Origin of the sequence: Candidatus Ichthyocystis hellenicum (assembly GCF_001460935.1) — a bacterium.
GTDB lineage: Bacteria > Pseudomonadota > Gammaproteobacteria > Burkholderiales > 2013Ark19i > Ichthyocystis > Ichthyocystis hellenicum.
Genome location: NZ_LN906597.1, coordinates 215,036 through 330,378 on the forward strand (window position 1 = coordinate 215,036; position 115,343 = coordinate 330,378).

Below are 115,343 nucleotides of genomic sequence, written 5' to 3' on the forward strand. Positions count from 1 at the left end.
TATTCCTAATGTAAAAAAATAAAGCACTATGACCAACAACCTGCCCAATCCTTTTTGATACAATGTCCAAAAAGGTGTTTGGTCTGCCGTTTTTGGAGTAAAATTAAACAATCTAGTATCCGTCACTAGGAATACTTGAATAGTTTGGTTATCATTATCGTCTTATGTACTTAGTTGCAATCAAATGACTGGGGTGTAGCCAAGTGGTTAAGGCATCGGATTTTGATTCCGACATGCGAGGGTTCAAATCCTTCCACCCCAGCCATCAGTTTATTTGGTCAATGCAGTGGCTGTTTGATCAGAGTTTCTCAAGGTGATCTGTGTCTAAAAAGGGAAGTTTGAAGATTTTTACTGGCACTGCTAACCCATGGCTAGCCCAATCAGTAGTTGATTGTTTGGGGGTAGAGCTTGGTCGTGCCACAGTGGGGCGTTTCTCTGATGGTGAAGTTGTCGTAGAAGTCTGTGAAAACGTGCGCGGACACGACGTCTTTATATTACAATCAACATCTTACCCAACAAATGATACCCTTATGGAGGTTGTCATTCTCGCTGATGCTTTGCTCCGTGCATCTGCTGGACGCATAACAGCAGCTATTCCTTACCTAGGATATTCACGCCAGGACCGCAGGCCTCGATCTGCGCGCGTTCCTATTTCGTCCAAAGTTGTTGCAAATATGTTAACTTGTGCCGGCATAAACAGAGTACTAACCGTTGATTTGCACGCGGACCAAATTCAAGGTTTTTTCGATATTCCTGTTGACAACATTTATGCAACACCGGTTATATTGGACGATATGCGCAGCAGGACAGTTGACGACACTATAGTTGTAGCTCCGGATGTGGGATCAGTTTTGCGTGCACGTGCTTTTGCCAAATTGTTGTCATGTGATCTAGCAATCATCGATAAAAGACGAACCGAATATAACAAAGCAGATGTAATGAACGTTATTGGGGACGTGCATGGAAGATCGTGCATCATCATTGATGATATGGTTGATACGGCACAAACACTATGTCGGGGAACATCAGAATTGAAAAACCGTGGCGCTAAAAGGATACTTGCCTACTGTAGCCATGCAGTTCTCTCTGGGAACGCAATCGACACTATTACCAATTCATGCCTTGACGAATTAGTTGTAACAGATACGATTCCACTTCGTGAAGACGCGAAGAGATGTACCAAAATCAAGCAGATTTCTATAGCTAAGTTGCTAGCTCAGGCAATAGCTAGAATCCATGCAGAGGAATCCGTTAGCACCCTATTTAGCAGCTAGCATATAGAACAAAGGAGAGAACTATGTTATTTGAACTTTCTGTCGAAGAAAGAACCGTGTTCGGGCGAACTGCCTCGAAAAAACTCAGGCGCAATGGTATGGTCCCCGGGATAATTTACGGTGTTGGCGGAAACAATGTACCCGTACTTATAAACCATGTAGAACTAGCTAAGAACATGCGTCACCAGTCTTTCTACGCCTCTTTAATTACTCTCGTAATGAATGGAAAAAAACAGACAGCCCTGCTCAAAGATTATCAGCTGCATCCATTCAAATCTGAGATTTACCATATAGATTTTCAACGGGTAAATGAAGATAAAGCATTAGTTATATCCGTGCCTATTGAATTTATTAACGCGGAAACCTGTGGCGGAGTAAAAATTGATGGAGGAATAGTAAATTACGTCATGACCTCACTGGAGATTCAGTGTCTACCTAAATATCTACCTAACAAGTTGGTTGTGGACCTACAGGAGCTACGTGCATCCAGGTCTATATTAGTATCCGACGTTTCCCTACCAGAAAACGTACTAGCAACCTGCTTAACGAAAGGTGAAGACTTGCCGATAGCTACCATTGTTGCAAGCGGTGCTGATGAGACGAATACTGCAACTACTGCAGCAGCAGCAGAACCATCTGCCTCATCAAAAAGCTCAGCTAAAAAGTAGCACGAATCGTGGCTGATCCAACCTACCCCAAAAACTTCCGAATGGTGGTTGGCTTGGGCAACCCAGGGCGTAATTACGCGCAGACTCGGCATAATATCGGTTTCGTTTGGCTTGATGAGTGGTCGCGTCAGCTCTCTATGTCCTTCTCGAGTCAGCCTCGTTTCGATTCTGACATCATGGCTTGCGAGGGATTGGTATTCATGAAGCCACAAACTTTTATGAATCTATCCGGCACGGCGGTCTGTAAGTTAGCAAAATTCAAACGCATAGCTCCCGAGCAAATACTTGTTATACATGATGAGCTAGATTTGCCGTTTTCTACACTGAGAATAAAATTTGGTGGAGGAAGCGCTGGACACAACGGCATAAAAAATATCATAAATGAGATAGGGGCCAAATTTTGGCGCCTAAGAGTAGGAATAGGTCGTCCAATAATCAAAAACCAGACTGTAACGGATTTCGTTCTCGGGCGCTTTTCGCACCAGGAAAGCACCGAAATTTGCCAAACAGCACAACACTTCTTCGATAATTACTGGAATATCATACAAAACGGCCAACTGGAACAAGCAATCTCATCCCTGCACAAAAATTGCAAATCACCTGCTACAGATTAAGAATAGGGTTGGCAAAAACTTTGTGATTATTGCCGTAATCCTTTTCTGCATCAACCACCTGATGTTCCGATGCTTCGCAATTTTCTGATGATGACAACTCATAGTCATAGGAATGATCTACATCTGATTTACTCGATTTAGCCGTTACCTCTTTCTCCGTATTGATATCAGGATGCACAACAAGCATATGTTTCACCACTGGCAAATCATTATCTGTCGACAATTTATCGGACTGAGCTGGAGGAGGAACATTACCACATCCAGGGCAGTCATCTTTCACGTGTCCATCCCCATGAGCACGCAAGAAAGACAAGACATGGTCGTAGGATTTATCATCATGATTTTTTTCAGACAACATAAGATCATTATGTTGCTTATCCTCAATATTTTCCAAATTGTAAGAACGATCACTAGAAACTTCTGGCGACTTAGACCAAGTTCTTCTGTGGTCATTACTCGCCCTCTCATCAAACCAATCCTTGTGAGAATAATCACCAGCTGAGTGATATCGCTTGAAATGAGTGAGAACCTTGTGCTCTGGCTTTTTAGAAGATCGCTTCCGTGAAGAAAACACGTGACCTCGTTGAGGAACCATAGCCTCTTTTTTGTCTTGATCCAATTCCTTCTTAGGAGTATCAAGTGATTCTACTGAAAAACTTTTTCGCGACGACATAACTTGTTTTTTCAATTTATCGGGCAACATAACATCTTCAGCCGGAACAACCTCATCTCTAGATTGGGCACCTGGTTGATTCATAACACGAGATGGATCCAAAACAGTTGGTTGAATCAAAAAGATTCGTTCACGCCTTTGAACATTACGGTGAGAATGAGTAAATAAGTGGCCAATAATTGGTAAATTTCTCAAGAAAGGAACCCCTTCACTACCGGTTTCATTGAAATCGTAATAAAAACCACCTATCAACAAACTTTCATGCTCATGAACAATAGCCTCTGTACTAACAGTACTATTCCTGATAACAGGATAAGAACCTATTTTTTTGTCTAAGATAGATCCGTTTTGAATATCTATTGTCAACTTAATACCAGTTTGCGAACCATCTTGGATTAAGTGCGGTGTAACTCGTAAAGCTGTACCAACTGTCTCCGGAGTTACAGAAGCCACTCTCTCCCCTGTCGTTTGAATATAGAAAGTATCGCTATAATCAAGAACAGCACCTGTATTTTCTGTGGTCAAAATCGATGGCCGTGATTGCACCGTAGCATCACCTTTGCCCTCCAACATCCTAACTTTAGCTAAGAAATAACGCGCTGACTGCATAACTAAAGTTGTTGGATTGACACTCGCTCCTTTAGGTGCAAAAGCAAGGCCGATATCACTTTCACTAATACCTCCTGGCAATAAACCACGTGATACAGCAGCATTATCGTACCCTGCCGACCAGTTAACCCCCAGCTCCCTATCGTGTGTTGTATTCAAGTCAATAATTGTTACTTGAATTTGAATCAATGATATAGGTATATCAAGCTCTTTAATGAGCTTTTGATACATAGGAATACGTTCTGGCAAATCGCTAATAACCAGGGAGTTAGTACGAGGATCAGCCTGAATGGAGGGACCACTGTATGACTTAGGATGAACCATATCTGTTTTACTAGCACCTGGTCTCCTCCCCTTGCTTGCGCCAGAAGAAGGAGATTTATCAGAACTAACCCCATGGTTAGCATTTGATATAGCATCCCTAAGCTGTTGAGCATCTCGCCGCACCTCTGGACTCTGTGCCACTGATAACTTCTCATCCCTAGCATTAGTAAGCAATTGTTGAAGAATTGTTGCCAAACCAGGAGATGTAATTTGATGATCACGATAATAAATTGTTCTATCAACAACAGAAGCATTTTTTACTTTAAAAACAGCTATCTGCATCCCTCCGGCAACAATAGGAAGCGCCTTAATCGTACGTTCTACCAAATCCAGGTAGGGCGGCGGACCAGACACCATTACAATATTTTGATCTGACAATATTCCCCAACCGAAACGTGGATCAAGCACTCCTAAACTCATAAGCGCTTGATAAATTTGTGGAGCTGTCCCGCTAGGAACTCGAACAGAACGACTAGAAGATTCTTCAGCCAAATTGATGTACAGAATTCCAGAATCAACAAACCAAGTTAAACCATACATGCTGGAAAGACGATTCAAAAATGCCGTGGGACTACTCGTAGATAATCTCCCAGACAAAACACCATGCAGTTTGGGAGTAATGCGAACAGACAGACCAAAGCCCGCAGCAAAATCTTCACAAACCTGTTTCAACGAAGAATTATTGGCGTAGTAACTATAAGAATCCATTGGCCAAGTAACACGGCCAGCAAAAGAATGAAAACTCCCAAAAATTCCTATGACTGCAATAACAAAAAGGCGCTTCGAAAAAACAGACATGATTCCCGCCTTACACTAAACAACATGGAATTGGAAATACTAGAAAATTGGAAATACCAGACATCTAGTTTAACTAAGAGTACTACTTATTATTAATAAACCCTTATAACCTAATTGCTCTACTGATCATCTTTAAAAATTTGTCTAAAGAAATCAACTGCATTCAAAAAACCTTCTAAGCCAAACTCCAGATTATCAACTGCTGTAATATCAAAAACATCACACTGAGCATAAATGGCTTGTTGATCTGGATCACAAAACAAAGACGTTTGAGTAGTAAATAAATTAGCCTGCATCACTTTCAACACTTTTTGTATAAATAGTTCTCTCTTAGACTGTTGAGCAGGGAAAAAAGTTATAAATGAACGCAATAAAATACGATCAAATGCCAGGGGAGTAATATGCACACGATATCGTTTATCAAATATGCAGACAACACCACCATCTTCTTCCGAATGAGTAGACTCAATATCCCTCTGACTCAAAAAGGTCTTAATAAATTCATTCGATAGAGTCACTATCAATTACCTCCTTATACCTCTTCCTAATATCATCCGCCCAACGTATTACCTCTGCTACTGGCTCAACCAAATCGCTACTAATGTACTCATCAACCGGAACACGCTCCATTAGGGAGCGTGCCAAAGGTACATTTTGAATAACAGGAACTCCAGATTCACGAGCAGCATCTGCCATAGCATATGCTAATTCATCCACACCCTTTGCAATTACCATGGGCAAAGGTGTTTCTTCTTCTTTATAGTATAGTGCAACTGCCAAGTGTGTAGGGTTAGTAACCACAACGTTTGCCTGTTTTGATCTCTTAACTGATCTATTTGACATCATCTCACGGTGCAATTGCTTCCGCTTAGATTTAATACGAGGATCTCCCTCCATTTCTTTAAATTCTCTTTTTATTTCATCCATAGACATCATTAACTGCTTTTGCAAATTCATTTTTTGGAAAATCATATCAAAAATAGCAATTACAAAATAAACCAGTGCAATAATAATGGTAAATTTTTTAACAAGCTCACTGAAAATCATAACCGCATGTTCCAAATCTGCATTCGGAATAAGCAACATCTGCGGAAGATTGGCCTTAATTAATGAATAAACAACATAACTAGAAATAGAAATTTTAACAATGGATTTAATAACTTCAACAAAACTCTTTCTAGAAAAAATATTCTTTAAATTCTCACCAGGATTAAATTTCTCAAAACGTATCTTCATCGCCTTAGGAGAAATTTTGAAACCCACTTGTAATATATCTGAAAGTAACGCAAAAAAAATAACCAGCAGCACAATTGGAATAACCATGACAATCGCCCGATAAACTATCGCTGGGGCTAGGGTAGATAATGATAATTGCAATGGTTGATCAACATAATCTACAGCACGAATTACCCATACCGTCATTTCTTGAAATATTTCTGATCCTTTGGCCAAAAAATAAGAAAAAATAGCAATAAACAAAATTGTCGCACTAAAATCCTTACTGTATGCAACTTGACCTTCATCTCGGGCATCTCGTTGCCGCTTAGGGGTCGGTTTCTCGGTCTTCTCACCGCCTTGCTCTGCCATATTTTCACATTCCTAAATAAAAGCCAAAGATACTTTATGTAAAATGTATCCCATTCTCGACACTTCACCCAAAATGTGAGGTTCTAAAAACATCATGTACGGAATAGCTACAAAAAATCCGGCAGCAGTCTTTAATGGCATTGCCAAAATAAACACTTGTATCTGAGGAACAAACCTGCTGATAAGGGCCAATCCCAACTCAACTAAAAACATAGCCAACAAAATTGGCGATCCGTACAATAACCCCTGATACATTAATCGATTAAGCTCCGATCCAAATACATTAGCACCCCACAAATTTAGGTGATGCATCGGTTCCATTACGGACCAAATTGTATAACTCTGGTAAACCATTCCCAAAACAACATTTATTCCACCAACATAAAAGAAGGTTGCAATAAAAAACTGATGCATAAATTGTCCAAAAGGTGCGGACTCATTACCAGTCAGTGGATCCATAAGACCACCAATACCAGCACCCCTTTGGTTATCAACAAAAAACCCCATAGCTTCAAAAATCCAGAATGGAATAGCAGACATGAATGACAATCCAAGACCAATTAAAGCTTCCTTTAACATCATGGAAAAAACCATTCCCCCATCCAAATGAGATGGGATCATTGGAATTAAATATGGAATCAAAACAAGACCAAAAGCCATGCTGACAATTGTACGAACAGTAAAAGGTAAGTTGGTACCACTAAAAGCAGGAAAAAAGGAAAAAAAAACGTACAAGCGACCTTGGGTAATAGCCCAAACCAACAAAAAATGCCATAGATCCGGCAAGAGCAGTGATTTCTCTATAGGCATTATTATCAATCACTTATTTAATCAAAACAGGTAAATTATTAAACATTTCAACAGCAAATCGATACACGATTGTTCCCATCCAACCAGAGGTATAAAACAAACATGCGCCAACAGCAACGAGTTTGATAGCAAAACTAAGAGTCTGCTCTTGAATTTGGGTTAAGGCCTGAAAAATACTAACCAAAACACCAACCACAGACGCCACAACAATCGGAGGCATAGAGATCAACAACATGATATACAAAGCCTGCATAACATAGTGCGATAAACTGCTACCATTTTCCATAAAAGTCCTTCTTTTTATTGGGCATAGCTGACAACTAAGGAATGTACAACACGTGTCCAACCATCCGCCATTACAAAAAGCAATAACTTAATCGGTAAAGAAATCATTACAGGCGAAACCATCATCATACCCATTGCAAGCAGAAGATTTGATATGACCAAATCAATCACAAGAAACGGCAAATAAAGCAAGAACCCTATCTTAAAAGCCTCAACCAACTCAGTAACCATAAAAGCAGGAATGAGAATAATAAAATCAGTTTTTTTAGTATCCCCCATCGCATCCTTCGTCCATAGACGTTTAGCTGTTGAGAAAAAAAATAACACTTGATGAGGAGATGAATTGACCTTCAAAAAGTGACGAACAGGTTCAACCGACGTCCTAAAAGCATGCAAAAACTGGGGATAACTACGTGTTATTGAAGTGCCAGGAACAATAACTTCATCGTATATTTTCGTAGCAACCGGTGCCATTACATAAGCACTCAAAATTAACGAAAGCGAATACACAACAACATTTGGCGGTATCTGTTGAACACCAATAGCATTACGCACTAAATTAACAACAACCGATATTTTAAGAAAAGAAGTGGACGAAACCACTAAAAATGGAATTAGCGATAATGCGGAAAAAATAAGACCCAGTACGAGGGGATCATTTCCCATAACACACTCTCACTCAATTCTTCAGTGACGTTACTGACACACCCAAATGACCATCTATATCTACCAATTCACCCTCAGCAATAACCTTGCTATTGGCACGAATAGAAACAGCACTATTTAATGGCCTACCCAAATCAAAAACATACCCGGGACAAATAGATCCCAAATCTTTAAATTTCACGCGCCTACCACCAACATCAAAAGTAAGCCGCACAGGAAGATCGCTCTGATTAGGAGTCGTAGTAGGAAGAGAAGAATCTATTCTAGCAGTAGGAGACAAATCTGCTGTAGAAATAGCTGGTGTTTGCCGTGTAGATAGCCGCTCACTTATATCATCATCTCGGTCAAGATCATCATCATCGTCGTCGTCAAAATCATCGTCATCAAAATCGATCTCATCATCATCATCATCACTTAACAATGTTGTATCATCGTCATCCCAAAAATCATCAAAGTTGTCATCAAATTTTTGACCCATAACCATTCCCAGCTTTGTTTGAACAATTAGTTGATTATCCTTCCACAGGGCTCTAAACCCCATGTACTCTCCCACACGAACAAATAAAATATTATCCTGCAAATAATTATCATCAAATAAAATAACATCATTTCTTTCCACTTGCCTCCAGTCCTGAGAAGACAAAGTGGTTGCCCCCAACAAAAACCTCAATGACACTGGAACATCATCTATAGAGACACCGTTTTCTACCAACGGAAACATAGAGAGAACTTTCTTCAGAAAAACAGCCCCCTCATTGTCCACATGCAACAACACTCCCCGCGATTGACCACTGCTGATATGATTAAGCTCTGCTTCTAACCATTTTCCACCAGGTGGTACTTTAGGAACCTCTCCTTTGGGAACATTGGTAACAGAATTCAACCTTACAGAGCCAAATCCCATGCGAGAAAGGGTCTCTATAATTTTATCGGCAACAGCATCAACTACTGCCAATAAAACCTGTCCATCTAGAGACGGGATGTTAATAGATTTATCACCTAGCCAATCTTCTAAGCAGGAACAAAAAACAAATTCAGGAATAGCCAAGGAAAAAAATCCCTTGCTCCAAAAAAAATCCACCACCCAACAGTCATACCCGTCAGGATTATACGTAACATTAGGACGCGGGGTAGAAAAGGAAAAAGTCCAATCACCCTGTAACGAAAAAGGTACAGGAAAAATCCGCCCAGAAATGACGTTAGTTAACGCCCTGTCACGCTTTGTCAATCGATGTAATTTAAGTGGCAATCCAGCCATTATCAATTCCTAACCCTACTTCTGCAGCAACGAATTACACCTTTCGTGCCTGTCCAAAGTTGTCCGTGTAAACAATCTTGATCGTAACGCCTAAGAAAAACACGAACCCAATCCACAGAGCATGAAAAAAGACGATTAATCAAATTGTCAATTTGACTATCAATAATCTGCTCAATAATCGGTGTTGTTTGAATATCAACAACGAACCACTTACCATCATAAAATATTTTTATCAATGTCCCCTTAAAAACCCCTTGACTCAAAGTGATCTCGAATCTTCTACGATTACTACCACTATGCCGGGCATGGACACGAATTAAATCAACAATCCTCGACCATTCTACAGACTGATCTGAAGTTAAGCCGTATATTGCTCGATGTGGTATAGGCATTTTAATTAAAGGAGAATCATGCAAAGTTCCTACGTCAGGATGATCCACAAAATCTGATGAAGTATCAGCCATCGTTGGTAACGAATCATCATCATCGGAAGACTTGTAACGTAGCGCGGCACGAAAGCTACTACAAACCTTCTCACTGGGATTAACAGCAGGAGCAGTAAAGGTGGGCTCAGATGAGTCATCCGTAACAGCCTCAGAAGCTCCCTGAAGTAATACAGCCTTAAATCTGGTAGTCACAAAGCACCTTCTTCTGCTCGTTCTTCAAGACTCTCTTGTCGCACACTGAGTGATAAAGCAATTTCATCCATTTCTTCATCAATTTTACGATTTTGCTCAACTTCCCATTCATCTTTAAGAATATCTGATAACTCCACAAATTTCTGCTTTACCCTCATAGCAGTTTGATGTTCTTTTTGTTTTTGTTTCAACACATCTTTGCATTTCGACAAATTATCAGTAGCTTCATCAAAAAGGTCTTCGTATTGTATTTCTTTCTTCTGCATGTCCCCAACAGCAGACCTTACATCTTCGATATCAGAACGTTTAACTAACTTATTATATAACTCAGAAAATAGCCTCTTCTCTTCTTCAATAACAAAATCTTGATAATCTCGCCATTTTTTCTTTGCTTGCGCAACTTTATCTTCTGCATTTCTAACTTCGGCGCGAGCATTTGAAAGATCAATCTCCGCTTTTTTCTCACGAAACTCTTTTATTTTCAGCAAACGATCTATGACAGACATAATATTACTTCGCTGATAATTGAATCAACTCAGAAACAGTCTGTTCATATGGATATAATTCGTGCACACCTTGTTGCAAAAAAGCAGCGATGGCATCCTTCTTACGAACAGACTCATCAGTTAGTGGATCACTTCCAGACTTGTACTCACCAATTTTTATCAACAACTCAACATCATTATACTTATCCATTAATTCACGAACACGCCCGGCTGCGGCAACATGCTCCCTTGGAACAATAGCTGTCATAACACGACTTTTAGACGCCAAAATATCAATAGCAGGATAATGATTAGCAGCGGCAAGCTTGCGTGATAAAATAATGTGGCCATCTAAAATTGAACGCGTTTCATCAGCAACAGGCTCAGTCATATCATCCCCTTCCACCAAAACGGTATACAGAGCGGTAATACTGCCAACCTCATTCATCCCTACACGCTCCATCAAGCGAGGTAGAATTGAAAATACAGAAGGAGGAAATCCTCGTCGAGTAGGAGGTTCCCCAGCAGCTAATCCTATTTCACGCTGTGCACGAGCGAAACGAGTAACAGAATCCATCAAAAACAATACCTTCTGCCCTTGGTCACGAAAATACTCAGCAATTGCAGTAGCCACGAAAGCTGCCTTTGACCTCTCCATAGAAGATTTGTCTGAAGTTGCACAAACAACAACAGAACGAGATAGCCCTTCTTCACCTAACTCTCTTTCAATAAACTCACGCACCTCACGACCACGCTCCCCGATAAGAGCAATGACAATAACATCAACATCAGCACCTTTAACCAACATACCAAGCAAAGTTGACTTACCTCCACCAGCAGCAGCAAAAATGCCCATACGCTGCCCCTCACCACAGGTCAACATACCATCAATAGCACGAACTCCAAGGGATAACGGTTTATCAATAAGACGCCTAGTCATAGGATCAGGAGAATCTGCAAATACTGGATAAAATGTTTCTGTAGTCAAGGGACCTTTTTCATCCAAATCTAAAGGACGTCCCAATCCATCAATAACTCGTCCCAACAAAGAATTACCAACAGGAACCATGTACATGCGACCAGTAGGAATAACCTCAGTTGCGGAAGACAAACCATGCATTTCACCTATTGGCGTCATCAGCGCTGCATCACGAATGAACCCAATAACTTCTGCTCGCATTTCGAAATCTTCATTGGGATTACGAAGAATACAAACTTCACCAATCTTAACTGTAGGAACAACTGCCTTGATAATGGTTCCGATAACCTGAACGACACGACCCTTGATATTAAGAGGCTGTAAATCCTCTAATACAAGTTCCATCAGGTCTGCAATATAATCAAATGGTCGCATAACAAACTTTCCTGCGCTTATAGACCGTGCTGTTTACCCAAAACGCGCTCAAAAGCCTCGCGAATGACCTTAAGCTGATGTGTAATATTGACCTCAACTAGACCTATGTCAGTCTCCAACATACACCCATCTCTCTCCAAACGGCTATCAGATGTTACATCTATATAGTTAATACCAGGAAACTCTGCCAACAGATCATTAACCTGTTCTCTCATATTATCCAAAGCACTGGGATGAACACGAATAACCACTTGTTTCTGATTGCGAACAGTGGATAAAGCATTCTTAACCACAGCAACAGTTCTCTCTTCATCTCGATAATCGTAAACTATCTTTTTAACTGAAGCTAAAACCAAATCCACTACTCGCTTTTCAACTGTTTCAAAATAATCAACTGCTCTTGCAACCTGCTCAATCATGTGCTCAGCTTGTTCTTCCTTAGCTGCTTCCAATCCATCACGGTACCCACGCTTCTTTTCTTCCTCAAATGCTAATTTACTATCAAGCAAAATTTGCTCAGATCTTTCCTGAGCCAATTTAAGCACCTCATCTGCAGACTTCCAAACAGCAACTTGCTCAGATTTGATCACCTTACGAGATGTATCAACACGAAATATCTGTTCGTCTTTCCTAGAATCTTCAGGTCGAGAAACCTTACAAGGCACAAGAAACTTCATACGTTACTTACCTCTTCAAAAAGAGAAACACATAATCTAAAAGCCTCTTCTGATGAAGGTCGGCTATCGATACAGGTAAGATCAACCGTTTTAGGTAATCGCATTAACCAAATACTCAACATATTGGGAGGTAACACTGTCCTTGCATGGTAAAGAAAAGCCCACCCCAACCTACTTACCAAAGTTTCATTAAACTCAGAGAAATCTGCCTCTTTCCAACGGCTGCCTCCGTCATAAAAACCAGCATATCGCCTACAAACAAAACCTATAACATCATTCCCAAATATTTTACGAAGGTGATTAATCTCAGACTTAGAAATAGTTACTCTGATGCGCCTACCAACCTCCAAAGCAGCTACCATACGAATAACATAGTCTAGGTGATAATTACTCATGGTAACAAACGACCATAGATCAGTCTTAATATCAAGGCTATCGGGATCCTTTGCGGCAAAAACTTTCGAAAGCCGAAAATGATTACGCTGCGCTAAACCGTCACCATCTAACAACCTGTGAAAAATTTTGTATGGAATCTTGCTGTCAACATGACTACGGTGAATATAAAGACTTGGACAATAAAACCACAAAAATACTTTCGACAAATATGCTGTTGAATACCTTTTGCGCTGAGCAGTCTTATTTTCCACAACCTTATGCTGAACAGTCTGATTTTCCATAACCCCTAATACCTTAAATCCTATGTTTTAGATTTTTCACTTTTTCCAGATCTAAAACCAGGAATATTTATTGGCAATGAAACCTTCTTCGTCCAAACTAAGTAATATCCCACCGTCAAAAGTAACATTATTGTGACAAACACACCCAAGACAACAAAGGTTATATAGCTACCAGCTGAAGAGCTTGATCTATCTTCCTCCCCAGCATTCACATCCATGCTTTGTCTCATTACACTTGATTTAGCACTATCATCAGCAGGAACCAACACAACACTCACCCTATCCTCTGTAAGTCCAGGAATACTTCGTGCCACCAACTTTTTAATCTGAGGAATAAGAATATCTATATTATATTCCTTCTGATATTTTATAAAAACAGCAGACGACGAGGCAATAGACACATCAGTAAACGGATCATGATCGGGAAGAACTAAGTGAACCCGAGAAAAAACAACACCATCGATATGAGATATCGTTTTCGCCAACTCCTCAGACAAAGCAAACAAAAATCGAGCCTTTTCCTCTAGAGGAGAAGAAATCATCCCATCCTTCTTAAACACATCCCCGAGCCCACGATAATCCGTTCGAGGCAACCCCCTAGATTTTAAAATATCAATAGCCTCAGAAACACGAGATGAATTAATGAATACTGTTGCCAACCCATCTTTATTCAAGGTTTTAGTGGCCTCTATTCCAGAACTTAGCAATGCAGATAAAACTTCATTCGCATCATTTTCTGGGATGTTAGAAACGATTTCTACATTTTCCCCACATCCAGCCAAAAAAACGCACAAGAGTGCGATAAAAAAGAGACGAAATTTCAGCCACAGCGCACGGTAGTAATAATCACCCTTACGGTTAAATGTGCACAAGCAAAAATCTGACATGACATTTCCTAGAGTTATTGCAAACGTATCATTGAATCAATAGTTGTTGCAGCCTTATTGGCAATTTTAGTAATAATATCGATGATAACTGTAGCACGCATTAGTTCTAACTGGATGGATAACATTGTTGAACCGTGTGATAATTTGTCTGCGGATGAAAATTTGGAAATATGTCTATACAAACTTTGTAATTGATCACTTCCAGATTCCAAACTCTCTTCAATATCATCAGATATTTTGTCAACCATAGATTTTTTGCGATTGGCATGAGATTCCCCTACACCCATAGACTCAGCAGCGGCAGCAGCAACATTAATGTTATTAGCAACCATGTCCACATTCACGGGAGAAGATAAGCTTTTTAGTGCAGCTTGAAAACGCTGAACATCATTTCCATTAACAACCGGAACATTCCTACTCTGATCAGTGTTTAAAGCTGACTGCGCATTCATAGACAACATATCAACTGGCATATTAACTGTCCTTATAACGGTAAACTATCCTGACATACAAGCGAAGCAACATTTTTAACTGGATAAGCAGCTGCCTCTCTACTAAGACGTTGCAACCGTTGTGTGCTTTCAACTACCAAACCCAACTGTCTCAAAGTCATAGCAGTAAACAACTCCACTTCTTCATTGTACGCACCTGCTTCCACAGCATCCTTTTGCAAAACACTTAAAGCATCTTCACGTCTATTTTGCTGCAAAAAAGAAAGTGCCCAGCCAATATAAACACCGGGCTCCCGGGGATTAACAAACCGCAATGCCGAAAAAATAACCTCAGCATAACGAGGATCTCCCCAATCAAGGGCAGCATAAGCAATCTCTGCCAAAATATGTATTTCTTCTTTGTCAAGCAAGTTATTATTCATTTTTATCAAAATTATTTTTTGAATTGAATTAATTATATGTCATAAAAAACTCGTTGATAGTTAATTACCCGAAGAGCAAAATGCGTATAACAAAAAAAGGGACACAGAAGAGTCCCTTTTTCATAAATTGACAAAAGCAAAAACCCTTATTTTTTTCTGTCTTTTTTTATTCCAGCAGAAGATGATTTATTCTTTGCTGACAAAAGCTTTTCTCGTTCAACATCCAAAAGCTTAAGAATTGCAATAGCCTGTGGAAGCACATCTTTCGGCACAAAAGATGGATCAACCTTGGCTCCCTCAACAACATATTTGATCATAGAGTAAGCTCGATCTACATGACCCATCATCAAGTAACATTGGGCTGCACGCAGCAAGAACGTAGCAGGATCACCTCCTGATGTTCCTGCATAGCTATACAAAACTACTGCTTTTTCATAATCACCCATGTCGTAACGACATCTAGCCATCGCATCCAAATACTTAGGATTATGCGGTCGTGCCATAAAAACTAGAGCATAAGTATCAGCTGCCTTCTGAAATTGCTTGTTTTCCCAAAAATTAAGAGCGATGGAATACAAAACCTCAACAGCATCATCCGTCAGCTCAACCGAAGCAGACAACTCATCCAATTGCCTCTTCTCTTCTTCAAACCACTGCACGACAACATCATCCATAATGACCACCCCATAATATTAGTAATGAAATTACAGAAGCAACCAATATTACTTAAACGCCGAACTCTGAGCTTGAGCCATAGCACGAACTGCTTCATTTATTACACCTAAGACAGTATCACGAAGACTAACCATACCCCTTTGCCATTCATCTTCTATCCCAAATGCTTGACCTTGCTGCGAAGCTACTGCTTGCTTCATGGACTGCTCTGCCTGAGCTTGAGTTAGAACCATAGTAGAAGCTGAAGAACTCATACCTCCAGCAGACCCTGACACACGACCAACTCCTTCGCCAATACTAGTAACTTTAGCTGCTCTCGACTCAAGGACTTCGATTTGATTAGCCATATCATCCTTTCGTGCCCTAAGCATATCCGCAGCAGACGGAGGAGTAGATGTACCATCCCCAGGTAAATCAGCACGGACAAGATCAGTAAAATCAGTCTCTTCTAAATCTTTCATTTGTTTGCTTAAATCTGCTGACTTTCCTTTAACTTTAGCAGCATAAATATTAGCTCCCATACCAATACCAGCACCGACAAGTCCAATCACACCACCGACAACACCAGCTACCAAAGCACTCCTAGCACCACTTGCTAAGTCCTTTGCAGCACCCAAACTTTCTTCTAAGCTTTTCATTAATTCCTTCATCTTGAACTCTCTCTCTTCAGCGGCCCGCTGACCAGAGCTTTTAGCCAACACCATCAGAACCTGGGCTAAAACAGCAAGGAAACTCGTGCCTCCTTGAGAGGAAAGGAAATCGGTTACACCACCATAGCCTCCAAAGATGTCGCTTGAGTCATCAGCTTCAGTCGGTTTTCCAAGCAATCCTTGACAAAACCCATCCCCAAATTTACCCTTCCAACCCTCACCGAACATTTCATCCATCATAGTAAGTGCTGTATCCTCATTTTTAGGCTTTCTGACATTTGCAGATGAAAGTATCTCTCCATTAGCACCTTCCACAGACCCAGACTCTTCCGAAGTGACAACAATTCCGTCCAAATGATGCTTAGCACGGGTACCACCCTCAGTTGGGTTATACATTTTTCATCTCCTCATAATAAAAATAATATCAATAAATTAGTAAAAGTAACTTACGCCATATGCTGAAAAGCTACATCCTTGGCTCTACACATAGATTTAACAGTCTCATTAGCACACTTGGTAATTTCCGTTAAGGCCTTCGCATATTCCTTTAAATCTTTGGTATCATTATCCTGCAAACCCCGCAGTTGCTGTATAAATGCTCGAATCCTAGAGACAACTGATTCTGCTGTCATAGCATTACATTGCATTTTTGATGAATAAATTCCGTAACTAGACTGGGCTAATTGCGAAGCACAAACAGCGCTACTGACGGCACTATCAATGGCACCAGCAACCCGTGACAGTTGTTCAAATCCCCCTAGCTTATCAACAATGGACTTCAGACTGTTTAGTCCCCCAGCCCTGAAACAAACCACCATCATTACAACCATAGCAATGGCAGCCATGACTGCAGCAAAAATGTACGCAGAATCGTCACTCATTCCACAAGAGCGACCAACACCACTAAAGAACTGAGCCAATATAGCGGGATCACCCAAAAACGACAAAGAGATGGTACCAAAAAGCCCTGCAACAGTATCTCCTATATCTTTGGCCTTCTTTTCATCCATACCACTACTCTCTAAAGCAGACGCAATTAATTGCCCTAGCATCAAAAATAAACTGCTCAAAGTACAACTAGTCCCAGTGGCCACACTGGCAACTGCCAAAAACGAATTAACCATAGCTAACACAGCTGCAATGGCAGCTACAATAGTTAAGGGCGAAGGAGCAACTACACAAGCCAAAATAGACAGTGCAGCCAAAACAAACATAACAACCGCAGTTATAACTTTCATGAAAATACCAAAAGGACTATGAACCTTAGCTGCCGCCTCAGTAGCTGCTACAATGTTCTCTATGTTCTTATCATGCAATGACTTCATATCATTTGCTTGTCCTTGAATACGAACATTCATACCTTGAATGAGCGTTGTCATATTGTGATTAGTTTCCCCATTAACCATCAACATCAAAGATTGAACATCAACATTCTTTAGCCATGCTAAATCATCTGGATATGGAATCCCTTGTGGACCCGAAGTAAGCCCCCCTTTACCTAATATGTCACCTATGCTTCCCAACAAATCCTTAACACCTGGACGTTCTCTATCTCCGTAAAGAACTTCATCTTTCCCTTTATTATGGCCATCAGGATCACTCCTCATATCATCAGACGAAGATTCAACCTTAGATTTATCTCCAGCTTTTCTACTAGTGAGATCACTACTACTTCCAACAGTATCAGTGCCCTGATCTACTTTGAATTCGTCAGCACCTTGTTGATCACCACCAGAATTAATAACCGCACCAAGCTCTTCTACAGAAGCTATATCCATGATCTTCTCCAAAACCTATTTCTCTTCTTCAGAGTCGTTATCCCTATTTAACAACTTCAGTTGCACTTCAGCAACTGACCTCAACTTTCCTAGCTCACCATCACATGGACATTTATCAACCACGTAATGCAAATATTCCTTAGCTTGATCCAGTGATTGATTTGCAGAAATTAAGCACTGTGCCATATGAAAATAAATCTCAATATTATCTGCCTCTAGATTCAATAGCAAAGCAGACAAATAAACGTTAGCAGCATTAATATAGTGTCCCATTTTGTGAAGACAAGCTGCTAAACCAAAAACATACTTCTGCTCAGTATGATTCAACCGCACCAACTCGTGAAATAATGGATGAGCTTTACTATACTTACCACCGTTATAAAGTCGTATAGCTAAAAAGTACATAACATCCAACGACTCTTTAGATCTACCTTCAAAAGAAGAAACAGTGCCTCCGTTGAAGATGTGATTAAGAAAGGCAATACCATCATCCTGCGGAACATCACCACCACACTCGTCGTTACTCGATGAGGTATTACTAATTTTTTCCTCTTCATCATTATTGTGCACGAAAATCTCCTATTCCAGAAATCTCTACGTGTGCAGAAAAAACTACACCATCACACTCATGGCTCTATCAGCACTACTTTACAAATATGGGATCCTGCAACTTAATAGACAATAGAACAATACCCTCAGGATATCTTCAAATTTAAGGAAAAATAAGTAAAAATTGGATTTCATACTAGCAATAATTCTCAATTTATCCAATAAGAACTATCAGCTAAATGAATCCCATTACGTAAGAAAAAAATATTTTTGCTCAGATAATTTCCTACTGTTGCTCAATGTAAGAGGAAATTATAGTGATATAGGTAATTCTGAAACTTAATAGACCGGAACCCTCATGATATTTTCCGACTTAAGGAAAAATCGAATTTTATACTAGCAATAATTATCAATTTATCCAATAAGAACAATTAGCTAAATGAATTCCATTACGTAGGAAAAAAAGAATTTACGCAGATAATTTTCTATAGTTACTTAATGTAAGAGAAAATCCTAATGACGTTAGCGTGCAAAAAAACATATGAAATAATTACTACAGAGATACATAAATATAATGCTAGAATAATATTAATATATATTATATGTTAATATTATTCTCTTGCTTTTTATTACAGGTTTACACTTAGGTGCTAACATCCTTCTTACCATCTTAATTCATGTGAACTACTTGATATTAAGTACAAATAAAAGTCTCAAAGCACCTCGTTTTTATTGACAACTTCTTCATTAACCAAACCATATAACTAACAAAAAAACAGTTTCCCTATATTAAAGGAGTTGCAGTTTATAAAGAATAGAATGAATAAAAATTTTATTTTTTGTAATCGTTATCCCCTAAGAAAAAACAACTATGGCATTAACACGATGTAAGGCAAGATACAAAAACACAAAAGATGTGTATAGACATTAAAAATCCTTAATTATTACTTTACCCAATAAAAAAGCCCCGTAATAGGGGCTTTTTTATTGAAGATCTATTTTTATTAACGACATTAATCACTATCCTCTACTCTTTCCCTATCTCCGTCATCCGGTTCGTCATCTCTTTCAGATAAAATGTTTAACAAAGCTCTAGCCTGACTAACAACTTCCTCGTCAGCAAAAAAAGGATCAATTTCTTCACCTCTGATAACATAGTCAAATATGGCCTTGGCACTTTCAATATCCCCTATCATAATATAGCACTGGCCTGCACGTAACAAAGACATTGCTGAGTCAGCACCACATATTCCGGCATAACTGTACAAAGATAAAGCCCTTCTGTAGTCCCCCATATCGTAGAAACATCTAGCTGCAGCAGATAAGTACTTTGGTGAACGGGGTCTCACAGTTAAGAGAAATGAATACATACCATCAGCTTTTTCGAATTGCTTATTCCGCCAAAAACTTAAGGCAATAGAGTAAATCATCTCAGCAGAATCGTCAGAGAAAGCACCCTTTCCTATTTCTTCTAACTGATCCATCTGGGATTCTTCTAAGACAGCTTTTGTATCCATTTCTCACCTCTTGTTGTAAATTGTTCTACATATTGTTAAAGGCCGATGCTTGAGCTGCGGTATTAGCACGATTTACTTCTTGCAAAACCTGCAATATTTGCTCTCTAACTCCACCCATCCTATTTTGCCACTCTAAGGCAACTTCAGCTTCAGATTGATCCCGGCGAGCAAATGCCTCTTGCTCAGATTGAGCTGCTGTAGCATGAGACACTTGAGCACTAGCTGCTGCTGCACCAGCTGCTCCTGTGGCCCCACCTATTTTCCCCAGAGCATCCGCAGTTATGGTAGCCTTTTGGGCTTGCATATCCTTTTGGCGCGCCTGATTCAGTAAAGTATCTTTCAATGCATCAATGGAACCACCACCTGCTTCAGCTACATCTGTAGGCTTATCTGCCAGCTTAGGATTACTGGCAGTTGCAAGACCTGTCATCTCCGGATTTGTTAATTTAGAAGCCTGAGATTTTAGGTCTGCTGCTGCTGCGTTGGACTTCATAGCTTTAACAGAAGCCCCTACACCACCAATACCCATACCAAGACTAACCCCTGAAGAAGCCATAGAGGTAATAAAAGCTGCAGTAGCCCCTCCTCTCATCTCACCAGCCGCATCCAAACTATTTTGTAGGCCCTGGCCTGCTTCCGTCATACGCTGCTCCCTCCTACTTGCAGATTGCTCAGCAGATGACTTTATCAGGACATTCAAAACTTTGGCCATCAAAACTTGAAAATTCTCGCCATTGGCAAGACCAGCATTTAACGATGCAGATGCTCTAAGTTCATCGCCAACTTCAGGTGCTTCTGGACTTCCCATTTGCTCCTGAATAGCCATAGACAAAGATTCCCTTAAAGCAAGATCTTCATTTTTTACCTCTGCTCCACTAGCTGTACTAGCCCCTCTGTTAGCTAAAATCTGAGATAACTTTGTCATCAACTCGTCAGTACCTTGCCCCTGAGCACCCTGGGCAGGAGTATTTACACTTGTATTAATATTCATTTTGCATCTCCCAGTTTTATAGTTGTTCTAATGTTTAAATTTTTCCGTATTCATCACACCATACTACGAAACGCTGATCCAGAAGATCTTAGAATACTCTGTACAGACTCATTAGCCATCTCTTGCATCTCTTTTAAATGAGAAACAAGATCTTCCAACATATCTTCTTCTAGTGTTTGTATATTTCTCAAAGCTTCTAAAAACCCTTTTATTTCGGAAACCTCAGCTTGAATAAGTGTAGCATCGTGCTGACGCTTAGCTTGATACATACCATATCCAGCCTGAGTGGCCTGCACCCCAGCCTGAACTGCTTTTGCTATATCATCACTAATACTGGCCAACTTAGAAACATCATCAACCGATCCAAAAATACCTGCCACAGAAGAAACAACTGTACCTGTGGATGCCGCAACTCCACCAACATTCATGGTAGCTCCAGCCAAAGCAATCATCGCAATAAAACTCATGACTACCCCAAAAATCCTGGCCCAAGATTCTGACATACCTGCACTTTGACCTGCTCCTTCAAAGAAAAGAGCTATTACTCCTGGATCACCCAGGAAAAGACCTGTTGCGATACCAGTAGCACCAGCCAACATTTTAGCCACACTCTCAGCTTTTTCTATGGACATCCCTGCCTCAATTAACGACTCCTCAATCCCTTCTGCCATTCTCCGAAGCACACCAGTAAAGGTTACATCCTCCCCTGTAACTTCGCTAACGATAGATAATCCAGAATTAACCAAACCCATGACAGCTGCAATAGCAGCTATTATCATTTGTGGACTAGCAGTTAAAACAGCAGCTGCAATGGCTACTACAGCAACGACTATCAAAAAAATAAATAATAAAATTTTAAATATAAGATCAATTACACTGCTACTACCAGCCTCTATGTACTCTTGTACTTTTTGTACATTTTTTTCATGCAGTTTTTTGTAATCATCCTGCGCACCCCTAAGTCTAGTTACAGATGCAGCCACCATTTCACGAACTTGCGAAGAACTTCGATCTTTTATCAGCACAACAGCATCTTCTGGCGACATATTTTGCAGATACTCATACCCGCTTGGCATTTTTAACTGCCCTGGACCAGTATCATCAGAACTTAGATCACCCATCAGCTGCCCAAGAGTACGTACATTATATTCTGTACCTTTGCTAGAATCTTGGGTCGTAGAAATCTTTTCCAAAAGCTTAGTGAGATTCAAATCATCACTAGCCTTATCAAGTTTAGCTTGCTCTTCTTCAACTTGCTCAGAAACAACATCAGCATGCGCCAAAGAAGAAACATCACCAGCTTCTTTGGGATTAACATTAGACTGCATAATCACCTCAGCTTTCTTTATTCTTTTCTTCCTGACCTCCAGACTTTTCTTTCGAAGAGCGGTTCCTCCTAAGTAAATCTAGCTTTGCTTCAGCAACAGATTTAAAATTCTTCAAATCATCCATTCCAGAACAACTTTTGATAACATGCTCCAAATACTGCTCTGCTTGGTCGAGAGACTTGTCTGCAACTATCAGACACTCGGCTATACGAAACGACGACTCTATATTAGAAACACCAGGATCAAGTAAAATTGACGACAAATAAATGTTAGCAGCATTTATGTACTTCTTCTTCTTTTGCAAACACGCGGCTAATCCAAACATGTACTCAGGATTAAGGTGATTCAATCTAACTAACTCGTGAAAAACCTTATGTGCCTCGTCATAGCGACCTGAATTATATAACTTAACGGCGGCATAGTGAAACATCTCTACCAATTTTGGAGAACGACCCTCCCACTCTGCCAATGTCCCACCATTAAACAGATGAGACATAAATAAATCCCCATCTGAAAACTCACTCTCAGCATTCTCACCATCTTGCTTAGCTTTATCCATAATCCCTCTATATTTATTTATTTTAGTATCAGATTATGCCCAAAAAACCGATAAAAGCACCAAAAAGCAAAAACAAGACATCACAACATACTTCTCAACAGCCAAAAAACCATCAAACAAGATTACGAACAATGGCCTTGAGAGAATTGAAAAACGTTTGCATGGAATTCGTGGTCATATCAGAATACACCTGAGATTGGTTGACACCCATTTGCAGTCTCGTGGCATCCTGCTGACTTAGAGAATTCAATTGATCGATGGACGCACGAACCTTCTCTATCGCACCAAGCAAATCTCCGTATGTTTTAATAGAGTTAGGGTCTTGCTGCAGGGCATTAAGATCATCTATAACTTCTTGGGGAAGAGGAAGAACAGACTTATCCGGCTTAGTATCGGCTGGAAATTTAGCTTTATAGCTCTGCAAATCACCCAATGTCTTGTTCAACAAGGCAAGCTGCTTGTTCTTCTTATCCATTTCCAAAAGCTGCAGACGAACCGTATCGTTCTGATTTTGCATGCTCATAGTACCCACAAGCAAAACCAACACCTGCATAGCAACATCACCAGGATCTTGAGCAAACAACGCCTGAATTTGCGGCGTCTGAAAAGCAAAATTATACGACACATACCATGGATCACTTGCAGGCATCACCATCCTCCATCAGTCAAACCACCACAAACCACTTTCTAAGGACCACTACTAAATCCAGTCCTTCTTCTTCTTCTTTCTTACCTTCTTGCCCTCAATACCACCGCCACTCAAAACAACATCTAGAGGAACATTACCCATCCCCCCTTCATTCTTTGACTTATCGTTTCCTTCCTCCCTTGTAGGAACAAAAGAAGACCCACTCTTTTCTTCAGCCATACGACAAATCTCCCGCTGAATAGTATCGTACATCTTTTTAAGAGTATCACGCTCCTTATCGGTAAGATGACGCTTAGCAACATCCAAAAAGTCGTAGCTAACACCCTCAGCCTTGAGAGCAAGCTCCAAACTCTTCTCATTTTGCTCAACAAGAACACGCGCCTCATCAACCAGTTTCTCTCTCTTCTTTATTTCCTGCGCTATTTCCAATGTATCCGTTGACATAGCATCCTTCCCTGAAATGCCCCTAGTCCATCCCAATCTCTAAGAACAAACCAGGATCCTACCTCAAAAATTTAAACAAAAAATCAATTCAATGATGTTCATAATATTTTTTAAAACCCTACTCAGGAAAACACCAATAAAACAAGGATATAATCCCATATGGCTCGTGAATGCATGTGCCATAATTGTACACCAACTAGCAATCTAAAGGTGTTCGCCAATCCCAAATCTTATAAAGTGTAATACCAATTAAGGGAGTCATTAGAAATTACCATGATAGGGAACTTGTTAACCGACAAAATCATCGCATCATCCTAAAATTACAGGGTCATCCGTGACGGTAATAGTGGTGCGATGATAGTGGTGGCTTACAGATTATACAAAGGAGAAATGCCAATGGGTCCTTCTCACATAGGTCGTGTAGCAAGAACTGTATCAACTCAAGCCGTAAAGTTTCCCGTGGGTGGTGGAGGACAACAAGGATCGGAACTCGCGGAAGAAGATCGCGATCTCAGCGGCATCAGAAACGAAAAAACTAGGCGCAGCAACCCCGTTTCTCAACAAGCACATGCCTCACGTACATTTGCTTCACCAAAATTCGTGGGAAACCTATCTGACATTGATATGGCAACTGCCTCTGCTAATGTTGAGGAATTATCCCTAGCAGCATCCACACTTAGTAAGCGGGTAAAATCCCTAAAGGATCGCAAGTTTGAAGTAGAAAGCGAGAGCCCAGAACAACTATCAGAAACAGAAGCAGAAAAATATGCTGAAGTTACCCTATCTGACCTTTCTGGAATTATGAGCTTGTCTAAAAAGCTGTCCAAAAGACCCAAAAATGCTCGTCAGTTAACAGAACAACAGTACCCAGAAGACGAAGTTTCACAAGATATGGTTCTGCAATTCGCTCTTAACCTTGCTGAAGGTGAACTAAAAGAAGCTGAATCAGACCCTAATTCCTCTGAGGAAAAGATTCGCGATTTAAAAAAAATACGCTCTAGCTTAATGGAGCAGCTTAGAGAACACCGCGTAGAGAATGGCCAGGCAATACGAGCAAAATTCAACATAGCATCTGCTGCAAGAAGCTTTGCTGAATCCATCAAAAGCTCAGATTTATCAGAAAAAGACCGAAAACAACTTAAATCGGGAATAAAAACGTTCCAAGCAGTTTACTCTAACATTGCTGACTCATACTCCCCAGATACGGAAAGCGGGGTACAAGCCCTACACGAAGAAGCCCTACAAAATGCTTCTCTGCGCTCGCTTTACTTGATGATAAAACAACGATTTGGACTAGAAAACATTCAGAAAGGTTTCTCGGAAGTCGTATCAGCTATATCAGCAGATATGAATAGTTCACAACCCTCCATTGGTTCAGCTAACTTAACCATTATGTTGAAAGATTTCAAATTTTTGGCCGCAACCAAAAATGTGTATGATTCTTGTAAAGACTATACTGACTTAATGAAAAAACAATACAAGTTTGAGGTATCTCAATCAACTATGACCGACGAGTGTGTATTGCTCAGTACTGAATCTTGGGTAACAACAAACCATTATCATCAAATTCTAGTAAAACATAAAGTTTATGACCATGGCTCAAATGACAAGGAAAACATCGACAGAACACGTTTAGCAATATGTTTCATGAATGCTATGCTTAGTGGTGTACGAGAAGTACCTGAAGCAATGATGCCTGATGGCGAAGAAAGTCGTCTAAAAATAATATCTGAAGGAGTATCTGTTCTTGATGGGTTAGCAGAAACAGAAGAGCTTCTAGACGACGACATGACCACGGTTGAATCAGTTGATTTTTTGCGCCCTGAAGAAAATTAAGTACACTAGCAAATAAGCAAAGAGGAAAATCATGTCTCCGGAATTTGTCATAGCGGAATATCAAAAGTACATTGGCATGGACTTGCCAGATGAGGTACAAGGATCAGCTTTTCAGCTAGAGGATCCTTCACGTGGTTGGTTGTTTGGACTCGACAGCGATCGAATCCACGTCATTCCCTTTTACGCAATACCGGCTATATATTTTGATGCAGAAAAAAAAGAGAGAGCTCTTGTTTCCGTTGATATAAGACGACAACGAAATACACCGGGACTTGCCGTTAGTGTTTCTGACATCAATAATCAGGAATGGGTCGTTGCCATTATGAGGATATCACCCCAAAAAGCATCACTTGATGTCATTGATGACAGTATTGCTAAACTACAACGCTTCCTAACTGCTATTATAAGCTAGCCAAATAACCACTTATCGTTGCGTATTTTAAGAAAAAAATCATCACCTTCTTTTATGATAAATACATATAGAAGGAGGTACGATGGATAAATCACTAGGCTTAACAACACCAAATCTACTCTCATTCAACCATGGTCTCTTATCAATTGATCATCATGAAGAGAACATACCCGCTGATGAATCTGTCAATATACCAGAAGAATTACGCGTTTTACCTTCTGATAAGCTACTGGACCCGTACTCTGGAACAGCACTAGATTTCAAAGGACACCTAGCTGATCAAACACTGAAGGCCTTAGCACCAAAGATTGATAACGATAAGTTATTTTTGTCTGATGTTTTTCTCATGCACATGCAATCAGCTGATGAAAATTTTAGAAAATTGGCAAAAAGAACTAAAAATAAGAACTTCAACAAAGCAGTTCATGTTCTTATAGAAGAAATGGCTTTACGAGAATTACTTTCTAATTCTAGAAGTGCACTTATTTCCGTATAACATAGGTTAAAAATGAGCAACAATGAACGCACAGAACGATACGAAAAATACACAGAAAAAACCTATTCGACTCTCACGAGATGAGCGCGATGTTATCCTTTTGCTAAGCTATCAGTATCTTCATTATGGTAAGTTTAGTCAGGCAAAAGACTTACTAGTAGGGGTACATACATCTAGGCCTCGCGATCTATCAGTGCTACCCTTATTGGCCTATGCACAACTTCGTTGCAAAAAGCCGAAAAATGCATTAAAGATAATGTACGAACTGAGAAGAAGAGACTGGAACAGCCCGGAGTATTACTTACTAATGGCACAAGTCTTACAAGAAATTGGAGACACAGAGGAGTCACGTCGCCATTACAAGCAGTACGTTCGCATGAAATTAAGTCAAAAGAGACATTTGCCCGAAACTGTTGGCTAGGATGCCCCTTAACACTAGCAATAAATCAGGCTATTACTGATTTCGCTCATTCTAGCTTAACATAAACCTGTACTGATACCGATCGATTGGAAAGTCCTTATGCAATCAATGCTCATAAGACTCATCTCAACCGCAACTAAGAGAAATGATCTGGTCGTAGCGGCAGCTATCGTCATGGTCGTCTTCATGATGATTATTCCGCTACCAACTTCCTTAGTGGATATCCTCATTGCAGTTAATATGAGCGTAGCGTCTATTCTTCTCATGGTATCTCTGTACTTACCGAATCCTCTAGCATTTTCTTCATTTCCATCTGTACTGCTAATTACTACCCTATTTCGTCTAGGTATTTCCATAGCTACAACTCGCTTGATTCTTTTGAATGGCGATGCCGGACATATTATTTATACATTCGGATTTTTCGTAGTAGGAGGTAACTTAGTTGTTGGTCTGGTAGTATTCCTAATTCTTACCGTTGTCCAGTTTATTGTTATTACTAAAGGTGCTGAAAGGGTATCTGAAGTAGCAGCTAGATTCTCTTTAGATGCTATGCCGGGAAAACAAATGTCCATCGATGGTGATATGCGAGCTGGGGCAATAAACATGGAAGAAGCCAAAAGAAGGCGCTTCTTAGTAGAGAAGGAAAGTCAGCTGTATGGTGCCATGGATGGTGCCATGAAATTTGTTAAAGGTGACGCAATAGCTGGCTTAATCATAGTATCAGTAAACTTAATCGGCGGTATAATAATCGGAATGTTGCAGAAAGATATGACTGCCGGTGATGCTATGCGTGCCTATTCCGTGCTATCGATCGGTGACGGTCTGATCAGCCAAATACCGGCTCTTTTCATATCCATTTGTGCCGGCCTGATAGTTACGCGAGTATCATCTGTAGAAGGTGGACCAAGTAACGTTGGTAAGGATATCGGTGAGCAAATTTTTGCACAACCACGAGCTCTTATCATCGGATCAGCTATCATGCTTGGTCTGGGATTTGTACCAGGAATGCCAACAACGGTGTTCTTCTTAATAGCGGCAGTAATAGGTCTCATCGGGTACATTTTGTTGACTCGTCATGACGAAATCGTCAAAGCCCAAAAATCTATGGACCAAAAAGAGGCAGAAAAAGCTGCCGGATCTGCTGCTGCAGATAGCAAAGCAGAAGAAGATCGAGAATTCGCTCCTACTGTTCCTCTTATTCTAGAAGTTTCTAAGGGTTTAGACCAAACATTTAGCACAAGTGTATTAAATGACGAACTAGTCAAGATCAGACGCGCCTTGTACTTGGATTTGGGCGTTCCGTTTCCAGGAATACAATTACGTTACACGGACAGATTACCTGAAGAAACATACGTTATTCAGCTCAATGAGGTTCCTATTTCTCAAGGAAATTTAAAACCTCGCCATGTATTGGTTCGTGAAAATAAGAAAACCCTGCAAACCCTAAACATTGATTTTATTGAAGGAGAAAGCTTTTTGGGTGGAATCGCAACCATATGGGTAAGAGAAGAGCTTGAACCAACGCTAACTCAAGCAAACATCACCTGTATGCGTATAACCCAAATCCTTACTTACCACTTGGCAACCATATTAAAAAAATACGCTACCGACTTCCTCGGCATCCAAGAAAGCAAGGCATTACTAACATCGATGGAATCAAAATTCCCTGATTTGATTAAAGAAATAATGCGTGTCATGCCAATTCAAAAAATAGCCGAGATCCTACAGAGGTTGGTGTCTGAAGATATTTCGATAAGAAACATCCGCACAGTCGTAGAGGCACTGATCGAGTGGGGGCAAAAAGAAAAGGACTCCGTTCTACTAACTGAATACGTGAGAACAGCACTGAAACGGCAGATCAGCCACAAATTCGCGCAGGAAAAGAACTCCCTTCCAGCCTACCTGTTCTCACCAACAGTGGAAGACATGGTAAGAAACGCCATCCGCCAAACATCAGCTGGAAGCTACTTGGCACTAGATCCACAATCCAGCAAGCGCCTGGTAGCAAACATCAAAAAAACCATCGGTGACGTACAAAGTGTTGCAAAAAAACCAGTACTACTTACCTCTATGGATATCCGCAGATACATAAGAAAGCTGATCGAGCAAGAAATGTACGAGATACCCGTCCTGTCTTACCAAGAATTGACACAGGACGTAACCGTACAGCCATTAGGAAGAGTAGAAATGTAATACACACTCTATTATTCCCCATCATCACTGCAAATCTTCTTGGCTTCTTCCAAATTATTTGCGATGGGGAAAAGAGACAAGAAACCACTTACATCGAAAATTTCATGAACCATGTTAGATAAAGCAGCCAAAACGAGAACCCCCTTCATAGAGCGAACCTTCTTACCTAAGAGGAGAATGACTCTAAGTCCGGCCGAGCTAATATACATAAGATCAGACATATCCAAGATAACCTTAGTATGGTTGCCATCTGCGACCAAAGTCACAACTCTCTCGAAATCAGAAGCAGAAGCACCATCAAGACGATCACTGAGATGGACGACATACGCACCATCCTCAATACCCTCAGTCCAACCCACGGTAACCTCCCCTCCTATAAGCAAAAGGAAGTAATATACATGATGCAGGTTAATAAATACAGACGTCGACCTGCAAAGTAATAATATGGAACAAATTATGGAAAAAATGTCTCATGAAATCAGGATACTAGCAGGGCTCCATGCTGGTGCAAAAGTAGCCGTATCTGGTTCAATCACTGTTGGATCAGACTCTAACTGTGACATCGTACTAAACGACCCAGGAATACTACCGCAAGCAGCCTTTATCAGCATTGATAAATCATCTTGGTCAATCAAACTGGCTGATAAAAACTATCCTTTATCAATGTCTTTCGGTGATATTTTTTGGATCGGTATCGTACCAATTAGTGTAGCACTGAGCACACAAATATGGCCCAAGGACATACCCTCCCCAGAACAGACCAAGCAATATTCCAAATCTGATGAGAACGATGAGGATGATGATGATTACGACGATGAAAACCTAGAGGACACGATACAGGAAGGGCAAGCAGAAGAACAAGATCCAGGAAGCGCTATCAGTGTTAACTCAAAGACGGCAAACACAATCACAAAAAAACGCTTAGAGACCGTAATTGGCGGCATTGTGGTGGCACTAGTAGTACTGATATCTACTGGCTCCTACCTCATGATTAATCACCGGGAAAAACTTACTGATCGTCAAAAAAATATAAGTCACATGAATGAGTTGGAATTCAGTGTACGTGCTCTCATTGCTCCGGAATTTGCAAAATTTAACCTCTCTATTGAAAAAACAGATTTCAAAAAAGTAATTGTTTCTGGATACGTACCTGAAAGAGCAGACATACACCATATTGAAAGAAAACTATCCTCTCTAGCAAGAAATGTTGTTCTTCGTATTTTTGTAATATCTGAAATTGAGGAAAGTGTTCAAGAAATTCTTAAAGAAAAATTTGCCAACATCCGGCTAAAAGATGTCTCTCTAAAGGGAGTAGTAACGCTAATTGGGTTTGGATCTGACAACGATCTAGCACAAGTTGACTCTTCACTTGAAACTACCGTTATGGGAATAAAATCAGTAGACCATAGAGGGGTAAAATCAGGAGCCAACATAGCGGAGGAGTTCGAAAAAGAGGCTCGCAAGCTCGGGTTTGACACTCTGTCTTTTCGTTATCTTGAAAACAATATCTACGTTAGCGGATCACTTAATTCTTCGTCTATGCATGTATGGGATCAACTACTAAGTGAGCTCAGCGCTAAATATAAAACTCTGTTGTCTGTATCTGCAAAAATAGTAGAGATTCCAGATAAACAAACGCAACATCCCCAAAACACAACACCAGGTAAATATGCCAATGCCATTTATAAAACTACAAAAGACTATGGTGCATACGGCATATATGGGGTTATCAATGGTGCCAATAAGTACATTATTACTGAAGGCGGTGGACGTGTTATGGTGGGCGGCCGCGTAGGCAATTTTCGCTTAGCTGAAATTAATGATAACGAGATCGTGCTCGACGGCCCTCAAAAATTAATTTTGAGAAGATGACATATGATGAAAGAAACTACAAAAATGACCGATTTTGGTCGAGAAATAAGTGCTGGCAATAGCAAAAAAGTGGAAAATTATATGTCAGTACTGCATAAATCTCGACAACGGTTGGAAAAAGTTATTCGTCAGGGAACAAAAAAGACAGATTTTGAGTCTTATACCTGCTGCTTTAATGCAGTATGTTCAGCTATCTCTTTCTTGGACAAAGTATCAAAGCTATAGAGACAACAAATCGCCTGGATGTTAGATAAAGTAAAGTCCATATCGTTCGATTGGGAGTAATAAAAATAAAGGAGTCGCTATGCAAAACCACTTTGGAACATCGGCACTAGGATTCGAAGATGCCGCTTCACTGATGTCGTACGCAATTGAAGCAACTGATACCAGACTTAGGGAAATGATCAAGAAAATTGGGTCTAAGCCCGACCCTTCTGCCACAGATATGTTATCGCTACAAATGTATATCCACACCTGGACAGTAATACTAGAAACCACAAGTGCAATAATCAAAGACATTAGTGATTTATTCAAAGCTATCATTCAAAGAATGTAATTAAAAAATATTTATCTCCAACCCGGTGAGTTGTACAATGTAATATATTACACTTGTTGTGGGGAATGGATATATAACGGTATGGTGCATCATCACCACGGAGACGGAAGTGGTATTATCACGAAGAATAAGAACAGAAAGGTGCATAAATGAATACTATGGTCGATGCTAAAAGCTTAGTGGTTGAGCTAGGGTCCTTGCTGAAACTTCCTGGTCTTAAGCTCAATGAACAGGGAGTAGCAAGCCTTATTGCAGACAAAAAATTCTCCGTCAATCTTGAGCATTCGTCCGTGGATGGGGTAATACACATTTATTCTAAAGTTATGGACCTAGATGGTCCTGTATCTGATGTTATTTGCCGCAAACTAATGGCCTTAAACGCTTACGGAAACGAAACGTCTGGGGCTAGCTTTGCCTGGGATGAGCTTCACCACGAAATCATCCTGTGGAGAAGAGTTGACTTACAAGTAGCTAATGCGCACTACCTCATGGGTGTTTTGGAGCTTTTCTTGGACCAAGTCGAACGCTGGCGCAGCCGGCTTGAAAGAGGCCTAGAGAGCCTAGAAGAGCCGAGAGCTCACGAGGGACAAGGCAGCCACTCATCAGGACCTCATCCGGCGGCAGCTCAAATCAATGCCATTCGTGGCTAATTACGTCCCAGGTACCGAATGACCAAGCAGGTAGTATCATCACCTTCTGCAAGCATTCCAGAGAACCACTTGATGTCATTCAGTACCAATTCTGCATAGTACTGGGCAGACTCCCCCCCAGTATGTCCAGAGAGTACATTCCTCAGCCGATCACCTCCATATAAACCTCCAGCATCAGAGGAAGACTCTGACAGGCCGTCTGTGTAAACAAAAATCACGTCTCCAGGGTTCATCTGTACACTTTTACATGTATACCTAAACCCCTCCAATACAGCCAGAGCAATATTCTTTTCTATAGGCAAAAAATTTGCAGAACCATCACTATCCACCATAATAGGCGGAGGATGACCACAGCTGACATAAGACAGATGCCCGGTACTGGAATCAAGCACACCAAGAAATAAGGTTACGAACATAGCTTGAGGATTATCTGCACACAATAGCTCGTTGAGTTGATCAACAACCTCATTAAGCGCTTTATTCTGCGTTGCTAATCCACGAAGAAGAGTACGTGTAATAACCATAAAGAGAGCGGCAGGAATACCTTTACCAGACACATCGGCAACAACAAAACATAATGAAGAAGGTGATAATTCAAAGTAATCGTAAAAATCCCCACCAACATCACTAAACGGAATCATTTTGGCAAATAGGTCTATTTCTGTAAATGATGGTGGATTCTTGGGTAATTTAGCCTCCTGAATACTTCTAGCAATATCAAGTTCCTGCTGCAAAACTCGAAGTTGGGCTTCATTAATAAGAGCAACTTGTAACTGCTTTAATAACACACGAAGACGACTCTGCTGATCTACAACCATGTGTGTCAGTTTTTTAAAAAGTGAGGTAAAACTAGCAAAATCTGAAAAGAACCCCCCCCCCAAAACGCTTTTATGGCGAGTAGTTTGCTGAGTACGCCTCAACTCTTGAATAATCTGTTCTTCCGACTCTTGATCAAGAGTTTGAGCCAAAATCTCCAGTTGTCTCCTAACTAATCGCGCCCTTTTTTCAGTAACTCGATCACGCTCCTGAATAAACATGTCGTACCGTAACCTATTTTCTCGCAGTTCATAAATTAACTGAAAGAATTGACTAGATTCATTTTCGTGGGTAAGCAAATCCCCAGCTATAGGTGGAATAATCTCCCCCCTCGATAAAGAGGCTAATAGGTCATATACGTTAGATAACCAAGATAATCCTTCATGAACACTCAGTAACAACCACACCCAAATTATTCCCAAAAAAACACCAAATAGTACGAAGAAAACAGCCAATTCCTGTTTGATTTCCATATAAAAATCCGTCTGATCTATACGTGATACCAAAGTGGCTAAATGAGACGAATTGCCGTTGAGCAATGGTTGTGTTAAAAAGAGGTAGTGTTTGCCATTAGTGTATGAATCAAAAAATGCAGGGTAAATATCATTGATGTTGGGAACTTCAGAATCAAAAAGATCTCCCTCTAACAGGTGGTTTCTTGTATCAACAATTAATGACTTCCATCCTAAAATTCCATAAATAACCTTCAAATCTCCGGATAAAAATTTGAAAACTATCTCCACCTCTCCAGACTTATTAGAACTAGAACAAAACCATGCCAAATGGTTTTGTTTATCAGGAATTAATCCACAAGTCTTGTTTTTATTAAAGAGCAGCAACTCCTTTTTACTGAGACGAAAATACCCGTACAATTGAGCAACATTAGTTTTCCAGTAGTAAATTTTCTGACCACCAAGAAGCGTATCGGTAAAAGCCTGAGGAACGTCTGATAGAACAACCTTATCCTTGGACATAGACATAGAATTCAACAAATATTCAAGTCTAGTTAATGCTCGCTGCTTCAAATTATTCCAAGCATGTCCTTGGAAATACAGAATTTGCAAATTATTCTCTCTTATACGACGCTTAATTTGCAAAGAAAACAATATGGATCCAGAAATATAAATCAAGATCACGGCAATAGTAATACGGAAAATAAAATTATTTTTAATGATCATATAATCTTTCACCGTAATAATAAACAGCTATTCCGCCAAATATAGAAATAATGGAAAAAGTCAAATTTAAGCTTCCCCAATTATCCATCAAATAAAAAAATCCCCCCCCCAAAAATAAGGCAGCTATCGATAATGGTGAGTATACGTGCTTCACCAAATTATCATTATTGTCAGATATATCTATAAAAATGCCCTCAATTAAACTCAGAACAAAAATCAAAGCATCCCTAGACAAAAATCGCACCCAAACACCAGACAGCAAAGGAATTAGAAACAGAAATATACCTAAAGATAAAAACATCAAACGCCTGATGGTAAAATTATTGTTCACTAATGAAAATAGTTTTAGTCCGCAAGCTAAAGCGATAAACCATGCCGCCAAAAAGTGAGAAGTTTGATAAAAAGCCACCCAGCATAATCCGCCACCCACAAAACAGAAAAACAAAACAATAATAGGTGGAAATGATAACCAAAAATTAGACAAACTTTTAACTGGGACCAAAGAGTAACGCCACACTGGATTGCGATGAATGTATCTCCACAAAAAATATGAAGTGACAAAAGATAAAACGGCTGGGAAGGAACTCAATACATCACCAGATACTCTTTCTAGAAGAACATAAAAAAGCGGTATCGGCACGAAAAATCCGCTAATAAGATGCCGAATCGGCCAACGTAGCGATTCATGTGAGGGTATAATATACCTGATAAGCTCATTTCTACTATCAGGCAACAAAGAAAGAGAATGACAAAAAAGACCAACAGCAAAAGCAGCCACTGAAGTACCAACTAGTCGGTACTTCCAAAACAACATCACCCCTGTCCACAAACACCCCATTGCTAAAAATCCCACAAAGCGACGTGAATACCGATAGGTAACTGTATTGGCAAAAATAATTCCAAGTAACAAACTAAAAACAACAGAAAACAATATTAACGGCAATGAAATTCTAGACAACTCTACCATCACACTCAACTGACATGCCACCAAAATCGTCATCCAGCGCAGCTCTGTCATTGGAGCCCAAGCAGTAAGCATGGTTATATAGCGCGATGTAAGTTTGTCGTGGGATTGAGCATCTTGAATTAGCTGATGGCAAGCATCCACAATTTCCGAAGAACCTGTACTGTTTTGCAAAACATGGCAACGCCTCTGCAAAAAAGAAAAAATTTCATTTATAGACTGCACCAAAAACATCTGTTGCTGTGTTGATTGATCGGAATATCTGGATGGAACAAAAGCCAGCTGAGAAAAATCTCCCTGAGCCCAAAAATTGAGATTTCTTCTATAACACCAACGACTTAAGCATAATCCTGAGTTAATCAAACTCAACATCAGCTCGTATATCACAAAGAATCCGAAGAACAACACCACACTCAGAACAAGAAATGGAACTGAAAAAACAATACTGTCGGGAACAAAATACATTCTTAGAAAATAACCTTTACTGGAAGACGAACCACCAGGCAAGTGTAATTTAGCAATTTTGTAATATTCAGACTTGCCCTGTCTCACTGACCAAACAGAATTGTGATTCTCATCCTCTATCTCAACATTAATTACCTCATCCGTAGAAAAATTTTGCAATTTATTAAGGTAGGATTTAAGCATGCGCAAACCATCTTCATGTAGCAATATTCTCTGGGAGGAACTGAAAACATTACGAAAAAGAAGATCCCTTTGCGTTTCTATAATTTGTTCAGAAATAGGAGTTAGGATTACAAAAAGATAACGAAATAAAAACCCTGTCATCAGTAATGCAACCAAAAAAACCGACAGAGTGACCCGTGACACTCTCATGATTAATCATCCTCTAGTTGCAAAAGAAACACTTGAGCTTTCCTAAGTCGACGCCAAGCAGCATCAAAACGGTCCTGGCCTCTCTCTATAACCCTCATATCAGGTTCATAAACATTCTTTATGTGCGGAATAAAAATAAATATAAAAATTGCAGAAGATAAGAGCACCAACAAAATAAAAACTACCACCAAACCTACCCAATCCAACGAGAAGTTATAGTTTGGAACAATCCAAGAAAGCGCCATATGAACATTCAGATCAACCCGGTCGACATCACTAAGAACAGGCATCCCAACAACAAAGTAATAAGGAGAAACAACGTGCCAAACATAAGTCTGAAGAGAAATGCTGCGAAACGCTTCTTGCAGCCAATCATCAGAAACGTAGTGTCCCACCTCAACCGGATTTAAACTTAGTGTCGTTTCCGCTCTCCTTTGAAGTGAGTCTATTTTAAATATTTCACCATTGTACAAATAAGGAGATAACTCAATTTGACTCTCTCCAAGAACCCGTTCAAAAATTTCTTTTTTACTTGCATCAGAACTAGCACCAGATTCAACTTGTAGAAAAAAATCCTCAACTCGAATAAGTCTGGAGATATCTATATAGTTATCAAAAGTGTGCAGCCTAGTTTGGTAGAAAAAATTATCAGAAACCACCACTATAATTGCGGTCGCAAACAGTACCATGCACAATAAACCAAAAGCGGCTAATTGAAGGATACTCCTAATCCAAAAACGATCGTAATCCTTATTTCTAGTGAACCACATAATACTCACCGCCTTCCACCACAGACAGGCAGAGGAGAACGATTATGATAATGCACAAAATCAAATTTATGCTCAAAATACGGCTCGCTTCCCTCTTCACGGCTACACTCGTACCAACTATCAGTCAAAGCAGGAAAAACCACATCCCCCTCGTAATCTTCGTGAATTTCTGTCAAAAATAAATCTTTAGCATAAATCAATCCCCACGCATACAAACGTGCCCCACCCATTATGAAAATTGGCTTAGCACCGTTTACAAGAATCACTGCATCCTCTGGAGAAGAAACAAAGTTTACACCACTGGGAGACATTGATTTGGGAAGTGAAGTTACGACAACCATATCCCGTCCAGAAAGAATATAGCCCCCAAGAGATTCCCAGGTAAACCTACCCATCAAGACAGCAGACCCCATTGTTTTGCGCTTAAAAAAAGACAAATCAGCAGGCAAACGCCATGGTATTTTACCATCCCTACCGATGACACGATTACGACTACAGCAGGCAATCATGGACAACACCGCCTAACCCCTACAACCCAAACGCCACAAAGACCCGAAAACCGAAGCCACTTTCTTTCTTTTGAGAAGATGCCAAACATTACTCAAACAAACAGATATTGGTGACTCAACATAAACAACTGAACCAAAAATCAACTTCTTTTCCAGAAGGAGAATGGAATCCAGCAATAAACTGTCCATACCAAAAGGTGGATCAAGAAATACTATGTCATAATGGAGAGAAGAATCCTTGAAGCTACGCAAAAAACTTGTGGCATCCCTCCTAAAGATCTTCGTATTATTTTCCGTCTGAAGATCTACAACAGCCCTATGGACACCAATTATAGCACGAGGATCGTTGTCCACAAAAGCAGCGCCAGCAGCTCCACGAGACAGTGCCTCAAAGGCCAAAATGCCACTTCCAGCAAATAAATCCAAGCACTGCAATCCAGACAAATCTTGACCCAGCCAATTGAAAAGTGTCTCACGCAACCTCACAGGAGTTGGACGCACAGAAGTATCATCAATAAAACTAATAGCTCTGCTACGCCAACGACCCCCGTGTATAACTAGACGCCCCACACTAATGACCCAAAGACTTAATCATATTGCTGTCAATGGGAGAATTTTTATCGTTTACAGGACCAACAATAGCAGTTGATAAGAAACGTAACTTAATGTGAGATCTAACCGCCTTACAAACACTATCCCTTGTCACCGAGTTAACATGCGCGCCATAGGAATCGATCCAACTAGGAGAAAGGCGATAAAAGCCCATGAGAGATAGAATATGAAGATATCCTAAACTAGTGTCCTGTCGTAATGAAAAATCCTTTATCAAACGTTCCTTGGCCTCACTAACTTCTACGTCAGTAAAACAGTCTTTAACAAGTCGATTCAACTCTTCTTTAACAGCAGATATAGCATCACCCGCCCTATTGTCGCGCGTCTGCAAGGAAATGCCAAATAATCCCTTCTTCTGCTGCGGCAAAAAATAAGTTCTTACAGAATAGGCTAAACCCTTACGTTGGCGAATATTGAGAGCCAATCTGGAAGATATTTGGTCTCCGCCGAAAGCCTGATTAGCAACCAACAACGGAAAGTAATCAGGATCATCATAGGAAACAGCAACAACACCCATCGCTATATGAGTCTGACGCGATAAAAAGTTTGTCTTTTCAACATGACCACGTAAAACCCTTACTCTGGGAAGAGAATATTTTCTAGTCCCAGCATGTAGCCCAGACAACAAACGACTAACTATACTATCCGAAGTCTCCCTGGACACATGACCAACAATAGCTATCGACAATGAACGCTTATTATAGTGCTGATCATAAAAATGTTTTATATCTGCGGCAGAAATACTGGCGATACTACTTTCTGTAGGCATAACCCCATAAGGATGTCCAGAATAAACCTGTCTGTACAGGGAACGCTTAACGTAAAAACTAGGAAAACTCTTCTCAGTTTTTAGATGTGATATCATCAAGCGCTTCTGGCGTTCAACAACATCTGGCAAAAATGATGGATTAGTTATGAAGCTGATCACAACACGTAGAGCATCATCAATAGCGGCTGAATCGGACAAAGTTCGCAAGTGAATAACAGATCTATCGGCATCCACAGTAGCACTATAAGAAGCCCCTAAAGCAGAAAATTTATCAGCTATTTGAAACTCATCTTTTTCTGCAGAACCCATAGACAACAGCGAAGCAACAAGACTAGCCAATCCAGAATATCCCTGGGGATCATAGGCTGACCCAGCAGCAAAAGACAGGGAAATATCAAGTATTGGAGAACGCTTCGTTTCAACAAACAATACAGGAACGTTATCAACATACCAATGCTGAACAGTAAGTGGCACGGAATTAGCAAGAAAACTAACCACGGTAAACATTGACATAATAAAGCAACGTACCACCCTACCCATTCAAAACCTCCTCGTTATATTCATCTGATGGCATACTCTCACTACTGTGTTTAGATGTATCTCTGTTCAGAACAGGCCTAAGCTCACCACAAGTCATAGAAAATCGTTGGAAAAACTTTTTAGCAACACGCTGTACATCTTCTTTTTTTACTTCCTGAAATGATTTATAAAATTTATCCCTCGCCGCTAAATTCCATCCTGACATTGCAAAATATCCTATATCAAAGGACTGGTTTGACAAAGAGTCTTGATCAAATATGTGTCTAGCATATAAAGATCTCTTCGCCGAATAAACTTCATCCTCTGTAGGACCCTGCGTCTGAATATCGGAAATAAGCGACCAAACCACCCTGCGAATAGTAGATAACTGAGCCCCATCCCTTGCTACCAAAGAAATCTTAAATAAGCCTGGACCACGACTAACAGGAGAATAGTCAATGGATAAATACTCCACCAACTTTCTTCTTTTGATAAGCTCTTTATTCAAACGAGCCCCAGAATACCCACCCAAAATGTAATCCAAAACTTGCAAAGCTACAGTATCAATCAATGGAACACCCACTTTCCATGAAGGAACCGGCCACGCCAAAGAAACCATAGAAAAAGTTACAGGCAATTCCAATACAAAATACCTAGCGCCCCTTTGGGGCAATTCTGGCTGTGATTTACGAACAGGAAGATCCTTTCGCGGAATATCAGCGAAAGAGGCCTCAACCAAGGAACGCGCCTCCTGCACTGTAACCGCTCCCACCAAAACCAATAACGCATTGTTAGGAACATACCATTCATTGTACCAATGCTGTACATCATCAATTGTCATTTCATCGAGATCCGCACGCCAACCAATAACAGGGTTACGGTAAGGACTGGTCAAAAATGCGGTTGCATAAGACTGCAAGTCAAAAAGCTCTTTGGAATTATCATCTACACGCAGCCTACGCTCCTCTATCACTACCTGACGTTCCTTATCAAAATCATCTTTATCAAGGGTAGCATTTCTCATCCTATCTGCTTCTAACGACAAAACATACCCCAAGTCAGACCGATTAATTTTTTCGTAGTACACAGTCAAATCACGGTCGGTTCCAGCATTGTAAATGGCACCCACTTTTTTCAGATGATTAACAAATTGCAACCCTGGATAAGTGTGAGTCCCGCGAAACATCATGTGCTCACATGCATGAGCAACACCTGTAACCCCTCCCACCTCATCAATACTACCAGCTCTGTAGAATAGGGCGACAGAAACAACTGGAGATTGGTTATCATGAACCACTGTTACCATCATACCGTTGGATAATGAAAAACTACCAGACAAACTTGATAAATCTTCGGCAAATAAAAATGAATTTATTAACATGGATCCAAAAAATACGGCCATTAATTTTAGCTTAATCATAAAAATTTCCTAAAATTAGCAATACTGTTCAATGCGGTGTATTTATTCTAATGGTAGAATAGGAGCGTTAGTCAGTAGCATAAACATGTTGCATGGTAACAGATCAAACCCCCACTGTTAGAGATATGGTCTGATATATACGAGGTTAATCGTCGATGCTAACTTTCTTGAAAAAAAAAGTCTCCTCACTAAAAAGCAGCAACACTGGCAAAGAATCACCGGCTACTGGTGAAAATGGACAATCAACGTGGGCTAGATTCAAAAATAGCCTCAGTGTAACTAGAAATAAAATTCTTTCTAATCTCAAAGGAATGTACTCCAAAACATCCTTAGATGTAGACGTTTATGAAAGGATAGAGGAAACCCTAATACTAGCTGACTGTGGCCATGAAACAACAAAGGAAATTTTATCTAAACTTGAGGCAACTCAGAACAAACATTCATCAACTAGTATCCACAATCTCCTACGTGACGCATTGCGTGATAAAGTTTTGCCACTAGAAAAGAGCCTTACTCTTGATGAATCACCGACTGTTGTCCTCGTGTGTGGAGTCAACGGCTCAGGAAAAACAACTACCATCGGCAAATTGGCTAAGTTTTGCCAAAATCAAGGCAAAAGCGTCCTTCTAGCAGCTGGGGATACTTTTCGTGCAGCCGCTACAAACCAACTAGACATTTGGGCTAACAGTACCCAGGTAACCATGATCTCTCAGGAAAAAGGAGAACCAGCATCGGTTGCATACGACGCTATCCAATCAGCAAAGGCAAAAAATATAGACGTGGTGATAGTTGACACTGCAGGCAGAATGTCCACACAGTCTCACCTTATGGCAGAACTTGGAAAAGTAGCACGTGTTGCTGAAAAATCACTCGGCAAACCTCCTCAAGAGAAGATCATAATAATCGACGGAACCATGGGTCAAAACGTACTCCGCCAAATTGAAACATTTAATGAAACCATGAATGGGCTGTCTGGTATAATAGTAACTAAATTAGATGGCTCTGCTAAGGGGGGGACTATAGTCGCTATCGCGACTAAATTTAAAATCCCGGTCTATTTCATCGGAGTAGGGGAAAAAGTAGACGATCTTGTCCCATTCAGCGCCTGCGATTACGTTGATGGCCTGATAGGAACCGAAGACATGATAGAAGACACTACTAACTAAGTAGAAAATCTATTTGCGGCTACTACCGGGACTTTTGTTCCACAGTTCCTCAATTGCGTAATACTCTCTAACTTCAGTCAACATGATGTGTATGATTGTTACCCCTGCGTCTATCAAGATCCAATTGCCGTCACCCTCTCCTTCTACACCAACAATCTGATATTTATCCTTCCTCAATGCCTCAACCAAATAACGGCCTAACGCCTGGACATGGCGAGGATTGCCAACGGAAGCCACAATCATGGAATCAAAAATAGTGGAAAAAGAAGAGGTATCTAGAAAAACCACATCCTGGGCTTTATGCGTCTCTAGTGTGTTAATTATAAGCTGATGTAACAAATCATCCATGAAGACATCCCCACTGGTTATCGGTAAAGGTCATGCTCAGATATATAAGCAGCAACGTCTGGAAATAAACCAGAATAATTATCGGAAGTACGAAGAGCATTCCTAATATGAGTTGAAGAAACAGAAACCGGAACCATAGGCACATCTAAAACAACACCATAACATTGCCCATGAAGCAAGTGCTTTTGACGACCACGCCACAGCAACGACAACGGATCCGGAAGATAACTAGGAGCAATATCCCTATAGACGATAGCCAAATTTACCTCTCTGAGAAGATCAACACCATCTTTCCAAGTCAATAAACCGACAAAGCTATCCCATCCCAAAACAACTGTTAGCGGAAAATCATATCCCCACTTCTCCCGCAAAGCACGAACTGTACTGATAGTATAAGTAGATCCAGATCTATTAACTTCATACAAACCAACTTCATGCCCTGGACACTGCGCAGTAGCTCGGTAAAGCATACTCAACCGGTGATTCATGGGGGCACCTACATGACTTTTTTGCCAAGAATTACCAAGCATCCAAATCATCCTGGAAAAAGAACACGCTAGCTGCACAGAACGAGCCACCGCAGAGTGACCATTATGCACCGGATCAAAAGTGCCACCAAAAATTCCTATGTGTTCTCGCATAGAATGTCTTGTATCTACCAATCGCAAAGCAATAATACACCTTTACAACAACTAATGCTGGTACCAAATCAAGCTAGTACAGTAATAAAGTAAGTAAAGTTTACTTACTTTTACATAAAATTAATGACTTTACATCAAAAAAAATTAAGTTTAGTTTATGTATAGTGAAAAATTACCCCCTGCTATGAAGACAAATTGTGATCTAACTACAAGCAACTGAAAATACTAGACTGTATCATTACAAAGATGTTTGACTAAATTTTATTAAGCTCATAATCGCCAGGTTATTATCCTTAGTGCCTTTGAGACTCGTGGTAAAGACCACGATCTCATTTGCTTACAGCTCCAGCGATTTCTTCTTAATTACGACACCGACACACAGAATAACAAATTAGTTACATTGAATATAAAAATATAGTAGTTAAACATTAAATTTTTTAGATATTTTTGGGGATGAATTTTATGGTGACAATTATTCTCCATCATCTTTACCCACATACTATAAAAACTGTATCTTCGATAAACATACTAATGTAAGTACGAAATGCAAAAAATTATCAACGTCAGTAAAATCGATTTACTAAGTAGTATATTGTCAATATCACCGAGCAAAAACAAAGACGACATTTATGAAGTTATATTAAAAAACCCAATAATTACTAGCGTCAATAAAACAGAAAGACATCTTCTGAGTGCACAGTCTTTGTATATGAAAAATTATTGATTGTACCCAACAAAAAAATAATCACACCTTGCTTTCTGTTTCTATATTTTCCAATTTTATCTGCTATGGCATTAGCAGCATCTGCATAGTAATTTACGAAAAAAATAACGTATTTCCCGTTATCTTTATGTCGGTCTCAGTCATTACTTTCTTATTAGCACTTGCTAGTTTCATATTGATGTCAATTAAAACCTGTGGCAAAAACATTTTGTCGTAGAAAAAGATGTCTTGGCATTGAAATTGAATAGGCAAGTATGTACAATTGGGAGATGCACTTAAAGCTTTTAAGTTTGTAATAAATTATTTTATAGAAAAAAACTAACCCAAATGATAGTATCAACATATCAATATTGCTGTTCTTATAAAACTCAAAAAAGTAAACTTAACTGAATATTAATCTTTTTAAATTAAGAAGCTTACGACAAATCTATATTTTCTGAGCATAATAGAAATAAATTTTCGTGCCATAATTACGATAAGGCAGGAACTATCGACAAGCTTTGCTCTTTATAAGCTTTGCTCTTTATAAGAATGGAGAAGCAATATTAACGGCAGTACTAAGCACCACCTATATTGAATTTTAACTACAAACAACTCACACCAATATTCATAGAAAGCATTATCGATATATTGTATTTTCATAAGTATTGAGCAAAAATACATATAAATTACAATTCAATATAGATACACTGGCATCATATTATTATGATTTGTTGAGTCGAATTATTTATGTCTAAAGTTTTTTCACCCATGACATTGGAAAAGCTGTCATTTAATGCGTTGTTTGACTTCAGCACTGGTAGCGCAAAACCAATTGAGCAATCAATTGAGCAATTAAGTCACCTAAAAAACAAAGAAATTATTTCAGCGGGTATACTTGTAAACCGCAAAAGATTTGGGGATGAAGAATCCAGGTCTGCTCTGAGTAATTTTTGTGGTATTGATTTGTTACAAATACAACAGAATGATTGCACGAATAATTTAGGAGGTATCTTGTCGCGATTGTGGTTAGCATCCCTGCGCATGAAAGTCATCAAAATTGAAAATGAATGTAAGAATATCTTAAAAAGTATCCCCTCATCGCATAAGTATAATAGCGCCCATCCCATATGCCAAATTATTCGAGCAGAAAATGTTTTAGAAAGCTTCTATGAAAGAAAACATGAAGTTTTATCCCTTGCATTGCCTCCAACAGGTTTTTTATGTCCAAAAGTGCCTTCACAAGAGAAAAATTGCTATTACTATGATCCTTTGTTTTTTTTGGAGTTATATCATTACCCAGATTACCTGAATCACGAAAATTGCTCAAATTACCGAAAGGTTGATCCCATCCATCTTCCACCCATCCATCTTCCACGTATGATTGATTCATTTGATACTATTAGGCATACGATTGGTTTATCATGTACAAAAATATATGTAGCTTCATTTCAATCGATTGATATTTTGGAAAAAAATCGCAGCTATATAAGAAAGCAAATATATCACTTAGTTAATGCATCATTTTATCAAATGAAGTACTATTCTGGTTTAGTGGGAAAAAGGATCAATAGAAGATCGAAAATAAGCAGTTGCTATTCACGTGTAAATGGATCGAAACTAAGGCGATTGGAAAGAAAAGCCGAAAGATCACCCAATCCCAGATTGAATAAAAAAATAGAATGGTTGCGTAAATCCTTAGTTGACCCTAGGAAAGAGGAATTTGTTGCAGCGTCGTTGGATGCTATAGTGGCCCTAAAGGATATAATTAAATGTGCTCTCATATTAAAAAGAATAATTACTCCTATGCTAGATTTAATAGAAAATTACTAGTTTGTCCCTTGAGCAATTTCCACTGATGATTTGTAACGCTGTTAATACTGTTTCCGCTATTTTGCCACCTAACAATATTGCCGAACAACTTCACATACTATATATCCATAAGATATGAGTAAAAACATAATCAATAAAATACTCTCTCTAAATAATTTATAAACATAGCAATTAATTTTCAAAAAATTGACTACACAGCTATTAACATAATAGTGATCTCTTCATGAATCAAAGTTTTTTTATATAAAAGGCAAATAAATATTGTTAAAATTTACTACAGAAAAAATAGCATTTTATCTGCCCCTTTTTCCTGCCACAAAAGAACTATAATACAGAGACTACCTTTGCTACTATAATATATAGCTAAATAATTTTTGTCATTGTTACAACTAAATAAGTATTAATTATTAGCACATATGATCTTTATTCGTATGTTATACATAGAGTTCGAAAAAATTATTAAGAGTAATATATCAATTTGAAAAAAATAATAGTATCAGCATTGCTGCTTTAAACACATGGAAACATACCGTAGCCACGGTTTCATTCTTGTATAACAACATTCTATATATAATTAAAAATATTGATTAATAGAACACAAAAAATGGAGCAATTATCACTAATCACCTTTAAGCGCATACCCTGGAAGCGATATTTTCACGCTAAATGCCGTAAGATAACATATGCACTGTAGGCAGTTATAACACTTTAATAGATACCTAATAAACCAAAAAGGCATAAACTAAATAATTAACTGTGTCTGACTATTATTATTTCATAATCTCTCCCGTATTTTTTCAACTACATTTAATTGATATAAAAAATTTGATAATTTAATCAACAATTTATGATTGATAAAAACCGTCGAATCATTAACTACCGAAAACTGAATACATTACTAAACAATCATGATCATCAGATGAAAAACTATCCTATCTAAGAAACTGTCGAATAAAAAGTTCATACTATTTATTATGATGGCAATGTAGCATGTCAGCATTATCTTCAATAGCTTAGTAAATTTATCATTCATACAAGGAAACGTAAGATGAACCCGATTTGTTGTACCACAGAACACGAACCGAATTTGATGCAGAATGGTCACAGTATCAACGACGATGAAAGCAATGTAACAGAAGTTATGTTGTCAAAATCACCTAGCAAGGGTAAAAATAATCTTTGTGAAGTTGTATGTGAATCTCCAACAACTACTAGTTCTAATAAAACAAGTAACTATCTTCTAAGCACAATTAAAAGCAAAACATTGCGTTTAAAAGAAAAACTTATTGATCTTAATTCACAAAAAAAACAGAATACCGGAACATTGTTCGTTATGGCTCTATGCTTTCTAGTTTTATCTGCTATGTCATTAGCCGCATCTATAGCTTCATCCTTTACTGAAGATAGTAATTATTTTCCCATTTTATTTATGTCCGCAGCCATCATTACTTTAGTCTTAGCAATTGCTAGTGGGGTAAGTTCCTGTGCAGATAAAAATGATGTCAGTTAACCCAGCAACAAAAGTATTTTGTCGTAGAAACAATTATCCGCACGTGAAATTTCAGATCAAAGCAACACCGCATTTAACACTGGTTTCTGTGTTTTGGATATCAAGTATTGACCTGCCGCAGGAACATAAAGAAGATAATTAGTTTTTTCTAAATGCTTCCGTGGCAGCTACGATAGATACGTCAACACCACTGCACTAGTATTGGTTTATATGGTCACGGAAACTAAGACTTAACACAATCGTTACACGAAAGTACAGGGCTATAAAAACTTACTCATTGTCCATTAAATCATATGGTTAATTATTGATAACCACCTAATAGGACTAATATAATCCACCAGGAAGTAAGATTGCAGTCCTGTTATTAGAATAATTAACCTACTAGATAATTTGTATACCTACTTCCGTCTGATATTTTCTTATGCCTAAATTAACAAATCGCCGATTGCAATTATATATATCCATATTATGACTCCGATGTTACAAATACGATTTCATCTTCGAAATCTGAAAATGATCAAAACACTCCCTGCGAATTGTCTCAACAAAACTATATATCAATGTTACTCTCGACAACTTACAATATATTTATGCGCTGCAATAATATTTACTAATACATAAAATAAAACATGTGATTCATATAAATCCATGCATAACAAGTAAATATGAGATAAGATTTTTTGTTATAATTGGTATCTATAACGAGATAAAATTAACGTTAGTAAGGACGTATTCGAAAATAACAGGGGCTAAGTAACTAGACAACAAGCACTGATTAACTTAGCATGGTAGATAAATCACTTGACACATAGGGTGACTTTTCCAGTGTTCATCATCTGTGAATTGTAAAGAATAATGCAATGTTGATGTGTTTATTATATCATGGCATTAAAAATAGTATGTTTCATCTACTTCGACTTAGAGTAAAAATACACGTTACATATCAATTTAATAATGCTAGAGTAACGCCAACATGCAACACTTAAGAGGAAATAATTGTTTTTAACTTCCGCATTTTACATTTAGCATGGCGGCTAAGTTTGCTGCGAATAAAATCTTGTGCTGTTTCAGGCAGAAGGGCTTTATTTGTACTTTAAGTTTAGATTTAAGTGTGTTTATTTTTAGTTTATTTACTCTAGACAAGTAATCGCCTATGAACAATGTTTGTGCATTCAAACCTTGCACCTTACTTGAGTTATCGATAAAAACTATCTTTGGAGTTAGTTGTGAGGAGTCCATTAGCCGTCTCAGACAACTTTCCACGAAAGAGATTATTGAAGCCGCAGTTTTAGTAAGAACTCCAAAAATGAGCCCTACCAAGTACGAGTCAGTATTAAACTTTGAAAGTAATAACATGCATCAGTTTTTTTACGAAGATTTTGGCAAGCTGTCTGAGAGTGACTACAAAAGACTTATCAACTACGATGAGCTTCGTGCATTATCGGAATGTAGTCGTATCATTGGTAAATTCATTAACAAACATGGAGATAATTTCTCAAAAAACCTACCCATAGATGATGAACACTGGAAAAGTCACCCTATGTGCCAAGTGATTTACAATAAAGAAGGCACAGACGCATCAAAAAGTTACTATGAAAAATTCTGTGAGAGAAGGTGTGAGATTTTATCACTTCCAGAATTAACAAGTAAGAGATGTAAGCATTCAAAAACTAAAAGGTCCGCAAGTCCGGAACCATCCATGAAAAAGTTTTCATGCTATTACGATCCGATGCGTTTTTTGAGCAAGAACTACCTTGACCATGAAAGAGATTACCCCTTTGGCATCATATTAGCCGAAACACAAACACGTGCTGCAATCCTGATGGAAAGTCTGGATGACACCATGTCTATTTTAAAAAGAAACAGTCGTTACCTGCAGAAACCGTTTCATACTATAGTCATGGCATCAAGTTTGCAATTAAGGCATTCAATTATGTCATTAAAAAAATCTCTTTCAGAAAGAAGTCGAACTTATAGAATGATAGGAAAATTTGCTGGGGTTTTTTATAAAGAACTAGGAAGCAAAGAAAGAGAACTGCAGCTTGTGGAATCATTGGCAGTTGTTGCTTGCGTGAGAGCCATTGACAGCAACGTCAGAGCAATAAAAGAAAAGATTATACCATTACTTGAGCGGAGCAATTTTGTCCAATTGGAGGACTTGGTAGAAATGTTCAGAAATAAAATATCGACGGGAAAAATCAGACGAGATGAAGTTAATTCGCTAAAATTATCTCTAGAAAAAACCTCTCACTTCTTAGGGAAAAAATGCCGTGCTATCATGGCAATAAAAAGGTCAAGGATAGAACAATTACTTAAAAAAATTGACCTAAAAGACCAAGACAGCTCAAATAAGGTATTTCTTGAACCTGTCTTTATAAATGGCATCAATGAGTCGGTAGAAAAAATGAGAAAAGAAATAGCAGAAATGGAAACTACCATAAAAGCTTTACCTAAAATAACAACTAAGAATAAAAATTAATTGCTATATGAATTTATTATTTTTAGGATTATGATTTGTGGCACTTGCTTTGCTCGTCATAGTAAAAACCAGACCTAATAATAACTACTTTTCTAACAAAATTATATTCTTCATGAAGTAGTTGAGCCTTTAATAACTTTCAATTACTATGCCTAGCTTGAATCACAACGACACAGTGTAATCCTAATAGCTATTGGAAAAATTATTATGCATAAAACTTTATCACCTCTAAGCCTAGAGGAATTAGCAATAGGAACCATATTTGGTATTAGCAAAAAAAAGTCTATAGAACAGCTAATGCATCTGTCGCACAAGGAAGCGATTGAACTTATTGTTACTTTAAATAACAATAGAGCTATGCGTACCAAATATGAATCCGCTTTGGGAGTCTGTAATAATACTCAGTTAACCCAAGTACGCCAAAATAATAGTAAACTCTTTTGCAATGATTTTAGAAATTTAGATAATTATCCAGAGCTTGTGTCCATAACATCACTTAAACATCACATAAACAAAATAATTAACGAGTACGATAACAATCTTTCAAAAACATTGCCTCCTAAGCATGAAAACAATAGTAATCACCCCATATGTCAATTGCTTTATACTGAGAATACGGTGGATATTATTAAAAATTACAGAGAAAAAAGAAATGAAATTTTGTCGCTTCCGCCTCCTCCAACAAACGAGCTACTGCCTGATTTGCAATCTCAAGAAAAAATTTCGTACTACTATGATCCGCTAATTTTTCTAGAGACACGTCGTTATTGCGATTACATTGGCCCTAGTTATCAATGTATGAACTTATTTATTGAAATTATTATTAATCCAATCCTTGAGTCTTCTTCAACAATATTTGTCTACTCACGTAATTTAATTAGTTCTTTAGCAAGATCACGCAAACACATAAGGAAGCAAACATATTACTTATTTATGGCACTACTATCACAAATAAAGACATATGCTTCTTCATTCCAGAAATTAGCTTATAAAAAGCTGTCAGAAAAAACAAGAAGATCGTCAGGATTAGACTCAAACTTAAATCTAGCTCCAATAAATGATGAGAAATCTATTCTAATGTCATTGCACATAGTAATATGCCTAAGAAATCTTATAAAATGCATTCATACATTAAAGAAAAAATTTTTTCCCATATTGGAGTTACACAATTATATACCAGCAGAAAACATAATCGGTGTATTTATAGATAAGGTAATAAAATTGAGCGCTGAAATTAAAACCGTCCATGAAATTATGACGACAGAAAAAAGAAATGCTAGTATTGTTAATGTGCTAGGAGAAGAGCCCTCTGCATGGATAATGGAAATAGAGAAAAGAGAATCAGATATATTGTTATCTAAAATTGAAATCGAAAAAATATCCTCCTTCTTAACAGCAAAATACCCTCCCCTTATAATGAGCAGAAAATTTGTAATAAGCTATTTACTGGATAAAATTAACTCAAACAGTAATACTAACAAATTAATAGAAGAACTAACAAAAGAAATAAAAGAAATGGAGCTATTTTTAGTAAAACTTACACCGAGCAAAGTGAAACATTTACAATAATTATTATCAATACCCATCTATGACTAATGAAAACCTAAAGACAAAATAGTTTTTACCGTTATTGTACCGCCACTTCAGCCACAGGATAATTGCTTATCCCCTCGCATTGTACAATTTCTTCATTAAATATTTATCAAAATTTACTATGATCAGTACATGCCATTTATGATACATAAAGATGGATGATTTCCTAAAACAATTCCATAGAGCAAATACAAGCCACTGAATCGTATGAACCAAATAACAATCATATTTCGTCCTCTTTACTTATAGCTTCTGACCATGTTAAATGAAAATTGCACTGTCTACACAGGACAACAAATAAACTTTACTAATAAATTTACACCTGTCATAATTGAAAGTGGCTTAAGCGTATTCTGTCCAATTATTATAGAATGTTATCCCGGCTAATTTTTAGAGATTAAATCTATGTCTGTGGCTATGTCACCCTTAAGCCTAGAGGAATTGGCAATAGGATCTGTTTTTGGTGTTAACAGAAAGGAATCTATTGAGCAATTAATGCACTTATCCCATAAAGAGACTATGGAACTTATTGTAGCCTTGAATCACAGCAAGGGAGGGCGGACTAAATACGAACCATCGTTAGGATGTTGTTATGGTGATCAATTAACCCAAATGTACCAAGTTAATGCTAACTTTTTCCATGAAAACTGCAAAAAAATAAGTAATTATCAAGAGCTCACAAGCCTAGCTTCATTGATGGATCATGTACACGTACTAATGAATGAATGTGAGAATATTTCCAAAACATTCCTATCTAAGAACAAGTATAGAAACACTCATCCCATATGCCAAACTATCAATACTAAAAATACCGGTGATATTATTAAAAATTACTACGAAAGAAGAAGTAGGATTTTGTCCCTTCCTTTTCCTCCAGCAGGTGGGCCTCCTCCCAAAATACCTTCACTAGAAGAAACTTCGTATTACTATGACCCGATAATATTTTTAGATGTTAGTCATTACCATGGAGATAGAAACAATTATCAATGTATGGAGCTATTCATTGAGGTCATTATTAGCCCAATAATTGAATCTTATTCAACAATACGTCTCCACTTACACAAATTTGTTAATGATTTAAAAAAAAAGAGCAAATATATAAGAAAAAAAATATATCGCTTGGTTACAGCTTTATTATTGCATATAAAATTCCATACTTCTTTTTTCCCAGCAATAGCCGAACGCAGATTATCAGCAAAAAGAACAAACGCAGAAAACATGCTAGATCTCAGAAAAGAGGAACTAATCCTAATGTCATTAGAGATAATAATTTGCCTAAGAAATTTTGTAGAACTCACCACTAACATTATAAATAAAACAATTACTCCCATGCTGGAATTGTGCAATTATATATCATTGGAAGATGCACTCGAAGCCTTTAAAATTAGAATTACGGGATTACGCAGTGATATTATATTTATCACTGCCGCCATGGAGAATAAAGATATGTTAGAAGAAAAAGAAGAACCTTTTTTGTTGGCAAGAAAAACTGTCGAAAAAAAGAAATCGTGCATATTGTTATCTAAAACTGAAATTATAAAGATAAAGTCCTTCCTTAAGAGAAGGTACCCTGACCTTATAATGCACAAAAAATTTGTAGTAAAGTACCTTCTGAAAAAAATTAAGAAAAATGACAGCACCGATGCATTAATAAGGGGATTAAGAAAAGAAATAGAAGAAATGGAACTATTTCTTGACACTTCTGAGCCTTATCCACATAAAAACTTCAAAAAATAAATGTTACTGCCAAATTTTAGTATCAAGCAAAAATTATCATCACTCCGATAAGCCATAAAGTGCCACATAGATTATAACTAATAATAGATAAGAATAATTAGGCCATATATAGTTAACTAATAGGATCTTCTATACAACTCGTTCATATATAGCCACAAATATATATATTACTATTGAGGAAAACAGATTAAGTAAAATCAGCGTAGCATTAGATGGAGCCACTGACTGGATATGAGTTGATCAATAATTTATGGACAAAATTTTATTGCCACCAACTTTGCAAGATCTATCGATTAAAACAATCTTTGGCGCTGAAAACAAGGCAGCCTTAGATCAGATCAAACAACTATCCATGAAAGAAATAATTGGCGCTGCAGTTCTTATTAAGATCAAAGAAGTTAATTTAGTTAAATATGAATCTGTTTTAGATTTAGAAATTGACGATAGGTCTGCTGATTATCGAAATAAATTATCTTATCATGACTGCAATGTAGATGAACTTTGTTACTTATCAGAGTGGAATAGCAGTGTCAACGACGTTATTAAGCTTCACCATCTTTTCTCAGAATACTCAGCCACAGAACATTCACACATATACAACAATCCAATGTATGACGTGATTTACAATAAAAATAGCACTAATATCATCAAAAATTACCATGAAAAAAGAGATGAAATTTTATCGCTTCCAGACATGCCAAGCTCAGTAGCGACAATAAACGATTCAATCAGAGATGAAGATTACCATGATCCGCTATATTTTAAGCAAGGTACTTATCCTAAAAATAACAACTCTATTAGTAATACCCTGATCTTTATCAATAATAATATTTCGTCAGCAACAAAGGCACTGGAAAAATCTATGTCTATTTTAGAAGAAAAATTTTTCCAATCTAACAAACAGGCATATATCCTAGCTAAAACATCAAGTATGGAACTTAATCACTATCTTTTAGTGTTAAAAGAATCGTTGATAAAAAGAGATGATTTATGTGACGAGTATATAAATTTTTTTTGCAGTATCAAAGAAAAAGAAATGTCCATCATTAGATCATTGGAAATAATTATGCTAATGAGAAAAGTAGATAGCAAGTTTAGAGGACTAAAAAATATTTCTTATATCATGAAAAGCATCAACTTTATGACCATGGAAGACAGAATAGAATCACTTAAAAGCAGAATATCAAGTAATTCAAAAACAGAGCACGATAAAATTCGGTTACTGACATCATCACTAAGCCTAACATCTTATTTATTAAAAAGAAAATATCACAATCTGATAACAAGAAAAAAAGCGAGAATAAAAAATCTACTTGAAAAAATTAACCTAAGCGAAGAATACAAATCAGATGAAAATTTTCTTGCCCCGACATTCATAGAGAGCATGAATATGTTACTAAAAAAAATTAGCCTAAGCAGAGAACCCAAATCGGATAAAAGAGATAAAGAGCTGCTCAACCATGATCTTGATAAAGCTAGTTATATACTTAAAAAAATCAGCCCCGATAATGAAGACAGAACGGATCAAAATCTTATTGAGCCAGTTTTTATAGAGAACATTCTTGAATCAGTAAAAAAAATGAGAACAGAAATAAAAGAAATGGAGATGACTCTAAGCACCTTAGATTGACAGTAAGCGCAAATAAAAATAAACCTAAGTTTAATCATAAAAGTAACCTTTAGGCATTTTTACAACCTCTATTACCCTATGCAGTCAGATTAAAGTATCCCGCTAGCAATCTCTTATATTATATATAGCATAGGAGCAATAATTTCTTCCAATACATGAATACATTTAATAAGCTTCCTCAAACAAACTATAGCGTCCAACGAAGCCTTAATTAATTTATCCTGTCTAGGATCCTGCGCATCACTTAATGTCTTTTCGATTAATTCCTTAATTTCAGGATTACACAACCTACCGTACTCTTCTTCTAGCTCTTTTATCTTCTTTTTTTTTAGACAATTTCTCTCAAAACTCATTATATTTCCTATAAAAAGTAATTTTTGTAATGAAGATGCATAGGTTTGAACCTGCAAAAACGATGCCATAAGAAGATGGTATACTGGCTTTCTTATTATTTCACGATTTTCTCTCAAAACATTGATTAACCTAAAAGAATTGCAATAAATATTAAGCGCAGAACAGCAAATATTATCAATAACAACATCTACAGAAAAATTAGTATGCAGTTGACTAGGATCAAGTGCTTCCTCTGAGGCCTTATAATGACGTACGTCTAAAAAAAACACCGGATCATAATAGTAATCAATTATCTCTTGTGATGGTAATTTAGGATTTAATCTATTGGTTGGGGGCAACGGAAGAGATAAAATCTCATGTTTTCTCCTATAGTAATTTTCAATAATACCTGAAGCATTTTCAGTAAAAATCACTTGGCATATAGGATGAGTATCTCTATATTTGTATTTCGAGTACAGACTTTTTGATATATTGTTGCCATGCCCTATCAGTTCACTAAATTGCTTGCTCAATGTCACATAAACATTATGCCTTGGGGATAGTGAACTAGCACGCACTGAATGAATACCTAAATTACTTGTGTGCCCAAAATTATTTGGCAGCATCTCTAAAGATTCTGTACCTAAAAAAACACTCAGAGCAAATCTGCATTCCCTATGCCAACTTTCCTTAGATTTTACAATCACATCAACTGCAACAACTTCTTTAACTCTTAGCTGACCTAATTGTTCAAGTGATGCCCTAATACCAGCATTAAACTCCAAAAAATCAGACTTCCTTAACCCATTACTAAATCCTAACGAAAATTCATCGCTGGTACCAGAGCATAAATCTAACAAAGTATTCTTCTTGATATCAGCACTAAATCCCAACAAGGCTGCTACCGATAATATCTCCAAAGAAATAGGAGGCAAAACTTCAGACACAAAAATACCTCTCTAACATGTTGCTACCTAATTATCCTAACAGCATCTACATCCATCCATAATCTTGGAGACAAAACAACCCATTCTCTAATAATAATCCGATTCACCACAAAACGAACAATTGCTTAATTATTGGCGCATTACAAAATGAGCAAAACAGTAACTGGAATGAAGAATTGCTTAATATATTATATCAATTTATCATTATTGATTACTTTATCATTTATATCTATGGAATAATTAACAATCCATACTACATTTAATAATCCATACTGTATTTGCATTAATGAAAAATAATCGAGGTAACGATCAAATCATTACTAGATAAATAAGCCATTGGTATTATTGTATCTTTAGCTAACAACAAAAATTAATACACCAAGTATTAATTTGCGCTAGGGAGTTTCAATATCAGCCAAACAGAATTAAATTCCAGTTAATTTTTTATCAATTACAAAAACAAAAAGACAAATAATTTAGTCAGAGTTATGATTTTCGTATCATTGGGTTAACACGAACTCAAACTGGTTAATGAATATGACAGTCTCTCAAAAATCATCTTACCTGAATACATAAGCTAATTTATTTATTATGATAATAATATAATCAAGTAATATTATTCGGCAGTAAGTACTTATTTATACAATTATGATGATGATTTAGAAAAACCTAGCAAATCTTGAGAAAAAATTTATCATCTAGCTGTATCATAATTATTGCAAAAAAATATTGCCCTTAATAATTATTTGCAAACTAGCATAAGACTATAATGATTAATATAAAGAGTATAAAATTTTCTAGATCATGCGCGAAAGGTAGCTCCTAATATCAATAACCAATAGATGCCTGAATTTGATCGAAAAAAAATTTATTAGATATGTGGTTACATTAAAAACCGATGATCTCATACTGAATGAATCTTAATACTAAGGATTTAGACAATCTCAGGAAAATTAATATAAAATAATTTTCCCTAAAAACCCAGTAAGTAAAAAGTATTTTTCATAATTGCAAATTAATAGTGAAGAACTTTACAATTAATATACCTTTATTGCTTTATTGCTTTATTGCTTTATTGCTTTATTGCTTTATTGCTTTATTGCTTTATTGCTTTATTGCTTTATTGCTTTATATTTATAACCCTTGGAAAAAAATAGTCTCAAAAAAACCTGGAGCAACATCATTGATCACACAGTAAAAATCAGCACTGTAGCAATCTAGGTATTTTGCTGCAGTAATCACCAAAGGAAAAGAAACTTTGTAATGTCTTGAGTAAAGCTCAAAAATAAAATTACTAATACCAACACAATAAGTAGTAATTGTTTAAGCAAAATAAAAGTTACAAATAAACTTATCTGCTAACTATAAAAATAAAGTCTAATAGATATACTGCTAATACTAGAAGATTAAGGAATTCATAATTGTAGCATCCACTCTATTTTATGAATTTGTCTTATTGTAAACACTAGCGTATATCTCCTTTTCCTTTTAGTAATGAACCTAAAGATTAATATATCATGTTCTGTCTTAACCATACTTGGGCATAATTTTATGAATATATCTATAGATTATTAGATGCTTACGAAGCAAAAAATTTAAAAAACTCGATATCTACACTGTTAATTATATTTTTATACGATCACTGTTGCTGATAGGCATATCTTACTGTAATTGAACAACACTTTAAGTGCTACAGTTGAACATCAAATCCTACAAATCCACCACTAACAATTCAATAAATTTAAAGGGAAGTTCTTTATTTCTTCTTATCATCATGAATATATTACAGGAGCTAATTCAATCTTATTTATTATAATACAAGTAACCATAATTAGTTACTACTGGCAATCAATAGTGGTTGACAAACCTGATAACTTCGTGACCAATATACTTCTGCGAACGGTTTCTTCTCTTATTACGTTAAACAATCAATGATTGTATAACAAATACTTTGCTAAAAATATCCAATAAATTTAATGATAATAGATGTATGATTAATGTTGAATAGAGTTATTATTTTAAGCCCTACATTTATCCCAAAAGGAGATGCAAAATGTCCCCATTAGGCCGTCAGTTACCACCTCAATTAGAAGAAGGTCGAGAAGAAATTGCAGAAGTAGCAGTAGAAATTCCAGAGGATGCAGTTACCAGTAGAGAGGAAAGAAGTGGTGGTTTTTTAGGTACAGCAAGCAATATGGTAAGATCCTGTCTTAGTTTAACTAGATCCAGACTCTCACACGCATCAGATGAACTGGAAAACGAAAATGTATCGAAGCACCCAAGTATCATGGTATCCTTCTATTTTTTGATTTTGTCCTTCCTCTTCCTAGGAGCTTTTTTATTCTCAAAATTAGCGGGAGAAAAAACAACTGCCAGTTTCTTCCTATCATGCGCCCTATTAATCTTAGCATTGGCTATAACTGGTTATTCCTATGAACCTGTCCGTAGGCTGCTAAGAGGACAGCCTCTTGAAAATAAAAGATCTTCTACATCAAAAAATTGTTAGTAAATTTGCAGTGTGGACGCCACTTGCTAATGGCAGTTTTGCTAATAAATCAATGATGTAAAAAATTCACATCAAAGTTGCACAGCAAAACAACAATTGTAATACAAAAAATAAAGTATCTTCATTGGGAAATTTAATATAGACACTGTGCTAACTTATGTAGACTGTGTGTGTAGTAATATGTGATTAAATTTGACTTATCAAATTGTCTATTGGAGCATCTTCACCCACGATGTTCCAATAGAGTATCACTCTTACTACTCTTAAAAAATTAATCCTTAGACTAATTGACTGATTTCAAACAAATCAATAAAACCCCAGCACCCATTTATGACGTCAAAAATTAATAAAGTCATATCACCATCATCTTCACGCAAATCCAACCGAATTCATATAACATGTACATAACAACATCACTAGGCAATTCATAGTTTATTAATGTTACTTAATTTCCGCACTATAAAATCATCCTCAAGAATTCTTAATCAACGATTATTTAATTATCTCATAATTAAAAATTAACATCCCTTACGATAATAGTGAAGAAAAGATATTCAACCAATGAAATACATGGATGTGAATAATTTTATCAGCACAAGTAATTTAATATTTTTGGGTGAAATATACCCGCGCTAACAGGTGCAACATATACCCATTCCCCATCTGTGAAAAATATTCAACGCAGCTGTTTGTATGCCTTTCACATAGAATTAAACACAATAGCACCTTAGATATTTTTCTAAATTTATTAGAAAAGCTGTGACAACAAATTCGGTATCAATTACTGAATTATAAAAGTTTTTAGCAGTTAATTTTATTCCCACATAATCAATATTTGCACTAACATAAATATATGTAAAAAAGTAGAATCGACCTCGGGTGCAAGTTCAAAACAATGATTAGCAATTTTTTAGTGATAGCGTCCCTGTGCTTATAAAAAATACGTGATATTTATATAAGCTCTTGGGATTTGTCGAATAAAGGAAAAACGAAATGGCGCAAATGTCAGGATTAATAGGATACGGATCATACAATCAATCAAGAATATTGTCATCACCAGACTCAGATGATACTGAGCTTATAGAGGTTGTGTGTGAAACCCCCCAAGATTTTACTACTACGAGCAGTATCCTCCTAAAAGGCACTGAGTGTAACGCACTAATCAAAAATAACCGTCGGTCTATACTGCACAATGTTAATTGTGTGCCAAGATCTAGAAATATAGTGTCAAAAATTTTTCTGGCCGCATCTGTTTCGTATACGGCTCTTCATACCATCATGGCCTTAACAGGCGAAAATTATAGCAAGCCTTATATCTTATTATTATTATTTGCAGCGATATGTTTTGTTCTAATTGAACCCAAACGTTTAAGAACATAGACCATATCACTTCAGACCGAATTTATTGTGTGGCAGATATGACGAAAAACTCCAACTTTCGTCATATCTATTATCATAGTGATAACAATCATGAACCATAAGGTTGCATGTAAAACTGCCCCCAATCCAACCAACTAGCAACAACTAGTAGTTGCTTGGAAAACACCATAATTGATACACGCAACACAGCAACAACAATAGGTTTATTATCTGTAATAACCATAGAAAAACACAACAAATAAGCACCGCATCACAACTTCTTTTGTCTTTGAGTTTTTAGTACGTATAACCAGCAACCATGAAAATAATTGTCACTTATAAGTATAATAACCTCAAGCACTGCCAAACATCTAGCTTTTTTCTCATGATCTCTAACCGCATTACCTCATATAAGTAATCACAATATGCTAAAGTAATATGCTGTGAATACAGTGCCTCGATAGAAATAAATGAAGTTTAGTTACACCCAAGCATGCTAATAATACCCTATTTAATTAAAAATTAACCTAAAAAATAGTAGCAAATCATATAAAATATTACGGAAACAATTACTCCTGTGTAGAAAAATTATGTAATCATTAAAAAACAACAACCCCCCCTGCATTAATAATACCATGGACAAAATCAAAACAACCTTATATACAATTGTCATACCTCACCTTAATGTATTTTCATTATGGAAGCAAATTTCAGGTGCTTTACTAACTTAAATTACCCTCAATTGTCGAAACAAATCCAATCGAACTAGTATCTCACCTACTAGGTATCTATTATTATGTCCAGTACAGGAACAACCAGTTCTTTTGATGTTAGAATCTCAATCGCATGTCAAACTATACAAAATTACTACCAACCACTGGACGAATTTTAATAATGAAAGTAAGTCTTTAGATTTTTTATCTTACGAAAATACCCTCCATCTTATTACTAATGTTTAAATTTACATAGTTTCTTGATATTAACAAATTATTGTTGTTAACAGAGACAAAATCTTATGTAACTACTTATAAATTATTTAATAAAATATCGGTAACGTGAATCTTCACACAGAACACAAATTATTTCTTAGCAGAAACAGTACTTATGCTATATTGAACGTCAACATAAACAGAAAATAACAGTCCAGATCAAATACTTTTTATAAAGTAAGGTTATGCACTTATCAGTATAAATAATTAACCGTTATAGGCTAAGTATATTTACAAAAAGTAATTGATATTTTTAATTTTAATTTTTGTAAAATCAACATACCATGTCCATGTATTATTGTTTTTATTATATAATGCACGATCAGCAATAGCGCTATCGATATTGATCCCGGAAGGAAATGTAGTATGTCCCCATTAGATGGCAATAAACAACATCTACAAAGTGAAGAAAGAAGCAAACTTACAGATATAGCGTGCAAAATGCCAATAGACGCCACCACCAGTAATAGCAGGATAGACAGTAACTGCCTTGAAAAAACAAGACAAACCAGCAGTGGATATATTAGGTTAATTGAAAGCAAGTGCCCACATACATCAAAAAATTTTGTGTCCCAAAATACCTCGAGTAACTCAGGAAATAAAATGTCGACCTACTTTTTGGTTAAGGCTTTTTTATTACTGATCGTGTCCATGTTGTCATTCCTTACTAGAGAAGAAAACGCGTCATACGAAACTTGGATGTTGTGGTCACTTTTATTCTTACTTCTATCAGCGGCAAGTTATTCTTATGAATCAGTACGCGATCTAGCAAATAATAGATCTCTTGGAAGTTACCAAAAAGATCACTTACCTGTATAAAAATCTTGTCGAGACGCGCCCCACCCCAAGGCAATCCTGATGTTTTACATCATAGTTGCCTTGCATTGATACATCCTCAAGATAAATGTCTAGTACAAAATAATTAAGTCATCAATTTTGTACTGACATACACATATCGTGTAAAGTGATCGTCCTAAACACGCCACCACTAAATCACAATCACCTCCAAACCAAAATTATGCGCTACTAAATAATTTCACCCACATATTTAGACTATAGTACCTTGTTTTACTACAAAGGTATTAATTATAGTAGGGTATCAGATATTTTTATTAATTCATATGCACTGATTTATATGATTTGTTGCAATAAATTAAATATTGATCATTGCACTATGTAAGTTTCTTCACAATTAACTTTACTTTCACGAAATTAATATTTGCACTAACAAAAAGATATTCAAAGAAGTAAAATTGAACTTAGTGCGTAAGTACAGGATTGGATTAATAATTAGTAATTGCCGTATTTACTATATTCATATCATGTTTTTTGGATTAGTCAACCCGAGGAGAAACAAAATGGAGCAAATGGCTAGACTATTAGGTTATGGAGTACGCGAGCAATCAGGAATATTACCATCACAGAACTCAAATGATCATGCACTTTGTGATGTTATATGTGAAACACCATCAACTTTACCTACTACTATAAGTAGTTTCCCAACAAGCAATGGAAATATTATGGCCGACGGGAACAACTCGAAGCCACGACTCGGGGGTATCGTATCAAAAATTTTTCTAGCTTTGTCTTTTTCGTATGCGACTCTTTGCACTATCTTATACTCGACCGACAGTAGTAACACAAAAATCTGTTTCTTGTTTCTAGTAATTGGAGCAATATGTTTTTCCTTATTCATAGCTGGACATACTTATGAACCCGTCAATAGAATATTTCGTCAACTAGAAGCACCTAATAAAACAAAGATCAATGGATAACCTCGTGTAAAACCAATAACTCTGAAAAAAGCTGTGCTTCTTGAGTAATTCGTCATTTGTGAAAAAGCAATTACTCAATACGTAACTTTAAGTGGATAACGGTATGGGAGTTTGCATGCCGATATCCATGTTATTTTGGATACTATGACATACGGATACATCCTTATCCTAAAGTAAAATCTCAACACATCATCAGCCGCTATTGATACAGAATTAAATCTGTCGTATCCACCAACTATGCCAACATCAGATTCTGTTACTGTAAAAAACTCACCACACATCTAAAAACCTATTCTCCAGGGACTATAGGCACAAAAAAACCATGACAACAAGTAAACTTGTACCCAAATTTATGCGGAATTCTATATTTTGTAGTAAAGATAAGGAAAAAAACCTGTCCCTGTTACAATAGCAGCGCCCTAGTGATAACTAATATAAACTTTGTGAGATTACCTCATATCCAGCTAACAATAGCGATAATGAAGGTGGCAATTACTTAAAAATCATCATCGTTAATACATGCAGAAAAAATACCAATTATTTACTATCTGCAATAGCCACAAAGAACCTTGATCAAGAAGTAACCTCTCATAAACTCTTGTGATTTTAGCTTTTTCGCATATAACACTTTCTACCATATTGACCCTCATAGACAAAAATACTTTCATGGTTTATTGATTATCATCCCTAGGAATCGGAACAACATGTTTTATACTGGGAATAGCAGGATATACCTGCGGGCCCATCAACAGATGGGTCCGCAAACTAGAACCCAAAGAAGACAAATCTAATGAATCAATAAAATCTAGCCAACAATTGCTTCATTGTCATAGTAGTTAGTCATTAACATAACTGACTTTGCTGTTAGTTCAGGGTAAAATGATAGTTGTACCATTATTCGATTATAGTCATACCAGATTTTTATTTTTTCTACTAAAGGGGATATAGGAAGATGTCACAAATAATTGAAGGCATAGGAAACCGACAATGCATCTTAAGTTCGAGTTTATTTTCCCATGATAACCCAAATCAAGAAACACAATCACTGTTGTCACTAGACTGCATTGAGGATGAAACTTCACTCTGTGGGGTTATATGTGAACCCCGCCAAATGAATGTCGCAGATGATACGTGCAGCGAAGATACCGGCGATCTCATGATCTACGATGATGATGCGGGGCCACAACATGGAAATATCGCATCAGAACTTATTATGGTTATGTCTTTATTTTATGCCATGGTATGCACCATATTAATACTAGCAAATGGAAGTGATACAAAACTTTATTTATTATTATTAGGAATTGGGACAACATGTTTCATATTAGGCATGACAAAATATAGTCGAGAACCAGCCAATAGGCCATTCCGTCTACTGGAATCGTAACATAAGGCACAAAAGTATTACCAGAGGGTGGCCACATATATGCAGATTCTCTTTTGAATAAAAGATGGGCTCATGTTGGCAATACAGTATCCTATAGCACCCAGAAATATTGATTAAATCTTTTCATGCTAATTAATATAGCAACTTATATGAATTTATTGGTCATTAAAAAGGCACACAGAAACAAGCAGTAGTGTAGAGGGCACAACATAATATACAAATCATAGTCACAAAATAGCACTAATAACTGCTCCAGCCATTTTATTGCCGCCAAAACCAAACAATGAGCTTTATTAGGCCTTATACAAAATAAATTTACTAATGATAAAACAACAAGTAGTTGTTTTTAGGCAAAGTAAAAATTACAAATAATAATTACCGAGGAACTATAAAAATAAAAAACTATACATAAATTGAGTCAATCCAAGTAAATTAAAGAAAATCCAGAGTTACATTATCGTTGCACCTTATTATGACATTTTATACAGGTCATAATTCATATGCATTTTCAGTATAGACAGATATTTATATAACATATGAAGTTTTGGTATTAGCTATATACTTAGGAGTAGTAACAAAATTATTTACATTAAGAATATATAAAATATACCTATAATCCAAATATGCCAAACCCACTGAATCAACAAAAACTAGTAAACAACTCTTTCATATCAACAATCATTGTTGATCTAGAGCCACCCGTCAATACGGAACGTTCGGTTTGTAACTTAAGCAAACCTGTCTGTACAAATAAACATCCGTATGGCTGGATCATCTCCCAGACAATAATAAAACCGATACATACACCTCATAAACTCATGTAAAACTATATCTAATTGTTAGCTACAAAAACTACGATCGTACAAACTTTGACCTATCTACAAAATATATAAGTACTGTATTATCGTCAATGTAATTACTCGAGCTGAATAAGAACTAGGAGGATAATACCCAATGTCACCAGTAACCGGTGTGCCGAAACACCCATCAGACTGTTCAAATTCTATTGATAATGACAAAGCATTAGTGTTATCCTCATTGTCTGTGGACGACTCTATGAATCTTGCAATATCAACCCTTAGTAGTGGCGTCTCTAAACTAATCGAACTAGACAAATCTAAAAATTGCTCAGGTTCAACTGTGAGCCCCAGCACCAAAGATGACAAACACCTGTCTTTATATGCTGCCAGTAACCATAAAAAATATTCATCTATACATATTACCCAAAATGAAACCTTGGAGAATATGAGATCCACAGATGGATGCGAAACGTTGAATTTTTTCCTAAACATTTCGGCAGTGACTATGGTAACATCCGTTGCCTTGATCGTAATTTCTGCTTTGCTGACATCTGTTTCCACGGATTGGGTAAAAAATTTGGGAGAGAGCATTAGCTTGGCCGCTATCTCACTAATGGGAATTGGAACATCTTTTATGATTATATCGACACTAGCATCCGTTACTCCTTTGTTCAACAAAATTTTCACATACTTAGATCCTATAACTTCCAGATTTTTTTCCAGATGATTAAGCGCGCGGTAATATACTGCTTTGCGCTGCATATTACTTCGACTAATCCACTTGCGTATTTGTTCTACTTATTATGAAAAAAGGGCAATTGTATCCGAGATTGCATCACTTCTTAAACTGCCTTATTACAATCCGAATAGAAGCCACTAGGTTTAATTGCTACAAAGATTCACCGTGCTACTACAATTGTGATGCACCCTTCATTGATAATATGAGATCTCGATATTAATTTATATAGCAATAAGTTAATTGATATATCGGTAATAAACTATTATGGAACATAATTTATGTTAACGGATAGCGGTTTAACATAATGAAGGTAATACCTATGGGTAGGTGTGGTGAATGTAATGCAGAGGTACTGTACCCATTTGCAGGATGGAAATGAAATAGGAGAATGCATTAAGAGAATGAAAAAATTGGGTGCGGGATTCACTAATTATCAATCGAACGATAATGCTAGTTGTGATAATCATAAAAAACGCTTAATCACTACTGCATCAATATTCAGTATCATCTGGTGAGAGAATAAAAATTACCATCATGTGTAATACTCGCTACTATTATTGCCTCCCCCTAACTTCAGTGAGTATGATAAAATTTGACTCGCGTACAATAGGAGCTGCCTTTATGATAAATCCAAACATAATAAGTGATACACATGTAGATATGGACGTGGATATAGAACCAGAACAAAGTCGAGAAAACAAAACAGAAAATCATTGCATTTCAATTTCGGACGAATATTTACTTGTAGGTATAGAGAACAGAGATTGTAATTGCGCACACAGTAAAGATTGCGGAAAACACAAAGAGGTTGCTTTACCAAACCTGATCCGGAAATCAATTAGGGAGCTTTTGCAAACCTCGCTTATGTTGGGAGGAATGCTTATTATTATCAATGGCTCAAATATTATTCCCAGCATTAACATCTACGTGTCTTTCGCTATTTGCTTAGTAATTGGTATAACACTAGGATTGCTAATGGTGTTCTGTAACCTGAAACCTTATCAGATACCAGAAAATCCCGTTTAACACTCCAACGTAAAAAAACATTGTCATTATATTATACCCGATAGACATATGGGTTGTTCTGGTGCACCTTCCTTATAAATACAAGTTTAGCATAAAGCTCTACCATGGTCGTGAATGTACAGTCTTTATTGCTATCAATGACCTTAGCAATTGCCGCAGGTAGCATGAAACAGATAAATATAATAGTAAAAATTAACACTGACAATACCCATTATGCATATTGTGCTCTACCCCACTTATAAGTATGCTAGCACCCAAGTTATAATATACGGTGGGGGTCATACTTATGATTAATGCAAGAAGCACATATGATTCAAACGTAAGTATGAATCTTGATCAGGAGTCGTCAAGTAGTGAAACAGAAACAACAACCGAAGAATCTCTGATGATAAGTATAGATGATGATGGTTACTACTACGCGTTACCGCTACTAGATTGTAATCAATCATATAGCAGTAGGTTGGTGTTTGCAGAAAATGCCACCAGTTCCGCCAATAGAAAATCTGATATTCCTTTGTCAATGTTAGGAAAGAAGTTGCTTCGGGAATTTATGAAAGTAGCATTGCCCTCGTTTATATTAGGTGCTGGAATGTTTACTATAATCAGCGGCGTACATTTAATGTCTAGTGCCGGCATTTATATATCCATTGCTCTTTGTTCATTACTGGGAGTAGCTTTCGTGTTACTGGCAATAGCTAGATCACATCGTACAAACGAGAACCCTGTATGAAAAATAGCAAATCAACGTTAGATAATTACTCATATTATTACTCAACAATATGATAAGTTGTCAGGTATTATTCGAGTAGCTGTTCGTAATCTTTGAAATATAGTGTATGGTTATATTGCTCAATGTAGTATCTCTGGAGAAATTTAATGCCTTAAATTCATAATCAAATATAGAAACATAATCTATGTTGTTAACACATTAGCTATGATTACTAGATTACTTTTTGCCCATATGATGCAATTTTACAGAAGGCGGGACTATGGATATTATTGCAGCATAGTAACACATTGGCTTACACGTAAGTATGTGTGTTCATGGAATTTTAGTTAACCAAAGGAAAGAGGTATATGATAAATGTAAATCAGGCACAAGTTCATACTACAGACACACATCAAAATACGATGTATGGATATGAAACAGAAGAAATATCACTGACAGATGAGAATGATGAATTTGAATCAAACTCAAACCCCGAAGTATCGTTGGTGATAGGATTAGGTTGTGAAGAACCCAACAAACTGTCGGAGTCTCTATTGCGTAGGGAAGATACAGCTTGTCCATTCAATATTGAAAGCACCCCACCAAGTCAAGTAGCTCTGTTAGGACTAACATGTTTATTGACCGGGGTTACATTAATGCACTTGATAATCAACGCCTCAAATAAAGATGACGGAGGATCCTATGTGCCTATCATATTTTATGTGCTACTAGGAATAGTATGCGTGTTTCTGTCAAAAGTTGGACCTACCATTCCGGCTGTAAAGTCCTGCCTAGATAACATGGACCTGCATTTGCGTAATCTAATTTCTTTGTCATAAAAAATAAAAACATTGTCATTGCTTTTGGTGTCGAATTTAGCTAGCAGAATGCAGCAGCAATAATATGTTAGCTCTGCTGGTGCGTGTCAACTTCATCCGTGTCACCGGAAGAATCGGTTTTATGTGTCTTCTGGTGGTAAAAAACGGTAACATAGGCTTCATAAAGGGAGCCAAAATATACAGGAAAGAAAAAATACGCACAGTAAATAAGATAAAGAAGCTGTAGTAGTCTCAATGAAGCTTGAACTGTTGTCGACAACAACATCAAGAATGGAACTGGGATTAAGATCAACATAATGGATAAAGTAGCCTGCAATGCAAATGGTTTGATATTTTTCCTAAACGCGTAAGAGGCGAAAAAAATAGCCTTAAACAGATGCCCATATGAAGAAGAAATACTCACGTTTGTCATTAAGCAGGTAGTAAACACCAATATTTGTTGATAAAAATAGCTAACAAAGAGAAACAAAAATATCTCGGCAAATAGACATAGTATTTGGGATAAGCCAACACCGCCATCGGTGTTATTGCCTACAGTTTTTGAGATAGCATAAAAAATTAACCACGCCCACGTGCTAGAAACAATTAGGTGAATAAACCCAAGGTAGTTCATTTTCTCGCCAGCGGAACGAAAATAATTAATGAACAATCCAATACTTATAGACAACGGTTTCGGGGAAGTAATTCTGGCATAGGAAATAACAAATACTATGGCATAAAATGGCTGGAGAAACAAAAATAAAAAAGGACCCAAAACAGGAATTAGAGAAATAGAAAATAAAAATACGCAAAAAAATAAAGAAGAATTTAACCAAAAATTGTTGAATTCCCTCCAAACATAAAAACTCCTAATAAACCAAAGCATTCCCATTGCTAACGGACACGTCCGAACATAAAGTGACACTTTTTTCAAAAGACTCTCCCCCCTCGCCAACAAGAATTAATCAAGCTCGTGCCATGAAGCAAAAGCTAATAAAATATAAAAATACAGAGATAAAATAAATTATTATTCACTGCACCATCAATTGTAGCAATCTCCCTGCCCTAAAAGGTTCAATATCTTAACATTAGAAAATACAATGGAAACTGCCACTATGCTCATAGGCACAAATTTCAGAGCATTAAATATTCCTTAGTGCAGAAATCGTTCCAACTGTTGCCAGCAAAAAACTAAACTCAGACAGTCAAATGTTTCCGTAGTCGTCACTGATGAAAATCACAATTATTTTGAACAAATGATACCATATATCAAATACTTGTTTATAAAAATGTAATCAATTTAGAGACAAAAATTACTGCTATTACCAAAAACAACATACCTTCACTCTAATTACTGCATAATAGGCTAATATAGAATTGGATGATCATCTAAACTACCGTAACATTGCTGTGACACAACATCATATCCTTTTCATGAGCTTACTTTTTAACAGCCGAGTATACTTGATATGAAAAAAGCTCTAATAGTCGATACATTTTCCCATCTGCATCGAGCTTATCATGCGCTCCCTGATCTAAGAACACCGGATAATCAACCCACCGGAGCTATATATGGCGTACTCAAAATATTGAATCACCTGCGTGAACACTACCCTACAAACTGCGGTGTATGTGTATTTGATTCCCCTGGGAAGAACTTTCGTCATGAGATGTACAAGGAATATAAAGCCAATCGTGACAGTCCAGACGAAGACTTCATCAAACAAATTGATCCATTAATAGCGTGCATCAAAGCCAACGGCTGGCATTGTATTCGCATAGATGGCATAGAGGCCGATGATATAATAGGCACGCTAGCAAACATGTTCTCCAAAAACAATTACCAAAGCTTAATCTCTACAGGAGATAAAGATCTAGCACAACTAGTAGACGAACAAGTCAATCTTATAAATATTACTAATGGAGAATACATTAGCATCAACGCTGACAACGTTTACCAAAAATTCGGTGTATGGCCTCACCAAATGGTCGATTATCTTAGCCTAATTGGAGATGTAGCAGACAATATTCCTGGTGTGTACAAAGTAGGACCCAAAACAGCCCAAAAATGGATAAGTCAATATGATAATCTGGATAACATTATTGCCCAAAAAGACAAATTTAAAGGCTCAACTGGAGATAACTTAAGAGCTGCAATTGACCAGCTGATACTTAACAAAAAGCTGATCACAGTTCTAAGAAATGTAGATATAGACTTTGATGACAAATTACTATATTTTCAAAAACAAGATGTAGAAAAACTCAAAGAACTTTACAAGCAGTTAAATTTCTCTTCCTGGCTCAAAAAACTACCAATCTCTGATACCCATGAACCACCAACTTGCAGCAATACCGATGGTATTCACAACAAACCTGATACTTTTTTCTTTATTGCAAAAACAAATGACGATTCATATCTAGAAGTAACTTGCAAAGGACCGTATGCGGAAGAATTACAAAAAAAAGATAACTTATCAATAACAGATCTTATCCATGTACTAGAAAAACAAACTCATATAGTCACACATAATGCCAAAAATATATTCCACCTAATAGACAATGATCTGAGCAAACAACAAATCGTAGTTGATGATATTGCACTTGCGTCATACGTATTATCATCGCACAAACAACATGATTTAACTCATATAACAGAGTCTATTGCCAATGAACCCTCAACTGATATTAACGCAGACGATATATCCAACATATGGATTAACCTAAACGAACAATTATACCAACATCAAACACAGAAAACTATTTATGAAACCATAGAAATACCCACTCAAAAAATACTATTTGCCATGGAGAAAAGAGGTGTATTAATCGATACAATATACTTAAGCAAACAAGGAAAAAATTTTGAAGAAAGAATAAATAACCTTACAGAAAACATATACTTTTTGGCAGAGAAGAGTTTTAATATTCAGTCAACAACTCAACTACAAGAAATACTATTTGATCATCTACAACTTCCCATACTCAAGAAAACACCGAAAGGAGCACCATCAACCGATGAAGAGGTGCTTCACCAACTGGCAGAATATCATGAAATAGCCAAACATTTAATTCAGTTCAGGATGCTCAGTAAGCTAAAATCCACCTATGTGGATGGGTTGATGTCAAAAGTTAACAAAGAAACAGGAAGAATTCACACCACTTACTGCCAAACTACAACATTAACCGGTCGCCTAAGTAGTATCGAGCCCAATCTACAAAATATACCTATTCGTACAACTGAAGGAAAGCTTATAAGAAAAGCGTTTGTTGCAACTGAGAACCACGTCCTGCTATCAGCAGATTACTCACAGATAGAACTGAGGCTGCTAGCGCACCTATCCCAAGATCAAAATCTTTGCCAAGCCTTCCATGAAGGGCTGGACATACATACCATAACAGCAGCAGATGTTCTAAGCAAAAATAGAAAAAATATAACAGCAGAAGAACGGCGCTGGGCGAAAACAATTAATTTCGGACTTATGTACGGCATGTCTGCGTTTAGTTTGGCAAAACAATTAGGAATTTCCAAACCGCAAGCACAAATCTTCATAGACAGATACTTTAATCGTTACACAGGAGTTGCTCACTTTATATCCCAAGTCAAGGAGTTTGCACATAAAAATAGCTATGTGCAAACTATCATGGGAAGACGCATATGGATTCCAGGTATAAATACAAAGAATATGCACCACAAAACCGCAGCTGAACGCACAGCAATAAATGCCCCTATGCAAGGCAGTGCTGCAGACTTAATCAAAATGGCAATGTTAAACCTGCATCAAGAATTGCACGATCTCAACCTAAGAAGTGCAATTATTATGCAAGTACACGATGAACTAATATTAGAGGTCCCAGAATACGAACAAGAGAAAATAAGATCTTTAATTCATGACGTCATGACCTCGGTTTCTACCCTTAACGTCCCACTTGAAGTATCGGTTTCGATAGGTAAAAACTGGGATGATGCTCACTAGCTAGTCCAAGTCAAATCAGTTTTGACTAAATAGTAGCAAAATATGGATTTCGATAAACTATTAGCACTACCACATCCAGGAATGGAAACATCTTCAGCGATTTCTGTTAAAGGAATCAAAACAAAAGCCCGCTCTGAAATACGGCTATGGGGAACTGAAAATAAACCCTGACTCAACGGAACTTTTCCATAAAGCAAGATATCAATGTCCAAAGTACGAGGACTGTATCTGACACTACGCTTACGTCCAGCCATATCCTCAATAACCAACACCAACCTACCAAGTTCGCCCAATAAGTACGAGGTCTCAATTAATAAAACTGCATTTAAAAAATTAGGTTGAAAAAAATTAAGACACGGCGAGCTATCATAAATAGAAGACTTTTTGATTACCTTAATCTTACTATCTGACTTCAGGGATTTAAGTGCATAGTTAAGGTAATCAATCCTGGATCCTTGGTTACTACCCAAAGAAATGTACGCCTCTATCATTCTTATCGCCCCAAAAATTTATTAAATTAATTATCTCACAGCTAAGTAAGCTCATGTTTCCATAGGATCAATATTAAAATACCACACTACATCTTTAGGTAATTGTTCCAAAACTTTATAGTACCAACAGCCAATAAATGAGTGGAGACTCGCTCTAGAAACAGACTCAACAAGCAAACGCGCTCGGTAACACCTGGCAACTTTAAAAGGCAACATAGGAGATGAGTCATAAATAATCACATTTTCAGGCTTTGAATGAACAGCTATATCACGACACGAGTTAATGCTATTCCAAACCTTTGCTTCATCCTTGTGGCGAACACATAAAAAAACCTGGTAACAAAACGGGGGCAAATTACAATCCCTGCGCTGCTGAAGTAATTCTTGAGCAAATGACCAATAGTCATGCAGCATCAATTTTTTATACAGAGTGGAATCAGGATGTGCTGTCTGTATCATAACTTTTCCTGGAGTACGCCCTCGCCCGGAACGCCCGGCAACCTGAAGCAATAGAGAAAACAATCTCTCTGGTGCTCGCAAAATAGGAGAAAATAACAAATAATCAGCGTCAATAACACCAACTGTTGACAAATGTTCAAAATGATGACCTTTGGCCATCATTTGGGTGCCAACTATAATGCTAACCTCCCTGTTGTGAATGCGATTTAATACCTCGCAAAATGATTGAGATCCGCTCATAACATCTCGATCAATACGTGCAACCTCTTGCCCTGGAAAATGCTCTCTCAACACCTCTTCAACCCTTTGAGTTCCAACTCCCCACAGCGATAGATCAAAGTTGCCACAATCTGGACATTGATCAAAAATTGGTTGTACAAAAGAACAATGATGACAAATCAACTTTTTATCTACTTTATGAAAAACCAATCTCACCGAGCAATGAGGACACATACATTCCCACCTACAACTCAAACACCTAAGCGTTGGTGAAAACCCACGTCTGTTTATAAAAATTAATGCTTGCTCAGACTTTGATAAAGCATCACCAAGTGACGTAAAAATATCTTCACTAATGCCTGCTGATAATGTTTTATCTCTGATATCAATTAATGATATATCTGGCATTAGTTTATTATCGGGACGACACAGCAGTTTATGGCAAAAATAACGCCCAACTTCAACCTGTCTAAGAGTTTCTAAGGAAGGAGTAGCTGAAGAAAGAACAATTTGTATTCCCTTGCGCTTTGCGTACCAAATAGCCAAATCACGAGCATGGTAACGTAAGTGATCATCTTGCTTGTATGATGGATCGTGTTCTTCATCAACTATGATCAACCCCAAAAATGGCAGTGGGAAAAAAATAGCGGACCTTGTTCCTACAAGAATATTGGCATCACCTGTAAAAGTAGATAGCCAATCTTGCGATCTAACTTTGTTAGTAGCAGCACTACTGCAGCACACAACTGAGACCCCAGGAAAATACTTAGCTATGCTCTCGCAAGTCTGATTGATAAGACCTATTTCCGGAACCAGTATCAAAATCTGCTGTCGACGCAACAAAAAATTACGCACTAATTGCAAATACGTATTTGTTTTTCCACTCCCTGTTACTCCATATAGGAGATGAACTGAAAATCCCTCAGACAAAGAGCTACATTTACCAACAATATCTTTCTGCTCATCAGAAAGTAATATTGGGGGACCAGAAAGATCTGGCACAGACAATTTTTCAACACCTACAACTTTATGTTCATAGCACTCAATAAATTTTTTTTTGAGCAAAAATCCCAGAATTTTACTAATCCGCGACGACAAATGAGCAACACGAGACAAAGAACAATGTCCGCTAGAATATCCAATAACATGGCAAACTTGTGCCATTGTACTAGCATGAGGTGGGGTATCCTTGCAAAACAACTGTCCCTGCTCTGTAATCCTATAACAAACCAAGTAAAAACTATTTTTCTTTCTTTTAAAATCCGCAGGAACGGATTTCAGAATAGCAGGTCCGATCGGATAAAAATAATAACGAGCAGCAAAGTCCACTAGATCGTACCAATCCTTTGCCATAGGAGGCAACGGCACTGTACCCTCTATACACAAGCACTTAGCAAGAGGTATCTCCGGAGCAACATTTACGCCAACAACAAATGCCAAAATAATCTTTTTGCGAAAAGGAACATATACCCATTGATAGAGGGACACCACAAGATTATCTGGCACACGATAATCGAAAGATTGATTGCGAGAATGAACATCAACAACTACACGTATAAAAAAACTCAAGCCACACACCCGACACACTAAAGATCAATTATTTTAATCACAATATCCCAAACAAAGCTGTGGATAAATCTGTTATAAAATAACTCACACGGTTGTGGATAATATCATCATCATACCAGATGAATTGGAGCCTATTCTACCCCACACGGAAAAAATTCTTCTAAGACTTGTCAGGACGTTCACGTAACTATATTATTTTAAAGGAAAAATAAATATTGCCCCAGACTATCACAAAATTTCACCCATAGTCCAGAGTAAAAATCAGTCACCTAAGCTTTCTGAAAAAAAACAATAGATTACATAAAATTTAACAAAATTATTGTGGATACTTAATCTATCTTAACTTACGAAATTGCCTCAATGCTGCAATTTGAGCCTCCACCAAGGCAATTTCCTGCAACATCCGAGCTCGTTCATCACCTGCAGCAGCGCTGGTAAATTCGGTTTCTTTAGCTCTAAGTTGTGCTTCCAGAACACTCTCTTCATCTATTTCATCCGTACGAATCGCCATATCAGCTAGAAGAATAACCGAAGTAGGTAAGATCTCCAGTACACCACCACTAACTACAATAGATTCACTAGGATGAACTGCTGATGAATCTGCAGGATCAGATAAAGATTCAGTGTAGACCCGCAGAACTCCTGAAGAAACTTTAGTCAGTAGCGGAGTGTGCCCCGCATACACTCCCAAAGAGCCAGAAGTAGTAGGAAAAACAGCAAAACAAGCCTTCCCAGAGAACAAAGAACCCTTAATTGTCAAAAGATCCAACTGAAAAAAATTAGCCATAGCGATCTTCTTTACTATAATTCTTTAGCTTTTTCAAAGGCTTCATCAATACTACCTACCATATAAAAAGCTTGCTCAGGCAACTGATCACATTCCCCGTCCACAATCATTTTAAACCCACGAATGGTATCAGCCACGGATACATACTTGCCAGGAGCCCCAGTAAAAACCTCAGCAACAAAAAAAGGTTGAGACAAAAATTTCTGTATTTTCCTCGCCCTCATCACCATCAACTTATCATTAGGGGACAACTCATCCATACCCAAAATAGCAATGATATCCTTCAGTTCCTTATACCTCTGCAATGTTCCTTGCACATCTCGAGCAACATCATAATGCTCCTGTCCAATCACAGCAGAATCCAGCTGGCGAGAAGTTGAATCTAAAGGATCAACAGCAGGATAAATACCCAAAGCAGCAATATCTCGAGACAAAACCACGGTAGCATCCAAATGCAGAAACGTCGTAGCTGGTGAAGGATCCGTCAAGTCATCGGCTGGTACGTACACTGCTTGGATTGAAGTAATAGAACCACTTTTGGTTGATGTTATACGTTCCTGTAACTTACCCATCTCTTCTGCCAACGTCGGTTGATAACCAACCGCAGAAGGCATCCTTCCCAGAAGAGCAGAAACCTCTGTACCTGCGAGAGTGTAGCGATAAATATTGTCGATAAAGAGCAACACATCACGCCCCTCATCACGGAATTTCTCTGCCAAAGTCAATCCAGTCAAAGAAACCCTTAATCTATTACCCGGAGGCTCATTCATTTGGCCATAGACCAATGAAACCTTATCCAATACATTCGATTCTTTCATTTCATGATAAAAATCATTTCCCTCACGGGTTCTTTCACCCACACCAGCAAAAACTGAGTATCCCTCATGCTCAATAGCAATATTACGAATAAGTTCCATCATGTTAACGGTCTTACCTACACCAGCACCGCCAAACAACCCAACCTTACCCCCTTTAGCAAAAGGGCAAATCAAATCAATTACCTTAATACCAGTTTCTAGTATTTCCGTTGATGGTTTCAAATCAGCAAAAGCAGGAGCAGGTGCATGTATAGAACGACGCTCATCTTCACCTTCACCTATTGGACCTTTCTCATCAATCGGCTCTCCAAGTACATTCATTATCCTACCCAGAGTTTTCTTTCCTACAGGAACAGAAATCGGCGCTCCTGTAGACTCAACAGCAACGCCTCGTGACAAACCATCAGTCGATCCCATAGCAATAGCACGAACAATGCCATCACCCAATTGTTGCTGAACCTCTAACACCAAACCTGAATCTACCGTACGTACGGCCTCATAAACCTTGGGCAAACTATCCCGCGGAAAAGAAACATCAACCACTGCACCAATGATTTGGACTACCTTACCTTTACTCATAGCCTATCTTTCCTTTGAAGGAGCACAACGTAGCTATACAACACTGCTACCACTAACTATTTCGGACAATTCCTTAGTAATAGCAGCCTGACGGGACTTGTTATACTCTATTTTCAGATGGTCAATAAACTCACCAGCATTATCGGAAGCAGCCTTCATTGCAACCATTCGCGCGCTTTGTTCTGAAGAATTGTGCTCAGCTATGTATTCGCAAACCAAGTTCTCAACATAGCGATCCAACAGAAGATCTATGAGTTCTCTCTCATTTGGCTCACAAATGTAGTTAACCTTGCTAGAAGAAAAAACGCCATCATTCTGCTCATTCACCGACTTTATCGGCAACAATTGCTCCAAAGTTGGAACCTGCTTCATGGTGTTCTCAAAACGATTAAACAAAATGTACAGCCGACTGATCTCGTTTTTATCAAAAAGCTGCAGCATTGATTTTGTAACACCCAAAATACGAGAAAACTTATCTTTATACTCAGACAAAGAAACATGTGCTACAACATCCACACGCATGCGTCTAAAAAAGCCATAACCCCTATCACCGATCGTAGCCACACGAAAATTAGAAGAGATATCAAGCGTCTCATCTTCCGTACACTTCAAGAAGTACCGAAAAAGAGAAGAATTCAACCCACCACACAAACCTTTATCTGTAGACACAACAACAAAACCAACATTACGGGAATCAGCCTGATTACCAAACACATAAGGATGGCAATAGTCAGTATTAGCTGATAACAAATGACCGGCTAAACAACGAACCTTGTTAGCATAAGGACGCATAGACATCATCTCTTCCTGCGCCTTACGCATCTTAGAAGCAGCAACCATCTCCATAGCAGTAGTAATTTTGCGTGTATTGGTCACACTCTTGATTTTTCCGCGAATCGCTTTTGCTGATGACATAAAAAAATCCCACCTATGACCAAGTTTCCTTAAAAGTAGCAATAATAAGCTTCAACTGACTCTCCAAGTCGGGCGTCAACTCTTTCTTTTCCTCAAGCTTAGACACAAAATCGGCATGAAACTGCCCCATAAAAGACATCAAGCCTCGTTCAAAAGAAAGGAGATCAGAAAGATCAACAGAGTCAAGATAGCTGTTATTCGCGGCAAACAAAATCACAGTCATCTGCGCCACAGTGAGAGGAGAAAACTGATTTTGCTTCATCAGCTCCGTAACTCGCTCACCATGATTTAATTGCTTCCTAGTGGCTTCATCTAGATCAGCCGCAAATTGAGAAAAAGCTGCCAACTCCCTATATTGAGCAAGAGCCAACCTAATACCGCCACCTACTTTCTTAATTGCTTTAGTCTGAGCCGCACCACCAACACGTGAGACTGAGATGCCAGCATTTAAGGCCGGACGTATACCGGCGTTAAAAAGATCCGTTTCCAAAAAAATTTGACCATCGGTAATCGAAATCACATTAGTAGGAATAAAAGCAGAAACGTCACCTGCTTGCGTCTCTATAATAGGCAAGGCCGTCAACGAACCAGTTCTTCCCTTAACCAAACCACCTGTTTCCCTTTCAACATATTCTTCGTTAACCCGGGAGGCACGCTCCAACAGCCGAGAATGCAAGTAAAAAACATCCCCTGGATAAGCTTCCCTACCCGGTGGCCGACGAAGCAATAAGGAAATCTGACGGTAAGCCCAAGCTTGCTTGGTAAGATCATCGTAAACTATCAAAGCATCTTCACCACTATCGCGGAAGTACTCACCCATAGCACAACCAGAATAGGGGGCTATATACTGCATAGCAGCCGAATCACTTGCCGAAGCTACTACAACTATAGTATGGGCCAAAGCACCATGCTCCTCCAGCTTAGCGACAACATTAGCTACAGAAGAAGCCTTTTGCCCTATGGCAACATAAACACACACAACACCTGTATTTTTTTGATTTATTATGGCATCAAGAGCCAAAGAGGTTTTACCTGTCTGACGATCGCCGATAATAAGCTCACGTTGCCCTCTACCAATAGGAACCATAGAATCAACGCACTTGATCCCTGTCTGCAATGGCTGAGAAACAGAACACCTACTTATAACACCTGGAGCAATCTTCTCTATGGGAGATTTATTCTCCGTAACTACTGGGCCGCGGCCATCAATTGGTATCCCAAGGGCATTAACAACACGACCACAAAGAGAACGCCCTACTGGCACTTCCAAGATACGGCCAGTGGTACGAACCTTATCACCTTCAGATAAATGCCCATAATCACCGAGCAAAATTACCCCAACTGAATCGCGCTCTAAATTCAAAGCTAAGCCATACGTATCTCCAGGAAAAGAAACCATCTCTCCCTGCATAACATTACCGAGACCATCTATGCGCACCACACCATCAAATAAGGATGAAATTACACCCTCATTAGACAATGTAACATCAAGATTCATACTTTTTATCTTCTCACGGATGACCGCACTTATTTCACTGGGACTCAATTGCATGTAAAAAACCTCCTATATGCCCAACTGAACAGCCAATTTCTCAAGGCGCCCCAAAACAGATGCATCATAACAATCATCAGAAACATGAACGACACAGCCTCCAATAAGACTGGAGTTGGTCTCAAAAGACGCAATCACCTCAGATGACACCATTTTTTCCAAGAAAGAGCCTATGCGGCTCCTATCTTCTGAGGAAACATCAAAACTAGATTCAACAACAATAGGAATAACTCTTCTTTTATCGCAAACCATCTTTTTAAAAATAGAACTGATAGCAGGAAAACAAAAAAATCTATCTCGAGATAAAAGCAACTTCAAAAAAAATACCTGTCGCTCACAAAACACACCTGATAAAGAATCCCACAACAATGCATTATCGCGACCAGACCTGGTAACCTTATGAAAATCTGTCAAATCTTGAAAAACACCGCATACAGCATCAAAAAAAGTCAACCATAAATCCAAAGAACCATCTTCATCTGCAATAGAAAACGCTGCCCTAGCATACGGCCTCGCCAAAGTAAAATTATTTCTCATCAAATTTGTCCCGATAAATCATCTGGTCCAAAATATCGCGATGAACATCAATATCGACTTCTCTGAGAAGAACGGCCTTAGTAGCATCAAAAACCAGTGATGAAAAATCCTTCATCAACTCTTCCTTTGCTTTCCTCTTAGCTTGAACCGCGGCTTGGTCGGCCAAATTTTGGGCACGAGCAACTATTGCAGAAGCCTCTTCCTGTGCACGAACCAATATGTCAGAAGCTTGCATCTCAGCCTGGCGGGTAATCTCCCTAGCAGCTAATTTCGCTTGACCAATCTGATCACGAGCAGTCTCCCTGGCATCTGAAAGCTCTACGCTAGCAGCCTCAGCATCAGCCAACCCACGAGAAATCCTCTCCGACCTCTCATCCAACACCTTAGATATTGGGGGCCAAACGAAGCGCATCGTAAACCAGGCAAGACCAAAAAAAACGAGACACTGAACAAACAAAGTGGCGTTAAGATTCACCCATCATCACCTATGAGAAAACAACAATATAAACAAACATCAGTTACTAACAAAAGGATTAGCGAAAGCAAACATCATTGCAACCCCAACCCCTATCAAAAAGGCAGCATCAATCAACCCGGCCAAAAGAAACATTTTCGTCTGAAGTTTATCCATAAGCTCAGGCTGACGAGCAGCGGCTTCAATGTATTTTCCACCCATCAAGCTAATACCAATACAAGCACCAACAGCACCAAAACTAATAATCAATCCACAAGCTAGTGCAACAAAAGAAACATCTGTCATGAAAAATCCCCCGGTGAAAAGAAACGAAAAACTAGTGATTCTCTTGCGATTGACCTATATATATGATCATCAGCATCATAAAAATAAAAGCTTGCAAGGAAATGATAAAGATGTGAGCAATCGCCCAAGCCAAACCAGCAAGAAATTGCCCGATTGCACCGTGAATAGTAGCAGTTGCTCCCATAAGGGCAATAAGCATAAACAACAACTCCCCTGCATACATATTACCAAAGAGACGCAAACCCAAAGAAACAAATTTAGCCGAATATTCAATAACGTTAATCAAAAAATTGGGAATCCACAAAACAATTTTGGAACCAAATGGAGAAACAAATAATTCCTTAAAAAATCCCCATTTTTTCGATTTGATGCCATAAAAAAACATTAACAACAACACCCCCAAAGACATGCCCAAAGCGCCATTAACATCAGCAGTAGGAACAATACGATGGTAATCAGAAATTCCGGAAATAGAAAATAGTCTTGGAAACAGATCAACAGGAACCAAATCCAGGGCATTCATCATCAAAATCCAGATGAATACACTCACAGAAAGAGGAACAACAAACCCCGGATTAGAATGCGGAATAATAGACCGCACTTGCGACAAAACAAACTCAAACAACAATTCAACAGCACACTGCCACCTGGAAGGAACACCCGGCTTTATTTTCACAGCAACCGCGAACATGAACACAAAGGCGGACACGGCCATCAACAACGACCACAATACGGTATCAATATTAACATACGAAAAATCGACTATGGGAACATGGTGCCCAAAATCTTTCGAAGCCATACTCCGCAAGTGATGAACAATATACCCAGCTGGGGTTAAACTAGAATTATTCACGAAAAGCGCCAGGATCAAAAAACGACAAACGCCAAAGTTACCAGAAATAGCTATTTTATTCAATAACGATCGGTAACTTTATTGGTGTCAAGACAAGAAACTCGGGTTAAAAAATCATCCAACTGATCCAAGTTATCATACTGAATAGTCAGACGAAAAGAACCATTAGTAAGACATTGAACCGACACAGCAGCACACAACAAATCAGACAATCTTTCTTGCAAGTGATGCGCATCTGCACTCATTTTCCCCCGCTCATCACTCATTATACCAAATTTATTGCGATTATTAGTTGAACCATTAACAATGTTACGCACAACCGCTTCTGCTTGACGAACAGACAAATTTTTATCGATGATATGACGCGCAACTTCAAATTGATCCTCACTCGGCAAGGCCAATAGTGCACGTGCATGACCAACGTCGAAACATCCATCTTGTAGCAACTGAATAGCCCCCGGGTGAAGGGATAGTAGCCGTAATAAATTAGTTACAGCAGTGCGTGACCGTCCTATAGAATCTGATACCTGCTGGTGAGTCATCCCAAACTCATCCAGCAACCGCTTTATGGCCCGGGCCTGATCAATAGGAGTAAGTGATTCTCGCTGTACATTCTCAATAATGGCTAAAGGAAGCACCACAGAATCAGGAACATCTCTCACCACAATAGGAACGGTACCCATACCCGCCAACTTTGAGGCCCGCCATCTCCGCTCCCCTGCAATAATTTCGTAACAACTACCCTCCCTTGGTCTAACAACAATAGGATTCATGAGTCCATAAGCACGAATAGAAGTAGCCAATTCCTCCAAAGCATCTTGGTCAATAATCGTCCTGGGCTGATACTTTCCAGGCACTAAGCTTTCAATCGGACACTGAATAATTGACTCACTATCGGAATCACTATTAGAAAAACCCTCAGAGACAAAAGTTTCCTTAAAAAAACTCTCCAATCCTCTACCAAGACCTTTATGCTTCTTCATGAGCAACATCATCTTTACTGTAAAATTCAAACTGTGCTTGCTCTGTGCGACGAATCAACTCATCTGCACATGCCATGTAGGCACGAGAACCTCGAGCAGCTCGATCAAAAACAACACCCGGCAACCCATAACTGGGAGCCTCAGCCAACCTAACATTTCTCGGAATGACTGACTTAAAAACTTTTTCACCAAAATGATCACGGATCTGCGCTGCAACCTGTCTACAAAGAAGACTACGGTTGTCAAACATTGTAAGTATCAGTCCCTCAATATCTAGATCCTTATTGAAAGAATTTTTAATAGTACGCAATGTTCCTACCAACTCCGCCAACCCTCCAAGAGCGTAATATTCACATTGCATAGGAATAATAACACGATGAGCAGCACTCAACCCATTTAAGGTCAATAAACCTAAAGCAGGAGGACAATCCAAAAAAATGAAATCAAAATCATCTTGAACTTCCTGTAACACTTTTTGTAACAAGAGATGCCTTCTAGGAATCTTAGAAAATTCCAGTTCAAGAGCAGCCAAATCCCTGCAGGAAGCCAATATAGAAAAATTAACATGCTCATTAAAACTAATGGCTTCATTTATTGATACACGCTCACACAAAACATCGTAAATGCTTACATTAACAGGCTGCAATCCGGTTGCCATAGTTGCATTTGTCTGTGGATCAAGATCAACCACCAATGCTCTTAACCCACGAATAGCAATAGATGCTGCGAGATTCACAGTGGTAGTCGTTTTTCCAACACCACCCTTCTGATTCGAAACCGCAAACACCTTACCCATGATTTTTTTCCCGAAAACCTACTCTAAGCAAACAGCGACAGACTTGGCTTTCAACTAGCTTTATCTGCCAATTATTTAGTATGATAAACTCCGGAGGCAGTAGGTTTATTTCATCCTCAGGATACCTACCTTTCATGGCATACCACACATCCCCACTGCTAGATAAATGTCGAGAAGAGGAAACAAACTCAGCTAAAGAAGAAAATGCCCGAGATATAATTACTTCGTAGCTGTCATCTGAATGAAAGCAATCCAAACGCGACCTATGAACTTTAACATTGGACAACCCAAGCTCTGCAACAACCTGCGCCAAAAAAATGCAACGCCGTTCCTGAACATCCAAAAGGCAACAATTCATATCTGGTCGCATAATCGACAATGGAATACCGGGCAAACCAGCACCACTACCAACATCCAACAATGAATAAGAACCACAAGGCAAATAAGACAAAATAGACAAACTATCAACAATGTGCCTAATAACAATGTCGTCAAAAGACCTAACAGCGGTAAGATTATATACCTTATTCCACTCTAGTATGAGATTAACATATTCATAAAGTTGGCTGGCCTGATTTTCATCAGCAAAAACTCCCTGACGAAAAAGGGACTCCAAAACAAATTCAATCTTAGATACCACAGCAACGCCGCAAGTACGTACGCAAAAGTTGAATAGAAGCTGGAGTTACACCGGATAATCTAGATGCTTGACCTAAGGTCTCTGGACAAACTTGGCGAAGGACTTGCTTCACTTCTGACGATAACCCAGAGATCAAATCCAAATCTAGGTTTGATGGAATCTTTACTCTGTCGAAAAAATGCATTTTTTCGACATCTTTCTTTTGTCGATCAACATAACCAGCGTACTTGACACGTGCCTCCAGCGATCGCTTCCACGACGCAGGCCAAGAAACAACAGATGAACTTTCATCAAAAAAATCAGAGTACTCAAATTCTGGCCTTTTCAACAGCTGAAGTAGCGATGTATTTTTTTTTGAGTGTAAATTTTTACCCGCATCAGAATCAATCAACACACGTGACGATCGAAGACGATCTTCTTCCAAAACCAATGCCTCTTGCTTACGACAAAAGTAAGACCAATGATCGTTGGTAACCAAACCCATACGATAACCATCTTCAGTTAAGCGCTGATCAGCATTGTCCTCACGTAGCATCAACCTATACTCTGCTCGTGATGTAAACATTCTGTAGGGCTCAGAGACACCTCTAAAAACTAAATCATCAACCATAACACCAATATAAGCCTGATCTCTACGAGGAACCCAATACGATTTGCCTTTAACATATAACGCAGCATTAATACCGGCCAATAGGCCTTGCGCAGCAGCCTCCTCATACCCAGTAGTCCCATTAATCTGGCCAGCTAAAAATAGACCAGGCAATGATTTAGACTCCAAGTGCAAAAATAAATTTCTCGGATCCAAGTAATCATACTCTATGGCATACCCATATCGAACAATTTCAGCTTGCTCCAAACCAGATATGGAATGAATAATTTCATCTTGAAGTTCTCGGGGAAGGGATGTAGAAATGCCATTAGGATAGATCAAATCAGACGTCAAACCCTCGGGCTCAATAAAAACAGGATGACTTTCTTTTTCAGAAAAACGAAAAACTTTGTCTTCTATCGAAGGACAGTAACGAGGACCAACTCCCTCAATAGCACCAGAAAATACTGGAGACTTACTCCATCCAGCACGAACCACATCATGTGTTTTTTGATTAGTTTGCGCAATCCAACAACAACGCTGCTCTGGGTGAGAACAAAAAACACCCTGATCAGAAAACACAGGGGTAGGAAAATCCCCCCACTGCTCTACAAATTCGTCAAACCTAATCGTTTTTCCATTCAACCTTGGAGGAGTGCCTGTTTTCAAACGCCCAACGGACAAACCAATTTCACGTAACTGAACAGACAATTCATGGGACGACGGATCACCCACCCTACCGCCTTCAAACCTTTCATCCCCAATATGAATAACTCCACCCAAAAAAGTCCCAGTTGTCAAAATAACCACGTTAGACAATATTTCTTCAGAGCCACAAATAACACCAACACACCTGCCTCTAGAAATCGATAAGCGCGTAACTTGCCCAGACATAAATGTTAAAAAAGGATGATTAAGCACTACATCCCGCACTTCTTTCTGGTACAAAACCCGATCCACTTGGGCTCGAGTTGCCTGCACTGCCAACCCTTTGCTGCGATTTAGGACTCGAAACTGGATACCGGAACGATCAGCAGCTGCAGCCATCAATCCTCCTAGAGCATCTACCTCTTTCACCAAATGGCTCTTCCCAATCCCACCTATAGATGGATTACATGACATCCGACCAAGATCGCCCTCTCCCAATGTCAACAACAGTGTGTTAACACTCATTCGCGCACACGCCAAAGCCGCTTCCACACCAGCATGACCTGCACCAACAACAATAACCTGAAAACTGTGACACCCCATGTAACAATTACTCCTGAGTTACAACCGCAGGTGCACCGTGACAGTGCTTATACTTTCGTCCACTGCCACAGGGACACAATTGATTACGAGAAAATTTCTCTACCGGAAATTGATGATCATTCTGCAATGGTTGCTCACAAGAAACTATAGAAACCTTCATAAGCAAGTTAACAACATCCCGTCGAACGTTCTGTAACATTTGGTCGAACAACACAAACGCCTCCCGCTTATATTCTTGACGTGGATTTTTAGCTGCATACCCTCGCAAATGAATACCTTGCCTCAAATGATCTAATGCCGACAACAAATCCTTCCAATTGGTATCCAAAGATTGCAGCAACACCGACCGCTCTATATCAGCACGAACATCCTCAGGAACATCATCAAATCTCTTGGCGTACAACTTGCCAATCTCCTCCGTAATGTAAGATAGAAAATCTTTAGAAGTCCACTTAGAATTGCCTGAAAAAATTTCGCGAGAAGAACCCGTCCACGAAAGCTCAGACAAAAATCGATCCAAACCATCCCAATCCCAATATTGCTCCGTAGACTCCAATGGCACAAAAACATTAAAATTGTCAACGACGTACCCATCAATCATATTCCTAATTACTTCTGATGCCCCTTTTTCCAAAATCTCATTGCGCTGCTGGTAGACGATTCTCCTCTGCTCATTGGCAACATCATCGTACTCCAACAATTGCTTTCTAATATCAAAGTTACGCGCCTCAACTTTTCTCTGCGCTGACTCCAAGGAACGAGAAACCATAGAATGCTCTATTGCCTCACCTTTAGGAATATTCAATCGCTGCATAATTGCACGAACACGATCACCGGAAAAAATTCGCAATAATGGATCATCTAAAGATAGATAGAATCGAGACGAACCCGGATCCCCCTGTCTACCGGAACGACCACGAAGCTGATTATCAATACGACGAGATTCATGACGCTCCGTTCCAATAATATGCAAACCTCCAGCCTCAATTACTTTATCGTGCAATACCTGCCATTCTGAACGTAATTTCTCAAATTCACGTTGTTTATTTTTATTATCTCCATAGGAATCACTAGAAATAAGGTCCAACTTATGATTTATGTTGCCACCTAAAACTATATCAGTGCCTCGACCTGCCATATTAGTTGCAATAGTAATCACACCAGGACGTCCTGCTTGCTCAATAATCTCTGCTTCACTCTCATGTTGTTTCGCATTCAAAACCTGGTGTGGCAAACCATCTTTCTTCAGCATCATTGACAGGTACTCAGAATTTTCTATGGAAGTTGTACCAACCAAAACTGGCTGTCCCCTTTCATGACAATCCCGAATATCGGCTAAAATAGCCTGATACTTCTCCTCCATTGTCATGTAAATTTGGTCCATGCGATCATCGCGATTAACAGGTTTATGAGTAGGAATAACAACGGTTTCCAGGCCATAAATCTGGTGAAATTCATAGGCCTCAGTATCAGCCGTGCCAGTCATACCCGCCAATTTATCGTAAAGTCGAAAATAATTCTGAAAGGTTATAGAGGCCATCGTCTGATTTTCACTCTGTATCTGAACACCTTCCTTGGCCTCAATGGCCTGGTGAAGACTATCCGACCAACGACGACCCGGCATTAAACGCCCAGTAAATTCATCAACAATTACCACTTGACCTGACTGAACAACATACTGCTGATCTCTATGAAACAAGTGCTTTGCTCGCAAGGCAGCATTCAAATAGTGCATCAAACTAATGAAAGAAGGATTATATAAATTACTTCCTTCCGGCAAAAATCGAGCCGCAACCAAAAGACCCTCAGCTTTTTCTTGACCCTGCTCAGTGAGAAATACTTGATGATTCTTTTGATCAACTACAATATCCCCAGTAGTACCTACGTCACCACCACCTACGACATCACCACCTCCACTTTCATCACCCTCTTGTAAGATTAATTGATCTGCAACAGCTACCATTGAAACATACAAGTCAGAACAATCATCAGACTGACCAGAAATGATTAGCGGAGTTCTAGCTTCATCAATAAGAATGGAATCGACTTCATCTACAATCGCATAATTCAACTCTCGCTGAACCTTAGAATCCATGCTATAGACCATGTTGTCACGTAGATAATCAAAGCCAAATTCGTTGTTCGTTCCATAAACAATATCTTTTTTATAGACTTCCTTCTTTTCTTCCGTGGTCAATCCACTACAGTTGACACCAACGGTCAACCCCAAGAAAAGATACAGCTTCCCCATCCACGATGCATCGCGGCTGGCAAGATAATCATTAACTGTTACCACATGAACACCCCGTCCAGACAAAGCATTCAGGTAAGCAGCTAGAGTAGCAACCAGAGTCTTGCCCTCTCCCGTCCTCATCTCAGCAATCTTTCCTTGATGCAAAGCAATGCCGCCCATAAGCTGCACATCAAAGTGCCTCATGTTCAGCGTCCTACTGCTAGCTTCACTGCACAATAAAAAAGCCTCAAGCAAAAGACTATCCAGAGACTCACCATTATTATAACGATCGCGAAAAGAGGCAGTTAAGTCTGGAAAGTCAGAGTCCGCAAGCGTCCGGTATTTTTCCTCATACTGAGTCGCTTGTGACAAAAGCTGACGATAGCGGGAAATCACCCGATCATTCCTACTACCAAACACAGACCTCATAAGACGTTTCAGCATGAGTTACTCTTTTTTAAATTTAAAATAAAAAATGATTGCAGAATCACTTATGCCGATCAGACTTAAGCAGAAACAAACCTGGATCCTGCGGAACACCGTATTTTAACACTTCAAAATGCAAATGTGGCCCCGTAGAACGTCCCGTCATTCCAACCTGTGCCAAAATAGACCCGGACTTGACCACATCACCTACATGAACGGATATCTTTCCCAGATGTGCATACCTAGTAGTTAACCCATGGCCATGATCAACTTCCACGAAGTGCCCATAGCTACCGAAATTACCGGCGCGCTTAATCACACCGGGAGCCACCGACAGCACCTTGACACCAATCGGAGCCGCAAAATCGTATCCTGAGTGAAATAAACGCTTATGATTAATGGGATCTATACGCGGGCCATAGCCTGAAGTAATACGAAATTTATCAAGGGGAAATTGGTTGGGAACCAAAAGTCCCATGGCTCTTTGGCGAATGAGCATAGATTCAGCAACACTTAGTATGCTCTCATCTCTGCTAATCTCTAGTGACAGCCCATTCATAGCCTTCTGAATGTAGTGACTGGCCACCTGCAGCGAAGCCACTGCAGGTCCACCTTGCGCACTCTCCTTCAACCCATCTTGACCTGGGTTTAAAACAGGACCCGGAAATAGGACACCAAAACTATCCCGAAGTCTCTTCATTCTTAACTCCAAACTCACTAGCCTCTCTTCCAAAGAAGCAACTTCACGGAAGAGATGCATATGGACAGACTTCAGACCTCTAACATCTCCAACCAAAAAGGAGATAGAATAGCCAACTGACAAAAAAAAGCATGCAGACAAAACGAGAAATGCAATCCTAATAAAATTTTGATACGATGACGACTGCCGCTTGTCGGAACGACTTGACCTGTATGTAGTACCTGACCGAAACTGGTTCCCTACCACGAGCCCCCCTAAATTAGAGAAAAACACACATGACAAAAGAGGCAAACACATTCGGAAAAAAAATAGGAGACCTCATAGAGGGCCCACTGGGACCCGTTGTTCGTGACATCAACCTAACCCTGTCTGTACGGACAATCTATTCCAAACTCCCACCGCCATATCCAACCACTAGTAGCCACGTTGTCATTCTAAGAAACAAGCAGCTAATCATCCGTGCTAATAATTCAGCCGCTGCAACAAAACTAAGATTCGTTCGTGAAAGCCTAATCAACACACTAATGGAACACGGTATAATCGTCGAAGACGTGAAGATTCTACCACAGCCCAACTCTGGTCCAGTAAGGTCTTCCAGCTAATTTGACAAATAATTAGCAGACCGCGTCAGCATATAATAAAGGAATAATCAACTTCAGTAATGAGGCCCCCATGTTTCACGTAGCCCTATTTGAGCCAGAAATACCACACAACACTGGAAATATTATCAGACTGTGCGCCAACACTGGGTGCATTCTTCATTTAATTGGACCCCTTGGATTTGAGCTAAGCGACAAAAGCCTGAAAAGAGCCGGTCTTGATTATCATTCCCTGACTAAAATAATTACTTACTCTAAGTGGGAAAATTTTGAGTCGGAAATGAAAAGTTTCCAATGGATAGTATTTAGTACCAAAGGCAATAAGAACTATGACACAATGAGATACACCCCCAACTCAGTTCTAATATTTGGTCCGGAAACACGAGGACTACCGGCAGAAATAGTTAATACCTTCAACGACTGCCAACAGACTGCAAGAATCCCTATGACTAAAAATAGCCGCAGCATTAACCTATCAAATGCAGTAGCAATAGCCGTTTACGAAGCTTGGAGACAAAACAACTTCAACCACGACCACGGGTCATCAGCTCATTTACAGCATCCCTAGGCCGGATTTGCCCTCGCAATATTCCACAAACAGAACAAATAATTGGCATTTCTATGCCCAAATCTCTGGCGATTTGCTCCAAAGCGTACGATACTCCAACCCCCTCGGCAACCTGTCCCAATCGACTAAGGAACTGTTCAAAAGACTGTCCCATAGCAATAGCATGTCCTAAACGCCAATTTCGTGACAAATCACTGGTTGCGGTAAGAATCAAATCCCCCAATCCGGACAAACCATAAACCGTACTTTGTTCTCCTCCTAAAGCCAGAGATAACCTACTCATTTCCAACAAACCACGAGTAAGCAATGCAGCCCTTGCACTCGAACCTAAAGACAAACCATCACTAATCCCAGCAGCAATCGCCAATGAATTCTTGGCTGCCCCACACAACTCTACCCCCAATACATCTGTAGCCGTGTAAAAGCGCATAATCGAGGACGACAACATACCTGACAAATATTGAGCATATGACTCATCACTACAAGCCAAAACTAAAGCAACTGGCAACCCATAAACAACATCCCGAGCAAAACTCGGACCTGATAAAGTCAATGTCCTATCGGCACAAAACCCCACTTCCCTAGCAATTTGATGAGGCAACCTCCAAGTCTCTAGTTCAATACCCTTTGATCCAAGAATTACAGGCCCGCGGTAGTACTTAAACAGCTCCGACAACACGGGCCTACACCCTTGACTAGAAGCCATCATCATCACACAATCAAAAGCATCAGAAACATCAGCCATTACAGTAGTAGCAGAAACATTACTTCTAGTAATCTCTGAAAACAAATTAGGATGGCGGCCACTAAAATTTATGCTATCCACTACCTCTGCATGCCGTGACCACCAAGTCACAGCATGACCAGAAGCAGATAAGGATAACCCAACTGCTGTCCCCCAGGCACCAGCACCAAGAATTGCTATCTTCAATACACACCCCTTATTATCTCTTTCTCACACAGCCTCAAACTGCTTATTATTAGCACTCTTGCGCTGTTCAAAAAGCGCCTGAAAATTAACAGGAGACATGTATACTGGCGGAAATCCTGCTTTTGTAGAAAGGTCAGTCACAGATTCACGAAGATATGGAAAAACTATGTTCGGACAATCAACCCCGAGAATAGCATCGATGTAGTTACCAGGAATGTTTTTAAGCTGAAAAATACCGGCCTGTGTCACCTCAATAATAAACAAAACCTTCTCAGCTGCAGAAGCTTTAACACTAACAGAAACCGTTACTTCAAAAATGGAGTTTTCTATATTTTTATGGTTGCAATCCAACTCAAGCTCAACTTGCGGAGACTGTCTCTCAAGAAAGATAGAAGGAGAAAGTGGAACCTCCAATGACGAATCCTTAATGTAAATCTTCTCGATAGAAAACACCGCTTGTTTTTCCTGACCCTGACTAGAATTATCCATAGGGCTCCACCACCTTTCATTTTCAATAAAAAACTAAAAAATCTAATCGGAAGACAGCAATCTGCCTAGCTCACCGCTAGCCGCCGCAGTAGACAAAGCATCTGCACCACCAACATGCTGTCCGTTAATAAAAACCTGAGGAACAGACCTTTGAGATGAGCGACTAAGCATTTCCTCTAGATTGTCCGGATCCTCATCAACATAAATGTAGCGAATAGAGTCACACCCATTATCCCGTAACAATCGCTCCGCTCTATCACAGTAAGGACAAAAACCTTTCTTACGCTTGTACATTTCCACAATAGCCACAATTACCTCCTGCCGTGCTTATCAATGTATTTAACGGGCAAACAAGAAGCCACCCAAGCATCAATTCCCCCTAGAAGATAGTAAGCAGATACGCCTCCCTTTTTCAAGGAACGCACCTGCACCCCAGATCGTTTTCCATCTCGACAAATCAAAACAACAGATTTGTCACTAGAAATATTTGGCATAGAGTCAGCAGAAAATTTTTCGTAAGTAATGTGGCGAGAACCTTTAATTTCACCATTCAACAACCTCTCTTCCTCTTGCCTCAGATCAATAAGAACAGCCTTACCTTTATTAATCATAACAACAAGTTGTTCCGGATCAATACCGGCACAACCAAACCACCCATTTAGATCACCAAAAATTATCAATAACAGCCCGGCAGCACTGAGAATAGCCGTGCCAGACAACACCCAATGGTGCAATAAAAAATCTACTAACACGGACACAACACTACTCTCCCAGTAGAAAACACACGGCACAATGCTACAACAAAAATACGTGATTAGCGATTACCATGCGCTTATAAAATAAAAAAATTTATTGCGATAACAGCACTAACTGGACAAAATAACATGCTTGCTATTTTTAAAGGACCATGAATGTACCGTCTAGTTCTGCTGCGCCACGGCGAGAGCTTATGGAATAATCTCAATTTATTCACAGGTTGGTACGATAGTGACTTATCCGATGTCGGAAGGGAACAAGCATTCAATGCCGGAAAAAAAATAAGGCAATCTGGAATTACATGCGACATCGTGCTCACATCCGTACTATCACGGGCCATTCGCACGGCGTGGCTGGCATTAGATGGCATGGGAAACATAACCCTACCCGTTTACCACCACTGGCACCTCAATGAAAGACACTATGGAGCACTGCAAGGAATGAACAAAGATGAGGCAAGGCAACAGTTTGGCAAGGATCAGGTTCATCTATGGAGGCGAAGCTACCGCGCGGCACCACCACCACTAGCAGACAATGACCTGAGACACCCCAAGTGGGACCAGAGGTACAAAAGTATTGCCGCTCAAGATCTACCAGGGACAGAGTCACTAGCAGATACCTACAAAAGGACTATCCCCTTCTTTCAGTGTCAAATAGCACCACTTTTACGCCTAAACAAAACGGTTATGATTAGCGCCCACGGAAATTCCCTGAGGACCATAACAAAATACTTGTTAAACATATCAGACCAGCAAATATCCAACGTCAATATACCAAACGCCGCACCGATAATGTACGAGCTGGATGAAAATCTAAATTTCTACAGGAAATACGAACTATAAGCATGGTGCCGACTATCTGATTTGAACAGATGACCTACCGCTTACAAGGCGGTTGCTCTACCACTGAGCTAAGCCGGCTAAAAAATTTACTTGACGACCCTAAGATGACCTACCTTGCCTACCGCAGAAGGACCATCTTTAGGTTTTTCCGGTTCCGGATCATCTTCTGGATCAAAATTGACACCTCTACCATTTTCTCTAGCATAAATGGCAACAACCCTTGAAACGGGAAAGATCATGTCCGTAGCTACACCACTAAAGCGCGTAGTGACTTCAATCCAAACCGGACCAATTTTGCAATTTGGTGCTGCACGGGGAGAGATATTAAGTGTCATCAAACCAGCAACAACATGCTGCTTAGGAAAAACACAGGCAGGAGAATCGGCAACCGTCAAGAAAGGCGTAAACCCGGAATCAACACACCAGTCGAATATAGCACGAACCAGATATGGACGATCAGAGGGGATATCGTTATTACTCATTACTTCCTCATTATCTTTTCCTGAGAAGTCAAAGCCTCGATAAATCCATTTCGACTAAATATCCTCTCAGAGTACTTCATAATAGGTGCCGCTTCCTTACCAAGCTCAACGCCATAATAGTCCAAGCGCCACAATAATGGAGCCATAGCAACATCAAGCATGGAAAAATCATCTCCCAATATGTACTTATTCTTGGAAAAAATAGAAGACATCGCTAAAAGCCTATCTGCAACCTCTTGCTTAGCCTCAACATCACCCTTTTCCAAGGCAGGAATGTGAGAAAAAATCTCCTTTTCAAAAGTAAATAAAAGCAACCTTACGCGAGCACACAAAACAGGATCAGGTGGCATCAACTGTGGATGCGGAAAACGGGCATCAATATACTCATTAATCACATTAGAAACATACAAAATCAAATCACGCTCTACAAGAATAGGAAGATCACCATATGGATTCATCTTCAATATTTCTGGGGAACGCGACAAAGGATCAACATCTATTATCTCAAAATCCATACCCTTCTCAAACAGAACAATCCTACATCTCTGGCTGAGAGGACAAGTAGCACCCGAATACAAGCGCATCATAGACAAACATTCCCTAAGTTAAAAGCGAATAATCTTACAACAAGTATACTAATCAACATCACTCCAAAAGTCAGATTTAAGTGCATAGAGGAGACCTGAAAGAATTAACAGCCAAGTTATAAAAAAGAACCCTATAGACTCCCTCTCTTCAAGCTTAGGTTCCGCTATGTAGGACAAAAAGCTAACCAAATCTGTAATCAAGTTATCGTACTTAACGGGAGTTACCAACCCACCCTTATACTCACCCCAAATTGTCCTATGGTACGGAGAATAATTAACCCCCGGTAAACTCTCGACCGTCTCCTTATGAGAACCATCTCCAGGATATGTCTTAATAAGGCGTTTGTACCCTGACAAATTCCCAGAATCATCATGAATTTCTCTAACTTCTTCAAAAGTAACGGACCTAACACCACCCAAATCATGGAATATATTAGGCATATTCACACTGGGGAAGGCAACATTATTCCAACCATTAGGACGATCATTATCCCTGTAAAAACTCCTAAGATAGGTATAAACCCAATCAACCCCGCGAGAACGAGCAACCCAAGATAAGTCAGGAGGAATAACACCAAACCATTTTTCAGCATCAGAATGATTCATAGACGAAATCAAAAAATCACTAATCTTCCTGTCCGGTGCTAGATATGTCAAAATCTCTTCTTTTTTTAAACCTATCTTCTGGAGACCAGCATAACGAAAGCCAGAGGCACTATGACAACCCATGCAATAATTTACGAAAGTACGTGCACCCCTCTGAAGATTCACTGGATTCAAAGATATCCGCGCCCTATCTAATGCTACGCCATCCTCTTCAGAAAAACCCACAACAGGAACCATAAAAGCTAGCAAAAAAACCATTATTCTACTGTACATTAACTTCTCTCAGTCGGTTACTCGTGTGGGAACCGACTTAAAACGACCTTTGCGACTCCACCACGGCATCAGAAAGAAAAAGGATAGATATCCTAACGAAAGCACCTGAGAAACAACTTGACTCACTGGATTAGGTGGCTGTACACCCAAAAATCCCAGTGCAAAAAACGAAAAAACAAAGAGAAAATAAAGCAGCATGTGCCATGAAGGACGGTAACGAATAGATCTAACAGGAGAACAATCTAGCCATGGCAGAAAAAACAATATTATTACCGACACCCCCATTAAGAGCACTCCCCAAAATTTAGCATCAACATACTTAAAACCCACAAGCATAGCAACCCATATAGCAACCACAATAAAACGGGAAATAAAACTACCAAGCAACCTCCAGGACAAAACGATGTAAACCAAACCGGCAACCGCCACTCTCCACAAAAAATCGGTGGTAGTTGCTCTCAATATGGAATAAAAAGGAGTAAAGTACCAAACGGGAGCTATATGTGGCGGCGTTTGCATAGGATTAGCAGGAATAAAATTGTTAGCCTCTAAGAAGTACCCCCCCATCTCAGGAACAAAAAACACAACCAGAAAAAATATGATTAAAAACACAGCAGCACCGAACAAATCCTTTACTGTGTAGTAAGGATGGAACGGAATCCCATCAAGAGGAAGACCTTTATCATCCTTACAGTTCTTGATCTCCACTCCATCTGGGTTATTAGACCCCACTTCATGCAGAGCTGCCAAATGCGCGATCACCAGACCAATAAGCACCAACGGAATAGCAATTACATGAAATGAAAAAAACCTATTCAAAGTTGCATCACCAATCACGTAATCACCACGGATCCAAAGTGACAAATCATCACCGATCAAGGGAATAGCAGAAAACAAGTTAACAATAACCTGAGCACCCCAATAAGACATTTGCCCCCACGGCAGCAAATACCCGAAAAAAGCTTCCGCCATCAAGCACAAAAAAATCAGTGAACCAAAGATCCAAATCAACTCCCGAGGCTCACGATAGGAGCCGTAAAGAAGACCTCGAAACATATGGCAATAAACCACCACAAAAAACATGGACGCACCAGTGGAGTGCATATACCTTATAAGCCAACCAAAAGGCACCTCCCGCATGATGTAGTCAACACTAGCAAAAGCCCTAGGAATACCAGCAAAATTCAAAGAGGCATCTGGTTTGTAATGCATAACCAAAAAAATTCCAGTGATTACCTGGATCGCAAGAACAACTAATGCCAAAGAACCGAAAAAATACCAAAAATTAAAATTCTTAGGAGCATAATAGCCAGTCAAATGCTTCTTAACGAAAGAAGCCACCGGCAACCTTCTGTTGATCCAAGAAGAAAAACCCACCCGATCATCAGACCCATTCAAAGCCATAAGCTAACTTCCTTTCTCACCAGGACCGACGCCAACAACAATAGTTTTATCATTCTTATAGTGATGCGGGGGAATTTGCAAATTATCAGGAGCCGGTTGATTAACGAATACCCGTCCCGCCAAATCATACGTCGACCCATGACAAGGGCACAAAAACCCACCCATCCAATCATCAGGAAGAGAGGGCTGCGGACCTTCCTGAAAACGAGGAGAGGGAATACAACCTAAATGAGTACAAATACCGATAACCACCAAATACTCGGGATTAATGGAGCGATACTCATTAAGACAGTACGCAGGAGTAAATTCCTCCCCATGACGCAACGACTTCGGGTCTTCCAACAATCCCTCCAGCTTACCGAGAGTATCCAGCATCTTCTGATCCCTTCTCAAGATCCAAATTGGCTTTCCTCTCCATTCAAATGTGACCATATCCCCATAAGCAAGAGAAGAAATATCGGCCTCAACCGGAGCACCTGCCAAACGTGCTCTATCAGAGGGAGACAAAGACGCGGCAAAAGGAACAACACAAGCAACACCAGTAGCCGCACCAGCGGCAGAAACAATCGCAATCAGACGACGTCTTCGCTTATCGACAGCATCATGATCGTCAGACATATCACCCATAACTCAGTGAGCCTCTCAGTACTAATAATAAAACAGGGAATTCTACCGTTTTCAAGACAAACAGAGAAGTCCCTCCTCAGGATATTACACAGGATTATCAAGATCCGAATACCTGTGAGACAAACCAAACGTAGATGCCAACAGTTCGCTCAAAGCCTGTACTCCATACCGTTCAGTTGCATGATGACCCGCTGCAACATAAGCAACACCGGTCTCCATTGCAAGATGGTAAACAAACTCTGACACCTCTCCCGTTACAAAAGCATCCACACCTAAAGAAACAGCATCCTTAAAGTAACTTTGACCTGCACCTGTAATCCATGCAACTCTTCTGATGAGCTTACTGTCATCAGAACATAGAAGCAACGGCTGACGATTTAGCACTTGCCCAATATGCTTAGAAAAATCAGAGGCTAAAAGTGGGTGTTCTAGTGAACCAATGAACCCCAACTGATGTCTCCCAAAAGTAACACCATCCCAACGCCAGCCCATAAGTCGCGCCAAACAAAAATTATTACCAAGAGTTGGATGAGCATCTAGAGGAAGATGATAGGCTAAAACTCCAATATCGTGCTCTAACAAAACTGCAACCCTATCTTTAGTAGTACCAGTCATAGCAAAAGGATCAGAAAACCAAAAAAGACCATGGTGGACAATAATCACGTCGGCGCCGAAATTAACTGCTCGATTGATCAGAGATAACGAAGCAGTAACACCGGAAAAGATCTTCTTAACATCACGATCGGTGGAAACATGTACACCATTAATGCAATAGTCATAGGAAAAATCCTTAACCTGGAGTAATTCATCTGTGTAGTCAACTAAAGCTGAAAAATCCATGAAAACAATCTTTCTATAGCCAGTTATTCGTCATGCCACCCGCCCAAGAAACCAAAATCTGAAACTAATTTCTCACAAAACCTGCAAGCACCAAAAATACTACCAGCAACCACCAGCAGAGAAAGTAACACCTTACATAGTCAGTATAATTTGGGCAATTTAACGCACCCCTGCAAAAAAACACACCAAACACTGCAGCTCAGAAAACAAGCACCTGATCATCAACAAGAAGAAGACCCAAGATTACGCCGAGTCAACACCAGCTTAACCAATACTATTCCCAACTCATACAAAACACACAATGGAATTGCGAGCAAGAACTGAGATAAAACATCAGGAGGAGATAAAACAGCAGCAACGATAAAAGACAAAACAACGGCGTATCGCCTATAAGCAACATAGCTGCTCTCATCGAAATATCCCAAGTAAGAGAAAATAAGCATCACAACCGGCAGCTCGAAACAACAGCCAAAAGACAAGAAACAAGAGTAAATAAAATCCCAGTACTGATCAACATCAGTCATCAATACCAGATCAGGAGGTACAGATTTGTGCACAAAAACAAACAATAAAGGAAATACAATAAAATAGACGAATAGCATGCCCAGCAAAAACAGGATATAACCAACAGAAACCACAAAAACGGTCAGTCTTCGCTCATGCTTGTACAGAGCAGGTCTAACAAAAGCCCATAACTGCCATAAAAAAAAAGGCATAGCAAAAACAAACGACAGAAACGCCGTCATTTTTATAGGTACCCAAAAAGATGACATAACAGAAACAGAAACTAAATTACCACTAGGAGATAATTTCAGCATCGGATGGGATAATAATAAATATACACCCTCACGAAAGTTAAAAATTGACAAAAATACTACGAAAAAAACAGCCAAGCAATAAAAAACTCGTAACCGCAACTCTGCAATGTACGGAATAAACCCATTATTCATCTTTGCCACATGGATATCCATCCTCAGCCTGGCCTTCTCTCATTCTCCTCAAATCACTCTGGTGCATCTCTTGCTCTAAATCAAAACGCAAGCGATTCAACACAGAAACCACACGACCCCAGACGAAACCCAGGGTACGTAAAACTCGAGGAAGACGGTCCGGGCCTAAAACAAGCAGAGCAACGAAAAAAATGACCAATATTTCCGAGAAACTTACGCCAAACATAATCGCAACTAAACTTTATTATCTTTGTCAGAAGAATGAGGACCTTCCTTCTCAGAGGGAAAGTTATCATTTAACCCTTCTTTGAACTGACGAACAGCTATACCCAAATCCTTACCCATGTTACGCAACCTGTCTGTGCCAAAAAGCAAACCTATCACTAACAGTACAAGCAACCAATGAAAAATACTCATAGAACCCATCACAGCCTCCTATAAACTACTTAACCGCCCATCGCCTAAGGGCAAGAGGATCTGGACCACCCAAGATATGCCCGTGAAGATGCATAACCTCCTGACAACCAATGCGCCCAGTATTGAAAACAAACCTAAATCCATCTGGAGATCCGTGCTCAGTAGCCAATTTTCCTGCCAACAACAACATATGAGATAAAACACCAGCATGATGACTGTCGACCACAGCCAAAGATTCTATGTGATCACGAGAAACAACCAACAAGTGAAGTGGAGCAGCAGGACGAATATCATGAAAGCAGATTACCATATCATCACGATGCACCACCTTCGCAGGAACTTGACCCCTCAAAATTTGACAAAAAACACAATCGTCAGAAGTCGACATAATAGGTTACTCCCGTTATTAGCTACAAACACCGGCAGAAACTGCCTGTACATCCGCATGATAAGACGATCTCACTAGCGGACCGCACGCCGCATGAGTAAACCCTAAAGAATAAGCTACTTTTTCCATCTCGAAAAATTCATCAGGAGAGACATACCTATCCACAGACAAATGATATTCAGATGGCTGCAAATACTGACCTAAGGTTAGCATTTTGACCCCATGAGACCTTAAATCACGCATAACTTGGTGAATTTCTTCATTAGTTTCACCACACCCAAGCATTAGCCCAGACTTTGTCGGTACATTAGGATTAACCTCAGCAAATCGCTTCAAAAGACTAAGAGAGTGCTGATAATCGGCACCTGGCCTCACTTTCTTGTAAAGACGAGGAACTGTCTCTAAATTATGATTCATAACATCGGGCATACTATCAGTCAAAGCAGCTACTGCCTTATCCAAGCGACCACGAAAATCCGGCACCAACAACTCAATTCTAGCAGAAGAAGAACGACGAATATGGTTTACTACCTCTGCAAAATGAGCAGCCCCACCGTCACGCAAATCGTCACGATCAACGGAAGTTATCACTACATAGCTCAAGCTCAAATGGGAAACTGCCTGAGCAATCTTCTGCGGCTCCTCTACATCAAGAGGATCTGGACGCCCATGACCAACATCACAGAAGGGACATCGACGCGTACACTTATCCCCCATTATCATGAAAGTAGCAGTCCCTTTACCAAAACACTCGCCTATGTTGGGACAAGACCCCTCCTCGCACACAGTATGCAAATTATGCTCTCGCAAAAGTTTCTTTATTTCATAGAATCGAGAATCAACACTAGGGGCTTTTACACGCAACCACTTCGGTTTAGGTTTAAAAACCCTTCCCTCTGCAGGAATTACCTTGATTGGTATCCTGGCTGTCTTAAGTTGCCCTTTTTGCTTTTGCGTAGGATCAATACGATCAGCTGCCACAATACCCCCCTTGCTTCGCCAAACAATCAGTCAAAGCCTTGATAATAGCACTCGGCACATCTGAAATCGTTACATTGGGCTTTATGTCCACAAGCTGAGTCATCCTCAACCCTCGATCGCCGCATGGATTAATAGCTGAAAACGGGGCCAAATCCATATCAACATTAATCGCAATACCGTGATAAGACCAGCCCTTATGAAACCTAAACCCCAATGATACCAGTTTTGAATCAGAAACATAAATACCTGGATAACCATTCCTTAAATGCGCATCAATACCTTTGGAACGAAAAAATACAACCAATACTTCCTCTATACAAGACACAAATAAACGGGGACTAGAAGAAAAAAGTCTACGAACATCAACTAGTAAGTATAAGACCAATTGTCCAGGTCCATGGTATGTAACCTGCCCACCTCGATCAGCAAAAACAAACGGTATTTTCCGGTATAACATCCCAAGAGAAGAAAAATGTTCTGGAGAAGCTGAAAACCCGACGGTAAAAACCGGAGGATGCTCAACCACCCAAAGCTGAGGAATAGATCCCGAAGAAGATGACAAAAATTTTACCTCTTCTACCATGGCAACAAAGCAACGGTCATACTGCACCAAACCAATATTTCTAACCAAACAATGGTTACAAAAATAACTGGTAGATTTGCCTACCAACAACTCAACTCGATCAGCAACAAGCTTTGCATCCAATGCCATAAGTCAATTAGTAACCTCTAATTTAGATAACTTAGCCGACAAAAGTTTCGATCCATGCTGTTCAAAACTAACCCTGACATAAACATCGTCACTGCAACCTTCAACTGCCGTAATACATCCTCTGCCAAAATGCTGGTGATTGACCATTTGACCGACATGGTAAGCACAAGAACGAGACCTACTGCTAGGAGCTTGAACCCCCCCCCGGGAAAATCGTTTCAACGAAACACCATCAGTACGTGAAGATTTACCGTAAGGATAATCAATTATATTCAAGCCTGGAATTTCCTCTATAAACTGGGATGGATAACAGATGGCAGGCTCAGATCTAGAATACATTCGCCGCTCCCGACAAAAGCTGAAAAATAATTCTCGCTTAGCCCTTGTCATTGCCACATACATTAACCGCCGTTCCTCCTCCAAACTTTTCTCTTCATCTTTATCCCAACGGTCACTTGGAAACAGACCTTGCTCAAGCCCAACAATAAAAACACTATCGAACTCCAAACCTTTTGACATGTGAATAGTCATCAAACTAACTTTATCAGTCCCATCATCAGAAACAGATGTTTCAAGCGCAACAGATGAAAGAAAGGCAGCTAAAACGGCACGAGGATCATCCTCAGAGTCTCTTTCTAAAATATACTCCTTCTCGAACGATTCCAACGACAATAAAAATTGATCCAAATTTTCTCTCCTATCATCCTGTTCTGATGCGGGAAAAGAAGAAAGCAAAGCCGTCTCTTCAATGACAAAAGATACATAATCTAGCAAAGACATTGTACTACTTGCTTCTATAAGACGTTTCATAAGCTGGTAGAAAAATTGCACAGGCTTGCATTTTGCTCCGCTATAATTCTCTGTTACAGCCAATAGTGACTTATTACTTTGAATGGACCTAGCTTGAATATCAGAAACAGTTTGAGGACCTATTCCCCTTAATGGAACATTAACTATTCGTAAAAATGACATGCTGTCACTCTCATTGATCACCAACCTAAGGTAGGCCATAACATGCTTCACCTCCGCACGATCAAAGAACCTTGCCCCACCTACAACCCTAAAAGGTATATTTGCAGAAAATAATGCCTGCTCGATACATCTTGATTGAGCATTAGTCCGATAAAGTACAGCTATGTCAGATAATGATCCCCCTCGCCCAACAATACGGTTTATGGTTTCAGTTAACCAAACTGCTTCGTAATAATCGTTAAGAGCACGGCAAACAGTGATAACGCCATTCTTACAATTATCGGTCCATAAATTCTTTCCCAAGCGATGAGAGTTATTTGCAATCAATTTATTAGAAGCATCTAATATGTAACTAACAGATCTATAATTTTGTTCTAAGCGGATTACTTTACTGACATTAAAGTCTTGCTGAAAAGCATGTATGTTGTCTACTGTAGCTCCACGAAAAGAATATATAGATTGATCATCATCCCCCACGGCAAAAACGGACCGGCAATTATTTGTTCCATGACCTGCAATCGCCTTCAACCAACGATACTGTAGTAAATTTGTATCTTGAAACTCATCTATTAAAATAAATGAGAATTTATCAATTACTTGCTGACGTAAATCAGCACAATTCATCAAAACTTCATAACTACGCAATATTAGTTCGGAAAAATCAACTAACATTTCACTTGCACAAATTTGCTCATAGCGATCATATATAAAACTAATTTTTTGATAAAAGAAATTATCATTAGAGATATCGGAATATCTCTGTGCTCTCTGCTTAGAATGATTAATAAAATTTGCAACTTGAACTGGAGGATAAAGTACCGGATCCTTACCTTCCTCCTTTAAGATTCGCTTTATTAAAGAAATCTGATCAGCTGAATCTAAAATCTGAAATGTTGATGTCAACCCAGCTTCATGGTAGTACTGTCTGAGAAAACGCAAACAAATACCATGAAAAGTACCAAGCCACATGCGACTAACCAATGTATTGCCAGGCAAGGTATCTGATACTCTCTTTACCATTTCCTTTGCTGCTTTGTTTGTAAAGGTTACCGCTAAAACTTGATATGGATGACATCTTTTGGTTTCAATCAGCCAAGCTAACCTAGAAGTCAAGACCTTTGTTTTACCACTACCTGCGCCTGCCAAAACGAGAAGCGACCCATTATCCCAAGAAACAGCCTCCCTTTGCTGTAAATTGAGTCCATCTAAGTACGACATAACAATCTCCGATTGACTCTACTACTATCGATCTCGCATTAAAAATAGACCTGTCCATAAAAGATCATCCCATGGATAACCGGGTACAATTCCCTTATGTTTTTTATCAATAAAATTCAAGCAAGAAAGCGCCTGCACAATATCACTTTCTACCAATAATTTTATAGCTTTGATAAAAAACGAACGACGCTCTCCAAATATTTTCCTCTTCTGAAAAAATGAATCCTCCTGCTTAGGAGTAAGCGGAGATTCGCTATGATAAGCACAACACACCCGAAGATCCTGGGACAACCGCCACACAATCAAAGATATTAAAGATTCATCACTGGCACTCAAGTAATTCAATATACGAACAAATCTTTCGCGATCACGAGAAAAAACTGCCTGGATACAATCGTCAACCCCATACCTAGTAGTTGAAAAAATATTTTCTTGAATATAATCGGCAGTAATAATTTTTTGCGATGCCTGCTGGAGAATAATCTGCTCCAAAGCTTGATAAACACCACAAGCATTTCCTTCGAAAAAGGTAGATAAAAACTCAGTAACCTCAGGAGAAAACTTTATTCCCTTAGATAACAAAAGATCATTAATCCAAGCTATAAAGTGATCTGGAGATGGATAAATACAAGAAAAAAAACAAATCTCATCCCCCTTACAACCAGCAACAAACCAAGCACTCTTCTTATCCTGCCAGGATAAGTTTTCTAGGATTAGCACAAAAAAATCACCATGCCTATAGCAAGAAATAAACTTCAACAATCCCTCAACTTGCGAAGGATTGCATAGAATTTCAAACAATCTGGAAGAAGAAAATAAGGAACTATTACGCAATACTGATTTTAATTCATCATATCTATTGTTTTTTCTACAATCAAAAACCAGGCGCTCCCCAAACTCACATCGATCCCGGAAAGACCTCCTGATCTCATCCATAATCTGTGCTCTAAAAAACTCTTCATCACCGAAAACAACAGAACAGCTAGTAATTTCCCTCCGTTGAAAAAAACTAATGAACTTCGCTGATTCTATGAGCACCAGTTTATTTCTCCATCTTTATTCAGCAACAATATTCACCAATCTGCTTGGAACAACCAAAATACGCTTAACCGTCTTGCCTTCAAGAGCAGCAACTACCCTATCTTGAGACAAAGCCAGGGATTTTACACTTTCCTCGGAAAGATTTTCATCTACAGTAATTACTGCCCTATTTTTGCTATTAACTTGCACTACTAATGATACCTGTTTACATACAAAAGCAGACTCATCAACTTCAGGATATTGCTGCTCAAAGATACTTGAAGATGGAACTAATGCTGACCACAGTACGGACGTAATGTGAGGCACTATAGGATGGGCCATAATTATAATTGCCTGCAGTGCCTCTTGAATAACCGAACGGTAGTCTCCATCAGCATCATCCCGTATGGCATTGGAAACAGAATTGGTAACTGTCATTAGTGCTGAAACCACCGTATTCAACTGCATCCGTTCTTCATACTCATTAGCCACTTTTTTCAATGTTTGGTGAACTTGTAGCCGCAACTCCATTAAACTACCTGTGAGCCCAACAGAAGAAGTACAAGGCAAAACAAAACCTGCCTTAGCATGCCTAATACATAAGGACCAAAGCTTCTTAAGATAACGCAACGAACCCTCGATAGCACGATCATCCCAAGCTAAATTCTGATCAGGAGGTGCTGCGAAAATCATGAAAAGCCTAACTGTATCTACACCGTAACGATCAACTACTTTCTGAGGATCAACTCCATTATTTTTTGATTTTGACATTTTCTGAACACCATCACAAAAAACTGGCTCTCCATTAATCTTAGAGGTCAAAACACGGGTTTGACCTCTAATCGATGATAAAACATCATCACCATTAACCCAACACTTCTTATCAGATTCGTCTTTCTGATAATAAACCTCTGCCGTAACCATCCCTTGGGTCAACAAACGACGAAATGGTTCACTGCAAGAAATCAATCCCAAGTCTCTAAGGGCTTTTGTGAAAAATCTAGCATACAGTAGGTGCATAACCGCATGTTCTATGCCACCTATATACTGATCAATGCCACCATTTTTCAACCAATAATCAACACGTTGATCAAACAATTGTTGAGTATTATCTGCGCAGCAGTACCTCAAAAAATACCAGGACGATTCAACAAACGTATCAAGCGTATCGGTTTCACGCTTAGCCAATTTGCCACACTTAGGGCAATTCACCCGCTGCCAATCATGAGCATGAAACAGAGAAAAATGACCCGCCATATCCTCCTGCGCAGGCAACAACAAAGGCAAATCATCATCTGGAAGAAGAACCGAACCGCAATCAAAACAATGGACAACCGGAATAGGACAGCCCCAATAACGCTGACGAGAAATACCCCAATCCCTTAATCTATAGCGAGTCCTAACTGCACCCTTGTGCAACCCGACCAAAACTTCACTAATTTTATCCGCAGCTTCATCGGATGATAACCCATCAAAATCAGATGAATTTATCAGAACACCCTTTTGAGAAAAACTCTTTTGCCAAGAAGAACCAAGGCTTACAGGAGCATTTATGACAGAAATACACGGCAACTGATAACACTGTGCAAAATGAAAATCACGCTCATCATGAGCCGGGACCCCCATAACAGCACCACTTCCGTAACCAGACAGCACATAATTTGCAACCCAAACAGGTACTTTTTCTCCTGTTAGTGGATGAATAGCAAAAACACCAGTATTGATCCCTCTTTTCTCCTGAATTACATGTGCATACTCAGACGTACCAGAAAAATTACCCTCCGCTTCAACAAAACTACGAATACCATCAGAGGTCTTAAGCAACTGCAAGGTAAGCTCATGATCAATCGATAGAGCAATATAAGTTACGCCAAAAATAGTATCTACGCGAGAGGTAAATACAGTTATAGGCCTGTCATAACCATCAACCCAAAAATCTACATCAACGCCACGAGAACGCCCAATCCAATTTCTTTGCATGACCTTAACCTGCTCTGGCCACATCAAATCATCCAGACCTTCTAACAGCTCATCAGCATACTGAGAAATTTTAAAGTAATACATGGGCATATTACGCCGTTCAACAACAGCTCCAGAACGCCACCCACGCCCATCAATAACCTGTTCATTGGCTAAAACTGTTTGATCTACAGGATCCCAGTTTACAACTCCATCTGCACGATAAATCAATCCTTTTTCCCAAAAGCGACGAAATAACCACTGCTCCCACCTGTAATAATCAGGAGAACAAGTAGCAAACTCTCTGCTCCAGTCTATAGAAAATCCAAAAGAAATAAGCTGTGTACGCATAGCAGATATATTGCTATACGTCCACTCCTTAGCTGATAAGTGGTGGTCCTTAGCTGCATTTTCTGCTGGCAACCCGAAAGCATCCCAACCCATAGGCTGCATAACACTAAAACCACGCAATCTACGATACCGGCTTAGCACATCACCAATGGTATAGTTACGAAAGTGCCCCATATGAAGACGCCCAGACGGATAGGGCAGCATAGACAAGCAGTAATACTTTGGATAATCATCACTTTCAGTAGCAACATACGAAACCTTATCGAAAAGGTCTCGTGCCTTCTTCTCTACCTCATAAGGATTGTAAATAAGATCTAAATCTTCGCTCATAACCACCATTACTCAAAAAATCCTGCGTCCACCTGAAACAAACTCTCTGGATAATCGCAGCTAGTAGAACCATGGTAAATCAACAAAACAACCCTATCCTTGTCTTCCAAAACGAACGATTGCTCAAAAAACAAAGAGACAGATCCCCTGATCACACCACAAATTACAACCCCTTGGGGTAACCTTAAGTCTTGCAGTTTCCTCCCAACAACCCTAGAGTGCTTAGAATCGCCATGAATAACTATTTCAAGAACCTCCGCCCCTGCAAATTTTAGGGCATATACACCTCTTACATCACCCAAACGCAAAAACCCCATTATTTTAGAAGAAACAATTGAGGAATGTGATAAATCAAAATCCACACTTTTCGTATCCAAAAAATCCTGATAATCACTATGCTGAGTAAGCAATAGCGTCTTTTTAGCTCCCATTTTTTTTGCCATAAAAGATGACATCATATTAACTTTATCATCAGGACCAACTGCCAAAAAGAGATCTACTTTCTCAACTCCCTCTTCCCGTAAAACAAAAGGATCAGAAACATCCGCACTCAAAACCAAAATATTTCCTAAATCGTTAAGAAGTAACCCATAGCGAGACCTGTCCATCTCAAATAAGCAAACATCATGAGAATCCTGTAGGCTTTTAGCGATCTTAAATCCCACGTCATAACCACTATTTAACATGATTCTCTTGATCGGAACGTGATACGGAGAAACCTGTTTTAAAAAATCTCCCAATGCCTTGGGCATGGACAAAACAAGAATATGATCGTAGGGCAAAACTCTTGTTTCTTCAGTATTAAGAAAAATACGACCAGATCTTGACAGTGCTAAAAAATAAACCCCCCTGCGAAACCAATCATGTAACGCAGAACTAAACAACTGACCGCATAGTGTAGACTGCTCTGACACTTCAACAACAACCAGCCTAAATGCCCCATCGAAAACGTTAAATAGCTCCTCAACCTGCGGATTTCTTATGATATCTAGGCAATACCCCAATACCAAATGATCAGGATGAATAACCATTGCTCCACGGGAATAGCTTCTATTAAAAAAATCCGGCAAACAATCAAATTCAAACGACTGTAAGGCCATGATCTGGAGCGGAACATGAAAAATCTTCTCTGCCACCATCGATGCGACTATATTCCTTTCATCATACTGGCTCAGCAAAAGAATCATTTCCGCATCATCTATTCCAGCTTGCTCTAATGCCGACAATGATGTTAGTGAACCCTCAATGCACTGAAACGGCAGATTCTTCTCTCGATAAAAGAAAGAATGAAAAAAAACACGATCTAAAACTAAGGAAACATCATGACCTTTGCGAAAAAGTAGATGCGCCATAGAAACGGCCAATAAATTGTCACCCAACACTACTATCTTCATAAATTAGCTCTGATTCTTATCCGACGATGCCGATTCTCTCTCGTACATCTCAGCATCAGCACGCTTACCCGCTGTCATGCCTAATTGCCTTAATTTGCGATATAGGTGAGTTCTCTCAAGACCACTGATTTCAGCCAATCGCGTCATGTTGCCACCAATTTTCTCTATGTGATAGCGAAAATACAGTCGTTCAAACTCCTCTCTAGCTTCACGCAAATACCTATTGAGATTTATGGTCATATTAGAAAAAGTAGATATACCCTCCGAAGCATGCCTAAGAGAATAAGCAACATCATGGCTAGAAATCTCATCTCCCGGAGAAATTAACGCTAAATTCCTAATAACCTCCATCAACTCGGAAAAATCACCTGGCCAAGAGTAAGCTCTCAAAGCATTCAAAGCAGAACTAGAGAACCGCTTCAACGGACACACCCCGTTTTCGACCATCTGTGATAAAAGGTAGGTTGCTAGCTCTGGAATATCATCACGGTGATCGCCCAATGACGGAAGTTGAATCCAGACAGGGGACAATTTCTGCAGAATTACACCATCAGGGATGGGTATAGGATTAACAGAGGTACCCAAAACCAGCAAAATTCTCCTAGCATGCAACTCTGGAACAATAGCAAGCAAATTTTTACGCGCTCTAGGCTGAAGGGAAGTATAGTCCGCAACGAATAGAAGACCATCATTCAACCCGTTTACCCACTCCAACGATGTTCTATTAAGAACAGTTGCGCCATCAATCCAAACTGCATTAGGCTTGTGAAGAGACCTGGCACAAAGCTCAGCTAGACTATTAGGAACATTCATACATAACATAATGGCTGACGAGTGCTCAGCTGCTTTCTCCAAGCGCTCCTGCAAACTAGCCATCAATCTAACACGAGAAAAAGCAGCCAAGGTAGGACCCATACGCCGCGCGGTACCATGTATCTGGAGAACCCTCCGGATAGTGGCAAGCAGTTTCTGTAAGGCAATAGGTTTTTCTAAAAAATCAACAGCACCAATTCTCGTGGCTTCGACAGCAGTATCGATCGTTGCATGACCAGACATCATAATAACAGGCATAGTCAACTGTCCATTAGCTGCCCATTCCTTTAGCAAGCTAACACCATCCATATCAGGCATCCAAATATCTAGCAGAACCAGATCAGGACGACCCGCTTGTCTAAACCGTCTGGCAGCAGCTGCATCCTCGGCCAAATGGACCGTAAAACCCTCATCAGAAAGAATCTCCGAGAGAAGCTCACGAATACCAATCTCATCATCAACAACTAGAATTTGAGGCATCTTTACATCCTTTTGACCACAAAAAAACACAAACTAATTAATACTTTATGCAGGGCAAGGCAATTATTACTGAAGCACCTTTAACTCCATTACGCACCTCTATAGTCCCATCATGCTCATCAACTATTTTCTTAACTATTGCCAAACCTAATCCAGTTCCTCGTGGCTTACTAGTAACATAGGGCTCAAATGCCTTCTTAATGATATGAATCGGGAACCCCGATCCATTGTCTGAAACAATTATTACCGCCATAGAGTTATCATAAAACAACCTTATCCCTACAGAAGGATCTTCTTCGTTAGAAACTGCATCCAGAGCATTCCTCAACAAATTATGCAAAACTTGGCGTACCTGCTTTTCATCAGCCAACACATCAACATCCCTATCATCCAGTTCCAGATGGATTTTAAAATCATCCTGCTCATATAAAAAAGAAACCTCTGCAATTAATCCGGCAATTTTTATCGGTAACACATGAGGAAGAGGCAATTGCGTTAAATCTCTAAAATCATTTATTAAATCTTTCATTGCCACAACTTGTCTAACAATTAGATGGGTGGATCTTTCCAGCATTAACCGATCATCCCCAAATAATTTATCAGCTAATTTTACATGAAGGCGTTCAGCAGAAAGCTGTATCGGCATTAGCGGATTCTTAATTTCATGCGCCAACCTCTGAGCAATCTCCCCCCAAACCATCATCTTCTGAGCATGAACCAAAGGAGTTAAATCATCGAATACAACAATATATCCTCCCTCTTCATCATGGCTAAAGTAAGTTCCTCTCATCAACAATGATTTATTAGATAGATCAGAAGTATAATTAATCTGACGCCGCCAGGTTGATTGAGTCATAGCAAAACTATTCAGAATAACATCGGAAATTTCACGTAATCGCGGCCAAGAACTCAAGGTAACATCAAGAAGATCATGGCAGTCATCATCCAAAATTTCCTTAGCACTCCTATTTATAGCCTTAATACAAAACTGAGCGTCAAAAGTTATTACTCCTGTAGTCAAAGTTTTCAGTATATTAGATAAATAAGAACGCTCCCTTTCTATCTCTATACTCTTTTCTCTAGCCAATTGTTGAGTATCTCTCAACTGACATGTCATCTGATGAAACAAACGGGTCAATAACGATAACTCATCTGTTCCACCACTAAACTGTCGTGGAGAAAAATCACCATGAGATACCGCCTCAGTTCCCTCAAACAGCATGAATATAGGAGCCGCCAACAAATCACTGTAGTAAATCGCAGCCAAAACAGCAAATAACAAAATAAGTAACAAAACTAAAGTTAGGGATAATATGTACAGCTTTTTCAAATTCTTTCTTGAAAAAGCCAGCGTTGCGTAGTCTCTATTAACATCCTCAACACTAACCAAAGAATGGCTCAAAGATTCAGGTATACTTTTTTGTACCACCAAAAATAGCTTCCTAGGGAGCATACCAGAATTCATCAATGGCCTAACAACCAATAAACCATAACGATTACTTTTGGCATCAATCTTTACAATAGACAAAGAACCCACCCGCTCTGCTTCCAATAACTGAGATTTCGTAGGAACACTACTTGGTTGCAGAGACAAGCTATGATCAGAAACATAGGACAAAACCCTGCCATGCAAATCTACAATAAAAACATCATCCAGCTGAGCAGAATCCTTCAACATTAGAAGAGATCTACTCATTCTAAAACTACTTGGCGAAGCATTTTCTATAGAAACAGCAGCATCACGAGCAGCAGCGGTCAGATTATAGAGCATAGTGTTCAATATATCCCTACCTAACTTCACTCCTGACTCTAACGCTTTATCAACGTGAACATCAAACCATGACTCAATACTGTGTGTCACAAAACCGATTGAAACTAGATAAATAACCACCCCAGGAAAAAACGATACAACTGTAACCAAAATTACCAAACGCATCTTCAGTCGCGTCCCAAATCTACGGATACGGTACTGGTAAACCAAATTTTTAATTTGCACCAAAATAATAACAATCGAACAAATAGAAAGAGCTATGTCTAATAAGACAAACAGCCAAAAGTATCGGATCAATATGGGGGAATTAGCCGTGCCAAAAGTAAGCAAAAAAAGCAAAAAAAGGGAGCAAACAGCAAGCACAGACAACACATACTTCATGATGCCTCAGCCTGAAAACTACCATCTTTAAACAATAAACCCCACCGGAACCAACCTGAATCTGACTGCCAACGAATATAACCACCGGAACCAATTTGAAAAACAGGAGGCAATTTGTCCGTTACTATAAAAAACCTCACCATAGCTTGGTAGGATATATCATCCTGCAATTGCAACGAACAAGATACTTTCCAACTATCGATATGGCTAAAATGATTGAGAAGATCCTCAAGAGAATCAAATACTAGATAGACGCCTTTTCTGGTAACTCCGGTCAGATAGTACTTACCGGTAATAGCATGGTAAGAAACCTTCCACTCCTGTGATTCATCCAAAATACCATCATCAAACCAAAAATTTCGTTTTTTTTCTAACCGAAATTCAGAGCCCAAATACACCGCCACTCCCAAACGTACCAAATTATTCAAATCATCGGGAAATTTGATTTGAAAAGAATATTTTACAGATAAACAACCACCATCATAAACCAACGATCCATAAGTTATCAGAATCTGTCCACAACAAACCTGCGGTAATAAAAAAAGAGAAAATACCACAAGATAAAATCTCAACCTGTTGATTATCAAGGATAAACTAAGGTTATCATTTTTTTGTAAGACTGGCATAAAAAAAACCATCGCTGTAAGGACCGGGGCACAAACAGACACCCCATCTTCTGGATCCCTGCTGTTCGGATAGGCACGCAACAAAAACGTCTGTAAACCTCTCCGTCAAAGCTTTTAGTGGAAAAGTATTTTCTTCCTCAAACAAGGAACAAGTTACATACAAGAGCTGCCCCCCTCGTTTCAACAAAGGCCAAACAGTCGCCAACATATTGGACTGAATGCCAGCAAAATTCAACAAATCTTCTTCTTTCTTATTCCATTTAGCACAAACATGCCTACGCACACTACCTGAGCCAGAACACGGAACATCTAGAACTATAGCATCGAATAGTCTCCCATCCCACCAACTAGAAACATCGAATAAATCAGCATGTACAGCAGTTGCCTCTAAACCTAGCCTGGACAACTCCCCCCGCAGACGAAATAGACGGTCGGAGCAACTATCCACTGCTGTAGCAACAATTCCATCAAAAGATTCTAGAATAGCAGTTAGCTTCCCCCCGGACCCACAGCATGCATCAAGCAAACAATCACCTTCTTTAAGATTCATAAACGCAGTAACCTGCTGCGCACCAAAGTCCTGAACAGATACATATCCTTCTTCATAGTACGGGAGACCACTTTGAGAACAAGGAGAATTAAGCACAATAGCACTTGGATTAATAGCGCGGTGATAAAAAGTCAACGAATCTAAGATATCCCTGTATTTTTGTAGAGAGATCTTCCTTCTATTGACTCGCAAAGACATTGGTGGATGCCCAAGCAAAGTTTGAGCTAACTCTTCCCAATTGTCGGGATATAACTCGCGCAAACGAACAATCCACCACTCCGGCAATCGGTACCGCAAACTGTCGCTCTTAAGCAATCGCTCTTGCAGAGACTCCCTTTCACGTAGATAGCCTCTCAGAACTGCATTGGCCAATCCAGACAAGTACCCATGGCGCCCCCTTTTAACAATAGCAACAACTTGATCAACAATCGCATAAGCATGGTCGGTATCCGCATCCAACTTAGAAATTGCTACTAGCATGAGACTGTGAAAAAAAGGAGTCCACTTTCGCCCTCTACCACTAATCAGACGGGACGATAAAACTGCCTCAACGTAGTTAAGATTTCTCACAACATCATAAGAAGCAAACCTGACAGCAGGTAGTTGAAAATTAGAAATAGGAACAATTGATAATGCATTGGGCAAAGAACGACCTCGCATTACCTCACACAAAACACGAGCACTCAAGCATAAAACATCATTCAACGATACTAAAGACACTTTAATAATAGACCTAAAAACTACACGATGGACCCCAGACCAAGAACACACCCAACTGCCAAACCAGAACCCAGCGAGAACTCAAATGCAGGTAGTCGCTTCCCTCCTGGCTTCTGTAAAAATAACAAGCGGACAAAGCCATCACCACATGCAACCACCGCCCCCGACCTGCAGACAGACAAAACAGTTCCAGGAACCCCGCAAAAAGATTTTGCTATCCAGCAAACTGGTTCGAGCGACAAAATTTTTATTAATTTATAGTCATACGTAGAATAAACTCCCGGGAAAGAGCCAAAAGCTCTCACGAAACGATCCAACTCAAGAGCACCCTTCGACCAATCAATAACATATCGTCGATCTAATTTGGGTGCATAAGTAACTTCACCTGCACACTGAGCAGCACCAGTTACTCCGACATCAAGCCGATCTAAAGCGAGACAAATTGCCTTACCTCCCAAAACTGCCAAAATATCATGTAACTGCAAAACATCCATCCGTGGCAACACCGGAGTAGCCAAAGAAAGAATAACTGGACCTGCATCTAGCACATCCGTCATTCTAATAATTGAAACACCAGAAAAACGGTCACCAGAAAGAATCGATTGATTAATAGGGGACGCACCCCTGTGCCTGGGTAACAGTGAAGCATGGACATTAATACAACCCACAGCAGGCAAATCCAGAATGACTTTTGGAAAAAAACTACCATAAGCCGACACAACAATAGCATCGGGAGAATAACCGCGAAGAGTATCAATAAACCCAGGCTCTTTTAAAGTTTCAGGTTGAAGAACAGGAACCCCCAACTCCAAAGCAAGCTCCTTTACAGGAGAAACTCTGTTCCTCATTCCCCTGCCAGCCCGACGATCAGGCATAGTCAACACTGCTGAAACCTGGTGCCTTCCCTGCGAAATGGCCCTTAACGTCGCCGCACCAAAAACAGGTGTACCAGCAAATACGATCTTCACCTAAACAAAGCCCTCTAATCTGAAAAAACTGATGTGTTATCAATCTACGTT

General features: G+C 39.0%; 116 protein-coding genes, 2 tRNA genes and 3 pseudogenes (1 of these 121 cut by a window edge). 34 read left to right on the forward strand and 87 right to left on the reverse strand.

Annotation, left to right across the window (positions count from 1 at the left end; all coding sequences use genetic code 11):
• Positions 1 to 189: 189 nt before the first annotated feature.
• From Arg41_RS00975 to pth, 4 genes are all read left to right on the forward strand, one after another.
• Positions 190 to 265: transfer RNA gene (locus Arg41_RS00975), tRNA-Gln, on the forward strand.
• 55 nt (positions 266 to 320) lie between these two features.
• Positions 321 to 1,274, forward strand: coding sequence for a ribose-phosphate pyrophosphokinase (locus Arg41_RS00980; protein ID WP_172792642.1), 954 nt, complete (start codon positions 321 to 323; stop codon positions 1,272 to 1,274).
• A gap of 23 nt (positions 1,275 to 1,297) precedes the next feature.
• Complete coding sequence (locus tag Arg41_RS00985; protein WP_092342659.1) at positions 1,298 to 1,942, forward strand: 50S ribosomal protein L25/general stress protein Ctc; 645 nt, start codon at positions 1,298 to 1,300, stop codon at positions 1,940 to 1,942.
• A gap of 8 nt (positions 1,943 to 1,950) precedes the next feature.
• The gene (pth, locus tag Arg41_RS00990; protein ID WP_092486484.1) at positions 1,951 to 2,556 is read left to right on the forward strand and encodes an aminoacyl-tRNA hydrolase; all 606 of its coding nucleotides are present in this window, start codon (positions 1,951 to 1,953) and stop codon (positions 2,554 to 2,556) included.
• Here pth and sctC read toward each other — a convergent pair.
• From sctC to Arg41_RS01115, 25 genes are all read right to left on the reverse strand, one after another.
• Positions 2,546 to 4,960: a type III secretion system outer membrane ring subunit SctC gene (gene sctC, locus Arg41_RS00995; RefSeq protein WP_092342663.1), complete on the reverse strand. Its 2,415-nt coding sequence runs from the start codon at positions 4,958 to 4,960 to the stop codon at positions 2,546 to 2,548. The genes pth and sctC overlap by 11 nt on opposite strands.
• A gap of 119 nt (positions 4,961 to 5,079) precedes the next feature.
• Positions 5,080 to 5,478, reverse strand: coding sequence for a type III secretion system chaperone family protein (locus Arg41_RS01000; protein WP_092490417.1), 399 nt, complete (start codon positions 5,476 to 5,478; stop codon positions 5,080 to 5,082).
• Positions 5,462 to 6,547: a type III secretion system export apparatus subunit SctU gene (sctU, locus tag Arg41_RS01005; protein WP_092342667.1), complete on the reverse strand. Its 1,086-nt coding sequence runs from the start codon at positions 6,545 to 6,547 to the stop codon at positions 5,462 to 5,464. Before sctU ends, Arg41_RS01000 begins: the two co-directional genes overlap by 17 nt.
• A gap of 12 nt (positions 6,548 to 6,559) precedes the next feature.
• Positions 6,560 to 7,357 (reverse strand): type III secretion system export apparatus subunit SctT, encoded by a 798-nt coding sequence (gene sctT, locus Arg41_RS01010; protein WP_092342669.1) that lies wholly within the window; start codon positions 7,355 to 7,357, stop codon positions 6,560 to 6,562.
• A gap of 13 nt (positions 7,358 to 7,370) precedes the next feature.
• Positions 7,371 to 7,643 (reverse strand): type III secretion system export apparatus subunit SctS, encoded by a 273-nt coding sequence (gene sctS / locus Arg41_RS01015; protein ID WP_092342671.1) that lies wholly within the window; start codon positions 7,641 to 7,643, stop codon positions 7,371 to 7,373.
• Positions 7,644 to 7,657: 14 nt separating this feature from the next.
• Complete coding sequence (gene sctR, locus Arg41_RS01020; protein WP_092342673.1) at positions 7,658 to 8,308, reverse strand: type III secretion system export apparatus subunit SctR; 651 nt, start codon at positions 8,306 to 8,308, stop codon at positions 7,658 to 7,660.
• 13 nt (positions 8,309 to 8,321) lie between these two features.
• Positions 8,322 to 9,566, reverse strand: a complete 1,245-nt coding sequence (sctQ, locus tag Arg41_RS01025) for a type III secretion system cytoplasmic ring protein SctQ (RefSeq protein ID WP_092342675.1) — start codon at positions 9,564 to 9,566, stop codon at positions 8,322 to 8,324.
• 2 nt (positions 9,567 to 9,568) lie between these two features.
• A complete protein-coding gene (locus Arg41_RS01030) occupies positions 9,569 to 10,204 on the reverse strand; it encodes a hypothetical protein (protein ID WP_092342676.1) in 636 nt (211 codons plus the stop codon).
• Positions 10,201 to 10,710, reverse strand: a complete 510-nt coding sequence (gene sctO / locus Arg41_RS01035; protein WP_092342678.1) for a type III secretion system stalk subunit SctO — start codon at positions 10,708 to 10,710, stop codon at positions 10,201 to 10,203. The genes Arg41_RS01030 and sctO overlap by 4 nt, the downstream gene beginning before the upstream one ends.
• Positions 10,711 to 10,714: 4 nt before the next feature.
• On the reverse strand, positions 10,715 to 12,043 hold the full coding sequence (gene sctN / locus Arg41_RS01040) for a type III secretion system ATPase SctN (protein WP_092342680.1): 1,329 nt from the start codon (positions 12,041 to 12,043) through the stop codon (positions 10,715 to 10,717).
• A gap of 17 nt (positions 12,044 to 12,060) precedes the next feature.
• The gene (locus Arg41_RS01045) at positions 12,061 to 12,720 is read right to left on the reverse strand and encodes an HrpE/YscL family type III secretion apparatus protein (RefSeq protein WP_092342682.1); all 660 of its coding nucleotides are present in this window, start codon (positions 12,718 to 12,720) and stop codon (positions 12,061 to 12,063) included.
• On the reverse strand, positions 12,717 to 13,397 hold the full coding sequence (locus Arg41_RS01050; protein WP_092342684.1) for a SctK family type III secretion system sorting platform protein: 681 nt from the start codon (positions 13,395 to 13,397) through the stop codon (positions 12,717 to 12,719). Before Arg41_RS01050 ends, Arg41_RS01045 begins: the two co-directional genes overlap by 4 nt.
• 20 nt (positions 13,398 to 13,417) lie before the next feature.
• A complete protein-coding gene (gene sctJ / locus Arg41_RS01055) occupies positions 13,418 to 14,284 on the reverse strand; it encodes a type III secretion system inner membrane ring lipoprotein SctJ (RefSeq protein WP_092342686.1) in 867 nt (288 codons plus the stop codon).
• 14 nt (positions 14,285 to 14,298) lie between these two features.
• Positions 14,299 to 14,757: a type III secretion system inner rod subunit SctI gene (gene sctI, locus Arg41_RS01060; protein WP_092342688.1), complete on the reverse strand. Its 459-nt coding sequence runs from the start codon at positions 14,755 to 14,757 to the stop codon at positions 14,299 to 14,301.
• A gap of 11 nt (positions 14,758 to 14,768) precedes the next feature.
• Positions 14,769 to 15,158, reverse strand: a complete 390-nt coding sequence (locus Arg41_RS01065; protein ID WP_092342690.1) for a tetratricopeptide repeat protein — start codon at positions 15,156 to 15,158, stop codon at positions 14,769 to 14,771.
• A 146-nt stretch (positions 15,159 to 15,304) separates the two neighbouring features.
• Positions 15,305 to 15,832, reverse strand: a complete 528-nt coding sequence (locus Arg41_RS01070; RefSeq protein WP_092342692.1) for a tetratricopeptide repeat protein — start codon at positions 15,830 to 15,832, stop codon at positions 15,305 to 15,307.
• A 48-nt stretch (positions 15,833 to 15,880) separates the two neighbouring features.
• Positions 15,881 to 16,879: a type III secretion system translocon subunit SctB gene (gene sctB / locus Arg41_RS01075; RefSeq protein WP_092490418.1), complete on the reverse strand. Its 999-nt coding sequence runs from the start codon at positions 16,877 to 16,879 to the stop codon at positions 15,881 to 15,883.
• Positions 16,880 to 16,929: 50 nt separating this feature from the next.
• Positions 16,930 to 18,261 (reverse strand): hypothetical protein, encoded by a 1,332-nt coding sequence (locus Arg41_RS01080; protein WP_092490419.1) that lies wholly within the window; start codon positions 18,259 to 18,261, stop codon positions 16,930 to 16,932.
• A 15-nt stretch (positions 18,262 to 18,276) separates the two neighbouring features.
• Positions 18,277 to 18,831, reverse strand: coding sequence for a tetratricopeptide repeat protein (locus Arg41_RS01085; RefSeq protein ID WP_092342698.1), 555 nt, complete (start codon positions 18,829 to 18,831; stop codon positions 18,277 to 18,279).
• A gap of 992 nt (positions 18,832 to 19,823) precedes the next feature.
• Positions 19,824 to 20,327, reverse strand: a complete 504-nt coding sequence (locus tag Arg41_RS01090) for a tetratricopeptide repeat protein (RefSeq protein WP_092342700.1) — start codon at positions 20,325 to 20,327, stop codon at positions 19,824 to 19,826.
• 25 nt (positions 20,328 to 20,352) lie between these two features.
• Positions 20,353 to 21,318, reverse strand: a complete 966-nt coding sequence (locus Arg41_RS01095; RefSeq protein WP_092342702.1) for a hypothetical protein — start codon at positions 21,316 to 21,318, stop codon at positions 20,353 to 20,355.
• A 53-nt stretch (positions 21,319 to 21,371) separates the two neighbouring features.
• Positions 21,372 to 22,646 carry a type III secretion system translocon subunit SseC family protein gene (sctE, locus tag Arg41_RS01100; protein ID WP_092490420.1) on the reverse strand — a complete coding sequence of 425 codons (1,275 nt, stop codon included), beginning with the start codon at positions 22,644 to 22,646 and terminating at the stop codon, positions 21,372 to 21,374.
• 7 nt (positions 22,647 to 22,653) lie between these two features.
• Positions 22,654 to 23,205 (reverse strand): tetratricopeptide repeat protein, encoded by a 552-nt coding sequence (locus tag Arg41_RS01105; RefSeq protein WP_092342706.1) that lies wholly within the window; start codon positions 23,203 to 23,205, stop codon positions 22,654 to 22,656.
• Between the two features lie 112 nt (positions 23,206 to 23,317).
• A complete protein-coding gene (locus Arg41_RS01110) occupies positions 23,318 to 23,854 on the reverse strand; it encodes a hypothetical protein (protein ID WP_092342708.1) in 537 nt (178 codons plus the stop codon).
• A gap of 51 nt (positions 23,855 to 23,905) precedes the next feature.
• A complete protein-coding gene (locus Arg41_RS01115) occupies positions 23,906 to 24,298 on the reverse strand; it encodes a hypothetical protein (protein ID WP_092342710.1) in 393 nt (130 codons plus the stop codon).
• Positions 24,299 to 24,694: 396 nt separating this feature from the next.
• On the opposite strand from Arg41_RS01115, the gene Arg41_RS01120 reads away from it, so the two are divergent.
• The 5 genes from Arg41_RS01120 to sctV all read left to right on the forward strand — a co-directional run bounded on the left by Arg41_RS01120 (position 24,695) and on the right by sctV (position 29,656).
• Positions 24,695 to 26,134 (forward strand): hypothetical protein, encoded by a 1,440-nt coding sequence (locus Arg41_RS01120; RefSeq protein WP_092342713.1) that lies wholly within the window; start codon positions 24,695 to 24,697, stop codon positions 26,132 to 26,134.
• A gap of 31 nt (positions 26,135 to 26,165) precedes the next feature.
• Positions 26,166 to 26,546 carry a hypothetical protein gene (locus Arg41_RS01125; RefSeq protein ID WP_092342715.1) on the forward strand — a complete coding sequence of 127 codons (381 nt, stop codon included), beginning with the start codon at positions 26,166 to 26,168 and terminating at the stop codon, positions 26,544 to 26,546.
• Positions 26,547 to 26,628: 82 nt separating this feature from the next.
• On the forward strand, positions 26,629 to 27,042 hold the full coding sequence (sctX, locus tag Arg41_RS01130) for a type III secretion apparatus assembly protein SctX (protein ID WP_092342717.1): 414 nt from the start codon (positions 26,629 to 26,631) through the stop codon (positions 27,040 to 27,042).
• 22 nt (positions 27,043 to 27,064) lie between these two features.
• Complete coding sequence (sctY, locus tag Arg41_RS01135) at positions 27,065 to 27,463, forward strand: type III secretion apparatus assembly chaperone SctY (protein ID WP_092342720.1); 399 nt, start codon at positions 27,065 to 27,067, stop codon at positions 27,461 to 27,463.
• 99 nt (positions 27,464 to 27,562) lie between these two features.
• Positions 27,563 to 29,656, forward strand: coding sequence for a type III secretion system export apparatus subunit SctV (gene sctV / locus Arg41_RS01140; RefSeq protein ID WP_092342722.1), 2,094 nt, complete (start codon positions 27,563 to 27,565; stop codon positions 29,654 to 29,656).
• A gap of 11 nt (positions 29,657 to 29,667) precedes the next feature.
• On the opposite strand, the gene Arg41_RS01145 is transcribed toward sctV, so the two are convergent.
• On the reverse strand, positions 29,668 to 30,015 hold the full coding sequence (locus Arg41_RS01145) for an STAS domain-containing protein (RefSeq protein WP_157722209.1): 348 nt from the start codon (positions 30,013 to 30,015) through the stop codon (positions 29,668 to 29,670).
• A gap of 97 nt (positions 30,016 to 30,112) precedes the next feature.
• Between Arg41_RS01145 and Arg41_RS01150 the strand changes: the two genes are divergently transcribed.
• The 4 genes from Arg41_RS01150 to Arg41_RS01165 all read left to right on the forward strand — a co-directional run bounded on the left by Arg41_RS01150 (position 30,113) and on the right by Arg41_RS01165 (position 32,734).
• Entirely contained in the window at positions 30,113 to 31,528 is a 1,416-nt protein-coding gene (locus Arg41_RS01150; RefSeq protein WP_157722210.1) for an FHA domain-containing protein, read from the forward strand.
• Positions 31,529 to 31,531: 3 nt separating this feature from the next.
• Positions 31,532 to 31,753: a hypothetical protein gene (locus Arg41_RS01155; protein WP_139057370.1), complete on the forward strand. Its 222-nt coding sequence runs from the start codon at positions 31,532 to 31,534 to the stop codon at positions 31,751 to 31,753.
• A gap of 79 nt (positions 31,754 to 31,832) precedes the next feature.
• Positions 31,833 to 32,084, forward strand: a complete 252-nt coding sequence (locus Arg41_RS01160) for an EscF/YscF/HrpA family type III secretion system needle major subunit (protein ID WP_092342726.1) — start codon at positions 31,833 to 31,835, stop codon at positions 32,082 to 32,084.
• 149 nt (positions 32,085 to 32,233) lie between these two features.
• Positions 32,234 to 32,734, forward strand: a complete 501-nt coding sequence (locus tag Arg41_RS01165) for a type III secretion system chaperone (RefSeq protein WP_092342727.1) — start codon at positions 32,234 to 32,236, stop codon at positions 32,732 to 32,734.
• Here the strand turns inward: Arg41_RS01165 and Arg41_RS01170 are convergent.
• Genes Arg41_RS01170 through Arg41_RS01200 form a run of 7 tightly spaced genes read right to left on the reverse strand, consistent with a single transcriptional unit; the run spans position 32,731 to position 41,128 of the window.
• On the reverse strand, positions 32,731 to 34,728 hold the full coding sequence (locus tag Arg41_RS01170) for a PP2C family protein-serine/threonine phosphatase (protein WP_092342728.1): 1,998 nt from the start codon (positions 34,726 to 34,728) through the stop codon (positions 32,731 to 32,733). The two genes, Arg41_RS01165 and Arg41_RS01170, sit on opposite strands and share 4 nt — an antisense overlap.
• Positions 34,718 to 36,529, reverse strand: coding sequence for a hypothetical protein (locus Arg41_RS01175; protein WP_092342729.1), 1,812 nt, complete (start codon positions 36,527 to 36,529; stop codon positions 34,718 to 34,720). Before Arg41_RS01175 ends, Arg41_RS01170 begins: the two co-directional genes overlap by 11 nt.
• A gap of 2 nt (positions 36,530 to 36,531) precedes the next feature.
• On the reverse strand, positions 36,532 to 37,299 hold the full coding sequence (locus tag Arg41_RS01180) for a hypothetical protein (RefSeq protein WP_092342730.1): 768 nt from the start codon (positions 37,297 to 37,299) through the stop codon (positions 36,532 to 36,534).
• A 5-nt stretch (positions 37,300 to 37,304) separates the two neighbouring features.
• Positions 37,305 to 37,808 carry a dihydrofolate reductase gene (locus Arg41_RS01185; RefSeq protein ID WP_139057371.1) on the reverse strand — a complete coding sequence of 168 codons (504 nt, stop codon included), beginning with the start codon at positions 37,806 to 37,808 and terminating at the stop codon, positions 37,305 to 37,307.
• Between the two features lie 12 nt (positions 37,809 to 37,820).
• Positions 37,821 to 38,378, reverse strand: coding sequence for a 16S rRNA (guanine(966)-N(2))-methyltransferase RsmD (rsmD, locus tag Arg41_RS01190; protein ID WP_157722211.1), 558 nt, complete (start codon positions 38,376 to 38,378; stop codon positions 37,821 to 37,823).
• Between the two features lies 1 nt (position 38,379).
• The gene (locus tag Arg41_RS01195) at positions 38,380 to 39,729 is read right to left on the reverse strand and encodes a M16 family metallopeptidase (protein ID WP_092342733.1); all 1,350 of its coding nucleotides are present in this window, start codon (positions 39,727 to 39,729) and stop codon (positions 38,380 to 38,382) included.
• Positions 39,722 to 41,128 (reverse strand): M16 family metallopeptidase, encoded by a 1,407-nt coding sequence (locus tag Arg41_RS01200; protein ID WP_092342734.1) that lies wholly within the window; start codon positions 41,126 to 41,128, stop codon positions 39,722 to 39,724. The genes Arg41_RS01195 and Arg41_RS01200 overlap by 8 nt, the downstream gene beginning before the upstream one ends.
• A 155-nt stretch (positions 41,129 to 41,283) precedes the next feature.
• Here Arg41_RS01200 and ftsY point away from each other — a divergent pair, with 155 nt between their 5' ends.
• Complete coding sequence (ftsY, locus tag Arg41_RS01205; RefSeq protein WP_092342735.1) at positions 41,284 to 42,294, forward strand: signal recognition particle-docking protein FtsY; 1,011 nt, start codon at positions 41,284 to 41,286, stop codon at positions 42,292 to 42,294.
• Positions 42,295 to 42,303: 9 nt separating this feature from the next.
• On the opposite strand, the gene rsfS is transcribed toward ftsY, so the two are convergent.
• Both rsfS and Arg41_RS01215 read right to left on the reverse strand, forming a co-directional pair.
• Complete coding sequence (rsfS, locus tag Arg41_RS01210; RefSeq protein ID WP_092342736.1) at positions 42,304 to 42,642, reverse strand: ribosome silencing factor; 339 nt, start codon at positions 42,640 to 42,642, stop codon at positions 42,304 to 42,306.
• A 17-nt stretch (positions 42,643 to 42,659) separates the two neighbouring features.
• On the reverse strand, positions 42,660 to 43,310 hold the full coding sequence (locus Arg41_RS01215) for a nicotinate-nicotinamide nucleotide adenylyltransferase (protein ID WP_092342737.1): 651 nt from the start codon (positions 43,308 to 43,310) through the stop codon (positions 42,660 to 42,662).
• A 1,426-nt stretch (positions 43,311 to 44,736) separates the two neighbouring features.
• On the opposite strand from Arg41_RS01215, the gene Arg41_RS01220 reads away from it, so the two are divergent.
• From Arg41_RS01220 to Arg41_RS01245, 7 genes are all read left to right on the forward strand, one after another.
• Entirely contained in the window at positions 44,737 to 45,819 is a 1,083-nt protein-coding gene (locus Arg41_RS01220; RefSeq protein ID WP_092490422.1) for a hypothetical protein, read from the forward strand.
• A 1,048-nt stretch (positions 45,820 to 46,867) separates the two neighbouring features.
• A complete protein-coding gene (locus tag Arg41_RS01225) occupies positions 46,868 to 47,329 on the forward strand; it encodes a hypothetical protein (RefSeq protein ID WP_092490423.1) in 462 nt (153 codons plus the stop codon).
• Positions 47,316 to 47,471, forward strand: a complete 156-nt coding sequence (locus tag Arg41_RS08095) for a hypothetical protein (RefSeq protein WP_172792643.1) — start codon at positions 47,316 to 47,318, stop codon at positions 47,469 to 47,471. The genes Arg41_RS01225 and Arg41_RS08095 overlap by 14 nt, the downstream gene beginning before the upstream one ends.
• Positions 47,472 to 48,482: 1,011 nt before the next feature.
• The gene (locus Arg41_RS01230; RefSeq protein WP_092490424.1) at positions 48,483 to 49,808 is read left to right on the forward strand and encodes a hypothetical protein; all 1,326 of its coding nucleotides are present in this window, start codon (positions 48,483 to 48,485) and stop codon (positions 49,806 to 49,808) included.
• Between the two features lie 207 nt (positions 49,809 to 50,015).
• Positions 50,016 to 51,377 (forward strand): hypothetical protein, encoded by a 1,362-nt coding sequence (locus Arg41_RS01235; RefSeq protein ID WP_092342836.1) that lies wholly within the window; start codon positions 50,016 to 50,018, stop codon positions 51,375 to 51,377.
• 429 nt (positions 51,378 to 51,806) lie between these two features.
• Positions 51,807 to 53,138 carry a hypothetical protein gene (locus Arg41_RS01240; RefSeq protein WP_092486746.1) on the forward strand — a complete coding sequence of 444 codons (1,332 nt, stop codon included), beginning with the start codon at positions 51,807 to 51,809 and terminating at the stop codon, positions 53,136 to 53,138.
• A 250-nt stretch (positions 53,139 to 53,388) separates the two neighbouring features.
• A complete protein-coding gene (locus Arg41_RS01245) occupies positions 53,389 to 54,768 on the forward strand; it encodes a hypothetical protein (RefSeq protein ID WP_092490425.1) in 1,380 nt (459 codons plus the stop codon).
• 113 nt (positions 54,769 to 54,881) lie between these two features.
• Here the strand turns inward: Arg41_RS01245 and Arg41_RS01250 are convergent, their stop codons facing one another.
• Positions 54,882 to 56,048 (reverse strand): hypothetical protein, encoded by a 1,167-nt coding sequence (locus Arg41_RS01250; RefSeq protein ID WP_092490426.1) that lies wholly within the window; start codon positions 56,046 to 56,048, stop codon positions 54,882 to 54,884.
• A 2,053-nt stretch (positions 56,049 to 58,101) separates the two neighbouring features.
• On the opposite strand from Arg41_RS01250, the gene Arg41_RS01255 reads away from it, so the two are divergent.
• Positions 58,102 to 58,554 carry a hypothetical protein gene (locus Arg41_RS01255; RefSeq protein ID WP_092342832.1) on the forward strand — a complete coding sequence of 151 codons (453 nt, stop codon included), beginning with the start codon at positions 58,102 to 58,104 and terminating at the stop codon, positions 58,552 to 58,554.
• Between the two features lie 993 nt (positions 58,555 to 59,547).
• Positions 59,548 to 59,934 (forward strand): hypothetical protein, encoded by a 387-nt coding sequence (locus tag Arg41_RS01260; protein ID WP_092490427.1) that lies wholly within the window; start codon positions 59,548 to 59,550, stop codon positions 59,932 to 59,934.
• An 88-nt stretch (positions 59,935 to 60,022) separates the two neighbouring features.
• Here the strand turns inward: Arg41_RS01260 and Arg41_RS07805 are convergent, their stop codons facing one another.
• Positions 60,023 to 60,172 (reverse strand): hypothetical protein, encoded by a 150-nt coding sequence (locus Arg41_RS07805; protein ID WP_157722212.1) that lies wholly within the window; start codon positions 60,170 to 60,172, stop codon positions 60,023 to 60,025.
• Between the two features lie 1,096 nt (positions 60,173 to 61,268).
• Between Arg41_RS07805 and Arg41_RS01265 the strand changes: the two genes are divergently transcribed.
• Positions 61,269 to 61,721 carry a hypothetical protein gene (locus Arg41_RS01265; protein ID WP_092342830.1) on the forward strand — a complete coding sequence of 151 codons (453 nt, stop codon included), beginning with the start codon at positions 61,269 to 61,271 and terminating at the stop codon, positions 61,719 to 61,721.
• 539 nt (positions 61,722 to 62,260) lie between these two features.
• Positions 62,261 to 62,677 (forward strand): hypothetical protein, encoded by a 417-nt coding sequence (locus tag Arg41_RS07810; RefSeq protein ID WP_141663171.1) that lies wholly within the window; start codon positions 62,261 to 62,263, stop codon positions 62,675 to 62,677.
• A 74-nt stretch (positions 62,678 to 62,751) separates the two neighbouring features.
• On the opposite strand, the gene Arg41_RS01275 is transcribed toward Arg41_RS07810, so the two are convergent.
• The gene (locus tag Arg41_RS01275) at positions 62,752 to 62,958 is read right to left on the reverse strand and encodes a hypothetical protein (protein WP_092342828.1); all 207 of its coding nucleotides are present in this window, start codon (positions 62,956 to 62,958) and stop codon (positions 62,752 to 62,754) included.
• Positions 62,959 to 63,629: 671 nt separating this feature from the next.
• Here Arg41_RS01275 and Arg41_RS01280 point away from each other — a divergent pair.
• On the forward strand, positions 63,630 to 64,064 hold the full coding sequence (locus tag Arg41_RS01280) for a hypothetical protein (RefSeq protein WP_092342827.1): 435 nt from the start codon (positions 63,630 to 63,632) through the stop codon (positions 64,062 to 64,064).
• Between the two features lie 640 nt (positions 64,065 to 64,704).
• On the opposite strand, the gene Arg41_RS08395 is transcribed toward Arg41_RS01280, so the two are convergent.
• Both Arg41_RS08395 and Arg41_RS01285 read right to left on the reverse strand, forming a co-directional pair.
• Positions 64,705 to 64,839, reverse strand: coding sequence for a hypothetical protein (locus Arg41_RS08395; protein ID WP_278183663.1), 135 nt, complete (start codon positions 64,837 to 64,839; stop codon positions 64,705 to 64,707).
• Between the two features lie 103 nt (positions 64,840 to 64,942).
• Positions 64,943 to 65,626: a hypothetical protein gene (locus Arg41_RS01285; RefSeq protein WP_092342826.1), complete on the reverse strand. Its 684-nt coding sequence runs from the start codon at positions 65,624 to 65,626 to the stop codon at positions 64,943 to 64,945.
• Between the two features lie 318 nt (positions 65,627 to 65,944).
• On the opposite strand from Arg41_RS01285, the gene Arg41_RS07815 reads away from it, so the two are divergent.
• The 4 genes from Arg41_RS07815 (at position 65,945) to Arg41_RS01300 (ending at position 68,177) form a co-directional block, all read left to right on the forward strand.
• The gene (locus Arg41_RS07815; protein WP_157722213.1) at positions 65,945 to 66,118 is read left to right on the forward strand and encodes a hypothetical protein; all 174 of its coding nucleotides are present in this window, start codon (positions 65,945 to 65,947) and stop codon (positions 66,116 to 66,118) included.
• A 106-nt stretch (positions 66,119 to 66,224) separates the two neighbouring features.
• Entirely contained in the window at positions 66,225 to 66,629 is a 405-nt protein-coding gene (locus Arg41_RS01290; RefSeq protein ID WP_092342825.1) for a hypothetical protein, read from the forward strand.
• A gap of 286 nt (positions 66,630 to 66,915) precedes the next feature.
• Positions 66,916 to 67,359, forward strand: a complete 444-nt coding sequence (locus tag Arg41_RS01295; RefSeq protein ID WP_092342824.1) for a hypothetical protein — start codon at positions 66,916 to 66,918, stop codon at positions 67,357 to 67,359.
• A 347-nt stretch (positions 67,360 to 67,706) separates the two neighbouring features.
• Positions 67,707 to 68,177 (forward strand): hypothetical protein, encoded by a 471-nt coding sequence (locus Arg41_RS01300; protein ID WP_092486518.1) that lies wholly within the window; start codon positions 67,707 to 67,709, stop codon positions 68,175 to 68,177.
• 67 nt (positions 68,178 to 68,244) lie between these two features.
• Here the strand turns inward: Arg41_RS01300 and Arg41_RS01305 are convergent, their stop codons facing one another.
• Complete coding sequence (locus Arg41_RS01305; RefSeq protein ID WP_092490428.1) at positions 68,245 to 69,090, reverse strand: hypothetical protein; 846 nt, start codon at positions 69,088 to 69,090, stop codon at positions 68,245 to 68,247.
• 535 nt (positions 69,091 to 69,625) lie between these two features.
• On the opposite strand from Arg41_RS01305, the gene polA reads away from it, so the two are divergent.
• Complete coding sequence (gene polA / locus Arg41_RS01310; RefSeq protein WP_092342821.1) at positions 69,626 to 72,130, forward strand: DNA polymerase I; 2,505 nt, start codon at positions 69,626 to 69,628, stop codon at positions 72,128 to 72,130.
• On the opposite strand, the gene folK is transcribed toward polA, so the two are convergent.
• From folK to Arg41_RS08270, 17 genes are all read right to left on the reverse strand, one after another.
• Positions 72,127 to 72,621: a 2-amino-4-hydroxy-6-hydroxymethyldihydropteridine diphosphokinase gene (gene folK / locus Arg41_RS01315; protein ID WP_092342820.1), complete on the reverse strand. Its 495-nt coding sequence runs from the start codon at positions 72,619 to 72,621 to the stop codon at positions 72,127 to 72,129. The two genes, polA and folK, sit on opposite strands and share 4 nt — an antisense overlap.
• 51 nt (positions 72,622 to 72,672) lie before the next feature.
• Positions 72,673 to 74,868 (reverse strand): replication restart helicase PriA, encoded by a 2,196-nt coding sequence (gene priA / locus Arg41_RS01320; protein WP_092490429.1) that lies wholly within the window; start codon positions 74,866 to 74,868, stop codon positions 72,673 to 72,675.
• 334 nt (positions 74,869 to 75,202) lie between these two features.
• Complete coding sequence (gene atpC / locus Arg41_RS01325; RefSeq protein WP_092342818.1) at positions 75,203 to 75,655, reverse strand: ATP synthase F1 subunit epsilon; 453 nt, start codon at positions 75,653 to 75,655, stop codon at positions 75,203 to 75,205.
• A 14-nt stretch (positions 75,656 to 75,669) separates the two neighbouring features.
• Entirely contained in the window at positions 75,670 to 77,052 is a 1,383-nt protein-coding gene (gene atpD / locus Arg41_RS01330) for a F0F1 ATP synthase subunit beta (RefSeq protein WP_092342817.1), read from the reverse strand.
• A gap of 33 nt (positions 77,053 to 77,085) precedes the next feature.
• Positions 77,086 to 77,967, reverse strand: a complete 882-nt coding sequence (atpG, locus tag Arg41_RS01335; protein ID WP_092342816.1) for an ATP synthase F1 subunit gamma — start codon at positions 77,965 to 77,967, stop codon at positions 77,086 to 77,088.
• Between the two features lie 13 nt (positions 77,968 to 77,980).
• On the reverse strand, positions 77,981 to 79,519 hold the full coding sequence (gene atpA / locus Arg41_RS01340) for a F0F1 ATP synthase subunit alpha (protein ID WP_092342815.1): 1,539 nt from the start codon (positions 79,517 to 79,519) through the stop codon (positions 77,981 to 77,983).
• Positions 79,520 to 79,531: 12 nt separating this feature from the next.
• Positions 79,532 to 80,056 (reverse strand): ATP synthase F1 subunit delta, encoded by a 525-nt coding sequence (atpH, locus tag Arg41_RS01345; protein ID WP_092342814.1) that lies wholly within the window; start codon positions 80,054 to 80,056, stop codon positions 79,532 to 79,534.
• Positions 80,046 to 80,531 carry a F0F1 ATP synthase subunit B gene (locus tag Arg41_RS01350; protein ID WP_092342813.1) on the reverse strand — a complete coding sequence of 162 codons (486 nt, stop codon included), beginning with the start codon at positions 80,529 to 80,531 and terminating at the stop codon, positions 80,046 to 80,048. The genes atpH and Arg41_RS01350 overlap by 11 nt, the downstream gene beginning before the upstream one ends.
• Before the next feature lie 39 nt (positions 80,532 to 80,570).
• Positions 80,571 to 80,816 (reverse strand): F0F1 ATP synthase subunit C, encoded by a 246-nt coding sequence (gene atpE / locus Arg41_RS01355; RefSeq protein ID WP_092342812.1) that lies wholly within the window; start codon positions 80,814 to 80,816, stop codon positions 80,571 to 80,573.
• 31 nt (positions 80,817 to 80,847) lie between these two features.
• On the reverse strand, positions 80,848 to 81,669 hold the full coding sequence (atpB, locus tag Arg41_RS01360; protein ID WP_092342811.1) for a F0F1 ATP synthase subunit A: 822 nt from the start codon (positions 81,667 to 81,669) through the stop codon (positions 80,848 to 80,850).
• Positions 81,670 to 81,728: 59 nt separating this feature from the next.
• Positions 81,729 to 82,652 carry a ParB/RepB/Spo0J family partition protein gene (locus Arg41_RS01365; RefSeq protein WP_092342810.1) on the reverse strand — a complete coding sequence of 308 codons (924 nt, stop codon included), beginning with the start codon at positions 82,650 to 82,652 and terminating at the stop codon, positions 81,729 to 81,731.
• Positions 82,639 to 83,448 (reverse strand): ParA family protein, encoded by an 810-nt coding sequence (locus Arg41_RS01370; protein WP_092342809.1) that lies wholly within the window; start codon positions 83,446 to 83,448, stop codon positions 82,639 to 82,641. Before Arg41_RS01370 ends, Arg41_RS01365 begins: the two co-directional genes overlap by 14 nt.
• Positions 83,441 to 84,088 carry a 16S rRNA (guanine(527)-N(7))-methyltransferase RsmG gene (gene rsmG, locus Arg41_RS01375; protein ID WP_092486527.1) on the reverse strand — a complete coding sequence of 216 codons (648 nt, stop codon included), beginning with the start codon at positions 84,086 to 84,088 and terminating at the stop codon, positions 83,441 to 83,443. The genes Arg41_RS01370 and rsmG overlap by 8 nt, the downstream gene beginning before the upstream one ends.
• Positions 84,078 to 85,928, reverse strand: coding sequence for a tRNA uridine-5-carboxymethylaminomethyl(34) synthesis enzyme MnmG (gene mnmG / locus Arg41_RS01380; RefSeq protein WP_092486531.1), 1,851 nt, complete (start codon positions 85,926 to 85,928; stop codon positions 84,078 to 84,080). The genes rsmG and mnmG overlap by 11 nt, the downstream gene beginning before the upstream one ends.
• Positions 85,929 to 85,935: 7 nt before the next feature.
• Positions 85,936 to 88,605, reverse strand: a complete 2,670-nt coding sequence (gene secA, locus Arg41_RS01385) for a preprotein translocase subunit SecA (protein WP_092342806.1) — start codon at positions 88,603 to 88,605, stop codon at positions 85,936 to 85,938.
• A 43-nt stretch (positions 88,606 to 88,648) separates the two neighbouring features.
• Positions 88,649 to 89,533, reverse strand: a complete 885-nt coding sequence (locus Arg41_RS01390; protein ID WP_157722214.1) for a M23 family metallopeptidase — start codon at positions 89,531 to 89,533, stop codon at positions 88,649 to 88,651.
• Positions 89,534 to 89,669: 136 nt separating this feature from the next.
• Complete coding sequence (locus tag Arg41_RS08270) at positions 89,670 to 89,807, reverse strand: hypothetical protein (RefSeq protein ID WP_242641363.1); 138 nt, start codon at positions 89,805 to 89,807, stop codon at positions 89,670 to 89,672.
• Between Arg41_RS08270 and Arg41_RS08485 the strand changes: the two genes are divergently transcribed.
• The gene (locus Arg41_RS08485; protein ID WP_420885859.1) at positions 89,743 to 89,889 is read left to right on the forward strand and encodes a hypothetical protein; all 147 of its coding nucleotides are present in this window, start codon (positions 89,743 to 89,745) and stop codon (positions 89,887 to 89,889) included. The two genes, Arg41_RS08270 and Arg41_RS08485, sit on opposite strands and share 65 nt — an antisense overlap.
• 70 nt (positions 89,890 to 89,959) lie before the next feature.
• On the forward strand, positions 89,960 to 90,454 hold the full coding sequence (locus tag Arg41_RS01400) for a tRNA (cytidine(34)-2'-O)-methyltransferase (protein WP_092342803.1): 495 nt from the start codon (positions 89,960 to 89,962) through the stop codon (positions 90,452 to 90,454).
• Here Arg41_RS01400 and Arg41_RS01405 read toward each other — a convergent pair.
• The 4 genes from Arg41_RS01405 to Arg41_RS01420 are packed head-to-tail and all read right to left on the reverse strand — an operon-like array spanning position 90,411 to position 92,665.
• The gene (locus tag Arg41_RS01405) at positions 90,411 to 91,385 is read right to left on the reverse strand and encodes an NAD(P)H-dependent glycerol-3-phosphate dehydrogenase (protein WP_092342802.1); all 975 of its coding nucleotides are present in this window, start codon (positions 91,383 to 91,385) and stop codon (positions 90,411 to 90,413) included. The genes Arg41_RS01400 and Arg41_RS01405 overlap by 44 nt on opposite strands.
• Before the next feature lie 24 nt (positions 91,386 to 91,409).
• Positions 91,410 to 91,874, reverse strand: coding sequence for a protein-export chaperone SecB (secB, locus tag Arg41_RS01410; RefSeq protein ID WP_092342801.1), 465 nt, complete (start codon positions 91,872 to 91,874; stop codon positions 91,410 to 91,412).
• Positions 91,875 to 91,916: 42 nt separating this feature from the next.
• Positions 91,917 to 92,183: a glutaredoxin domain-containing protein gene (locus tag Arg41_RS01415; RefSeq protein WP_420885855.1), complete on the reverse strand. Its 267-nt coding sequence runs from the start codon at positions 92,181 to 92,183 to the stop codon at positions 91,917 to 91,919.
• 2 nt (positions 92,184 to 92,185) lie between these two features.
• On the reverse strand, positions 92,186 to 92,665 hold the full coding sequence (locus tag Arg41_RS01420; protein ID WP_141663169.1) for a rhodanese-like domain-containing protein: 480 nt from the start codon (positions 92,663 to 92,665) through the stop codon (positions 92,186 to 92,188).
• A 120-nt stretch (positions 92,666 to 92,785) separates the two neighbouring features.
• On the opposite strand from Arg41_RS01420, the gene gpmA reads away from it, so the two are divergent.
• A complete protein-coding gene (gpmA, locus tag Arg41_RS08490) occupies positions 92,786 to 93,472 on the forward strand; it encodes a 2,3-diphosphoglycerate-dependent phosphoglycerate mutase (RefSeq protein ID WP_092342799.1) in 687 nt (228 codons plus the stop codon).
• 3 nt (positions 93,473 to 93,475) lie between these two features.
• On the opposite strand, the gene Arg41_RS01430 is transcribed toward gpmA, so the two are convergent.
• The 25 genes and pseudogenes from Arg41_RS01430 to def form a co-directional block, all read right to left on the reverse strand.
• Positions 93,476 to 93,550, reverse strand: a tRNA-Thr gene (locus Arg41_RS01430).
• Positions 93,551 to 93,558: 8 nt separating this feature from the next.
• Positions 93,559 to 93,954, reverse strand: coding sequence for a stringent starvation protein B (locus tag Arg41_RS01435; protein ID WP_092342798.1), 396 nt, complete (start codon positions 93,952 to 93,954; stop codon positions 93,559 to 93,561).
• Entirely contained in the window at positions 93,954 to 94,541 is a 588-nt protein-coding gene (locus Arg41_RS01440) for a glutathione S-transferase N-terminal domain-containing protein (RefSeq protein WP_092342797.1), read from the reverse strand. Before Arg41_RS01440 ends, Arg41_RS01435 begins: the two co-directional genes overlap by 1 nt.
• Before the next feature lie 48 nt (positions 94,542 to 94,589).
• Positions 94,590 to 95,405: a cytochrome c1 gene (locus tag Arg41_RS01445; RefSeq protein ID WP_176695731.1), complete on the reverse strand. Its 816-nt coding sequence runs from the start codon at positions 95,403 to 95,405 to the stop codon at positions 94,590 to 94,592.
• A gap of 24 nt (positions 95,406 to 95,429) precedes the next feature.
• Complete coding sequence (locus Arg41_RS01450) at positions 95,430 to 96,824, reverse strand: cytochrome b (protein WP_092342795.1); 1,395 nt, start codon at positions 96,822 to 96,824, stop codon at positions 95,430 to 95,432.
• A gap of 3 nt (positions 96,825 to 96,827) precedes the next feature.
• A complete protein-coding gene (gene petA / locus Arg41_RS01455; RefSeq protein WP_092342838.1) occupies positions 96,828 to 97,442 on the reverse strand; it encodes a ubiquinol-cytochrome c reductase iron-sulfur subunit in 615 nt (204 codons plus the stop codon).
• A gap of 93 nt (positions 97,443 to 97,535) precedes the next feature.
• Positions 97,536 to 98,291, reverse strand: coding sequence for a Nif3-like dinuclear metal center hexameric protein (locus Arg41_RS01460; protein WP_092342794.1), 756 nt, complete (start codon positions 98,289 to 98,291; stop codon positions 97,536 to 97,538).
• A gap of 221 nt (positions 98,292 to 98,512) precedes the next feature.
• Positions 98,513 to 99,241, reverse strand: coding sequence for a twin-arginine translocase subunit TatC (gene tatC / locus Arg41_RS01465; RefSeq protein WP_242641433.1), 729 nt, complete (start codon positions 99,239 to 99,241; stop codon positions 98,513 to 98,515).
• Positions 99,234 to 99,467, reverse strand: coding sequence for a Sec-independent protein translocase subunit TatA/TatB (locus Arg41_RS01470; protein ID WP_092342792.1), 234 nt, complete (start codon positions 99,465 to 99,467; stop codon positions 99,234 to 99,236). Before Arg41_RS01470 ends, tatC begins: the two co-directional genes overlap by 8 nt.
• Before the next feature lie 8 nt (positions 99,468 to 99,475).
• Positions 99,476 to 99,667, reverse strand: a complete 192-nt coding sequence (gene tatA, locus Arg41_RS01475; RefSeq protein WP_092342791.1) for a twin-arginine translocase TatA/TatE family subunit — start codon at positions 99,665 to 99,667, stop codon at positions 99,476 to 99,478.
• A 16-nt stretch (positions 99,668 to 99,683) separates the two neighbouring features.
• Positions 99,684 to 100,046 carry an HIT domain-containing protein gene (locus Arg41_RS01480; protein WP_092342790.1) on the reverse strand — a complete coding sequence of 121 codons (363 nt, stop codon included), beginning with the start codon at positions 100,044 to 100,046 and terminating at the stop codon, positions 99,684 to 99,686.
• Between the two features lie 18 nt (positions 100,047 to 100,064).
• Positions 100,065 to 101,027, reverse strand: a complete 963-nt coding sequence (lipA, locus tag Arg41_RS01485) for a lipoyl synthase (protein ID WP_242641366.1) — start codon at positions 101,025 to 101,027, stop codon at positions 100,065 to 100,067.
• The gene (lipB, locus tag Arg41_RS01490; RefSeq protein ID WP_092342788.1) at positions 101,017 to 101,739 is read right to left on the reverse strand and encodes a lipoyl(octanoyl) transferase LipB; all 723 of its coding nucleotides are present in this window, start codon (positions 101,737 to 101,739) and stop codon (positions 101,017 to 101,019) included. The genes lipA and lipB overlap by 11 nt, the downstream gene beginning before the upstream one ends.
• A 3-nt stretch (positions 101,740 to 101,742) precedes the next feature.
• A complete protein-coding gene (locus Arg41_RS01495; RefSeq protein ID WP_092342787.1) occupies positions 101,743 to 103,929 on the reverse strand; it encodes an ATP-dependent helicase in 2,187 nt (728 codons plus the stop codon).
• A gap of 24 nt (positions 103,930 to 103,953) precedes the next feature.
• A complete protein-coding gene (holA, locus tag Arg41_RS01500; protein ID WP_157722216.1) occupies positions 103,954 to 104,967 on the reverse strand; it encodes a DNA polymerase III subunit delta in 1,014 nt (337 codons plus the stop codon).
• An 18-nt stretch (positions 104,968 to 104,985) separates the two neighbouring features.
• Complete coding sequence (leuS, locus tag Arg41_RS01505; protein ID WP_092490431.1) at positions 104,986 to 107,598, reverse strand: leucine--tRNA ligase; 2,613 nt, start codon at positions 107,596 to 107,598, stop codon at positions 104,986 to 104,988.
• A complete protein-coding gene (locus Arg41_RS01510) occupies positions 107,598 to 108,983 on the reverse strand; it encodes an NAD-binding protein (protein ID WP_092342784.1) in 1,386 nt (461 codons plus the stop codon). Before Arg41_RS01510 ends, leuS begins: the two co-directional genes overlap by 1 nt.
• Positions 108,984 to 108,986: 3 nt before the next feature.
• Positions 108,987 to 109,202 (reverse strand): annotated as a pseudogene (locus tag Arg41_RS08285) (helix-turn-helix domain-containing protein); the annotation flags it as partial.
• Between the two features lie 54 nt (positions 109,203 to 109,256).
• Positions 109,257 to 109,514: pseudogene (locus tag Arg41_RS08545) on the reverse strand (AAA-type ATPase lid domain-containing protein); the annotation flags it as partial.
• A pseudogene (locus Arg41_RS08400) lies at positions 109,497 to 110,276 on the reverse strand (response regulator); the annotation flags it as partial. The pseudogenes Arg41_RS08545 and Arg41_RS08400, both read right to left, overlap by 18 nt.
• A gap of 37 nt (positions 110,277 to 110,313) precedes the next feature.
• Positions 110,314 to 112,428 carry a sensor histidine kinase gene (locus tag Arg41_RS01520; RefSeq protein ID WP_092342782.1) on the reverse strand — a complete coding sequence of 705 codons (2,115 nt, stop codon included), beginning with the start codon at positions 112,426 to 112,428 and terminating at the stop codon, positions 110,314 to 110,316.
• A complete protein-coding gene (locus Arg41_RS01525; protein WP_157722217.1) occupies positions 112,425 to 113,054 on the reverse strand; it encodes a DUF4390 domain-containing protein in 630 nt (209 codons plus the stop codon). The genes Arg41_RS01520 and Arg41_RS01525 overlap by 4 nt, the downstream gene beginning before the upstream one ends.
• Positions 113,032 to 114,375, reverse strand: coding sequence for a transcription antitermination factor NusB (locus Arg41_RS01530; protein ID WP_092486541.1), 1,344 nt, complete (start codon positions 114,373 to 114,375; stop codon positions 113,032 to 113,034). Before Arg41_RS01530 ends, Arg41_RS01525 begins: the two co-directional genes overlap by 23 nt.
• Complete coding sequence (gene fmt, locus Arg41_RS01535; protein ID WP_092342779.1) at positions 114,345 to 115,292, reverse strand: methionyl-tRNA formyltransferase; 948 nt, start codon at positions 115,290 to 115,292, stop codon at positions 114,345 to 114,347. Before fmt ends, Arg41_RS01530 begins: the two co-directional genes overlap by 31 nt.
• A gap of 39 nt (positions 115,293 to 115,331) precedes the next feature.
• On the reverse strand, positions 115,332 to 115,343 hold the 3' portion of the coding sequence (gene def, locus Arg41_RS01540; RefSeq protein WP_092342778.1) for a peptide deformylase. The gene runs 486 nt beyond the window's last position; the window shows 12 of its 498 coding nt (coding positions 487–498); the start codon falls outside the window, past its right edge; its stop codon occupies positions 115,332 to 115,334.

Bases quoted from the DNA above. Each gene is read 5' to 3' on its own strand.
- Arg41_RS01095 (WP_092342702.1), bottom strand. From the start codon at position 21,318: ATGAATATTAATACAAGTGTAAATACTCCTGCCCAGGGTGCTCAGGGG.
- sctB (WP_092490418.1), bottom strand. From the start codon at position 16,879: ATGTATAACCCAACTGAGGGTGGTACCCGTGCTAAGCATCATTTGGAC.
- Arg41_RS01435 (WP_092342798.1), bottom strand. From the start codon at position 93,954: ATGAGTAATAACGATATCCCCTCTGATCGTCCATATCTGGTTCGTGCT.
- Arg41_RS01090 (WP_092342700.1), bottom strand. From the start codon at position 20,327: ATGGATACAAAAGCTGTCTTAGAAGAATCCCAGATGGATCAGTTAGAA.
- Arg41_RS08095 (WP_172792643.1), top strand. From the start codon at position 47,316: ATGATGTCAGTTAACCCAGCAACAAAAGTATTTTGTCGTAGAAACAAT.
- sctN (WP_092342680.1), bottom strand. From the start codon at position 12,043: ATGCGACCATTTGATTATATTGCAGACCTGATGGAACTTGTATTAGAG.
- secB (WP_092342801.1), bottom strand. From the start codon at position 91,874: ATGGATAATTCTAGTCAGGGTCAGGAAAAACAAGCGGTGTTTTCTATC.
- Arg41_RS01150 (WP_157722210.1), top strand. From the start codon at position 30,113: ATGGAAAAAATGTCTCATGAAATCAGGATACTAGCAGGGCTCCATGCT.
- Arg41_RS01285 (WP_092342826.1), bottom strand. From the start codon at position 65,626: ATGCAGCGCAAAGCAGTATATTACCGCGCGCTTAATCATCTGGAAAAA.
- tatC (WP_242641433.1), bottom strand. From the start codon at position 99,241: ATGAATAATGGGTTTATTCCGTACATTGCAGAGTTGCGGTTACGAGTT.
- Arg41_RS01265 (WP_092342830.1), top strand. From the start codon at position 61,269: ATGTCCCCATTAGATGGCAATAAACAACATCTACAAAGTGAAGAAAGA.
- Arg41_RS01290 (WP_092342825.1), top strand. From the start codon at position 66,225: ATGATAAATCCAAACATAATAAGTGATACACATGTAGATATGGACGTG.
- sctX (WP_092342717.1), top strand. From the start codon at position 26,629: ATGGATAAATCACTAGGCTTAACAACACCAAATCTACTCTCATTCAAC.
- sctO (WP_092342678.1), bottom strand. From the start codon at position 10,710: ATGTCTGTCATAGATCGTTTGCTGAAAATAAAAGAGTTTCGTGAGAAA.
- Arg41_RS01120 (WP_092342713.1), top strand. From the start codon at position 24,695: ATGGGTCCTTCTCACATAGGTCGTGTAGCAAGAACTGTATCAACTCAA.
- sctT (WP_092342669.1), bottom strand. From the start codon at position 7,357: ATGCCTATAGAGAAATCACTGCTCTTGCCGGATCTATGGCATTTTTTG.
- Arg41_RS08395 (WP_278183663.1), bottom strand. From the start codon at position 64,839: ATGATCCAGCCATACGGATGTTTATTTGTACAGACAGGTTTGCTTAAG.
- Arg41_RS01080 (WP_092490419.1), bottom strand. From the start codon at position 18,261: ATGGATATAGCTTCTGTAGAAGAGCTTGGTGCGGTTATTAATTCTGGT.
- folK (WP_092342820.1), bottom strand. From the start codon at position 72,621: ATGATAGAGGCGTACATTTCTTTGGGTAGTAACCAAGGATCCAGGATT.
- Arg41_RS01245 (WP_092490425.1), top strand. From the start codon at position 53,389: ATGGACAAAATTTTATTGCCACCAACTTTGCAAGATCTATCGATTAAA.
- Arg41_RS01280 (WP_092342827.1), top strand. From the start codon at position 63,630: ATGTCACAAATAATTGAAGGCATAGGAAACCGACAATGCATCTTAAGT.
- Arg41_RS01370 (WP_092342809.1), bottom strand. From the start codon at position 83,448: ATGGGTAAGGTGTTTGCGGTTTCGAATCAGAAGGGTGGTGTTGGAAAA.
- mnmG (WP_092486531.1), bottom strand. From the start codon at position 85,928: ATGGGGTGTCACAGTTTTCAGGTTATTGTTGTTGGTGCAGGTCATGCT.
- atpA (WP_092342815.1), bottom strand. From the start codon at position 79,519: ATGCAATTGAGTCCCAGTGAAATAAGTGCGGTCATCCGTGAGAAGATA.
- Arg41_RS01195 (WP_092342733.1), bottom strand. From the start codon at position 39,729: ATGGGTAGGGTGGTACGTTGCTTTATTATGTCAATGTTTACCGTGGTT.
- sctV (WP_092342722.1), top strand. From the start codon at position 27,563: ATGCAATCAATGCTCATAAGACTCATCTCAACCGCAACTAAGAGAAAT.
- sctU (WP_092342667.1), bottom strand. From the start codon at position 6,547: ATGGCAGAGCAAGGCGGTGAGAAGACCGAGAAACCGACCCCTAAGCGG.
- sctS (WP_092342671.1), bottom strand. From the start codon at position 7,643: ATGGAAAATGGTAGCAGTTTATCGCACTATGTTATGCAGGCTTTGTAT.
- secA (WP_092342806.1), bottom strand. From the start codon at position 88,605: ATGCTGAAACGTCTTATGAGGTCTGTGTTTGGTAGTAGGAATGATCGG.
- Arg41_RS01520 (WP_092342782.1), bottom strand. From the start codon at position 112,428: ATGAAGTATGTGTTGTCTGTGCTTGCTGTTTGCTCCCTTTTTTTGCTT.
- Arg41_RS01115 (WP_092342710.1), bottom strand. From the start codon at position 24,298: ATGTCAACGGATACATTGGAAATAGCGCAGGAAATAAAGAAGAGAGAG.
- Arg41_RS01070 (WP_092342692.1), bottom strand. From the start codon at position 15,832: ATGGATGATGTTGTCGTGCAGTGGTTTGAAGAAGAGAAGAGGCAATTG.
- Arg41_RS01225 (WP_092490423.1), top strand. From the start codon at position 46,868: ATGAACCCGATTTGTTGTACCACAGAACACGAACCGAATTTGATGCAG.
- sctC (WP_092342663.1), bottom strand. From the start codon at position 4,960: ATGTCTGTTTTTTCGAAGCGCCTTTTTGTTATTGCAGTCATAGGAATT.
- sctI (WP_092342688.1), bottom strand. From the start codon at position 14,757: ATGCCAGTTGATATGTTGTCTATGAATGCGCAGTCAGCTTTAAACACT.
- Arg41_RS01165 (WP_092342727.1), top strand. From the start codon at position 32,234: ATGAATACTATGGTCGATGCTAAAAGCTTAGTGGTTGAGCTAGGGTCC.
- Arg41_RS01470 (WP_092342792.1), bottom strand. From the start codon at position 99,467: ATGTTTGGCGTAAGTTTCTCGGAAATATTGGTCATTTTTTTCGTTGCT.
- sctY (WP_092342720.1), top strand. From the start codon at position 27,065: ATGAACGCACAGAACGATACGAAAAATACACAGAAAAAACCTATTCGA.
- Arg41_RS01240 (WP_092486746.1), top strand. From the start codon at position 51,807: ATGTCTGTGGCTATGTCACCCTTAAGCCTAGAGGAATTGGCAATAGGA.
- tatA (WP_092342791.1), bottom strand. From the start codon at position 99,667: ATGGGTTCTATGAGTATTTTTCATTGGTTGCTTGTACTGTTAGTGATA.
- gpmA (WP_092342799.1), top strand. From the start codon at position 92,786: ATGTACCGTCTAGTTCTGCTGCGCCACGGCGAGAGCTTATGGAATAAT.
- Arg41_RS01170 (WP_092342728.1), bottom strand. From the start codon at position 34,728: ATGATCATTAAAAATAATTTTATTTTCCGTATTACTATTGCCGTGATC.
- atpC (WP_092342818.1), bottom strand. From the start codon at position 75,655: ATGGCTAATTTTTTTCAGTTGGATCTTTTGACAATTAAGGGTTCTTTG.
- Arg41_RS01260 (WP_092490427.1), top strand. From the start codon at position 59,548: ATGGCGCAAATGTCAGGATTAATAGGATACGGATCATACAATCAATCA.
- polA (WP_092342821.1), top strand. From the start codon at position 69,626: ATGAAAAAAGCTCTAATAGTCGATACATTTTCCCATCTGCATCGAGCT.
- atpD (WP_092342817.1), bottom strand. From the start codon at position 77,052: ATGAGTAAAGGTAAGGTAGTCCAAATCATTGGTGCAGTGGTTGATGTT.
- Arg41_RS01185 (WP_139057371.1), bottom strand. From the start codon at position 37,808: ATGATTGCCTGCTGTAGTCGTAATCGTGTCATCGGTAGGGATGGTAAA.
- ftsY (WP_092342735.1), top strand. From the start codon at position 41,284: ATGCTAACTTTCTTGAAAAAAAAAGTCTCCTCACTAAAAAGCAGCAAC.
- Arg41_RS01065 (WP_092342690.1), bottom strand. From the start codon at position 15,158: ATGAATAATAACTTGCTTGACAAAGAAGAAATACATATTTTGGCAGAG.
- Arg41_RS01125 (WP_092342715.1), top strand. From the start codon at position 26,166: ATGTCTCCGGAATTTGTCATAGCGGAATATCAAAAGTACATTGGCATG.
- Arg41_RS00985 (WP_092342659.1), top strand. From the start codon at position 1,298: ATGTTATTTGAACTTTCTGTCGAAGAAAGAACCGTGTTCGGGCGAACT.
- Arg41_RS01495 (WP_092342787.1), bottom strand. From the start codon at position 103,929: ATGTCGTACTTAGATGGACTCAATTTACAGCAAAGGGAGGCTGTTTCT.
- Arg41_RS01275 (WP_092342828.1), bottom strand. From the start codon at position 62,958: ATGTGTGGTGAGTTTTTTACAGTAACAGAATCTGATGTTGGCATAGTT.
- Arg41_RS01160 (WP_092342726.1), top strand. From the start codon at position 31,833: ATGCAAAACCACTTTGGAACATCGGCACTAGGATTCGAAGATGCCGCT.
- Arg41_RS01230 (WP_092490424.1), top strand. From the start codon at position 48,483: ATGAACAATGTTTGTGCATTCAAACCTTGCACCTTACTTGAGTTATCG.
- Arg41_RS01300 (WP_092486518.1), top strand. From the start codon at position 67,707: ATGATAAATGTAAATCAGGCACAAGTTCATACTACAGACACACATCAA.
- Arg41_RS01440 (WP_092342797.1), bottom strand. From the start codon at position 94,541: ATGATGCGCTTGTATTCGGGTGCTACTTGTCCTCTCAGCCAGAGATGT.
- Arg41_RS01295 (WP_092342824.1), top strand. From the start codon at position 66,916: ATGATTAATGCAAGAAGCACATATGATTCAAACGTAAGTATGAATCTT.
- Arg41_RS01365 (WP_092342810.1), bottom strand. From the start codon at position 82,652: ATGAAGAAGCATAAAGGTCTTGGTAGAGGATTGGAGAGTTTTTTTAAG.
- Arg41_RS07815 (WP_157722213.1), top strand. From the start codon at position 65,945: ATGCAGAGGTACTGTACCCATTTGCAGGATGGAAATGAAATAGGAGAA.
- atpH (WP_092342814.1), bottom strand. From the start codon at position 80,056: ATGAGAAATAATTTTACTTTGGCGAGGCCGTATGCTAGGGCAGCGTTT.
- Arg41_RS01180 (WP_092342730.1), bottom strand. From the start codon at position 37,299: ATGTGGTTCACTAGAAATAAGGATTACGATCGTTTTTGGATTAGGAGT.
- Arg41_RS01105 (WP_092342706.1), bottom strand. From the start codon at position 23,205: ATGGATAAAGCTAAGCAAGATGGTGAGAATGCTGAGAGTGAGTTTTCA.
- Arg41_RS01400 (WP_092342803.1), top strand. From the start codon at position 89,960: ATGTTTCACGTAGCCCTATTTGAGCCAGAAATACCACACAACACTGGA.
- sctJ (WP_092342686.1), bottom strand. From the start codon at position 14,284: ATGTCAGATTTTTGCTTGTGCACATTTAACCGTAAGGGTGATTATTAC.
- Arg41_RS01200 (WP_092342734.1), bottom strand. From the start codon at position 41,128: ATGATTAAGCTAAAATTAATGGCCGTATTTTTTGGATCCATGTTAATA.
- Arg41_RS01480 (WP_092342790.1), bottom strand. From the start codon at position 100,046: ATGTCGACTTCTGACGATTGTGTTTTTTGTCAAATTTTGAGGGGTCAA.
- Arg41_RS01155 (WP_139057370.1), top strand. From the start codon at position 31,532: ATGATGAAAGAAACTACAAAAATGACCGATTTTGGTCGAGAAATAAGT.
- Arg41_RS01175 (WP_092342729.1), bottom strand. From the start codon at position 36,529: ATGAGAGTGTCACGGGTCACTCTGTCGGTTTTTTTGGTTGCATTACTG.
- Arg41_RS01220 (WP_092490422.1), top strand. From the start codon at position 44,737: ATGTCTAAAGTTTTTTCACCCATGACATTGGAAAAGCTGTCATTTAAT.
- Arg41_RS01050 (WP_092342684.1), bottom strand. From the start codon at position 13,397: ATGGAAAATCAGACTGTTCAGCATAAGGTTGTGGAAAATAAGACTGCT.
- Arg41_RS01045 (WP_092342682.1), bottom strand. From the start codon at position 12,720: ATGAAGTTTCTTGTGCCTTGTAAGGTTTCTCGACCTGAAGATTCTAGG.
- Arg41_RS07810 (WP_141663171.1), top strand. From the start codon at position 62,261: ATGGAGCAAATGGCTAGACTATTAGGTTATGGAGTACGCGAGCAATCA.
- Arg41_RS01450 (WP_092342795.1), bottom strand. From the start codon at position 96,824: ATGGCTTTGAATGGGTCTGATGATCGGGTGGGTTTTTCTTCTTGGATC.
- petA (WP_092342838.1), bottom strand. From the start codon at position 97,442: ATGTCTGACGATCATGATGCTGTCGATAAGCGAAGACGTCGTCTGATT.
- lipB (WP_092342788.1), bottom strand. From the start codon at position 101,739: ATGGCATTGGATGCAAAGCTTGTTGCTGATCGAGTTGAGTTGTTGGTA.
- rsfS (WP_092342736.1), bottom strand. From the start codon at position 42,642: ATGGATGATTTGTTACATCAGCTTATAATTAACACACTAGAGACGCAT.
- atpG (WP_092342816.1), bottom strand. From the start codon at position 77,967: ATGTCATCAGCAAAAGCGATTCGCGGAAAAATCAAGAGTGTGACCAAT.
- atpE (WP_092342812.1), bottom strand. From the start codon at position 80,816: ATGACAGATGTTTCTTTTGTTGCACTAGCTTGTGGATTGATTATTAGT.
- Arg41_RS01460 (WP_092342794.1), bottom strand. From the start codon at position 98,291: ATGGATTTTTCAGCTTTAGTTGACTACACAGATGAATTACTCCAGGTT.
- sctQ (WP_092342675.1), bottom strand. From the start codon at position 9,566: ATGGCTGGATTGCCACTTAAATTACATCGATTGACAAAGCGTGACAGG.
- Arg41_RS01110 (WP_092342708.1), bottom strand. From the start codon at position 23,854: ATGCCTGCAAGTGATCCATGGTATGTGTCGTATAATTTTGCTTTTCAG.
- Arg41_RS01235 (WP_092342836.1), top strand. From the start codon at position 50,016: ATGCATAAAACTTTATCACCTCTAAGCCTAGAGGAATTAGCAATAGGA.
- Arg41_RS01510 (WP_092342784.1), bottom strand. From the start codon at position 108,983: ATGAAGATAGTAGTGTTGGGTGACAATTTATTGGCCGTTTCTATGGCG.
- Arg41_RS01445 (WP_176695731.1), bottom strand. From the start codon at position 95,405: ATGGTTTTTTTGCTAGCTTTTATGGTTCCTGTTGTGGGTTTTTCTGAA.
- Arg41_RS01525 (WP_157722217.1), bottom strand. From the start codon at position 113,054: ATGCCAGTCTTACAAAAAAATGATAACCTTAGTTTATCCTTGATAATC.
- sctR (WP_092342673.1), bottom strand. From the start codon at position 8,308: ATGGGAAATGATCCCCTCGTACTGGGTCTTATTTTTTCCGCATTATCG.
- sctE (WP_092490420.1), bottom strand. From the start codon at position 22,646: ATGCAGTCTAATGTTAATCCCAAAGAAGCTGGTGATGTTTCTTCTTTG.
- Arg41_RS01255 (WP_092342832.1), top strand. From the start codon at position 58,102: ATGTCCCCATTAGGCCGTCAGTTACCACCTCAATTAGAAGAAGGTCGA.
- leuS (WP_092490431.1), bottom strand. From the start codon at position 107,598: ATGGTGGTTATGAGCGAAGATTTAGATCTTATTTACAATCCTTATGAG.